Origin of the sequence: Pseudomonas sp. MF6776 (assembly GCF_016613125.1) — a bacterium.
In the GTDB taxonomy this organism is placed as follows: Bacteria; Pseudomonadota; Gammaproteobacteria; order Pseudomonadales; family Pseudomonadaceae; genus Aquipseudomonas; species Aquipseudomonas iridis.
On the sequence record NZ_JAENSQ010000012.1, the window covers coordinates 1 to 115,343 of the forward strand.

Genomic DNA, 115,343 nt, shown 5'->3' on the forward strand with positions numbered 1-115,343 from the left:
AGCGCTTCGACTTCAAGTGTCCGATCGAGGTTATGGACGAGGTGATGCAGGAAGCTATGGCTATGCGGCATGATGCTCCAGCTTCAATTCAATAACCGTGTTGCACTCAGCTCCTGTAACCGCCCAGGTCGATCAACCACCCCTCTTCTGTGGGTGGAGCGGAGAACAGCAGGATATGTGCAGTGATTGCGTCATCTCCGTAATCGCCTTCTCTGATTTCGTCGTTATTGCCCGCTGATGTCGTCAATGTTGGCGGATCGAGCCCTATCGTAATGGGATCCGGGCCAATGAATGAAATATCAACGTCAATATCAACGTCTGATTTAGCCAGATCTCTGGTGCCTCGAAACATTGTGTAGCTGACGTTGGTCATGACGATCCCGTCAGTATCGCCATATATCTGTTTTACAATGTCGTAAGGAGCATAAAACGTTAACTCCGCGTCACTACCAACTCGTTGCTCAGCACCCACCTGCTGCCCCCCCCAAAAGCCGACAATTGTGTCGCTTCCAGCATTGGGTGTAGGCACCGTGACTTTAAACTCCACGCCCTGGCTGTCCACCTGGGTGTCTTTCAGATCGATCAGGTTATCGCCATCTACACCATTGGCCAGCGTTACGACTGGAGGCTTGACTGTAGCAGGATCCGGGTCCATGGCATGCTGAACCTCACGCTGACTGAAGTTCGATCGGCGCCCGATATTACCCACGACATCCGTGGAGGTATAAATCAGTCGATTGAGACCCTCTCCAGCATTCACAAAGACGCTTTTTGGAATTTCCGCGTCCTGATTGGCCGACAACACCCCGTCAAAAACCGGGATGTCACGGCCAGGATCGGGCGCAGGCCCGAAATAAAACTTGTACACGTCAGTCGGTTCAAAGTTTGCAGGAATCGCCGGTTTGACGATGATGCCGGTTTTACCTTCGAGGTACTCGTCATTGATGGGAGCAGTCGGCCCAAGATCCGCAGGCCATGAGGCTGCGGCAGGCGTACGATCCGACGGCGGGGTTTTTACTTCGCCAGGTTTCGTAAGATCAACAGCGAAGGTCGATATGGCAGACGCAACGTCATTGGTGCCGCCGGCATAAAATATATAACGAAACTCCCATTCTGTAGGTGTTTCTGGAGTTCGTTCCTCTATCAGAAAACGCTGTGGAATCTTGAACGGCACACTCCAGTCTCGATCAGCTACAGGTCCCAGAAATTCGAACTGACCAGTAAGGATATCTAACCACACGGTAGTGCCTTTCCTACGGATCTGCGGCTGAAAAGCATCGTCATCATCTTCAAGCGACGGCCTTGGAACGAGATAATCCAAGTCTGCGGCAAGCGCCGCTTTTGGAATGCGCAGATCAGAAGGAATCGTCTGCGCCGGAAATGTAGCAGGTCTCGGATCCATGGCAATGTTGTTTTCCAAGGTAGATCTGGCTTTGAGTACAGCCATTCTGGATAGTCTGGCCCGTTCAACTATAGCGTTCATGATTCTCTCCATGTGTTTGCAGTTTTGGTGAACCCACTAAAAAACATTTAGCTATTGATACAACTCAACTGTTACACCACGCTCTTCTACGGCCCGCATAGAAGATCATGTCCGGGTAATTTTCTGTCAATTTTCGCGACCCCAATTTTTGAAACTCCAACGAGTCGTCGGCCGCGCAATATTCGATACCGAACAACAGCAGATGAATTTTTAGCCATTGGCTTTATATGAACATCGTATGGCGCGACAATTACCTTAAAGCCTTGCCTGATATCTTCATCACTCAAGGCTGGATTTACAATCTTCTTTCGCGCGCGCACATATTCCACACCACTTCCATTTAAACTGGAATAGCCTCTCCACTGCAATTCAAGGCGATCTCCAGGATTGAACCCCGTCAAGGGTGGGACAGTGACAAAAATGCCATCCCAGATCGGTGGTTGGGTAAAGCAATTTAAATATCCATTTAAATTCAGGTAAAGAAAGCCTGGCGGTGTCAGGGTCATCGGAACAGGGGCGTGATCAATTGTAAGAGTGCGCGGTTCTGATTTGCTACGATGGTCGGCGGTATCCAGTAATTCATACCAAAGTTTGCCTTGCCCGTTGACTTGTAAATGGCTGGCATTGATAGGAATAACAAACTGGGGTTTTATATCCGCGGCTTTGTAAATATTCTCGATCTTGATGAGCGGTTGCCCAGGCTGGTCAAAATATACAGTCAATAAATCCCGATCATCGGGGCCTGTCGCATGACTCGGCCAGAGGGGAACAACGACTTCAATGCCTGCCAGCAACAAATCAAGAGGGATATAACCATCTGGATCTAAATCTGGATCTTCCACTCCATTCACGCTCGGTGGCTTGAAGTCCAGAGGCCCTTGGTTCGACATAAAGTCTTCCTCTTTTATATCTTGGAATTGAGCAATATCCGCAGTTGGATTAAACGACCTGCCGAGCGAGTTGACTACTGTCAGATCTGACAGGTGAAACGACCGCCTATCGGAAAAGCCTCGAAACTTTTAAGAAAATCGCTTGACGGCATTACGTAATATCGGATTCCCTGAAACCGGTTTCAGCGCTATTCCAACAATAAACAGGTTCGCTAATGAACGACTTCTCCGCCGCCCAGCGCAGCCGCGTCACCATGCTTGATGTCGCCGAGCGCGCAGGCGTATCCAAGGCCAGCGTCTCGCGTTTCATTGGCGACGACCGCGCCCTGCTTTCCGATGCAATCGCTTTGCGCATAGAACAGGCTATCGATGAACTCGGCTATCGCCCAAACCAGATGGCCCGTGGCCTCAAGCGCGGGCGCACACGCCTGATCGGCATGCTGGTGGCCGATATCCGCAACCCTTATTCAATTGCCGTGATGCACGGGGTGGAAACTGCCTGCCGTGCGCACGGCTACAGCCTGGTGGTGTGCAACACCGACCGCGATGACGAGCAGGAGCGCCAGCATCTGGCGCTATTGCGCTCGTACAACATCGAAGGGCTGATCGTGAACACCCTCGGCCATCACCGTGACGAGTTGCACGAGTTGCGCCGCGAGATGCCGCTGGTGCTGGTGGATCGCAAGGTCGACGGGCTCGACAGCGACATGATCGGGCTGAACAACCCGCAGGCAGTGGAAATGGCCCTGGCCCACCTGGAACAACGTGGTTATAGCGACGTGTTGTTGGTGACTGAACCCTATGACGGCACCAGTTCGCGGATCGAACGAGTCAGCAGTTTTCAGACGCAGCTACAGCAGCGCTCTGCATTGAATGGGGCGGTGGTGGAAACCGGCGACGATCTCGCGACGCATCTTCAAACCTTTTTACACAAACCTGATCTCGGCCCGAAAGCGCTGTTTTGTGCCAATGGCGTGGCGGCGCTGGCCGCCACTCATGCGTTGCGCAAGATCGGTTCGCGGCTGTTCGAGGATATCGGCTTGATTGCCCTGGATGATCTGGATTGGTATCCGCTGGTGGGCAGCGGAATTACTGCGCTTGCGCAGCCAACGGAAGCGATTGGTGCGCGAGCATTCGAGTGTTTGCTCAAGCGTTTGCGTGGGGATGATGAGGCGGCGCGGGTGGTGGATTTTGCGCCGGTGTTGGTCGTACGAGGTTCCACCCTGGGGGTTTTGCAGTGATTGATCGGGCCTCATCGCTGGCAAGCCAGCTCCCACTATGTCCGTGTCGCTCACTAAACCTGTGGGTCCTGGCTTGCCAGCGATGAGGCGCTCGAAAGCAACACAGCACTGACTGATATTTTTTTGAACAAAAATGAAACCGGTTTCAGAGGTCAACAACAATGAATAAACCTGCCGTTTCCATCAGCCTGTCCAGCTACGGCGCCGAGCTAGTGCGCCAACGCGGGCAGGACTTTTTTATCGACGTGCTGGCCGCTGCCGGGGCCGATCGTATCGAGTGGCGCGAAGAGTTGCTGACTCGCGAGAACCCCGCACAGTTGAGCGCAGCCGCTCAGGCACTGGGCCTGCAAAGCATCTATTCCTCGCCGACCGAGTTGTGGCTGGCCGGCCAGGCGCGCCCCAATCCTGAACTGATCACGGCCCTGCAACACGCCGAGGCGTTCGGTTCCAAATGGCTGAAAGTGTCCCTCGGCTACTTCACCGACAATTGTGATCTGACGGTTTTGCAGCAACTGCTCGGCAACAGCCCGGTGCACCTGCTGGTGGAAAACGACCAGACGCTGCACGGCGGGCGGATCGAGGCGTTCCAACGCTTCTTTAATGCTGTTGAGCAGCACAACTTGCCGATCAAAATGACCTTCGATATCGGCAACTGGCAGTGGCAGGACCAATCCGCTGCCAACGCCGCACGCCTGCTCGGTCGGCACGTGGGCTATGTGCATTGCAAAGCCGTGGCCCGGCGCGCCGACGGCAAGTTGGTAGCAGTGCCGCCCGCCGTCAGCGACCTGCATCTGTGGGAGCAACTGCTGCGGCACATGGACCAAGGCGTTATGCGCGCCGCCGAATATCCGTTGCAGGGCGATGACCTGGTGGAGTTGACCACCGAACACGTCGCCACCCTCGCCCGCCTCGGCCAATCCCGCCTGGAGCCAGCTCATGTCTGAGATCGATATTCTGTCGTTCGGCGAAACCATGGCGATGCTGGTGGCCGAGCAAAGCGGGGACCTGGCAAAGGTCGAGCACTTCCACAAACGCATTGCCGGCGCCGACAGCAACGTGGCGATCGGCTTGTCGCGGCTGGGTTTCAACGTCGCGTGGCTGAGTCGGGTGGGCAATGATTCGCTCGGCCGTTTTGTCGTCGACACTTTGGCGCGCGAGGGTCTGGATTGCAGCCAGGTTGAAGTCTGCAAAACGCATCCTACCGGCTTCCAGTTCAAGTCCCGTTGCGACGATGGCAGCGACCCGCAGGTCGAGTATTTCCGTCGTGGCTCGGCGGCCAGTCATCTGTCGCCGCAATCGATCACGCCCGAACTGCTGAACGCTCGGCATCTGCACGCCACCGGCATTCCTCCCGCGCTGTCCGGTACGGCGCGGGAAATGTCATTCGAGCTGATGACGCGCATGCGCAATGCCGGGCGCAGCGTGTCTTTCGACCCCAACCTGCGCCCGAGTCTGTGGGCCAGCGAGCGCGAGATGATCGGCGAGATCAACCGCCTCGCCGCCCTTGCCCATTGGGTGCTGCCGGGCTTGAGCGAAGGGCGTTTGCTCACCGGGTTTGAAGACCCGGCAGATATCGCTGCGTTTTATCTCGATCAGGGCGCCGAAGCGGTGGCGATCAAGCTCGGGCCGCAGGGTGCCTATTACCGCACGCAACTGGATCAGGGCTTTGTTGCCGGGGTGCCGGTGACCCATGTCGTCGATACGGTTGGCGCGGGTGACGGGTTTGCGGTGGGCATGATCAGCGCCCTGCTGGAGCACCAGAGTTTTGCCGAGGCCGTGCGGCGCGCGAACTGGATTGGCAGTCGGGCGGTACAGAGTCGCGGGGATATGGAGGGGTTGCCGACCCGCCTGGAGTTATCCGTTGAGTTTGAGGCCGCCTTCGCGAGCAGGCTCGCTCCCACAATTGGAATGCATCCCCCCGTGGGAGCGAGCCTGCTCGCGAAGAGGCCAGCCTAGTCACCGCAAATAATTGAACCTGCTGCGACAAAAACAACAAGCTCAGGAGTCACACCCATGAAAACTGCAACCCTCGCCGCCCGCCGCTGGTGGTACATCATGCCCATCGTGTTCATCACTTACAGCCTGGCGTATCTCGACCGCGCCAACTACGGTTTCGCTGCGGCGTCCGGCATGGCCGAAGACTTGATGATCACACCGGGCCTGTCCTCATTGCTCGGTGCACTGTTTTTCCTGGGCTACTTTTTCTTCCAGGTACCCGGCGCGATCTACGCGCAAAAACACAGCGTTAAGAAACTGATTTTCGTCAGCCTGATCCTTTGGGGCGGGCTCGCGACGTTGACCGGCGTGGTCAGCAACGCCTATTGGCTGATCGTCATCCGCTTCATGCTCGGTGTGGTCGAAGCGGCGGTGATGCCGGCGATGCTGGTTTATCTGTGCCACTGGTTCACCCGCGCCGAACGCTCGCGGGCCAACACCTTTCTGATCCTCGGCAACCCGGTGACCATGCTGTGGATGTCGGTGGTGTCGGGTTATCTGGTGCAGCATTTCAGCTGGCGCTGGATGTTTATCATTGAAGGTCTGCCGGCGGTGCTCTGGGCGTTTATCTGGTGGAAACTGGCCGATGATCGTCCGGCCCAGGCCAAGTGGCTCAGCGACCAGGAAAAACACGATCTGGAAAGCGCCTTGGCCGCCGAACAGGTCGGCATCAAAGCAGTGAAGAACTACGCCGAGGCGTTTCGTTCACCGAAAGTGATCATTCTGGCCTTGCAGTTTTTCTGCTGGAGCATCGGCGTCTACGGCTTTGTATTGTGGCTGCCGTCGATCCTCAAGGCTGGCGCGCAAATGGACATGATCGAGGCCGGCTGGCTGTCGTCGCTGCCGTATCTGGCGGCAGTGATCGGCATGCTGGTGGTGTCGTGGGGCTCGGACAAACTGCAAAAACGCAAACGCTTCGTCTGGCCGCCGCTGTTGATTGCTTCCATTGCGTTCTACGGATCCTACGCGCTCGGTGCGGAACATTTCTGGTGGTCGTACACGCTGCTGGTGATCGCTGGCGCCTGCATGTACGCACCTTACGGGCCGTTCTTCGCGATCGTGCCCGAGATTCTTCCGGCCAACGTCGCCGGTGGCGCGATGGCGCTGATCAACAGCATGGGCGCGCTCGGTTCGTTCGGCGGCTCGTACCTGGTGGGTTACCTGAACAGCTCGACCGGTTCGCCCGGTTCTTCGTATCTGCTGATGAGCGGTGCATTGCTGCTGTCAGTGGTGCTGACGATTTTCCTCAAGCCCGGCGCCAGTGATCGCGTCGTGGCCAAAGCCGTCGCCACGCCTGCCGTGCCGGCTCACTCCTGAAGAGATCTTTGCCATGAAAAAACAGGTCGTCCTGTACAAGAAACTATCGCCCGCGCTCATGGCGCGACTGCAAGATCAGTTTGATGTGACGCTGATCGAAAGCCTCGATGCCGACGGCCTCATGCAACTGCGTGATGCCCTGCCCCGCGCCCATGGCTTGCTGGGCGCCAGCCTGAAACTCGACGCCACATTGCTCGATCTGGCGCCACAGCTGGAGGCCATTGCCAGTGTGTCGGTGGGCGTCGACAACTACGACATCGATTACCTGACCCGCCGCAAGATTCTGCTGACAAACACCCCGGACGTGCTGACCGAAACCACCGCCGACACCGGTTTCGCCCTGATCCTTGCCGCCGCCCGGCGCGTGGTCGAGCTGGCGAACATGGTGCGCAGCGGTCAGTGGCAGCGCAACCTCGGCCCGGCGCATTTTGGCACCGATGTACATGGAAAGACGCTGGGCATCATCGGCATGGGCCGCATTGGCGAGGCGCTGGCGCAGCGTGGTCATTTCGGTTTTGGCATGCCGGTGATTTATCACAGCCAGTCGCGTAAACCGGCTGTCGAGGCGCGTTTTGATGCGCAGTACCGCAGCCTGGAAGACTTGCTCAAGCAGGCCGATTTCATCTGCCTGACCTTGCCGCTGACGGCGCAGACCGAGGGGTTGATCGGCGCCGGGCAATTTGCGTTGATGCGTCCGGAAAGCATCTTCATCAACATCTCGCGAGGCAAGGTTGTTGACGAAGCAGCGATGGTTGATGCACTGCGCCATCAACGGATTCGTGCGGCAGGTCTGGACGTGTTCGAGCGTGAACCGTTGAATCAGGATTCGCCGTTGATGCAACTGGATAACGTGGTGGCAACCCCGCATATGGGCTCGGCGACGCACGAGACACGCGAGGCAATGGCGCGGTGTGCGGTGGAGAATTTGTTGGCGGCGTTGGGTGGTGAAAAGCCTTTGAATCTGGTGAACTCAGCGGCTTGGCAGGCTTAAGAACTTCGGTGCCTGAATGGGCCCCATCGCTGGCAATCCAGCTCCCAAAGGCTATTCGGTGTTCATCACATTTGTGAGCGACACTAACCACTGTGGGAGCTGGCTTGCCAGCGATGAGGCCAGTACATCTGATGCAAAACGTTCAGGCACTGCGCGCCTGTAACAGCTGCGCCGCACACAGCGAAATCCGCGAACAGGCATCCGCCAGCCGCACCCGATCCACCACCAGCCCGATGCGAATATGCCCCGCGGCACTGGGCCCGAATGCCTCACCGGCCAGCACCGAGACGCCATACCCTTCCAGCAACCGCTCGGCAAATGCCTGCGCGCCGAGTCCGGTCTGGCGCACATCGACCATCACGAACATGCCGCCATCAGGGCGGACCGGATGCAGCCCCGGGCAACCGTGCAAGCGCTCGCAGACCAGGTCGCGGCGCAGGCGATATTCCTCACGCATCTGCGTCACTTCCGGCAGGTCGGTCTCCAGCGCGACTTGCGCGGCTTTCTGCACGAAATCCGGCAGACCAAAAAGCATGCTCAACGACAGATTGACCAGATGCCCGGCCAACGATTTCGGCCCGATCGACCAGCCGACGCGCCAGCCGGTCATGGCATGGGATTTCGACAGACTGTTGATTGTCGCCGTGCGTTCGGCCATGCCCGGCAGGCTCGCCGGACTGATGTGCTGGCCTTCGTAGAGAAGTTCGCTATAGACCTCGTCGCTGATCAGCCACAAGTCATGACGCACGCACAGGGCGGCCAATTCCTGCCAGATCAGTAACGACAGGCTCGCACCGGATGGGTTGTTGGGACTGTTGAGCAGCATGGCGCGGGTTTTCGCCGTGATGCGCGCCGCGACATCGGCGGGATCGACGCGGAAGCCGTTTTCCGGGCGAACCGGCACCGGCACGACCGTCGCGCCGCACGCACCGAAAACAGCTTCATAGGTGACGTACATCGGTTCGGCAATGATCACCTCGTCACCCGGATCAAGCAGGCATTGCGCCACCGAATACACGGCGCATTGCGCCCCTGGCATGACGATCACATGGTCGGCATCGACCACTTGGCCACTGCTTCGCCGATGACGTTCGGCAATCAGCTTGCGCAGCGCCAGGCGGCCACGCACATCGGAATAATGCGTGTCGCCCGCCAGCAGACTGTCGATCGCGCCGTGGATGATCGGCAGCGGCGTATCGAAATCCGGATCCCCCACACTCAGCAGCAGAATGTCGACACCTTCGGCGCGCAACTCCAGCGCTCGGTCGTGAATCTGCCAGGCCGCTGCGCCCTCGCCGGCGATTCGTTGGGTCAAGGCTGAATAGCGCATGCACGTCTCCTGATTGCGCAGTGTCCAGCCTTCACCCTATCTCAAATCACAAAACGCGTCACCATGGCGTTCAAATCCACCGCCAGGCGCGACAGTTCGTGGGTCGCGGCGCTGGTCTGGTTGGCGCCGGCGGCCGATTGCGTGGCCAGGTCGCGGATGTTGACCAGATTGCGGTCAACTTCGCGCGACACCTGCGCCTGTTCTTCCGAAGCGCTGGCGATGACCAGGTTGCGTTCGTTGATCTGGTGGATCGACTGGGTGATCTGCTCCAGCGCAACGCCGGCGGCGCGAGCCATTTCCAGAGTGGACTGGGTGCGCTGGTTGCTTTGTTGCATCGACGAAACCGCTTCGCCGGTGCCGTTCTGGATGCCGGCTACCATTTTTTCGATCTCTTGCGTCGACTGCGCGGTGCGATGAGCCAGCGCGCGCACTTCGTCCGCCACTACCGCAAAACCGCGTCCGGCTTCACCGGCACGCGCTGCTTCGATGGCGGCGTTGAGCGCCAGCAGGTTGGTCTGTTCGGCGATGGCGCGGATCACGTCGAGCACCTTGCCAATATCGCGACCCTGTGCGGCGAGGCCTTCGATCATGTGCGAGGTGTTTTGCACGTCGTGGGTCATGGTCTGGATCGCGTCGACAGTTTTCACCACTTGATCGCGACCTTCGCGGGCGGCGTGAGTCGACTGGTTCGACGCTTCGGAGGTCGAAACGGCATTGCGCGCGACTTCCTCGACAGCGGCGGTCATCTCGTTGACGGCGGTGGCCGCTTGTTCGATTTCATTGTTCTGCTGTTGCAGGCCCCGTGAGGCTTCTTCGGTCACGGCGCTGAGTTCTTCGGCAGCGGCACCCAGTTGCGTCGCGGACCCGGCGATCTGTTCGATGGTTTTGCGCAGGTTGGTTTGCATCGCTGCGAGGGCTTCGAGCAGGCGAGCCGGTTCGTCCTTGCCATCGACTTCGATGCGTTTGCTCAAGTTGCCGCCAGCAATGGTTCGCGCGGCTTCGACGGCGCGGTTCAGTGGGGTTACGATACTGCGAGTCAGCAGCCAGGCCAGCAGCACGGTCGCCAGCGCAGCAACGACGGCGACAATGATGATGCCGGTGATGGCGCTGTCGTAATACTTACCCGCCTGAATCGACGCGGCTTTGGCGCCGGCAGCATTCATTGCGATCAGCTTGTTGAGCTGCTCGCCCATCTGGTCGGTGCCGTCCTTGATGCGCGTGTTGATCAAGGTGCGCATTTCGTCGAGTTTGTCCTGACGCGACAGCTCCATCATCTGGCTCTGCGCTTGCAGGTAGTTGTCCAGCGTCGTGACGAATGTCTGGTAAAGCGCGCGCTCTTCTGTGCCGGCGGGCAGCGCGGCATAGCTGGCTTGAGCATTGCGCACTTTTTCCACCAACACATTGATGCGAGTCTGCGCCTCCTGCAAACCAGCGGGCTCGCGATTGACCAGCACGCGGAACGACAGAATCCGCAGGCGCAGCACGTTTTCCGTCACCACGCTGAGTTGCGTCACGCTGGGCAACTGCGTTGAGTCCATGTCGATTGACGCCTGGCGAATGATCGACATGCGATTGACGGCGAACACGCCGAGCACAATCACCAGCAAGGCGATGAAGGCAAAACCGAGGAAGGCACGGGGCGCGATATTCAGGTTACGCAAAGACATAGTTGGACTCTCGGAGGATAGAAACTACGAGCATCCATGCCGTGATCACCTGCCCGCGGGACGGGCTTCAGTGCGGCGTCACTGTTTTGGGATTTGTTGTGCGCGCCTGTTGGCTGTATCGGCCAGACTTGAGGAAGGATGTGGGTAGAGATGAACTATTTTTCAGGGTGTAACGGCAGTGAAACACCCGACCGCCCATGTCGACGGCGCATTATGTAGGAGCTGCCGAAGGCTGCGATCTTTTGCTCTTGGTTTCTAACCTCAAGATCAAAAGATCGCAGCCTTCGGCAGCTCTTGCAGTGCGAATGTCTCAGGGTTTTGCGGCCAGTTGCCACACACGGGCGATATCGGTAGCCCGTTCGCGCAGCAGTCGTGGTGCTTCGGCGCAGGCCTGTTCGAGCGTCATTGGACCACTGGTCACGGCGAAAGCGGCATCGATGCCATGGCCATAGAGTTCTTGATAACCTTCGCCCAGGGTTCCGGCGATTACGATCACCGGCACGGCATAGTGCCTGGCAATCCGCGCCACGCCGAACGGGGTTTTGCCGCGAAGCGTCTGTGCATCGAAACGCCCCTCGCCGGTAATCACCAGATCCGCGCCCTTGACGGCTTCGGCCAGCCCGACCAGTTCGGCAACCACCTCCACACCGGCCTGAAACTGCGCGCCGAGAAATGCCTTGGCCGCAAAACCCAAGCCCCCCGCCGCGCCACTGCCCGGCTCATCGCGCACGTCCTTGCCCAGCACCTCGGCGCACAATTGCGCGAAATGACCGAGGGCCTGATCCAGTCGTTGTACCTGCGCTGGCGATGCCCCTTTCTGCGGGCCGAAGATCGCCGAGGCACCGTGCGGGCCGCACAGTGGATTGTTGACGTCCGCTGCGATATCAAACCGCACCTGCGCCAGACGAGGATCAAGTTCAGTCAAATCCACACGCGCCAATTGCGCCAACGCCAATCCTCCCGGCACCAGCATTTGGCCTTGGGCGTCGAGCAACTTCACACCCAACGCCTGCATCGCCCCTGCCCCGCCATCGTTGGTGGCGCTGCCGCCAATCGCCAGGATCACCCGTTGCGCACCGGCATCGAGTGCGGCGCGAATCAGTTCGCCGGTGCCGAACGTGCTGCTGATGCATGCATCACGCTTGCCCGGCGGCACCAATTGCAAACCGCTGGCCTCGGCCATTTCAATGATTGCCGTGTGGTTGTGCGGCAACCAACCCCACGCGGCATCAACCGCTGTGCCCAACGGGCCGCGCACAGTAGTGCGGCGCAACTCGCCTTCGCACGCCGCCAGAATCGACTCGACCGTGCCTTCGCCGCCGTCAGCCATCGGGCATTTGACCAGCGTGGCGTGCGGCCAGACTTGCGCCAGGCCCAGCGCAATGGCCTCGGCAACGCCTTGGGCACTCAGGCTGTCCTTGAACGAATCGGGGGCGATGACGATCTTCATGTGAATTCTCCAGTTCCAATGCCCCTCATGCTGCCAGTCGGCATGCGCATTGACGCCTGTCTGCTGCACAAGTGGCGCAGGCGTTTATTGTTCATTTCTACAAAAGGTCTTGGTGTTAATGCTGGATGTTCCGGCGCCATCGCTGGCAAGCCAGCTCCCACAGGGGCTTCGGTGACTACAGATATTGTGAACACCCCTAAAACCTGTGGGAGCTGGCTTGCCAGCGATGGCGTCAGTGAGAGCAGCAATCAACCCGGTTCAATCTGCGGCAACAACTGCACACCCAGATACAACGCCAGCATCCCCTCCAGCCTTAGCGGATCCACCCCGCTGATCTCGGCAATCCGCTCCATCCGATAGCGCAAGCTGTTGCGATGAATACCCAGCGCATCGGCACAGGCCTGACTCTGGCCATCGTGATCACACCAACTGCGCAGCGTCGCCAGCAATTGGCCGTTGCCGTCCTTGGCGATCACCTTGCGCAGTGGTTTGAGCAGTTCATCCAGCGCATCGTCGTTGCGATGGCGCCAGAGCATGACCGGTAGACGATAGCGATTGAGGGTCAACAAGCGCGAATGGGGCAACACCTCGCGGCCGTAGGCCAGCAGATCGCCGACCCGGCGATAACAACGGCGCAAACCGACCAGCCCGTCCGCCTGCCCGCCCACCGCAATGCGCAGGATTTTCCAGCCCAGGCCGTCGAGTTTTTCCAGCAAACGATCGTGCTCGATGTTTTGACTGGCCGGCCGGCACCACAGCAGCGACGACTTGGCCGAGCTCACGCACCAACTGTCCGGGTATCGCGAGGTCAGCCAGGCACTCAGCGCTTCGACCGTTTGCCCGGGCCCGTGCTCAAGACCCAACTCGAACAGATACGGCACGCGCGTCAATTGCGGCTTGAGCCCGAGTTGCTGCGCCTCGTCGACCAGACGCGGTGAATCCCCCGCTTCGCTCAGCAGCAATGCCAGCAGATCATCGCAGCGCTGGCGCCGCCATTGCTGTTCGGCCTGCTGATTGCGTTGGCCCACCAGCATTTCGGCGGTCATGCGCACCAGTTCGGCGTAAGTGCGCAGATGCTCTGGTTCGCCGGTAATGCCCAGCACGCCTATCAACCGCTGATCGAGCCACAGCGGCAGATTGATCCCCGGCTGCACACCCTTCAGATGCAGGGCTGTCGGCGCGTCTATCTCCACCACGCGACCGTTGGCCAACACCAGTTGCGCACCTTCGTGGCGGGTGTTGATGCGCTCCGGCTCGCCGCTGCCGAGGATCAAGCCCTGGCTGTCCATGACGTTGACGTTGTACGGCAAAATGGCCATGGCCCGGTCGACGATGTCCTGAGCGAGGTCGTGATCGAGTTCGAACATAACGGCTGCAATCCTTCTAAACAGGCGCGGACGGTTGGTCACCCGCACAGGGTCTGGTGGCAAACCCTGTGCTCAGGCACAAAGACAATCCAGCCAAAGGTGGCCGAGACTCTCAGGGCGATCAACGTTACCCTTTGCATCGCAAAAAATCATAATAAAGAGAGAGCCGCTATGTCGCAGAGCGCCGCAGCTACCCAGACCATCGACGATGATAAAAACGCCGTTTACAAACGCATTACCCTGCGCCTGATCCCCTTCATTTTCATCTGCTATCTGTTCAACTACCTCGACCGGGTTAACGTTGGATTTGCCAAACTGCAGATGCTCGACGCGTTGAAATTCAGCGAAACCGTGTACGGCCTAGGTGCCGGTATTTTCTTTATCGGCTACGTGCTGTGCGGCGTACCGAGCAATCTGGCCTTGACCAAATTCGGTCCGCGACGCTGGATTGCGGTGATGATGATCACGTGGGGCACGTTGTCGACCTGCCTGTTGTTTGTCACCACACCAACCGAGTTCTATACCCTGCGCCTGTTTACCGGTGCGGCCGAGGCCGGGTTCTTCCCGGGCGTTGTGCTGTATCTCTCGCAGTGGTTCCCGACCTTCCGCCGTGGCCGGATCATGGCGCTGTTCATGTCGGCGATCCCGGTGTCCGGTCTGCTCGGCAGCCCGTTTTCGGGCTGGATTCTCAATCACTTCGCAGCGGGCCAAGGCGGTTTGGCCGGCTGGCAGTGGATGTTTTTGCTGCAAGGCATTCCGACGGTGGTGCTGGGCTTGCTGGCTTACTTCCTGCTGAGCGACAGTTTTGCCAAGGCCAAATGGTTGACCGCGCATGAGCGTGCGGTACTGGAAGCGGATCAAGCCGAGGACCTGGCGAACAAACCGAAAACCACCACCGATTCGCTGTTGGCGGTGTTCAGGAATCCGGCGATCTGGGCGTTCGGCCTGATCTATTTCTGCATCCAGAGCGGCGTGTACGCGATCAACTTCTGGCTGCCGTCGATCATCAAGAACCTCGGTTTCAGCGATAACCTGGTGATCGGCTGGTTGAGTGCGATTCCGTATCTGCTGGCGGCAGTGTTCATGCTGGTGGTCGGGCGTTCTGCGGACCTGCGCAAAGAACGCCGCTGGCATCTGGTGGTGCCTATGTTGATGGGCGCGATCGGTCTGGTGATTGCGGTGAATTTCGCCGGCAATCCGGCCATCGCTATCCTGGGTCTGACCATCGCGACCATGGGGGCGTTGACGGGCCTGCCGATGTTCTGGCCGGTGCCGACTGCCATGTTGAGTGCGGGCGCTGCTGCCGGAGGGTTGGCGTTGATCAACTCGATGGGACAGATGGCCGGATTCCTCAGCCCGTACCTGGTGGGTTGGGTCAAGGACAGCACCGGCTCGACGGATGCGGCGTTGTATCTACTGGCAGGTGTGATTGTTGCCGGAAGTGTGTTGGCGTTGCGCATGACGCGGACATTGCGCGCCTGATTCAAGCCGTATCAAAAGATCGCAGTCTGCGGCAGCGCCAACACGGGATAGATGTACACCGTGCAGGCGCTGTCGCTGCTGCGATTTTTTGCTTTGTCTCACGCAGCGCATCTGATATTTGATTAGAGTTTCCCACCGACAAAAGGATTTCGGCATGAGCTATCGCACACTGGGTCACTCAGGACTGCAGGTCTCCACCCTCACCCTCGGCACGATGATGTTCGGCGAGCAGACCAGCACTGAGGAATCGCTGCGCATCATCGACAAGGCGTGGGATCAGGGCATCAACTTCATCGACACCGCCGACGTGTATACCAACGGCCGCTCCGAAGAGATCGTCGGTGAAGCGATTGCCGGTAATCGCCATGAATGGGTGCTGGCGACCAAGGTCGGTTTTGGCCCGGTGGACGGCGTGCCGAACCGTAGCGGCCTGAGCCGCAAACACATATTCAACGGCATTGATGCCAGCCTTACACGGCTCGGCACCGATTACCTCGACATCTATTACCTGCACCGCGAAGACCACAACACGCCGCTGGAGGTCTCGGTGGCGGCGATTGGCGATCTGATTCGTCAGGGCAAGATTCGTTACTGGGGTTTGTCGAACTATCGCGGCTGGCGGATTGCCGAGGTGATTCGCATCGCCGATAAACTCGGCGTTGATCGGCCAGTGATCAGCCAACCGCTGTACAACATCGTCAACCGTCAGGCCGAAACCGAACAAATTACCGCGGCGCAGACCTATGGCCTCGGCGTGGTGCCTTACAGTCCGCTGGCCCGTGGCGTGCTAAGCGGTAAGTACGCACCGGATGTGACACCCGACGCCAACAGCCGCGCCGGGCGTCAGGACAAGCGCATTCTGGAAACCGAATGGCGGGTCGAGTCGTTGCGCATTGCCCAGCAGATTCAGCAGTACACCGAAGGCCGAGGGGTGGGCATGGTTGAATTTGCGATCGCCTGGGTGCTGAACAACAGTGCAGTGACGTCGGCGATTGTCGGGCCGCGCACGCAAGCGCAGTGGGATGCGTACACCAAGGCGCAGGCAGTCAGCATCACGGCTGAAGATGAAGCGTTTATCGATTCGCTGGTGGTGCCTGGGCATGCATCGACACCAGGGTTCAACGATGTCAGTCATTTTGTGTCAGGGCGTAAACCCCATTCGGTTTGACGTTTTCCTCTCCGCCTTGGCGCTCTCAATAGGCAGGCGCCACGGTGGTGGGTCGTTTGATTACAAGATCTGAGCTGAACCCAGGCGATTGAAAAAATCTCTGTAACATTTCTGATACCCTGCGCATCGCGCCTTTTCCGAATGAATTGAGCGCAATCACAAAAACAAATCAGATCGTTCGAGACTGTTTCAGGATAAGTAAATGCTCAATCGCCCTTTTGAGTTTGCATGGAAGCCTTTGCGCGCGATATGGCATAAAGCACTCGGCACCAATGATAAGACCGCAGAAGCCCCGTCACCCTCGGCGCAGGTCTCTGCTACCCCGCACCGCAAACCCACTATTGAATACCGAGCAGACATCGACGGGCTGCGGGCGATTGCCGTTCTGCTGGTGTTGATCTTTCACGGCGGATTGACGTTGTTTCCGTCGGGCTATATCGGCGTGGATATCTTCTTCGTGATCTCGGGGTATCTGACGACCTCGATCATCATGAAGTCGCTGGACAATGGGACGTTCAGCTTCTCGGGGTTCTACACCCGCCGTATCTGGCGACTACAGCCGGCCATCATTGCGTTGCTGATCGCCACACTGATCATCACCACGTTGCTTTACTTGCCCGATGACTATGTCGATTTTCTGAAAAGCGGCAAGTACACCTCGTTACTCCTCTCGAACCAGTATTTTTCCAACGCGACAACCGGCTATGCGACACCCGATGCAGCGACCTTGCCCCTGCTGCACACCTGGTCTCTGGCCATCGAATGGCAGTGGTATCTGGTCTTGCCCTTGGGCATTTGGCTGCTCAACCGCTATGTGGCGAAAAAAGCCTTCAAGGTGACGGTCCTCGGTTTAACTGCGGCGGCCATGGCGCTGGCCTTGTACTGGTCTCACACACTGGCGGATAAAAACTACTACCTCTTTAGCGCTCGAATTTTCGAATTGATGATCGGCTCCTGTGCCGTGATTTTCAGCACGGACAAATTCAGGCTCAATCGATTGAGTGCATCGTTGGTCTGTGCGCTTTCACTGGCGACGATTCTCTACTGCGCGACGCGGGAAGATATCCTCGCGGGGTTCCCGGGCTACCACGCAATAGCGGTTTGTATCGCAACCGCAGCCTTGCTCTTTCGGGGCATTGGCGATGCGAGCATCACTTCCAGAATACTGGCCTTCAAACCGCTGGTGTTTATCGGCACTCTCTCCTACTCGTTGTATCTCTGGCACTGGCCGATCCTGGCGTTCGTGGCCTATGTCGGCATCACGCTTACGCCGATGGTGACGGTCATCTATTTCGTCGCCACGTTTGTGATTGCCTGGCTTTCGTTCGTGCTCATCGAAAACAAATTTCGCAAGCCAAGGGCTGGCTTTGCCAAAACTCTGATACTGCTGGTGCTGGTGCCCGCGATCGGACTTTCTTTGCTGCACAATGCCGGCAAGAAGCACGATGGATGGCCCGAGCGTTTTGGCGAAGATTCGAGTCAGGTCTTCAGTGGTCTGAAGGCCTATGTCCCCGCCCAGCGGGAAAAATGCCTGGGTGTCAGTGATGGCACCGATCTCGGCTGCATCATGGGTGCCGCCCAGGCAGACCCGCAGGTATTTCTGCTGGGTGATTCGTTTTCGAACCATTACTGGGGATTTGTTGAAACGCTGGCTAAAGACGCCAACCTGTCAGCACTCGCACAGGGTTACCCGGCGTGCCTGGCACTGCCCAAGGTCTACCTCTACGACGAGAAAAAATACAAGGGAGGGCTGTATCAAAAGTGCCATACCGCCGCTCAGCAATATTACGACCTGATCAGCAAAAGCCATTTTGAGTACGTGATCGTTGGCCAATTCTGGGAGGCCTACCTGAATGCTGACATCGTCACGAAACAGGATGATCCTCGCAGCACTGAGCTATCACAACAACGTCTGGGCGTGGCGATCCGCGAAGCCCTGGACATCATCGTCAAGTCGGGCGCCACGCCCATCTTCCTGATGAACACGATGCCCATGCCGGCGGGTATCAACGAATGCCTGTTAAAACGAGTCAAGTTGCGGGGCTGGATGGGAAGCACCGAGCAGAGCAGTCTGTGCGCCACCTCACCATGGTCGGGTGGCGAAGACCCGGTATTGGCGAAGCTGTTCAGCGAACTGCAGGATGAGTACCCGAGTCTGATTGTTATTGATCCGAAAGGTGTTCAATGCCAAGACGGGACCTGCGCGACGGTCATCGACGGTTTTCCGGTCTATCGTGACATTGGCCACGTGACTGACTATGCCTCTTACAAGCTCGGCCAAATGTACCTCAAGCGCTTCAGTAATCCGTTAAAGGCTACTCGGTAATTTTTCTGCAAGAGCGAGTGCAGGCTGCGATCATTTGATTCTGCTTTGGTAAACAGGATCAAAAAGATCGCAGCCTGCGACAGCTCCTACAATGGATTCGACCCAGCGTCATAACGGATGTGTGGAATATCGAGCACTCGAGCAATATTCAGCACAAAAACCACGTATCCTTCGCGCCCCGTTTGATCACCCACCCGCGAGGACAGTTTGTCTAAAGGTATCGCTTTATCGGTTACAGCCTCGGTGCTGTTTGCCGTCATGTATTACTTCACTTCGTTGCTCACCCCGTTGAGCGGCGTGGAGATTTTCGGCTGGCGGATGCTCCTGACGGTGCCGTGCATGACGGTGTTCATGCTGGTCTCCAGCGAATGGCGGCGGGTGCTGGAGTTGATTCGCCTGATGGCGGGCAAGCCAAAACTCATCGGGGGGCTGGTCGTCTCGTCAGCGCTGCTCGGCGTGCAGTTGTGGCTGTTCATGTGGGCACCGCTCAACGGTTACAGCCTCGACGTGTCGCTGGGCTACTTCCTGCTGCCGCTGGCCATGGTACTGACCGGGCGGATTGCCTACGGCGAGAGCCTGTCGTACCTGCAAAAGGTCGCGGTGTTCTTTGCAAGTCTGGGCGTGTTGAACGAGTTGTATCAGGTCGGCGGATTTTCCTGGGCGACGCTGGTGGTCGTGGTCGGCTATCCGCTGTACTTCGTGCTGCGCAAATATCTGAAAACCGACCACCTCGGCGGGCTGTGGGTCGACATGACCCTGATGCTGCCGGTCGCTTACTGGTTTGTGCAGAGTGGTGAGCAAGGCCTGGACGTGTTCAATCAATATCCGGGGTTGATGTGGCTGATTCCACTGCTCGGCTTGATCAGTGCTTCGGCGCTGGTGGTTTACATCATTGCCAGCAGGTTGTTGCCGTTCAGTCTGTTTGGGTTGTTGAGTTATGTTGAGCCGGTGTTACTGCTGGGTGTCGCGCTGATCCTGGGCGAAAGCATCAAGTCAGGCGAATGGCTGACCTACATTCCGATCTGGCTGGCGGTTGTGGTGCTGGTGTTTGAAGGGTTTAAACATCTGATGCGACAGCGCAGACCTTGAAAAGCAAAAGATCGCAGCCTTCGGCAGCTCCTACATTTGGAAGGTAAATCCCCTGTAGGAGCTGCCGAAGGCTGCGATCTTTTGACCTGAAAAAGCCTGGCCGAAGCCAGGCTTTTTTATCGCTTACTCAGTCGCCAGTACACCGCGGCGAACCTGGTCACGCTCGATCGATTCGAACAGTGCCTTGAAATTGCCCTCACCGAAACCATCATCGCCTTTACGCTGGATGAATTCGAAGAACACCGGGCCCATCAGGGTTTCCGAAAAGATCTGCAGCAGCAGACGCTTGTCGCCCTGCTCCGATGAGCCGTCGAGCAGAATGCCACGCGACTGCAGTTGATCAACCGGCTCGCCGTGGTTCGGCAGACGCCCTTCGAGCATTTCGTAATAGGTTTCCGGTGGCGCGGTCATGAAGCGCATGCCGATCTTCTTCAGGTGATCCCAGGTCTTGATCAGGTCATCGGAGAGGAACGCGACGTGCTGGATGCCCTCGCCATTGAACTGCATCAGGAACTCTTCGATCTGCCCGGCGCCCTTGGACGACTCTTCGTTCAGCGGGATGCGGATCATGCCGTCCGGCGCGGTCATCGCTTTGGAGGTCAGGCCGGTGTATTCGCCCTTGATATCGAAGTAGCGGATTTCGCGGAAGTTGAACAGCTTCTCGTAGAAGTTCGCCCAATAAGCCATGCGACCGCGATACACGTTGTGAGTCAGATGGTCGATGATCTTCAGGCCGGCACCGACCGGATTGCGATCAACACCTTCGATAAACACGAAGTCGATGTCATAGATCGAACTGCCTTCGCCGAAACGGTCGATCAGGTACAGCGGCGCGCCGCCAATGCCTTTGATCGCCGGCAGGTTCAGCTCCATCGGCCCGGTTTCGATGTGGATCGGCTGGGCGCCGATTTCCAGCGCGCGCTTGTAGGCCTGCTGCGAATCCTTGACGCGGAACGCCATGCCGCACACCGACGGGCCGTGCTCGGCCGCGAAGTAGGAAGCCACGCTGTTCGGTTCGTTGTTGAGGATCAGGTTGATCGCGCCCTGACGATACAGGTGCACATTCTTGGAACGGTGGGTGGCGACTTTGGTGAAGCCCATGATCTCGAAGATCGGCTCCAGAGTGCCAGGGACCGGCGATGCAAGCTCGATGAACTCAAAGCCCATCAGGCCCATTGGGTTTTCGTATAAATCTGCCATGGTGACGCCTCATCATTTCTTATCAATTAACCAGGGTTATTTGTCAGTCATGCTGAGGTAGCTGGGTGGCGCACAGGAGATGCCACGCACACTGCGGGCGAGAAAGTCACCGTAGATCAGTTGAAACCCGAATATCTTCATTGTCGACCCAAGGCTCTTGCGGGCGAGGCTTCTGCTGCCAGAAGACGAATTATTATTGTATGCGTAACCCGATTCTACACAGCGTAAATAGGGTTGTCTGCCCTCTCTATAAAATCCGCTTTTCTGGCGCCGGCGCAAGGGGTTTGTTGCACAGGTAAATGCCCGCCAGGATCAGTACGCCCCCCAGCCCCATGGCCAGCGTCAGTTGTTCGCCGAGCAACAAGGCACCGAGAATCACTGCAGTCAATGGATTCAGGGCAATGAACACGCCGGAGCGGGTTGCACCTATTTTGCGGATGCCATCGTAGTAACCGATATAGGCCAGTGCCGAGCCGAGGACACCAAGGTAGAACAGGCTCAGCCACTGTGGTGTGCCGAGTTCAATCAGCCCAGCCCAACTCAATTCCCCGCGCACCGCTGCCAGCGTCCAGAGCATTGCCGTGCCGATGAGGATCGAATAAGTCACCGTCTGCACTGGGCCGATCGTCTGGTTGAGGCGACGGGAAAACAGCGAATAAACACCCCAGCCGAGCACGCACCCCAGAATCAGCAAATCGCCGATCCACGCGTCCGGCGTCGCAGCCAGCAATTGCGGATTACGACTGACGATCACCAGCCCGGCGCCGACAATGCAGATTGCGATGCCAGCGACTTTCATGCTCCCAAGGCGCTCCTTGAACAGCAGCCAGGAAGCGAGGCCGATCACCGCGGGATTCAACGCGACAATCAACGAGGCTCGCGAAGCATTGATGTACTGCAAACCATAAAAGAAGCACAGGTTGTAGAAGAAGATGCCGAAGCACCCCAGCACTGCCAGTTGCAGCCACTCGCGCACCGAAGGTCGCGCCAACGGGATCCGCGCCAGCCATAAAAAACCCAGTAACGCGACGCTGGCCAGCAAAAATCGCAGGCTGGCCGCGAACATCGGGCTGAGGCTACCGGCCAGAAAACGCCCGGCAACAAATGTTCCACCCCATATCATGGTGACTGCCGCCAATGTCAGATAGACCCGCATTGCGCAGTGGGTTGTGTGGGTTTGCTCAACGTTTCGCATGACACTCCAAACGGGAGAAAGGAAAGATGACGTATCATTCGCCTCATTCCCGATCATCGTAAAATGAGCAAACACTCATGACCCTCACTCAACTGGAGATTTTCTCCCAGGTGGCCGAACTGCGCGGTTTCACTCTCGCCGCCCATCAGTTAGGGATTTCACAGTCTGCGGTGTCTCACGCAATGAAGTTGCTGGAGCAGGAACTTGGCGTCGAACTGCTGCGCCGGCATCAGTCGCAAGTGGAACTCAGCGATATCGGCGAGCAATTGCTGCTGCGCGCCCGCGCCATGCTCGGCCTGGCCAATACGATGCGCCAGGAAGCCGCCGATGCCCGCGGCATGAAACGCGGCACGCTGCGCATTGGATCATTCGGCCCAACCTCATCGATCAAGTTGTTGCCCAATATTCTGCAGCACTATCGCCAGGCCCACCCGGGCATCGAAGTGCATGTTGATGAGGGACCGGATCGGCAAGTCGTTCAGTGGCTGGAAGAGCGGCGGATCGACATCGGTTTCGTGGTGCTGCCCGAAGAACGTTTCGACACGTTTGCCTTGATCGAAGATCAGATGGTCGCCCTGCTCCCCGCGGCGCATCCCTTGGCAACACGATCCGAGCTGAGCCTGAAAGCGCTTTGCGCTGATCCGTTCATTTTGACCGAGGCAGGGTCGTCGGAACTGGTGTCGCGATTGTTCAACGCCGCACGCCTGCAACCGAACATTCGTTATCGTTGCTCGCAATTACTCAGTACGCTCGAGACGGTCAGCCGCGGCGACGCGATCACGGTGATTGCCGAAGGTTCGCTGCCGGACTCGCCACATCCCGGTTACGTAAAAATACCGCTGTCGCCGGCAGTTAAACGCCAGGTCGGTCTCGCCGTCCTCGACCAGCGTCAGGCATCACCGGCGGCGCTGGCCTTTATCGAGCTGGCATCACGACTTAACCCGCAATGAGCGGCGCAAGTGTCATCTGCCATCTATCCTGCCCACTGGCTGAAGTGTTTTTCAGCGGTGCACCGGTGCCGGGTCTGATGTCGGGCGCCTCACTTATTCGCGACAGGATGCGCCCATGCCGTTGACCGTCAGACCTCGCCGTAAACATAGCGTGCGCATCGCTATCACCCTGCTCTGCGCGCTGCTGCCAGTCTTGCTGGGTGGCGTGATTCTGTACATGCAGGCCGAGCGCACCCTTGCGCAGAGCTCACAGAAGACTGCCGAAGAGGCGTTGCTTCAGTTCGAGTTGATGCTTGACAGCACAGCCCAGGCGGCCCGGGATCTACTGCCGCTGGCCGGTCAACCGTGTGAAAACGCCAAACTGGCCCTGCGCGAGCAGGTAACCCGCCGCCCTTTCGTGCGCTCGACCAATCTGGTATGGGACAACAATCTTTATTGCAGTTCGTTGTTCGGCGACTTCAAGGAAGCCGTTAAAGCAGGCGACTATGTTCAGGGCAAGTTGTGGTTGATGAACGGCAATCCGGTCACACCCAACACCGCGCTGCTGGTGTACCGGCTCAGCGATGGTCGCGGTGGTGCATTGACGACACTGGATGGCTATCACCTGAGCAACATGCTGCGACTGATCGGCCGGCACACACTGCTGTTATTGCAGGTGGGTGATAACTGGATGTCAGCCAATGGGCAGGTTCGCCAGGGCGTGCTGCCCGCGCTGCCGGTGGCGCACACCATGCTGGACTCTTCGCGGTATGCGTTCAGCGTCTCGGCCGGTTTTCCAAAGGGTGAAACCTGGCGCTACATGGCCGAACAGTACCCACCATTGTTCAGCCTGCTGATGTTCTTTGGTGTGGTGTCGGGCGCCATCGGCCACGTCGTGCAGAAGCGCTCGACTTCGCCGAGCCACGAAATGCTTCGTGCCCTGGAAGCCGGCGAGTTCGTTCCGTACTTCCAGCCCGTGGTGCACGGCGACAGCAAGAAATGGTCAGGCGCTGAAGTGTTGATGCGCTGGAATCACCCCAAGGAAGGCCTTGTGCGCCCGGACTTGTTTATCCCGTTCGCCGAGCACTCAGGGCTGATCGTGCCGATGACCCGCGCCTTGATGCGACAAACAGCGGCGTTACTTGGGCCCCGGTCATCGACCTTTGCCGCGCCGTTTCACATCGGTATCAACATTACCGCGAGTCATTGCCGGGATCTGGCACTGGTCAAAGATTGCCAAGAGTTTCTCGCATCCTTCGCGCCCGACAGCGTCAGTCTGGTGCTGGAGTTGACCGAGCGCGAGCTGATCGAGCCCACCGAGATCACGCAGCAGCTGTTTGAGCAATTGCATGCACTGGGCGTGAAGATCGCCATCGACGACTTTGGCACCGGGCACTCAAGCCTCGGTTACTTGCGAAGATTCAACGTGGATTTCCTCAAGATCGACCAGAGTTTTGTGGCCATGATCGGCGTTGACGCGCTTTCGCGGCACATTCTGGACACCATCATCGAACTCTCGGCCAAGCTTGATCTGGGCATTGTTGCCGAAGGTGTCGAAACACACGCACAAGCGGATTATCTGACCGCGCATAACGTTAACTTCCTGCAAGGCTATCTGTACGGCAAACCCATGCCGGCGGCAGACTTCATTAGTGCATTAAGTCACCATTAACTAAATGGACTTAAGCGAGATACGCCGACAAGGCGCACGAAAATGATACAAAAAACCACTGCGGTTACATGAGGACAACATCAGGATTTACTCCTGACGCATTAACAACTACAATTTTTCTTGCCTGTGCAAAGACTGGCAGGCGAGCCACTTATCACCGAGTCGCTACAAGGCTCCAGTTTTAAGCTTTGTTTGCGGTTGGTATCAGCCAAATACACTATTGGAGTAAAGATATTGTCCAGACTCGCTGAATTTCGTGCAGCTGAAAAGGCCCTTCAGGAACAGCTCAAGCAGTTGGAATCGCTGAAGAACGATGCCGGGCTCAAGAAAGAAATCGAATTCGAAGAAAAGCTCCAGGGGCTGATGAAAAGCTACGGCAAGGGCCTTAAAGACATCATCGCCATTCTCGATCCGAATCCGACAAAATCCGCACTGCAAAGCTCTGCAGCGCCTAAAACCCGCCGCGCTCGCGTGGTCAAGGTCTATCAGAATCCGCACACCGGCGAACTGATCGAGACCAAGGGCGGCAACCACCGTGGTCTGAAAGCCTGGAAGGAAGAGTATGGTGCAGGCACCGTTGATTCCTGGTTGCGCGGTTAATCCGGCTCCCACCAAAGCCCTGCATGATGCAGGGCTTTTTTTATTGACAATATCTAACAAATGAAATGAATTTCATCGAGCAAGTTGCGATTTTTGTGTAACGCTACCGAGCCAAAAACCTAAACATTCTGCTGCATCATGTTGCGAGCGGCACCAACGTTAAACTTTGTGCTTAATCCCTTCGGGTATCTAACCCGGCGAGATGAGTACAGTGGGTTAAAGTTTCAGGCTGTTTCTCACCGCGACTATCTCTTCTGCGCTCGCCTTATAAGCCTCGGCCTGACCGGCATAGGAAAGAACATAAGCCTTATCCGCCGCGACCGCCGCTACCAGCGTTTGCGATAACACATGCCGACCGTTTTCGGTCACCGTGCAAGTCGTCTCCAACGCAGACAAAGAACCAAGCGTCGTCGGATGCACCTTGTTGCAGACACTTTGATAGCCCCCCTTGAAAAAGTCCTTTTGTATCGACTTGCGCATTTCCAGCAAAACACCTTGCAAATTGACTTGATGACCCGTTTCAACCTGAGTCATGGTCAACTCCATCACCATTACCTGATTGCCATCGGCATCGTTCTTGACCCCCCGCTGGCGAGAAACCTGCGGCGCGGCGTCGGCAAGCGCCTCCACCTGCCAGCCTGCGGGCCAGGTGATGCTCGGTTCTTCGGCAAACACAGTAGCGGTGCACAGAAACAAGCCAAAGAAAACTAACGGGGTTTTAAACAGTCGGATCATTACCGGACGCACTCGAAGATTGAGCCGCAAAGTCTGAGCCCCGGCCGCGCGCACGGCAAGCCTGCCCTTTCATTTGGCGATGCCGGCAGGCATGCGTATCATTGCGCCAATCACTCGCCCATAGTTATTGGAGGGCCCATGAGCCTGCACGAACTGAACACTTTCCCCGGCGTTACCGCCACGCCAGACAGCGCAACCCACAATTTCGTTTTCAACCACACCATGCTGCGCGTCAAGGACATCACCAAGTCCCTGGATTTCTACACCCGCGTGCTGGGTTTCTCGCTGGTTGAGAAGCGCGACTTTCCAGAAGCGGAATTCAGCCTGTATTTCCTGGCGCTGGTCGACAAGGCGCAGATCCCGGCCGACGCCGCTGCTCGCACCGAATGGATGAAGTCGATCCCGGGCATTCTGGAACTGACCCACAATCACGGCACCGAAAACGATGCCGATTTTGCCTATCACAATGGCAACACTGACCCGCGTGGTTTCGGCCACATCTGCATCTCGGTGCCGGACATCGTGGCAGCGTGTGAGCGTTTTGAAGCGCTGGGCTGTGACTTCCAGAAGCGCCTGACCGATGGCCGCATGAAAAGCCTGGCGTTTATCAAGGATCCGGATGGTTATTGGGTCGAGATCATTCAGCCTGCGCCGATGTGAAAGGCGAAAAGCCCCTCACCCTCACCCTAACCCTAACCCTCTCCCTCGGGAGAGGGCTGGGGTGAGGGGCTGCATTTTCAAGCACAATAAAAAACCCCATGATCACTCATGGGGTTTTGTCTTTCAGGCCTGGCGTTTACGCCGGAGCCGAAGTTCGGATCAAGTGATCGAACGCGCTCAGCGAAGCCTTCGCGCCCTCGCCCACTGCAATCACGATCTGCTTGTACGGCACCGTGGTCACGTCACCGGCAGCGAAGATGCCCGGGATCGACGTCTCGCCACGGTTATCGACAATGATCTCGCCACGCGGCGACAGCTCGATGGTGCCTTTGAGCCAGTCAGTGTTGGGCAGCAGACCGATCTGCACAAAAATCCCTTCCAGCTCGATAGTGCGCAGTTCGTCAGTATTGCGATCCTTGTAGTGCAGGCCGTTGACCTTCTGGCCGTCGCCGGTGACTTCAGTGGTTTGCGCACTGGTGATCACGGTAACGTTCGGCAGGCTGTGCAGCTTGCGCTGCAACACGGCGTCGGCCCGCAACTGCACATCGAACTCCAGCAGCGTCACGTGCGCCACGATACCGGCCAGGTCGATGGCCGCTTCAACGCCAGAGTTACCACCGCCAATCACCGCGACACGCTTGCCTTTGAACAACGGGCCATCACAGTGCGGGCAGTACGCCACGCCTTTGTTTCGATAGTCCTGCTCGCCCGGCACGTTCATTTCACGCCACCGCGCACCGGTTGCCAGAATCACGCTCTTGGCTTTGAGGGTCGCGCCACTGGCGAAACGGATTTCATGCAGCTCGCCATTTTTACCGGGGATCAGCTTGTCGGCGCGTTGCAGGTTCATGATGTCGACGTCGTACTGCTTGACGTGTTCCTCCAGCGCCGTGGCCAGTTTCGGCCCTTCGGTTTCCTGCACGGAAATGAAGTTCTCGATGGCCATGGTGTCCAGCACCTGACCGCCGAAACGCTCAGCCGCAACACCGGTGCGGATGCCTTTACGTGCGGCATAAATGGCCGCCGAAGCACCGGCCGGGCCACCGCCGACCACCAGCACGTCAAAGGCTTCCTTGGCGCTGATTTTCTCAGCCTGACGCTCGATGGCGCCGGTGTCGAGTTTGGCGAGGATCTCTTCCAGACCCATGCGGCCCTGGCCGAAGTTTTCGCCATTCAAGTAAATGCTCGGCACGGCCATGATCTTGCGATCGTTGACTTCGTCCTGGAACAACGCGCCGTCGATGGCGACGTGGCGGATGTTCGGGTTCAGCACCGCCATCAGGTTCAGCGCCTGAACGACGTCCGGGCAGTTCTGGCAGGACAGCGAGAAATACGTCTCAAAACTGAACTCGCCTTTGAGCGAGCGAATCTGCTCGATGACTTCGACACTGGCTTTCGATGGGTGGCCGCCGACTTGCAGCAGGGCCAGCACCAGCGAGGTGAATTCGTGGCCCATCGGGATGCCGGCGAAACGCAGACTGATATCGGCGCTCGGGCGGTTGATCGAGAACGATGGCTTGCGAGCATCGTCACCGCTGTCGATCAAAGTAATTTGGCTCGAAAGACTGGCAACGTCTTTCAGCAGGTCCAGCATTTCACGGGATTTCGCACCGTCGTCGAGGGAAGCAACGATCTCGATCGGCTGGGTGACCCGTTCCAGGTACGATTTCAACTGGGCTTTAAGATTGGCGTCCAACATACGGGCGATTTCCTTTGGTTTGTTTCAGACATAAAAAAACGCCCGAGCGAATCTCGCCCGGGCGTTTTATTGGGCGGTGCAGCTAACTTAAGTAGGTGCGGAGTTCCGCCCTGAGTTGCGTGTCACAGACTTAGATCTTGCCGACCAGGTCCAGGGACGGAGCCAGAGTGGCCTCGCCTTCTTTCCACTTGGCTGGGCAAACTTCGCCTGGGTGAGCAGCAACGTACTGAGCAGCCTTGATCTTGCGCAGCAGCTCGGAAGCGTCACGGCCAACGCCGCCATCGTTCAGTTCAACGATTTTGATCTGGCCTTCAGGGTTGATCACGAAGGTGCCACGGTCAGCCAGGCCAGCTTCTTCAATCAGCACGTCGAAGTTGCGGGAGATAACCTGAGTCGGGTCGCCGATCATGGTGTACTGGATTTTGCCGATGGCTGGCGAAGTGTTGTGCCAGGCAGCGTGAGCAAAGTGGGTGTCGGTGGAAACGCTGTAGATCTCTACGCCCAGCTTCTGGAAAGCAGCGTAGTTGTCAGCCAGGTCTTCCAGCTCGGTTGGGCAAACGAAGGTGAAGTCGGCTGGGTAGAAAAATACGACCGACCACTTGCCTTTCAGGTCAGCGTCCGAGACTTGAACGAAGTCGCCGTTTTTGAACGCGGTAGCTTTGAACGGTTTTACTTGGCTGTTGATGATAGGCATTGATGACTCTCCGTCAGTGGTTATGAAGTTGATGGGGTGAATCCTACCCACTCACTCGACGGATGGCTCATTGGCAAACCTGATGCTGCTGATTTGTTTTCGCTATTAGCAGACTGTATTAATAGAAGAAAACGATATCTAGGGCGAAACCGGTTTATCCGTAATCCGAGCCATCCCCTGGAATGGGCTGGATTCAACATAGCGCATGGCTGACTTCATATCCTTCCAGCCAACGTAACTCATCAACGATTTCAGGTCCCAGCCACTTTGATGGGCCCAGGTTGCAAAGCCGCGGCGTAACGAGTGACTGGTGTAGCGTTCGGCGGCAATCCCGGCGCGCTCCAGCGCCTGGCGCAATAACGGGATGATGCTGTTGGCGTGCAAGCCCTCTTCGCTCAGATTGCCCCAGCGATCGATGCTACGGAAAACCGGGCCGCGCACCAGTGCCGCTTCGTTGATCCAGTCGATATAGGCCTGCACCGGGCATAGCTTGAGCAGTGCCGGAGTCTGATACGTCTGGCCGAGGTTTTCCCGATCACCTTTGCTGCGCGGCAGATACAAGGTGATGCCATTGCCGGCATGCGCCTGCACATGCTCGATCTGCAAGCGGCACAACTCATCGCTGCGAAAGCCACGCCAAAAGCCCAGCAGAATCAGCGCGCGATCGCGATAAGCCTTGAGCAATGACGGACGATCCTGCTGCGCCTTCGCAGTTTGAGCTTCCTGTTCCAGCCAATCGATGACTCTCTCCAAATCCTGCAGCTGCAAAGGCTCGGCTTGTTTTTCCTGCGCCGGGTGCAGCGCCCGAATGCCTTTGAACACTTTGCGCACCACGGGCGCTTTCGTCGGGTCGGCAAAACCCTGGCTGTTGTGCCACTGCGCCAGCGCCGACAGCCGCAACTTCAGGGTATTGATCGCCAGCACACCCGCATGCTCGACCAGATACCGCGCAACGCTGTCGGCTGTGGCCGGCAGAAACCCACCCCACGTTATTTCGAAATGCTCGATGGCGGCGCGATAGCTGCGGCGGGTGTTGTCACGGGTGGCGGCTTGCAGGTAGCGATCCAGATCGCTCATGGGCTGTTTTCTCGCTGGCGTACTGATTCAAGGATGTCCGAAACACATTTTGCCGCCTGACACTGGGTAATACCAGTATATCCCGCCTCTTAAATGTCAAAGATTTAACTTTATTATCATCGTGGTACACTGCGTACTTTAGTGGCATGTACCACAGTACGTAATCGTAGGAGTTCACATGGCCCGTGGCGGCATTACCAAAGCGCTGGCCCAGATTGCGCGCACAGCAATCCTGGCCCGCGGCGAACACCCAAGCATCGATGCAGTACGCATTGAAATGGGCAATACCGGTTCGAAAACCACGATCCATCGCTATCTCAAAGAGCTGGATGACGGCGCTCAGCCGATCGAAGCTTCAGCCGAGCCCATCGACGACGAGCTGACAGCGCTGGTTTCGCGTCTCGCCCAGCGCTTGAAGGAGCAGGCCCAAGAGCCCATCGAGCAGGCTCGCGAGCAGTTTGAGGAACAGCGCGACGCGCTCGAATCAGAGCTCAAGCAGGTGCGTCAGGCACTGGAACAACTGGAGCACCAGCACGACATTCAAGGCGCCGCGCTGGAGCGTGAATCCGAGGCGCTAAGCAACACCCGCTCGATGCTGCAAACCGAGCAAACCCGCAATGCCGGTCTGAATCAGGCATTGGCCGACTTTGAATTGCGCTTGCAGGACAAGGACGAGCAGATCCGCTCACTGGAAGAAAAGCACCTGCACGCCCGCGATGCGCTGGAGCACTACCGCAACGCCACCAAGGAGCAGCGCGAGCAGGAACAGAGCCGCCACGAAGGCCAGGTGCAGCAAATTCAGGCAGAGCTGCGTCAGGCGCAGCAAAGCGCGATGGTGCGCCAGGATGAAATTACCCAACTGCATCGCGACAACGAGCGCTTGCTCACCGAGAACCGCGGCACTCAACGCGAACTCAGCCTGATGCAAGACCAGCTCAAGCAAAGCAACCAGCGCCAGGATCAATTGCTGGAGCAAGCCACCCGCGTTGACAGTGAGCGCACCCTCCTCCAGGAACGTCTGCGCGTAGCAACACTGGAAAGCCAGACACTCAAACAGAGCGTCGATGAGCAGACGCTACTCAATCAGTCACTGGAAAAGGAATTGACCAAGGCTCAAGCGAGCCTGGAAGACAGCCTGCGCCTGGCAGCTACCGTTGCGGCAGCGCCAGACTCAGCCAAACCGAAAGACGCTTAAGCGCCAACCGGCGTACGCATGGTGACAAACTCTTCGGCGGCCGTCGGGTGCACCCCGATCGTGTCGTCGAAGTCACGCTTGGTCGCGCCAGCCTTCAGCGCAATCGCCAGGCCCTGGACGATTTCGCCCGCGTCCGGACCGACCATGTGGCAGCCGAGAACCTTGTCAGTCTTGCCGTCGACCACCAGCTTCATCAGCGTTTTCTCCTGACATTCAGTCAGGGTCAGCTTCATCGGCCGGAAGCGGCTTTCGAAGATCACCACATCGTGACCCGCTTCACGCGCCTCTTCTTCGGTCAAACCGACAGTGCCGATGTTCGGCAGGCTGAACACAGCCGTCGCGATCATCTTGTAATCCACCGGACGGTATTGCTCCGGCTTGAACAGACGCCGCGCCACCGCCATGCCCTCGGCCAATGCCACAGGCGTCAGCTGCACGCGACCAATGACGTCACCCAGCGCCAGAATCGACGGCTCAGTGGTCTGGTATTGCTCATCGACCTTGATGAAACCTTTATCGGTGAGCTGAACATGAGTGTTTTCCAGCCCTAGGTTGTCCAGCATCGGACGGCGACCGGTCGCGTAGAAAATGCAATCGGCCTCCAGCACTCGGCCATCCTTGAGCGTGGCTTTCAAACTGCCGTCCGCCTGCTTGTCGATGCGCGCGATGTCGGCGTTGAATTGCAGATCCATGCCGCGCTTGGTCAGCTCTTCTTGCAGGTGCTTGCGCACCGAACCATCAAAGCCGCGCAGGAACAGATCGCCGCGGTACAGCAATGTGGTGTTGGCGCCGAGGCCGTGGAAGATCCCGGCAAACTCGACCGCGATGTAACCACCACCCACGACCAATACGCGCTTGGGCAGTTCTTTGAGGAAGAAAGCCTCATTGGAACCGATCGCGTGCTCACGCCCCGGAACCTCTGGAATCTGCGGCCAGCCACCCGTAGCGATAAGGATATTTTTTGCAGTGAAGCGCTCACCATTGACTTCGACTTCATGCGGACCAACGATCTTCGCGTGAGCTTCGTGCAGGGTCACACCGCTGTTCACCAGCAGATTGCGATAAATGCCATTGAGGCGATTGATCTCGCGATCCTTGTTGGCGATCAACGTCGCCCAATCGAAATTCGCCTCACCCAGGCTCCAGCCAAAACCGGACGCCTGCTCGAAGTCTTCGGCGAAATGCGCGCCGTAAACCAGCAGCTTTTTCGGCACGCAACCAACGTTGACGCAGGTCCCGCCCAGATAACGGCTCTCAGCCACCGCCACTTTCGCACCAAAACCGGCCGCAAACCGCGCAGCGCGAACTCCACCGGAACCAGCACCAATTACATAAAGGTCAAAATCGTAGGCCATTTCTATCTCCTCGGCAGGCGATCAGCATACCTGTAGACACCCATTGGGCAAGCACTGCCATCCATATAAGGGCTGATAATGAAAAAGCCACCCGAAGGTGGCTTTCTCTTACAGATGGATCAAGCGCTCTTAGTAAGCCTTGCCAGTCTTGTAGAAGTTCTCGAAGCAGAAGTTGGTCGCGTCGATGTAGCCTTCAGCGCCACCGCAGTCGAAACGCGTGCCTTTGAACTTGTAGGCCATTACGCAGCCGTTCTGGGCCTGTTTCATCAGGGCGTCGGTGATCTGGATTTCGCCGCCCTTGCCTGGCTCGGTCTGCTCAAGCAGGTCGAAAATGTCCGGAGTCAGGATGTAGCGACCGATGATTGCCAGGTTCGACGGCGCATCTTCCGGCTTTGGCTTCTCGACCATGCTGTGAACGCGGTAGATGTCGTCGCGAATCATCTCACCGGCAATCACGCCGTATTTGTGAGTTTCTTGCGGGTCAACTTCCTGAATGGCCACGATCGAGCAGCGGAACTGCTTGTACAGCTTGACCATCTGGGTCAGTACGCCGTCGCCTTCGAGGTTGACGCACAAGTCATCCGCCAGCACCACGGCGAACGGCTCGTCACCGATCAGTGGGCGCCCGGTCAGGATGGCGTGGCCCAGGCCTTTCATTTCGGTCTGACGAGTGTAGGAGAACGAGCACTCGTCCAGCAGTTTGCGGATGCCGACCAGGTATTTTTCCTTATCGGTGCCTTTGATCTGGTTTTCCAACTCGTAGCTGATGTCGAAGTGGTCTTCCAGTGCACGCTTGCCACGACCGGTAACGATCGAGATTTCAGTCAGGCCAGCGTCCAGAGCTTCTTCAACGCCGTACTGGATCAGTGGCTTGTTTACCACCGGCAGCATTTCTTTAGGCATGGCTTTAGTCGCTGGCAGGAAGCGAGTACCGTAACCGGCTGCTGGGAACAAGCATTTCTTGATCATATAAGTCCTTGAAAAGGCTGTGTGTACGAGTTTCGGCGCAGTCTAATCAGGCGGCGTGCACCTTACAATGCCCCGCACTGGCTGACCGATGCCAAAATAGAGAAATATTCTCGCCGATAGTTCCATCGACATCTGCAGACCATCACCCAGCGTAGCGCAAAGTGACCGACGAGCAGGATTACCATACGCTCATCGCCCCCGTTGTGAACATTTTGCCGGTATCATGGCGACTTTGAACCAGCGAACGAGACAGATTAGATGGCCGCCGTAAAAATCATCAACGGGTATGTGATCGACAAGAAAGACGGAAAGTGGACTCTCACCACTACCAATGGCGAACACGTTGCCGGGCCTTTCGACAGCGAGCAGATGGCGACTGATGTTGCGTCGGTATTCACTGACACCCCTGCATCGGCAAAGCGCCGCGGCAAAGATCAGGACTGATCTGCTGCCAAGCGCCGCAAGCCCTGCCGTCGAGCAGGGCTTTTTTGTGCCTGACACACGACCGTCGAAAACAAGTGGCCAATCGCTATAACCTTTTCATACCGGCGCTGTCAGAGCGTCTAGTCCCCCACCGCTGAAGACGACACAACTATGAACATGAACAGATTTTTGCGACTGATCGCGGTACTGGTATTGAGCGGCTGCGCCACGTCCCAACCGACCACCCTGAACAACGGCGAACAGGGGCTGACCATCGACTGCTCCGGCGAAGCCAATTCCTGGGCCACCTGCTATGAAAAGGCTGACGCCTCATGCGCAGGGACGGGCTACCGTATCGTCGGCACTGACGGCACACCGGCGCCGAAGGAAAGCGAAAAGACACTGGGCGTCGATGTCGGTAACTACAAAAACCGCAGCGTGGTAGTCGTCTGCAAATAGACGCTACATGTGAATTTCCGCGAACTTGATCCCGAGTCCGCGTACGACTTCGATCAGGTCGTCGAGCCGATTGAAAGACTCGACTTCGTCGTTTTCGTCCACCAGGAAATAGCTGCGCCCGGCGCTCTTCTTGAAAAAAACGATCCATTCTCCGGAATTTGCCGGGTTCTGAATGACATGTGTGGCAGAGATCAAACCCTCTGCATGGCGTTCCCGCACTTGCTCTCGCTTCATTGCAACTCCAGAAATGAAAATGCCGTCACAGCATGACTGTGACGGCATTGATGCTGATGACCAATAGTCTATCAGCCGGAAATACAGGCGTTGGCAGCGTTACGCACATCACGCGGGCGCACCGGCACGTTGGACATGCGCTCATGCAGCTTGATGCTGCTACCGCCGGAGCGGTTTTCGATATCAAACACGGCGGCGGGACCAGAAGACAGTTTGCCCGGAACAATCACGCGAACCCCCTCCTTTTGCGGCTGTACCTGCAGCGCGCCGCGGCTGTTCGCCAGTTTTTCGGTCAGGCATTGCGCATACTCATGGGGCTTCTTGCCAGAGATTACGCTTACGGTCGGTAGCGTTTCATTGATTTCGGAAACGTTCGCACAACCACCCATAGCCAAAACCAACGGCAGACACACCACACCCCACTTCATACAAAACCTCCGTTAAAGACCGTCCGACAGCACAAATGCCGTTTTTCTCCGGGGCCTTCTGCATTTAACCCGCATCCAATCGCGAATATCTGTTCAAAATTGTCAAACCAACGCCCGACGGCCAGATAATAACCTGTGCAGGCTGATAAACTGCGCCCAATTACAAGCTATCGTTTTGATTTTGTAGAAAAAGCCCTTCTGGAGGCGCCCATGAAATTCATTCACCAGCGCGAACACCTCAACGAAGACGACATCGTCGTCATCCAGTGCTCGCAAACCTGCAACATCCGTTTGATGAGCGACGCCAACTTCCGCAGCTTCAAAAATGGCGGTCGTCACTCTTACCACGGCGGCGCTTTCGACACGTTCCCGGCCCGCATCACCGCGCCGAGCACCGGATTCTGGAACATTACCATCGACACCGTCACCACACGGGCAATCAGCGTTACACGCAAACCGACGCTGACGCACTCGATCAAGATCATCCGCCGCTCCAGCTCCAAACTCAGCTGAGCCGCCCCGCCCACACAGACAGGTATTCATGACCGTGGCCCAAACGACTAAATACGTCATCAAGTACAAGCTCAACGGCGAGCGCCGTTTCGAGTTCGCGCAACTGGAAAACGGCACCGCGGAAGAAGCCAAGGCTGCTCTCGACGCAATCCACGGGCAGACTGAAGATGTGATCAGCGATATCGCCGCCAGCAAAGCGCTGTAACGGACCAACAGAATGACTGCCGCAAGGTTTTGGTGATCGCTATGCAGCCGCACACTTTCGACCTGTTCGCTGATCACCAACCCGCACAGCAGCCCCGCGCCGAACAGATCGGTGAACAATCGTGGGTACTGCGCGGATTCGCCCTGCCGCTGACCGATCGATTGCTACCGGCGCTGGACGCCGTCCTGGTCGCCGCCCCACTCCGCCACATGGTCACGCCGGGCGGCTTCAGCATGTCGGTGGGCACCAGCAGTTGCGGGCAACTGGGCTGGATTACTGACCGCAGCGGCTATCGTTACTCAAGGGTCGATCCACTCAGCGGATTGCCCTGGCCCGAGCTGCCGCCGGTGTTTGCCGATCTGGCAGAGACTGCGGCGCAGGAGGCCGGTTTTTCTGACTTCAAGGCAGATTCCTGCTTGATCAACCGCTATATCCCCGGCGCCAAGATGTCCTTGCATCAGGACAAAGACGAAAATGCCTACGCTGCACCAATCGTTTCGCTGTCGCTGGGCTTGCCGGCAATGTTTTTGTTTGGCGGTTTCGCTCGTGGTGACAAGAGCCAGCGGATCCCTCTGTTGCATGGCGACATGGTGGTTTGGGGCGGCGTAGATCGCTTGCGGTTCCACGGTGTTTTACCGATCAAGCAGGGGCGACACCCACAACTTGGCGAACAACGCATCAATCTGACTTTTCGTGTTGCCGGATGAACCTTGAAAATTTGACCGCAAGGCCCGGAGTGTTGTGTTCACCAACGCTGGTTAACCTGAATCAAACAGGTCAACGGATTAGCCATCATGAAAACGCTTTCGAACACGCCCAACATTGAAGACGATCCACGCTGGGCCGCTGTTGTTGCGCGGGATGCTCGGGCGGACGGGACGTTTGTCTATGCGGTGAAGACCACAGGCATCTACTGTCGCCCAAGCAGTCTTGCGCGCTTGCCGAAACCGCAGAATGTGGAGTTTTTTGATACGGCGCTTGAGGCTGAAGCCGCCGGCTACCGCCCGAGCAAAAGGGCCAGCAAGGATCAGAGCGATGTGCTCGCGCAACATGCTGCCACCGTGGCGCTGGCATGCAGGCAGATCGAGTCCGCCGACACTTTGCCCGCGCTCAATGAACTCGCCGAAACGGCCGGTCTGAGCCCGTTTCATTTTCACCGTGTGTTTAAAGCCGCGACCGGACTGACGCCGAAGGGTTACGCTAGCGCCCACCGCTCGCGCCGCGTGCGTGAGCGCCTGGCAGACGGCGGCTCAGTGACCGACGCGTTGTATGACGCAGGTTTCAATTCCAACAGTCGTTTCTATGAAAGCGCCGATCACTTGCTGGGAATGAAACCCGGTGACTACCGCGCCGCCGGGCAAAACAACGACATTCGTTTTGCCGTCGGACAATGCTCGCTTGGCGCGATCCTGGTGGCACAAAGCGAGCGCGGGGTTTGCGCGATTTTGTTGGGCGACGATCCTCACCAACTGGTGTGTGATCTGCAGGATCAGTTTCGCAAAGCCAATCTTATTGGCGCCGACGCAGGGTTTGAACAGTTGATCGCCAAAGTCGTCGGCTTTATCGAAACCCCGGCCATCGGCCTCGATCTACCGCTGGATGTGCGCGGCACGGCATTTCAGGAGCGCGTGTGGCAGGCGCTGCGGGAAATCCCGGTTGGCAGCACCGCCAGCTACGCCGACGTTGCCCAACGCATCGGCGCGCCGACATCCATGCGCGCCGTGGCTCAGGCATGCGGTGCCAATCGATTGGCCGTCGCGATTCCCTGCCATCGCGTGGTGCGCAGCGATGGCAATCTTTCCGGTTATCGCTGGGGTGTCGAGCGTAAAAGGCAACTGCTGGAGCGTGAAACGCAACCCTGAAGCTGCGTGCCACTTCAGCGATTGACGTCCACCACAACGCGCCCGCGAAGCTGTCCTGCGAGCAGTTTCGGCGCGGCATCAATAACGTCGCCGAGGGCGATTTCATGGCTGATCAATGGCAGTAAGGCAAAGTCCAGATCCTTCGCCAGTCGACCCCATGCCTCCACGCGGCGCGCTTTTGGCTGAGTCACGCTGTTGATCCCGGCCAGAGTGACGCCGCGCAAAATAAACGGCGCCACCGAGGCAGGGAAATCCATACCCTGGGCCAGACCGCACGCGGCGACGGTGCCCTCTGAACGCGTACTGGCGCAGGCATTCGCCAGCGTGTGGCTGCCGACCGAATCGATTACCGCTGCCCAACGTTCCTTGGCCAGCGGCTTGCCCGGCTCGGACAAGGTCGCGCGGTCGATGATTTCAGTCACGCCCAGTTGCTTGAGATAGTCATGCTCGGACACCCGGCCCGTGGACGCCACGACCTTATAGCCGAGCTTGCTCAGCAGCGCGATGGCAAAACTGCCCACACCGCCATTGGCCCCCGTCACAAGCACCTCGCCCTGCGCAGGCGTCACGCCATTACGCTCAAGCGCCAAAATGCACAACATTGCGGTGTAACCCGCCGTGCCGATCGCCATCGCCTGAGCAGCGGTAAAAGCGTTTGGCAACGGAATCAGCCAGTCGCCATTCAGCCGGGCCTTTTGCGCCAGGCCGCCCCAATGGCTTTCGCCCACGCCCCAGCCATTGAGCAGCACCTGATCGCCCACTTTATAGTCGGGATGTGAGCTGACCTCGACGGTGCCTGCCAGATCAATCCCCGGAACCAAGGGAAACTTGCGCACTACCGGACTGCTGCCGGTAATCGCCAGGCCATCCTTGAAATTCAACGTGCTGTAAGCGACGGCCACGGTCACGTTGCCCTCAGGCAACTGGTCTTCGTTGATTTGTTGAAGGTTGGCGCGATAACCGCTGTCGTCTTTATTGATCAAAATACCGTTGAACATGATGGCCTCTCATGGATGGATTTCAGGTGGTCATGGCTTTCAAATATCACATCGCAACACGTTGCCACACTCGACTTTCAGCCAATCCACGAATCGCCCGGGTATTTTCATGGCGCCGGCGGTGGAGATGGCGGATTTCATCGACGCTGAGAACCTGCGTCAGGTGATGTTCATAATTTCAAAGTGGCCCGGAGTCTGGTTTTGCTGGTAAAACCGGCTTTGCCGTCCCTGCCCCGTTTCATCGTTCGGAGTCCGCTTCCATGAGCCAATGGCCAGATACACGCATTCTCGACCTGCTCGGCATTCAATCGCCGATCATTCAGGGCCCGATGGCCGGTGCGACAAATTCATCGATGGTGATCGCCGTGTGCAACGCTGGCGGCCTGGGTTCGATGCCGGCGGCGATGCTGAGCATCGAGCAGTTACGCGAAGAGCTGAAAACGATTCGCGAACAGACCGACAAGCCCTTCAATGTGAATTTTTTCTGCCACCAGTCACCCGCCGCTGATGAGCAACGCGCACGCGAGTGGAAGAGCCTGCTGGAACCGTACTACCGCGAACTGGGTGTCGACTTCGAGGCGCCAACACCGGTATCCAACCGGGCGCCGTTCGACACGGCAGCGTGCGAAGTGCTGGAAGAATTCCGGCCGGAGGTGGTGAGTTTTCACTTCGGTTTGCCAGAAAAATCCCTGCTCGACCGAGTAAAGGCCACTGGCGCAAAAATCCTCTCCTCGGCAACCACTGTCGATGAAGCGATCTGGCTGGAACACAATGGCTGTGACGCGATCATCGCCATGGGCTACGAGGCCGGCGGTCATCGCGGGATGTTTCTCAGCGAAGACTTGAGCAGTCAAGTCGGCACTTTCGCACTGGTGCCGCAGATAGTCGATGCGGTGACAGTGCCGGTGATTGCCGCCGGTGCAATCGCCGATGCGCGAGGCGTCGCGGCAGCTTTCATGCTCGGCGCGTCAGCGGCTCAGGTTGGCACCGCGTACCTGTTCACCCCGGAAGCGAAAGTAAGCGCCTCTCATCACAAGGCCCTGCGCACCGCCAAAGAGAGTGAAACCGCGATCACCAACATTTTCACCGGACGCCCGGCACGGGGCATTCTTAATCGTGTGATGCGTGAAATGGGGCCAATGTCGGCCAAAGCGCCGGCATTCCCGTTGGCCGGTGGCGCCCTGATGCCTCTACGTGCAAAAGATGATGCGCAGTTCGCCAACCTGTGGGCAGGCCAGGCATTCACGCTGGGCCAAGACCTCAGCAGTGCTGAACTGACTCGCCAATTGGCCGAGGGTGCATTGGCGAAGCTGAATGCGCGTTAATACCGCGCGCGGGGTGCGTTTCAGGTCAAGCGGCCCTTCAGGATAAATCCTCTCGCCACGAAGTGGGGATCGCTATATATTTCGCTACATAGCGATTTCCCCCTTCGCAACGGCGCAGCCCACCTCGAGTAAAGCTGCCCTGTGCACCGCCCTCAACGGAGCTGCTACATGACCATTCGCGCCTCACGTTTTGCCCCTGTCTGTCTCACCTCACTGCTTGCCGTATTTGCCATCGGTGCTGCTCAGGCTGATGAAGTGCAGGTTGCTGTTGCTGCGAATTTCACGGCACCGATCCAGGCCATCGCTGCCGATTTCGAAAAAGACACCGGGCACAAACTGGTCGCAGCCTATGGCGCCACCGGCCAGTTCTACACACAGATCAAGAATGGCGCGCCGTTCGAAGTGTTCCTCTCGGCGGACGACACCACGCCGGAAAAACTGGAAAGAGAAGGCGATACCGTCAAGGGCTCGCGCTTCACTTACGCCGTTGGCACCCTGGCGCTGTGGTCGGCGAAGGACGGTTATGTCGATACCAAAGGTGAGGTGCTGAAGAAAAACGAATACCAGCACCTGTCCATCGCCAATCCGAAAACCGCACCATACGGCCTGGCAGCCACGCAAGTGCTGGAAAAGCTGAAACTGACCGAAGCGACCAAAACCAAGATTGTCGAAGGCCAGAACATCACCCAGGCCTACCAGTTCGTTTCGACTGGCAACGCCGAACTCGGCTTCGTCGCGCTGTCGCAGATCTATAAGGAAGGCAAAGTCACCAGCGGTTCGGCGTGGATGGTACCGGCCAGCCTGCATGATCCGATCAAACAGGACGCGGTGATCCTCAGCAAAGGCAAGGACAACGCCGCCGCCAAGGCACTGGTTGAATACCTCAAGGGCCCGAAAGCCGCTGCGGTGATCAAGTCTTACGGCTACCAACTCTAAATGTCGCTGACGAGTGCCGATTTTGCGGCGATCTGGCTGACCCTGAAACTGGCGTCCCTGACCACCGCGATCCTGTTGGTTATCGGCACGCCGATTGCCCTGTGGTTGTCGCGCACCCGCTCATGGTTGCGCGGCCCGGTTGGGGCGATCGTCGCCCTGCCCCTCGTGCTGCCGCCGACCGTCATCGGTTTTTATCTGTTGCTGATGATGGGGCCACACGGCTTTCTCGGCCAGTTCACCCAATGGCTGGGCCTGGGCACTCTGACGTTCAGTTTCACCGGGCTGGTGATTGGCTCCGTAATCTATTCCATGCCGTTCGTGGTGCAACCGTTGCAAAACGCGTTTTCGGCAATCGGTACCCGTCCGCTGGAAGTGGCCGCAACGTTGCGCGCCAATCCGTGGGACACCTTTTTCAGCGTGATCCTGCCGCTGGCCCGCCCGGGTTTCATCACGGCGGCCATCCTCGGGTTTGCCCATACCGTCGGTGAGTTCGGCGTCGTGCTGATGATTGGCGGCAATATCCCGGACAAGACCCGCGTGGTCTCGGTGCAAATCTACGATCACGTTGAGGCGATGGAATACGCACAGGCCCACTGGCTGGCAGGCGCGATGCTGGTGTTTTCGTTTGTGGTGTTGCTTGCGCTGTACTCAAGCCGCAAGACCCGCGCGGGCTGGAGCTGATCGATGATTGATGCACGTTTGAAAATGGCCTTTTCAGGCTTCAGCCTGGATGTCGATCTGCACTTGCCGGGCCGCGGCGTCAGCGCGCTGTTCGGCCACTCCGGGTCGGGAAAAACCACGTGCCTGCGCTGTATCGCCGGGCTTGAACGCGCAGAGCAAGGCTTTATTCGGGTCAACGACGAGGTGTGGCAGGACAGCGACAGCGGTATTTTCGTCCCGCCGCACAAACGCGCGGTGGGTTATGTGTTTCAAGAGGCCAGCCTGTTTCCGCATCTGTCAGTGTTGGCCAACCTTGAGTTCGGTCTCAAACGTATTGCCAAGTCGCAGCGCCGGGTCGACATGACGCACGCCACTGAATTGCTCGGCATCGGGCATTTGCTTGAGCGTCATCCGCAGCATCTCTCGGGTGGCGAGCGTCAGCGTGTCGGCATCGCCCGTGCGCTGCTGACCAGCCCAAAACTGCTGCTGATGGACGAGCCGCTGGCAGCACTCGACAGTCAGCGCAAAAACGAAATCCTGCCCTACCTGCAGCGCTTGCATGATGAGCTGGATATTCCGCTGTTGTACGTCAGCCATGCGCAGGACGAAGTCGCGCGCCTGGCCGATCATCTGGTGCTGCTCAGCGACGGCAAGGCCCTGGCCAGCGGGCCGATTGGTGAAACCCTGGCCCGCCTGGACTTGCCGATGGCCATGGGCGATGACGCCGGTGTGATCATCGAAGGCCAGGTCTGTGCCTACGACGCGGATTATCAGCTGCTGAGCCTGCAATTGCCGGCCACCGAAATGAGCATCCGCGTAACGCATGCGCCAATGGCGGTGGGCCAGACCTTGCGCTGCAAGGTACATGCGCGCGACATCAGCCTGACCCTGCACAACAGCGAATCCAGCAGCATCCTCAATCGCCTGCCGGTCACCGTCATCAGTGAGCAGGCCGCGGACAATGCCGCGCATGTGTTGATTCGTCTCGACGCGGGCGGCACGCCTTTGCTGGCGCGCATTACAAGGTTCTCCCGCGATCAATTGGGCGTGCGGCCTGGCCTGCAATTGTGGGCGCAGATAAAGGCAGTCGCGGTGCTCGCGTAAATCATTCGGCACGACGGCTTCGGCGTGCGGTCAATGGTTTTAACGACCACTGCGCCACCAAAGGAAGCCGCCATGCCCGACACCGAGCTGATCGATGCACTGCCATCCGACCTGCATTACGTCGATGACACACAGCCCGGCATTACCCGCAAAAAACTGCGCGGCAAGTTCAGTTATTTCGAACCGTCGGGCCAACGCATTACCGATGCGGATGAGATCAAACGCATCAACGCCCTCGCCGTGCCACCGGCCTACACCGACGTGTGGATCTGCCCCGACCCGAGCGGTCATCTTCAAGCCACGGGCCGCGATGCCCGTGGCCGCAAGCAATACCGATATCACGCGCGCTGGCGTGAGGTGCGTGATGCCGACAAGTATTCGCGGCTGCGCGAGTTCGGCCAGGCATTGCCGAAGTTACGCAAACAACTGGAAGCACTGTTGGCTGCACCGGGCTTCAGTCGCGACAAGGTCATGGCCACGGTGATCACCTTGCTCGACGCAACGCTGATTCGAGTCGGCAATACACAATACGCGCGGGATAATCGCTCCTACGGTCTGACCACCCTGCGCAGCCGACATGTCGAGGTCAACGGCAGTGCGATCCTGTTCCAGTTTCGGGGCAAGAGCGGCATAGAACACCAGATCACCGTGAAGGATCGACGCCTGGCGCGGGTCATCAAACGCTGCCTGGAAATCCCCGGACAGAACCTGTTTCAGTATCTGGATGAACACGGCGAACGGCATACCGTCAGCTCTTCCGACGTCAACAACTACCTGAAAACCCTGACCGGCGCAGACTTCACCGCCAAGGACTACCGCACCTGGGCCGGCAGCGCCTTGGCCTTGTCTGTGTTGCGCGAGCTTAAACATGAATCAGAAACCGAAGCTAAACGGCATGTGGTGGACATGGTCAAAGGCGTCGCCAAACAGCTGGGGAACACGCCTGCAGTTTGCCGCAAGTGCTACATCCACCCGGCCGTGGTGGAAAATTTCATGCTAGGCGCGCTTGCCGAATTGCCGCGCCCGCGCGTACGCAAGGGGCTGCGCACCGAAGAAGTGGCGCTGGCGATGTTTCTCGAACGCATGAGCGAGATGACCGTCGCCCCTTGATCGACTACGCACCGTCCTTTAGGCTAGCCACCTTTCCGTCCTCAGGATGATCGCAAACGTGAACAATCCAGCCTTCTAAAAATGTAATCGCGACTTGCCGCTTATTAGCGCTTGTCAGTTTTCACGACATTTTCTGGAGGTGCCGATGACTCACGTCTCGCGTACGCCTGCACTCGTCTCCCTGAATCAAATGGGCTTTCAATTCGCCAATGGCGAGACGATTTTCAACGACCTCACTCTCAAATTCGATCATCTGCCGACTGCTATCGTGGGTCGCAATGGCATCGGCAAAAGCGTGCTCGCGCGGCTGATAGCCGGACAATTGCAGCCTGTTACCGGCAGTGTGGTGCGTCCGGTTTCGGTGAGCTACGTCGCGCAAAACTTTGTCGCAACTTGCGGGCAGACAGTGGCCGATGCAACAGGCACCGCGCCGGGGCTCGCGGCGCTCGAGCGGCTGGCGATGGGCTGCGCCAGTAGCGAGGATTTCGACCTCATCGGCGAACGCTGGGATTTATCGGAGCGCTTGCGTCAGCGACTGGATGAAGCCGGACTGCCCGACATCGTTGCCAGCGACCTCACTCAAACGCTCAGCGGTGGCCAACAAGCCAGAATCGCCCTGATCGGCGCGCTGCTGAATCCCGATCAATTACTTGTGCTGGATGAGCCGACCAACCACCTCGACAACGCGGGTCGGCAATGGCTGATGAACGCACTGCAAGCATGGCGCGGTGGCCTGATTGTCGTCAGTCACGACCGCCAGTTACTGGAACAGATGCGTCGAATTGTCGAACTCACGCCATTGGGGGCGACTGTCTTCACGGGTCGTTATTCAGAATTCACCGAACAGCGGCAGATCCATCAAGCCGCGGCGCAGGCACAGCTTGATCAGGCCCGAGTCGAACGCCAGCGCCTGCGTGCGCGACTGCAACGCGAGCACGACACAATCCAGCGCCACGCTGCCAGCAGTCGGCGCAACGCACAGACCGCCAACGTGGCGGGCTTCGAACGGGCGGCGATGAAAGCGGCTGCGCGGGAAATCATGGGCCACGTGCGCCTCGGCCAGCAGTCACGCAAAACCGATCTGGATACCGGGGTACGTGACGCCTTCGCGAAGGTCGTGCCTGACGAGGGTGTCTTGATCAATCTGCCGAGCAGCCTCGTGCCGAGTACACGCCGGATCTGCACGTTGATCGACGCTCGTTTGCCTTGGCTAGCGGCTGATGCACCATCGTCGCGGCTGAACCTCGGCATCCACGGGCCGATGCGCATTGCGGTCAGTGGTCCGAATGGCTGCGGCAAATCGACGTTGTTGAACCTGCTAAGCGGTGAACTGAAGCCACTGTCCGGCGCCTGCAGCACCCATGTGCCGTTGGCTCTCCTCGATCAGCAACTGACGTCGCTGGATGATCGTATGTCTATCGTTGAACAGCTGAAGGAGCAACAAACACCGCTGAGCGAAGGCACGTTGCGCAGTTACCTGGCACACCTGCAACTCAACGCGCAGCGCGTCACCCTACCCTGCGCTTCACTCAGTGGCGGTGAACGCCTGAAAGCCGCGCTTGCTCTGGCGTTATGGCGTCAGACGCCCGCCCAATTACTGCTGCTTGATGAACCGACCAATCACCTTGATCTGACTTCAGTAGAAGCTTTCGAGCAAGCCTTGCAGACATTTCCCGGAGCGATTGTGGCGGTTTCTCACGACCAGGCGTTTCTAAGGGCGTTACACCCGACCCATAAACTGCAGTGGCACGCCGAAGGATGGCGTCTGCAACCGACGAGCTGACCTGGCTGTTTTTTGCACAATTGCTGAAGACTTCTATAGTTGATGTGACACGAATCAACTGCGGTGACGCCATGGAAGACATTTTCATCGTGAAGCGTTGCAACAAGATCATCATTCACGGGCGACGCGCCACTGATAGCCAGCATGATCCTGCAGAAGCCAAAAGCTGGTTTCGCATCTGCGATAGCCGCACTGGCGGTTTCATTGGCGATGGCTACGACGTGGAAGAGGACGCTCGAGACGAATGCAAGCGCCTCAACGCAGCCAGTTCAACCACACCGGCCCGACAGTTATCAAGCTGATGCCGATCAGCAGCGGGCCTATACTGAAACCAGCTGAAGGAGCAGCGCCCCATCGGCAGAAAGCTCGCAACTCGCGGGCTTTTTGCTGCTGTTCAGCGGTTTCAACGTACGGAGGTGTTTCATGTCCGAAAAAGAGTCCATCACCACCCTCCTCACCCTGCTCGACGCCCGGCAGGCGCGCCTCGCGGCCGCTTGCAAAGAGATAGCCGACTGGGTCGATCACCAGGGCGGGCACCCGACAGCCCTGCGCATCCGCGATCGCCTGAATGACATCGAAAAAGATACTCCGCTGATCCGCAACTCACTGTCGGCGCTCAAGCCTATTGATCGGCCATTGCCTCGATTCAGATGACAATGGGTTTTGCGCGGTAATCATCTGAGCCTCACCAGCGGTGGCAAAAGTGTCACCGAAATCCTGCCTGGGCGATTTTTATCTGGATTGTGAATTGGCGCGAGGCTTTTCACATAACCATCACATCTGCTGGCCTACAGTAGAGTTACTCCTTTAGAAACACCCCTCTCACCCGCCCGCATGCGGGTGTTTTTTTTCCTGTCGAAAACCTCCCCGAACGTCGTTGTATTCAAATGGTCAAAATTTGTACACGTCACGAAGGAGACATTTCATGGTCATCCATTTCAACGTCGACGGGCATCTGGCCTGTGGTCACAAAGGTGAACAACTGAGCTCAAGCAAAGAACTCAATCGCGTGAAGTGCCGCAGTTGCCGCAATACCGATGCCTTCAAACAAGCAAGAAAAGACCAGCGCAATGCGGCCCGCCGCACCGCGCGAAGAGCAAAAACCCCACACGGCCCAACCAACTGGCGCGCCGAATGGATTGAACGGCTGACGACGATGGCCGGACTTCAGCGCTTGCCCCGCGGCTTTAGCGGACAAGCCTTTGTTTAGGACAGCATAAAAAGGGCCGATTCTCTCGGCCCTTTTTTCGTGTCTCTTCTGCGTAGATCCATCGCCTCTCATTCGACGGGGCGAAGAATCAAAGAGATGCATCATCCACGCGTTCGTCAAACGCATTGCTATCGCCTGACTCACCCTTCTGGAAATTAACACTGGACTCAGGTTCGCCGCCGATACCGCGATGGTTGGCGGCGCTGCCATGTAAGTGTTTCCCATACCAGGTTGTAAGTGCACGTCGTGGCATTGGCTTCCGAGAAGCTATCCGAGCAACCTCACACATCTGCGATGTGAGGGTTTCGCATCTGCATAAAAAGATTGCCGATTCATTGTCAGATGATTTTTTTCAGCCTATCTTGAATAAAACCTATACAAAGCACTTGGCCGCGTACAACTCTTTAGCTACGGATTGGCCCTCACGCATACCAACGCCGCGAGAAACTTCAATGAACCCACTACTAGCCAGCCATTACCGTGAAATTCTCGTCGGCGTCGGTGAAAACCCCGAGCGCGAGGGGCTGTTAGACACGCCCAAGCGTGCCGCCAAAGCGATGCAGTATCTGTGCAATGGCTACACGTTGAGCCTGGAAGACGTCACCAACGGTGCCTTGTTCGAGTCGCAGAGCGATGAAATGGTGATCGTCAGCGACATCGAGCTTTATTCCTTGTGTGAGCACCACATGCTGCCCTTTATCGGTAAGGCGCATGTGGCGTACATCCCCACCGGCAGGGTGCTGGGGCTGTCAAAGGTCGCGCGAGTGGTTGATATGTTCGCGCGTCGCCTGCAGATCCAGGAAAACCTCACTCGGCAGATTGCTGAAGCCATCCAGCAGATCACCGATGCCGCCGGTGTGGCGGTGGTCATTGAAGCCAGGCACATGTGCATGATGATGCGCGGCGTAGAGAAGCAGAATTCGGTCATGACTTCCTCCGTAATGCTGGGCGCCTTCCGTGATAGTTCGACGACGCGGCAGGAGTTTCTGCAGCTGATCGGACGGCGATAAACCTATACAGGGCCTGCCCACTGTACAAGCCCATAGTTCGAAACTTCACACTCATCACCTTTGTACTTCAGGGAGTAAGGCAATGACCCGATTTCTACTGATACTGGCAATGGCCCTCAGCGTCGGGAGTTGCAGCAGTGTGGATGTCGCCCGTTATGCGGATCAGCAACCGGCATTGAATCTGGAGCATTTTTTCAGCCAGCCCGTCAAAGCCTGGGGAATGTTTCAGAAGCGCAGCGGTGAGGTTGTCAAGCGCTTCGAGGTCGACATCGTCAGCCGCCGCGAGGGCAACAACCTGATTCTCGACGAGCGCTTCCAGTACAGCGACGGCACACGCCAGCGCCGCGTCTGGACCCTCACGCCCGAGGGCCAGGGGCGCTGGAGCGGTCGCGCGGATGATGTGGTGGGTGTCGCCAAGGGCCAAATCGCTGGAAACACGTTGCACTGGCGTTATCGCCTGAACCTGCCGGTCGACGACTCGACCTACGAAATGAGCATGGACGACTGGATGTACCTGATGGACGAGGACACGTTGATCAACCGCACCACTATGTCCAAGTTCGGGGTAGAGGTCGGCCAGGTGACGCTATTCTTCCGTCGCCAGGGCGCCGGTGCGAGCCAATGAATCGCGTATTGACCATGGACTCGCTCGGCGACGGTTATCGCGCGCTGGTGATCGGCGCCGGTGGAACCCTCGGCACGGCTTTTTGCGAACAGCTCGAACAGGATCCGCGCTGCGCCAGGGTTCGCGCGCTGGGGCGCCATACCGTTCCCGAACTGGACCTTGAACGACCCGAAACGATTGCCAGCGCCGCCACCGAGCTGGCATCCGAAGCACCGTATCAACTGATCGTACATGCGGCCGGCCTACTCCATCGCGACGGGATCAAGCCGGAAAAAAGCCTCAGTGCAATCGAGCCGGACGCGCTTCAGACCGTGTTTCAAGTGAACGCGCTGGGGCCGGCAATGGTGCTGCGCCACTTTCTGCCGCTGCTCGATCCTATGGGAGCGATGGCGATGCTTTCGGCAAAGGTCGGGAGCATTGGCGACAACCGTTTGGGCGGCTGGTACGCCTATCGCGCCTCCAAGGCTGCACTGAACATGCTGATCAAGACCGCCGCCATCGAACTGGCACGCACTCGCCCGCAGAGCCGCTTGCTCAGTCTGCACCCAGGCACGGTTATCTCGGGGTTGTCGCAACCTTTCCGCGGAGCCTCCAGTGCCCGGCCGGCAGACGTGGCCGCGGCCCAATTGCTGACCTTGATAGACCAGTTGACCCCGGCCGACAGCGGCCATTTCTTTGCTTACGATGGAGAACGCCTGCCCTGGTAGGCAAGGAGTGAAGCATGAACCTGAAAACCCTCACCGAACACGCGGCCAACAGCGAAATACGCGAGCTGGAACTGCTGTCACTCGAAGGTGGTTTTTATCTTGCACGGATCCGCCTGGACCACGGCCAGTTCACCTTGCTTGATGATGCGACCAAGCCGATGCACCTGCGTTCGATCACCCACCTGCGTGACTTGCTGCAGACCGTCCCTGCATTTCCTTGCGTGCTGGTGCAGCAATGCGTGCACGACGAAATGTGCGGCCGGGATACAGGGCCTGTCGAAGAACTGCGCCTTCCGTTTTCGCTCACCACGCCATTATGAATCGGACAACGCCGAGCTCCACTGAATGAACGTTACCTGCCGGTTGCGCCTGGATTCCGTAAGCAGAATTTCAAATGCGGGATACCAGCAAAAGCGGCAGCGGGCGAAGAGGAACCAACAGAGAGCATCCACGAAGCTCGAGACCAGTTGGGCATGCATCTGTCGGGACAACAGAACAGGATATCCGGACGCGTAAGGGCATGAAGGTAGCCCCTACGGAGTGACAGAAGGACGGGAATTGCGGAATAGATTTTTTGATTGCGGAAAAAAATAAGGGCTTGCATGAGGTATGTCATGCAAGCCCTTGATATAGATGGTGCCCGAAGCCGGAATCGAACCGGCACGCCCTTACGAGCGGGGGATTTTAAGTCCCATGCGTCTACCAGTTTCGCCATTCGGGCGGTAGCGCTGTGTTGCTGTTTCCAGCGGCATGCTCTCAATCCTGACAGCATGAAGGCTTCAGCAGCCGAGCGGGAAATATATACATCACTTCCCGGTGAAGCAAGTTTGCAATGAACGTTTTAAAGACTAAATCTTGCAACGCATTGCAAATAAAAAAGCTCCGTAAATCATGGATCTACGGAGCTTGTTTATAGTGGAGGCCGAGGTCGGAATCGAACCGGCGTAGGTGGATTTGCAATCCACTGCATAACCATTTTGCTACTCGGCCTCAAAGCATCTGCTGTCAGTAGCACAACAACAAACACGTACAAATTGGAGCGGGAAACGAGACTCGAACTCGCGACCCCGACCTTGGCAAGGTCGTGCTCTACCAACTGAGCTATTCCCGCTTGGTGATGCGCATTCTATAGAATTAAGAAGCTCCGTCAACCCCTTGATTCAAAAAAGTTTTATTTCTTTTCCACATCGGTCTTCAGATGTGGCCAGGCGGCGCGCAGGTATTGAACCATCGACCACAAAGTCAGGCCTGCCGACACCAGCAGCAAGGTGTAACCCAAGACAACCCAGAAATTGAAATCCTTCGGGTGAGCCAACAGAATCACCAGCGCGAGCATTTGCGCTGCGGTTTTCCATTTGCCGAGATTCGATACAGCCACGTGCGCACGCGCACCGAGTTCAGCCATCCATTCACGCAGCGCCGAAACAACGATCTCGCGACCGATAATCACCGCCGCTGGCAGCGTGAGCCAGAGGTTGCCATGCTCTTGAACCAGCAGCACCAGCGCAACGGCGACCATGAGTTTGTCAGCGACCGGATCAAGAAACGCTCCGAACGGAGTGCTTTGCTCCAGGCGACGCGCCAGATAACCATCCAGCCAGTCCGTTGCTGCCGCAAAGGCAAACACCGAGGCGGAGGCCATGTAGCTCCACTGATATGGCAGATAGAACAGCAAAATGAAGATCGGGATGAGCAGGACGCGTAGAACGGTAATCAGATTAGGGATATTCATCGGCACAACTGGCTACGAGGTGAAGGGGCATTCTACTCGCTATGCAGGTTCGCATAAATCGACTCTGCGAGCTTTTTACTGATCCCCGGGGCTTTCGCTATCTCTTCGATGCTTGCACGAGTCAGCTCTTGCAATCCACCAAAATGTTTCAACAAGTCGCGACGTCGAGTCGGCCCTACTCCGGCAACGCCTTCCAGCGTTGACGTACGGCGAGTTTTGCCGCGACGTGCTCGGTGCCCTGTAATTGCAAAACGGTGCGCTTCATCGCGAATCTGCTGAATCAGGTGCAGTGCCGGCGAGTCACCGCGCAAGGTGAATTCATGCGCCGCATCATTCAGATACAACGTTTCGAAACCCGCCTTGCGCGTTGCCCCCTTGGCGACACCGAGCATGATCAAATCCGGCACGGCCAATTCATTGAGCACGTCGCGGGCCATCGATAGCTGACCCTTGCCACCGTCGACCAGCAGAATGTCCGGCAACTTGCCCTCGCCGTCCTTGAGTTTGCTGAAACGTCGCGTCAGGGCCTGATGCATGGCGGCGTAATCATCGCCAGCCGTGACACCCTCAATGTTGTAGCGCCGGTAATCCGATTTGATCGCGCCTTCCGGGCCAAAGACAACACAGGATGCGACCGTCGCCTCACCACTGGAGTGACTGATGTCGTAACACTCCAGACGTTGCGGTGGCTCATCCAGATTCAACACTTCAGCCAAAGCGTCAAACCGCGCCGCGGTGTGCTGACGATTGGCCAGACGCGCACCCAAAGCCTGCTCGGCGTTAGTCACAGCCAATTGCTGCCAACGCGCGCGCGTGCCTCGTACCCGATGACTGATGGCCAGTTCACGACCGCGCAATTCATGGATCGCCTCGATCACCGTCGGAAAGTCTTCGTGCATCACGTTGACGATCAGCTCGCTGGGCAGGTCGCGCTCCGGGCTGCTGATGAAGTAATGACCGAGAAACGCCGCCATGACTTCAGAAACGTCTTCATCAATCCCGACCTGCGGGAAGAAGTTCTTGCTGCCCAGCACGCGTCCGCCACGGACGCTGATCAAATGCACGCAGGCGCCGCCAGGGTTGACGAAGGCTGCGATGACATCGATATCGCCCGTGCCACCCTCCATGCTTTGTTGATCCTGCACACGGCGCAGCAGAGCGATCTGATCGCGCAACTCGGCGGCGCGCTCGAATTCGAGGTTGATCGCCGCCTCTTCCATCGCGCTGGACAGCTCGTTGGTCAGCGCATGACTGCGCCCTTCGAGGAACATCACCGAATGACGGACGTCGTCAGCATAAACATCAGGCTCGACCAGCCCGACGCAAGGCGCCTTGCAACGCTTGATCTGGTATTGCAGGCACGGGCGGGTCCGGTTCTTGTAGTAACTGTCTTCACACTGGCGGACGAAGAACGTTTTCTGCAGAAGGCTCAGACTTTCACGGATGGCGCCAGCACTTGGATAGGGCCCGAAATATTTGCCCTTGGCTTTCTTTGCCCCACGATGAATGCTCAAACGCGGGAATTGGCCGTCGGACAAAAATACATATGGATAGGATTTGTCGTCGCGCAACAGAATGTTGTACGGCGGCCGCCATTCCTTGATCAGCGTCTGCTCTAGTAGCAGCGCCTCGGTTTCATTGGCGGTGATGGTCGTTTCGACCTGAGCAATGCGTCCAACCAGTGCAGCCGTCTTCGGCGCCAGGCCGGTTTTGCGAAAGTAGCTGGCCAGTCGCTTCTTGAGGTTCTTGGCCTTGCCGACATACAACAGGCGCGCATCGCTGTCGAACATCCGGTACACACCGGGGCGCCCGCTGACAGTCGACAGAAAGGCACTGGAATCGAATGTTTCAGTCATGTCAGAGGCTGGCATCAACCATTCCGTGACGAACCGCCAAAAGTGTCAGCTCGACGTCGCTGCTGATCGAAAGCTTCTCGAAAATACGGTAGCGATAAGTGTTCACGGTTTTCGGTGAGAGGCACAACTTGTCGGAAATGATCTGAACCTTCTGACAGCCGACAATCATCAATGCGATCTGGATTTCGCGCTCGGACAAGGCATCGAAAGGTGAATCATTGGACGGCTGGAAGGACTTGATCGCCAATTGCTGGGCAATCTGCGGGCTGATATAGCGCTGCCCGGCAAACACCAGGCGAATGGCCTGTACCATTTCCGGCAACCCGGCGCCCTTGGTGAGATATCCCGCAGCACCAGCCTGCAGCAACCGTGTAGGAAAAGGATCCTCTTCACACACCGTAACCGCGACCACCTTGATGTCCGGATGACTGCGCAGCAGTTTGCGCGTGGCCTCCAGTCCGCCGATGCCGGGCATCTTGACGTCCATCAGAACCACATCGGGTTTCAACTCTCGGGCCTTGATCAGGGATTCTTCCCCGGACTCGGCCTGGCCAACCACCTGCAAGCCATCAATATCGGCCAGCATCCGTGTAATGCCCGTACGAACGAGATCATGGTCATCGACCACCAGCACCCTAATCAAGCAGACACCTCGCGATATGGTCATATTGGGATGCGGGACACCTTAGCAAAAAGTGCCCGGCAGACCTAGCGGCAAGCGTCATTTAAAAAGTTTCAAACGATCATTCAGGGCTTGCCGGCCGTGGGTTTCAGAGCACAGGTGTACTGATATCGAGCTGCATTCGCAGGAAACACTCGTCCTCGCCTTGTACGTGTAGTCCTTTTCTCTCATACAATTTTTTTGCCGGATTATTTTCGAACACCGTCAGGCGTAACGCCGGGCGCCTTTCATGCCGGGCCATGCCGATAATCTGGTCGATCGCCCAGGATCCTGCGCCCTGCCCCTGAAAGGCTTCAGCCATTTGCAGTTCACGAATATACAGCGCCCGCGCATCCCGACTCAGACTGAAAAAACCTGCCGGCACATCATCAAGCACTATCAACCAGTTTTCACGCCCCGACCATGCCACGTCGAACGCCTCGTCCTGCCACAACAGCTCATGATGAATGTAGTAATGCAGCATGTTCTGACAGGTGAGAGCGCGGGCAAAAACCAAGTCTTCAGGTGTCGCCCGACACATACGAAATCTCATTTTGCCTCCATCAGCGGACTCACCCGCCCCTGCCATCTGCGGGTAAAAGTGGAGTGTGTCACAACGCATGCTGCACTCAAGCAATAGGTGTTTCATTGGCGGCTCGATAGCATTTTCTGATTGCTGAGGTGTATTGGCCTCTAGTAAGCTCGGCGCATTCATTGGAGACAGACCATGTTCAACGCCCTCTCACAGCTTCACACCGCCAGCGCCCTGCGCTCGGTTGCGGCTGCCCGGGCGAATGACGTTTGCGCTTCGGTCAGCTTTTATTTTGGGTATTGGTTTAGCCACTGGCGCGCCTGATACCCACACGGCGCCCAAGTAAACGGGTCGCCTACCAGAGATTTCTCAACCCCCGGTCGGCTTCCCGACCGGGGGTTTTGTTTTTTCAGGCCACAAACTTTTCAGCCACACACCAGACACTTTGAGGATTCATCAAATGAACTACGCCACTTATTACCGTTACGACAGCTTTAGCGCCTGGCGATTTACCAGCCTCCGCTCGGGACAGCCTGCCGCCTCCGATCGGTCACCTACAGGTGGCAAACCCGAACACGTAGCCAATACGGCCAATTGTCGAACACCCCAGTAGGGCCGAGCGAGCGGGAAGCACCCGCCGCCTGCCCAGGAAGACCGAATATGAACTCGTCCATTTCTGCACTGCCATTGTCCACCCATACTTGCGCCAACGAAGCCCTGACCCTGCGTCTGCCGAGCTCGTTGCAACTCAAGCAGCAATTGCCATTGAGCCATGCCTTGAGCCGCCAGGTCGCCGCCCACCGCCAGGCGGTTCGCGCGATCCTCAACGGCGAAGACCAGCGCCTGCTGGTAATTGTTGGACCCTGCTCAATCCACGACCCTCAGTCCGCCCTTGAATACGCAGGCAAGCTCGCTCGACTGGCTGAACAAGTCAGCGACGAAATGCTTCTGGTGATGCGTGCCTACGTCGAAAAACCGCGCACCACTGTCGGCTGGAAAGGTCTGGCCTACGACCCGCATCTGGATGGCAGTGACGACATGGCCGGTGGCCTGGCACTGTCGCGCGAGCTGATGCTGGAAATGATCCGACTTGGTTTGCCGGTGGCGACCGAACTGTTGCAACCGATGGCCGCCGGCTACTTCGACGATCTGCTGAGCTGGGTTGCCATCGGTGCACGCACCACTGAATCGCAAATCCATCGCGAAATGGCCAGCGGCTTGAGCATGCCGGTGGGCTTCAAGAACGGCACCGACGGTGGTGCGACCGTTGCCGTCGACGCCATGCGTTCGGCAGCCCATCCCCATCGGCATTTCGGCGTCGACAGTCAGGGACACCCGGCCATCATTCAGACACCCGGCAACGTTGACACCCATCTGGTGTTGCGCGGAGGCCATCAGGGGCCGAATCATGATCGCGAGAGCGTGGCACGGATTCACGCCGAACTGATCCGCCTGAAAATCCCGAGCCGGATTATGGTCGACTGCAGTCACGCCAACAGTGGCAAGGATCCATTGCGCCAACCAGGCGTGTTCAACGAAGTGCTTGAACAGCGCTTGCAGGGCGATCGCTCGTTGATTGGCATGATGCTGGAGTCGCATCTGTTCGAAGGCTGTCAGCCACTGAGCGCATCGCTGCAATACGGTGTCTCGATCACCGATGGCTGCCTGGGTTTCAGCGCAACCGAGCAACTGCTGCTCGATGCAGCTCAGCGCCTTGGCACGCAAGCCAGAGGCTGATATCTAGACCTGCCCTCCGGTTTTTTAAAAAAACCGGAGGGCGAAGCGCGTCGTAACTACGCCTCGACCCGCACCAGCGTTACCGCAGACGCCTGACTGACGTCGTCCAGACGCTCGACGGTGTAGGCAACAGAAACAGTCGACCCAAGATGCTCACGCCAGAAACGCTGTGGAACGATGAAAATCAGCGGTTTGCCTGCGGTTTCCCGGGTGATTTCACGGTCATCCCGATGATTGAAATATGCACCGTCGCACTTGAGGTAGACCAGCTCACCTTCTTGCGTTTGGGCATTGCCGATCACCACAGTGACGCCATCGATCGAATCCTCCGTCAGTAGCACACCGTCCTCAGCTTCCAGTACATCAGGCGCATCCAGCTCACCGAGCAGCAACGGCGTGATCAGTATTCGCGCGGGCTCGGATTCGCGCACCACCCCACCCGCCTGCTCGATTCGGTAGCGCACCGAGACCTCGCCACCAAGATGCGCCGCGATGTATTCAGGCGCGACCCAAAATGACAGGACATCGGAGACTGCGAAGGTTTCGACCTTCAATCGATCGCTGAACGACAGCGGGGATGCGTCGCCAGACCACATCAACAAAACCTGGTCACCTGCAGCCATGCGAGCGTATGGCTGAAGCGTAATGAGTACGCCTTCAGCGACACGCGCCGGGTCCAGCGTCCCGCCACTTGCACCCTCGACATGCGGCGCAAGCAATTGAGTCCGCGTATCCCCCACGGACAATTGCAGGCGCGCAGACAATGCGGGCTCGGACAATGCTGCGCTGAAGAGTGTCCAGCGGACCTCCAGCGAGCCGCCATCCAAAGCCGCGACGTGCATGCCCTTGATAACGAAAATGACGTCTTTGCCAACCTGAGCGTCGCTGACGAAGCGCACCATCTCATGCTGATAGGCATAACCCTCGATATCCAGGCCGTCCCAGCTCAACAGCAGTTGATCACCACTGGCCATGCCCGAATACGGGGCGATGCGGACGACGACCTTGCTTTGCGAGGGGTCGAGGACGGTGCCCTCCAGCGCATCGAGCGTTACTGCTGGCAACAATTCAACTGTCTTGCTGGCGCTGGCTGGGTGGCGCATCCGGTAGCAAAACTCGATCTCATGCGTGTTCATTCGCAATTCCATTCCTTGGACAAAACGCTGTCTTCATTGACGGCGTCGACAGTCAACATTGAACGCGTTTGCGGGTGCTCTCGCTATCAGCCGAATTCGCCGCATCCATGGCGCAAAAGCTATGGGACCGGTAGGCAACTTACACAAAATCGAGCTGCTTCCTGCGGGGGACGGCCAGAGCTTCCGATTTAGGCTTCAACTGCTGCCGAAAACTCCCACGACTACTAGTCCAGATTCACCGGTCAATTGAAGCCTCTTCGTACCTCTTCAACGAGTTGTGTGTTTTAGAGTGGCCCACAGATTCCCCAATGAACTTCTGCGAAGAAAGGTAAGAACATGCAACGGAATGCTGTAACTCGTTATCCCATCCTTCTGGTACACGGCCTGTTCGGATTCGAGCGTATTGGCCATTTCGAGCTGTTTCATGACGTCAAGGAGGCTCTGAAAACCGCCGAAAACCGGGTCTTTGTTCCCCACCTCTCCGCTACCCACAATAATGAAATGAGGGGCGAGCAGTTGCTGGCGCAGATTGATCGTGTCCTGCGAGGCACAGGTGCCAGCAAAGTCAACCTCATCGGCCACAGCCAGGGCGCACTGACTGCAAGATATGCAGCGGCGCTTGCTCCGCACGCCGTCGCTTCGGTGACGTCGGTCAGTGGTCCAAACCACGGTTCGGAACTGGCTGACTTCCTGCGCAAAGCTTTGGTTCCGGGGCAATTGCCGGAACTGGTCGCGCACAACATTGCAACGCTGTTTGGCGATTTCCTTTCATTGCTCAGCGGTAGCGTCAACCTGCCGCAAAACGCGCTGGCGGCGCTCAATGCGCTGACCACCGAGGGGGTTGGCGCTTTCAACGACAAATTTTCACAGGGCTTGCCCAGCACTTGGGGCGGCGACGGCCCCGGAAAGGTCAATGGCGTGCACTATTACTCCTGGAGCGGAGTGCTGCCTGCAAACGGTCTGCCCAGTCTCGATCCGATTCAAGGCGTTCATCGGGCGCTGTCGCAATATTTCATGACAGAGGGACAACAGAATGACGGTTTCGTAGGACGCTTCAGTTCCCACCTGGGGCAAGTGATCCGGTCTGACTATCCGCTGGACCACCTGAGCACCTTGCGCCGTCCTGCCAACGGATTACCCAGTCAGCTCGACCCGATTAGTCTTTACGTAGAGCATGCCGCGCGCCTGAAAGCAGCGAATCTGTGATCAGACAGTCGACAATCCCACGGAACTTTGCCGAGAATTCGGCCACTGATTCCGGTAGGCTCCACACTTTACTGAAATAGATTGGAGAGTTTCCCCATGGCTAAAGCCACTGCCCGCCACATCCTTGTTGCCAGCGAAGACAAGTGCAACGAACTCAAGGCCCAGATCGAAGGCGGCGCTGATTTCGCCGAAGTCGCGAAGGCCAATTCCACCTGCCCATCCAGCCGTCAGGGCGGTGATCTGGGTTCGTTCGGTCCTGGCCAGATGGTCAAGGAATTCGATACCGTGGTCTTCAGCGCGCCGATCAACGTCGTGCAAGGCCCGGTGAAAACCCAGTTCGGTTATCACCTGCTGGAAGTCACCAGCCGTCAGGACTGATCCTTCGTCTGATTGCTATACAACGGCCCGCCTTTTGGTGGGCCGTTGTGTTTCAGTTACACATACGGCTGGCGACTGACGCGCCTCTCGCGTACAACTTGCGCTTATCGATTACCCGGTTCCAAGGCTGACAATGCGACTGGTTTTCCCAACATTGATGCTTACCGCCCTCGCCCTGCTGTCGGGCGCCGCTGGTGTGAACGCTGCACCGCAACATGCGTTGACCGTGTATGGCGAACCCGCCAAGTACCCCGCAGGCTTCAGTCACTTCGACTACGCCAACCCGCAGGCCCCAAAGGGCGGAACGATGCGCCGCTCGGCGCTCGAAATCGGTCACTTCGACCATATCCTTCCTTACATAGACAAAGGCATAGGCGTCAGCCAGATCGACGGCATGCTGTACTCACCGCTGGCACAGCGTTCGATGGACGAGCCCTACACCGTCTACGGCCTGGTCGCGCAAAAAATGGAGCGCTCGGACGACGGCCTGTCGCTACGATTTTTCATCAACCCCAAGGCCCGCTTCGCCGACGGCAAGCCGATCACCGCCGAAGACGTGCGTTACACCTACGATTTGTTGATGACCCAAGGCAGCTTGCGCTATCGCACGCAGTTCGCCGACGTCAAAGGCGTCGAAGTCGAAGCACCGCTGACCGTGCGCTTCGATTTCAAAAGCGATGAAAACCGCACCTTGCCACTGGATATCGCGACCCTGCCGGTGTTTCCCGAACATTGGTGGAAGCGTCGTGATTTTGCCGGCGGTGGTGGTTATGAACCGCCACTGGGCAGCGGCCCTTATCGGGTCGGCAAGGTTGACTCGGGACGGAGTATCACGTTCGAGCGCAATCCCGATTGGTGGGGCAAGGATCTGCCGGTCAGCCGCGGCTTGTACAACTTTGACCATTTCAGCATCGAGTATTTCGGCGACACCGACGTCGCACGCCAGGTGCTGCGCGGTGGCGCCTATGACTACAACCGCGAGTTTTCAGCCACTGGCTACTCGATTGGTTATGACAGCCCTGCCCTGAGCGACGGGCGTCTGCAAAAAGCCCATCTGGCCACCGAGGCGCCGCAATCGGCCCAGGGATTTGTGTTCAACCTGCAGAAACCGACGTTCCAGGATCGACGCGTGCGTCAGGCACTGGCCATGTTGTGGGATTTCGAGTGGAGCAACCGGCAGATGATGCGCAACCTGTACATCCGCCAGCAAAGTTACTTTTCCAATTCGGATCTGGCGGCGCGGGAGTTACCCGATGCACAAGAGCTGAAAATCCTTGAACCCTTGCGTGGACAGATTCCCGACGAGGTCTTCACTAAAGTCTTCGAGGCGCCGAAAACCGATGGCAGCGGCCTGATCCGCGACAAGCAATTGCAAGCCCTCGCTTTGCTTGAGCAGGCCGGCTGGAAACCTGACGGCGATCAACTGGTGAATGCCGAAGGCGAGCCGCTGAGTTTTACCTTTCTGGTCAGCCAGAACGGCATCGATCGCCTGTTACTGCCCTACAAGCGCACGCTGAAACAGATCGGCATCGACCTTAACATCCGCCGCATCGACGCCTCGCAGTACGTCAACCGCTTGATGAGCCGCGACTACGACATGATCGTCACTGGCTATCCGGTCACTACGTCGCCGGGTGGCGAACTGCTCAACTATTTCGGCTCGGCGGCCGCCAACGACCCTGGCGCCAACAATTACATGGTGTTGAAAAACCCGGCAGTGGACACGTTGATCAACGGCCTGATCCGCGCCTCGACCAAACCCGACATGCTGCATTACGCCCATGCACTGGACCGCGTGCTGCAATGGAATTACTACTGGATTCCCAACTACTACCCGCCGGGCAGTTCGACAGTCTGGTGGAACCGTTTCGGCATTCCGTCGGTTCAGGCGAGCAATGACGAAGCCATCGAGAGCTGGTGGGAAATCAGCCGTACGCCGCTGACCAATCAACAGATGACCGCCGAGAAAATCACGCGCGGCAGACCCGGAGGACCTCGCTGATGTGGGGTTACATACTGCGGCGTCTGCTGCTGATCATTCCGACACTGGTGATCATTCTGCTGGTCAATTTCGTCATCATTCAAGCCGCGCCGGGCGGCCCGGTCGAGCAGGCGATCGCGCACTTGCAGGGCATTGGCGGGACGAATGTCGGCGGTGGTTCGGGCGAGACCATGAGCGGTACATCACGCGCCAGCCGTGGTCTCGACCCGCAACTGATCAAGGACATCGAAAAACAGTACGGTTTCGACAAACCGGCCCATGAACGCCTGTGGCTGATGCTGAAGAACTACGCGCAACTGGACTTCGGTAGAAGCTTCTTTCGTGGCGCGACGGTCACTGACCTGATCCTGGAAAAAATGCCGGTGACCATCTCGCTCGGGCTGTGGGCCACGCTGATCACTTATCTGGTGTCGATTCCACTGGGCATCCGCAAAGCCGTGCATCATGGCAGCCATTTCGATATCTGGAGCAGCACGGCAATCATTATTGGCTACGCGATGCCGGCGTTCCTGTTCGCGATGTTCCTGATCGTGGTGTTTGCCGGCGGCACCTCGCTGAACTGGTTTCCGGTGCGAGGTCTGGTCTCGGACAACTTCGAATCGTTGTCGACCATTGGCAAGATCGCCGACTACTTCTGGCATCTGGTGTTGCCGGTCACTGCGCTGGTGATCGGTGGATTCGCGACATTGACGATTCTCACCAAGAACTCGTTCCTCAACGAAATCACCCGCCAATACGTGGTCACTGCGCGGGCCAAAGGCTTGAGCGAGCGTCGTGTGCTGTATGGCCACGTGTTCCGCAACGCGATGTTGCTGGTGGTGTCGGGCATTCCTCAAGCCTTTATCAGTGTGTTCTTCGCCGGCTCCCTGCTGATCGAAGTGATCTTTTCCCTCGACGGCCTCGGCCGCATGAGCTACGAAGCGGCGGTTTCCCGGGACTATCCGGTCGTGTTCGGCTCGCTGTTCATCTTCACCCTGTTCGGTTTGCTGATAAAACTGATTGGCGATCTGTGTTACACCCTCGTCGATCCGCGTATCGACTTCGCCGCGAGGAACGCCTGATGTTCAAGCTCTCGCCCCTGGGGCGTCGCCGCTTCGAGCGTTTCAAGAAAAATCGCCGGGGCTGGTGGTCGTTGTGGTTGTTTATCGCACTGTTCGTCGTGACGTTAGGCGGTGAACTGATCGCCAATGACAAACCGTTGATGGTCAGCTACCAGGGCCAGTGGTACTTCCCGGTACTCAAACGGCACACCGAACAGGAGTTCGGCGGGCAGTTACCCTTCCAGGCCGATTACCGCAGCGAATACGTGCAGAACCTGATCCGCAAGGACGGTGGCTGGCTGCTGTTTCCGCCCATCCCGTTCAGTGACGACACACCCAATTACGACCTCAACAAACCGGCGCCCAGCCCACCCACGGCAGTCAACTGGCTCGGCACCGATGACCAGTCGCGGGATGTGTTGGCGCGGGTGATCTTCGGCGCGCGGGTTTCGATTCTGTTTGCACTGATGCTGACGTTTGTCAGCGCGCTGATCGGCATCGCGGCGGGCGCGCTGCAAGGCTATTACGGCGGCTGGGTCGATCTGCTCGGGCAACGTTTGCTTGAGGTATGGTCCGGGTTGCCGGTGCTGTATCTGCTGATCATCCTCTCCGGTTTCGTCGAACCGAATTTCTGGTGGCTGCTGGGGATCATGGCGCTGTTTTCATGGCTGGCATTGGTGGACGTGGTGCGTGCCGAGTTCCTGCGCGGACGCAATCTGGAATACGTCAAAGCCGCGCGCGCCTTGGGTTTGACTGACCGCAAAGTGATTGTCCGGCACATCCTGCCCAACGCCATGAATGCGACGTTAAGCTACCTGCCGTTCATTCTGACCGGAGCGATTTCCACCCTCACCGCGCTGGACTTCCTGGGTTTCGGCATGCCCGCCGGCAGTGCCTCGCTGGGCGAGTTGATTGGCCAGGGCAAGCAGAACTTGCAGGCACCGTGGCTCGGACTGACGGCGTTTTTCACGCTGGCGCTGATCCTTTCCTTATTAGTGTTCATCGGCGAAGCGTTACGTGACGCGTTCGACCCTCGATCCTGAAGCGTGACCATGACTGACAACCTGATTGAAATCCGTAATCTGAACGTCGCCTTCCATGGTCAGACCGTGGTGCGCGACTTGTGCCTGGATATTCGCCCCGGTGAGTGCCTGGCACTGGTCGGCGAGTCCGGCTCGGGCAAATCGGTCACAGCGCATTCGATCCTGCAATTGCTCCCCGAAAGCGACGCGCACACCAGCGGCAGCATTCGCTATCGCGGGCAGGAACTGGTCGGCGCCGATCCGAAGGTCCTGCGTGAACTGCGTGGCAATCGCATCGCGATGATCTTTCAGGAGCCGATGACCTCGCTCAATCCGCTGCACACCATCGAAAAGCAGATCGGCGAAACGCTGTTGCTGCACCGCGGCCTCGGTGGCAAAGAGGCGCAAAAACGCATCCTCGAGCTGCTCGGATTGGTGGGCATCCAGAAACCCAAAGAGCGGCTCAAGGCCTATCCGCATCAGTTGTCCGGCGGCCAACGTCAACGGGTGATGATTGCCATGGCGCTGGCCTGCGAACCAGAGTTGCTGATCGCCGATGAGCCAACCACTGCCCTTGATGTCACCGTGCAGCGCAAGATCCTGCTGCTGCTCAAATCCCTGCAACAGCGGTTGGGCATGTCGCTGCTGCTGATCAGCCACGACCTCAACCTGGTGCGCAGCATCGCCCAGCGCGTCTGCGTGATGAAGGCCGGCGAGATTGTCGAGCAGGCGCCCTGCGAAACGCTGTTCACCGAGCCGAAGCATCCTTACAGCTGCGTGCTGCTCAACGCCGAGCCAGATGGCGAAGCATTGCCCCGGGATGAGCGCGAAAACGTCCTGGAGGTCGATGATCTGCGAGTGGAATTCGTCGTCGGTGGCGGGCTGTTTCAGCGCAAACAGTACCTGCGCGCAGTGGACGGCATCAGCCTGAACATTCAACGCGGCAAGACCTTGGGCATTGTTGGCGAATCCGGTTCGGGCAAGTCGACGCTGGGTCAGGCAATTCTGCGTTTGCTCGATTCGCAAGGCAGCATTCGTTTTCAAGGCACAGCGCTCGATGGCCTTAATCAGAAACAACTGCGACCGTGGCGCCGGCAGATGCAGGTGGTGTTTCAGGACCCTTTCGGCAGCCTCAGTCCGCGAATGTCGGTGGCGCAGATCATCAGCGAAGGCCTGGAAGTGCATTGCGAATCCACCGCCGACGAATGCGATGAACAAGTGATCCGCGTACTCAAGGAAGTCGGTCTCGACCCGGACAGCCGTCATCGCTATCCCCACGAGTTTTCCGGTGGCCAGCGCCAACGTATCGCCATCGCGCGGGCACTGGTGCTGAAACCGGCGCTGATTCTGCTCGACGAGCCGACCTCGGCACTGGATCGCACGGTGCAGAAACAAGTGGTCGCCCTGCTCCGTGACCTGCAGGAAAAACATGGTCTGACTTATCTGTTTATCAGCCATGACCTGGCCGTCGTCCGCGCTCTGGCCCACGACATGATCGTGATCAAGGACGGTAAAGTCGTCGAACGTGGCGCGAGTCATGAGGTGTTCGATTCGCCGCAGCACCCGTATACCAAAGAGCTGTTGGCGGCGGCGCATCCGGGCTAGGCATAATCGGTTTCCAGCTTGAACCGCGTCGCGCCCATCGCTGGCAAGCCAGTTCCCACAGGGCTTTCGGTCGTTCACAAATGTTGTGTCCACCAATGAAACTGTGGGAGTTGGCTTGCCGGCGATGAGGCCAGCACTCGCAACACACATTCAGGATCAGTCTTCATGAACACCACCGAAAGCCTCAAGGACTACCAACGGGTTCGCACCCTGGCGATCCGCTCACTGTTCGAGATCATCGAGCAATCGAGCGAAGGCACGGTGATTGTCGATCGCGACGCCAACATCGTCTGGATGAACGAACGCTACGCCCGACGTTTCGGCCTGGAGTCCGCTGCCGGTGCGATCGGCAAGCCTTGCGAAAGCGTGATCCCCGGCAGCCTGTTGCGTGAAGTGGTGCGCAGCGGGCGGCCGATTCTGCTGGACATGCAGGACACGCCGAAAGAGCCGTTGGTGGTGATGCGCCTGCCGATTCACGACGATGCCGGCACGGTGATCGGCGCAATCGGTTTCGCCCTGTTTGATGAGTTGCGCACCCTGTCGCCGATGCTCAAGCGCTACCTGAGCATGCAGGAGGAACTCGCCTCGACCCGCTCATTGCTGCGTGCGCGGCAGACCAAGTACAACTTTGCGCACTTCATCGGCACCAGTGCCGCCAGCCTCGAAGTCAAACGTCGCGCTCGCCGCAGCGCCAGTGCCGACTCGCCGGTTTTGTTGCTCGGCGAAACGGGCACCGGCAAAGAGCTATTGGCCCAGGCAATCCACAGTGCTTCGCCACGGGCGCACAAGGCGTTTGTCAGCATCAACAGTGCGGCGATCCCCGAGGCGCTGCTCGAAGCGGAGTTTTTCGGTACGGCACCAGGCGCCTTCACCGGAGCTGACCGCAAGGGCCGCACCGGCAAACTGCAGATTGCCCAAGGTGGCACGTTGTTCCTCGATGAAATTGGCGACATGCCGTTGCCACTGCAAAGCAAACTGCTGCGCGTGCTGCAAGAGAAAGAGTTCGAGCCGGTGGGCTCCAATGAAGTGATCCAGAGCGATGTGCGGGTGATCGCCGCGACATCGACGGACTTGCAAGCGGCAATCAAACGCGGTGAGTTCCGCGCTGACCTGTATTACCGACTCAACGTATTGCCCATCAATGTGCCGCCGTTACGGGACAGGCTCGATGACCTGCCCGCGCTCAGCGAAGCCATTCTCGAAGAGCTGCGCAGCCAGCACGAACTGCACCGCGAAGCCTTGGCGTTGCTCGCGCAGCATGCCTGGCCGGGCAACATTCGCGAGCTGCGCAACGTGCTGGAACGGGCGGCGCTGCTCAGCGATGACTTGATGCTTTCAGAGGTCGACATTCGTGCGGCAATCGGCACGTTTACGCCAGTGGAGCGGACTTGCGCGCCAATTGTTGAACCGTTGGCCGTGGAAACTTTCGCCCAGGCTCGCGAACGGTTTGACCGGCAATTGATCCAGTCTGCGCTTGTGCAATGTGGGGGGAAGGTGCCGGAGGCAGCGGCTCGGCTGGGGCTTGGGCGGTCGACGTTGTACAAGAAGATGGTGGCGCTGGGGATTGCCGAGTCTCAATAGAGAGATACTTATCTCGAAATAAAGACAAGGACAAAAGCATCGCTGGCAAGCCAGCTCCCACAGGTTTATCGCAGTCCTGTGGGAGCTGGCTTGCCAGCGATGACGTCGGCAGATTCAAAAAACATCTCAAAATAGAGACAAAGCATTCATTTAATGCCGACAACTGAAAATAATTTCCATATATTTCAATAAGTTAGATATATGGCACAAAACTCGCTAAAGCCTCTCCCACACCTGTTTCAACCACAAAAATAACAATTCTGGAGAGACACACCATGAGTGTGATCATTGCCTTGGCAGCCCTCGCGCTGTTGATGCTCGCGGCCTACCGTGGCTACAGCGTTATCCTTTTTGCCCCGATTGCCGCCCTCGGCGCTGTCCTGTTGACCGACCCTTCCGCCGTCGCCCCTGCCTTCACCGGGGTGTTCATGGAAAAAATGGTCGGTTTCATCAAACTGTACTTCCCCGTGTTCCTGCTCGGCGCCGTGTTCGGCAAGTTGATTGAGCTGTCCGGATTCTCGCGCTCTATCGTCGCTGCGGCGATTCGCCTGCTCGGCACCAAGCAGGCCATGCTAGTCATCGTGCTGGTTTGCGCCGTGCTCACCTACGGTGGCGTTTCGCTGTTCGTCGTGGTGTTTGCGGTTTATCCGTTTGCCGCGGAGATGTTTCGCCAGAGCAATATCCCAAAGCGTCTGATCCCGGCGACCATCGCCCTCGGCGCGTTTTCGTTCACCATGGATGCCCTGCCCGGCACGCCGCAGATCCAGAACATTATTCCCAGCACCTTCTTCAATACCACCGCGTGGGCAGCGCCGTGGCTGGGTGTGATCGGCACGATTTTCGTGTTTTGCGCCGGCATGCTGTTCCTCCAGCGTCAGCGCAACAAGGCCCAGCGTGCCGGTGAAGGTTATGGCACCGAGCTGCGCAACGAGCCGGAAACGGCCGAAGACCTGAAGCTGCCGAACCCGTGGCTTGCGCTGTCGCCGCTGCTGGCAGTGGGCATCATGAACCTGCTGTTCACCCAGTGGATTCCGCAGTGGTACGGCAAGACCCACAGCCTCGCGCTGCCGGGCATGGCCACGCCGGTCACCACTGAAATCGCCAAACTGACGGCGATCTGGGCGGTACAAGCGGCGTTGCTGATCGGCATCCTCATGGTGCTGGTGTTCGGCTTTAAAGCGATTCGCAGCAAACTGGCCGAGGGCAGTAAGAGCGCGGTCAGCGGCGCGTTGCTGGCCGCCATGAACACCGCCTCCGAATACGGTTTTGGCGCGGTGATCGCCTCGCTGCCGGGGTTTCTGGTGCTGGCCGACTGGCTCAAGCAAATCCCCAATCCGCTGGTCAACGAAGCGATCACCGTGACCTTGCTCGCCGGTATCACCGGTTCGGCGTCGGGCGGCATGAGCATTGCCCTGGCGGCGATGTCGGAGCAATTCATCAGCGCGGCGAACGCGGCGAACATTCCGCTGGAAGTGCTGCACCGCGTGGCCGCGATGGCCAGCGGCGGCATGGACACCCTGCCGCATAACGGCGCGGTGATCACGCTGCTGGCGGTTACCGGTCTGACCCACCGCGAAGCCTATAAAGACATTTTCTGTATTACGCTGATCAAGACCCTGGCGGTTTTCGTGGTGATCGGCACTTTCTACGCCACTGGCATTGTGTGAGGTATTGATGACGACTCTTACGGGCAAAACCGCACTGGTTACCGGCTCCACCAGCGGCATCGGCCTGGGCATTGCCCTTGCACTGGCCAAGGCTGGGGCCAATGTGATTCTCAATGGTTTTGGCGATGCCGCCAAAGTGATTGCCGAAGTGGCGCAGTCCGGCGGCAAGGTCGGCCATCATCCGGCCGACGTCAGCGACCCGGCGCAGATCGCCGAGATGATCGCGTACGCCGAGCACGAGTTCGGCGGCGTCGACATTCTGGTCAATAACGCCGGTATCCAGCACGTCGCGTCGGTGGAAGAATTTCCGATCGAGCGCTGGGATTCGATCATCGCCATCAATCTATCTTCGGTGTTCCACAGCACTCGCCTGAGCTTGCCGGGCATGCGCGCCAAGGGCTGGGGACGAATCATCAACATTGCTTCCGTCCACGGCCATGTAGGCTCGACGGGCAAAGCGGCTTATGTCGCGGCCAAACATGGCGTGATCGGACTGACCAAAGTGGTCGGCCTGGAAACGGCGACCAGTAACGTCACCTGCAACGCTATCTGTCCGGGTTGGGTGTTGACGCCGCTCGTGCAGAAGCAGATCGATGATCGCGCAGCCAAGGGCATCGACCCGCAGCAGGCGCAACATGATTTGCTGGCAGAGAAACAGCCGTCACTGGAATTCGTCACCCCGCAGCATCTGGGTGATCTGGTGTTGTTTCTGTGCAGCGAGGCTGGCAGCCAGGTCCGTGGCGCGGCGTGGAATATTGATGGTGGGTGGTTGGCGCAGTAAGTTTGCGCGCAGCCATTCTCCTTGGGGGAGCGAGCCCGCTCGCGAAGGCGGTGTGTCAGTCACTTATGCATTCACTGACAGAATGCTTTCGCGAGCAGGCTCGCTCCCACAGGCGATGTGCATGAACAACAAAACAAGAGGCAAACCAATGTCCGACATCCTCTGGCAACCCGACGCCAGCCGCATCGCCAAATCGCGCTTGGACGCGTTCCGACGCTCCGTCAATCAGCGCCATTCGCTGAACCTTGGCGACTACCCTGCCCTGCATCAGTGGAGCATCGATCAGCGCGAAGTGTTCTGGCAGGCCATCGTTGATTTCTTCGACATCGGCTTCCATACCCGGCCCGACGCCGTGCTGCGCGAAGGCGCGAAAATGCCCAGCGCCGAGTGGTTTCCCGGAGCAACGCTGAATTTTGCCGAGCACCTGTTGCGCCGGCGCGATGATGCGGTGGCGGTCGTGAGCGTGGCGGAAAATGGTCAGCGCGAGCAATTGACCTGGGCCGAACTGGCCCGCCAGGTCGCGGGGTTTCAGGCCAGCCTGCAAGCGGCTGGCGTTGGTCTCGGCGACCGGGTCGCGGCGTGCATGCCAAACACCTGGCAGACCCTGGTGGCGATGCTCGCGACCACCAGCCTCGGCGCGATCTGGTCATGCTCATCACCGGACTTCGGCACCCATGGCGTGATCGACCGCTTCGGCCAGATCGAGCCGAAAGTGCTGATCACCTGTGCCGGCTATCGCTATGCGGGCAAAGAGATCGACCAGACGACCAAGCTCAATGAAATCCTTGCGCAACTGCCGTCGCTGCAACAACTGATCATCGTGCCTTACGCGCGCTCGCAGGCTCGCGTGGAAGATTATCGAACGCACGCCGATGTCATGCTCTGGGATGATTTCTACACGCCGGGCGGCGATCCGTTTTTCGTCCCGGTGCCGTTCGCCCATCCGCTGTACGTGCTGTATTCCAGCGGCACCACCGGCGTGCCGAAATGCATCGTGCACAGCACCGGCGGCGTGCTGCTGCAACACGTGAAGGAACATGGATTACACGTCGACCTCGGTACCGGCGACCGCTTGTTCTACTACACAACGTGTGGCTGGATGATGTGGAACTGGCTGGTGTCGGCCCTCGCGGTCGGCAGCGCCGTGGTGCTGTATGACGGCTCGCCATTTCACCCAGGTCCCGAGCGTTTGCTGGATCTGCTGGAAGATGAGCGCGTCAGCGTATTCGGCACCAGCCCAAAATTCCTCGCAACCCTGGAAAGCAGTGGCCTCAAGCCCCGCGAAAGCCATGATCTGAGCGCCCTGAAAACCCTGCTCTGCACCGGCTCAGCCTTGTCGCCGCAGAGCTACGATTTCGTCTACCGCGACTTCAAACCGGACGTCTGCCTGGCCTCGATGTCCGGTGGCACCGATATCGTTTCCTGCTTCGTTAACGGCAATCCGCTATCCCCCGTGCGGCGCGGCGAGATCATGGGCAAGAGTCTGGGCATGGCGGTTGAAGTGTGGAACGACGCGGGTCAGCCGGTGATCGGTGAAAAAGGCGAGTTGGTGTGCACCCGGCACTTCCCGGCGATGCCGATCGGCCTGTGGAATGACCCAGAGGGCGAAAAGCTGCGCAAATCCTATTTCAGCCTGTTCCCCGGAGTCTGGGCGCAAGGCGATTACGCCGAAGAGTTGCCCCACGGCGCAATGATGATTCACGGCCGCTCCGACGCCGTGCTCAATCCCGGCGGCGTGCGCATCGGTACAGCGGAGATTTATCGGCAGGTGGAAAAAGTCTCGCAAGTGCTCGATAGCGTGGCTATCGGGCAGCAATGGCAGGACGATGTGCGGGTGGTGTTGTTTGTGCGGTTGCAGGACGGCGCGGTACTCGACGATAGCCTGCAAGCGCAGATTCGCCAGGTGATCCGCGCCAGCACTACACCGCGGCATGTGCCGGCGAAGATTGTTGCCGTCACTGACATTCCACGCACGATCAGTGGCAAGGTGGTGGAACTGGCCGTCAGGAACGTAGTGCACGGCCAGCCGGTGAAAAACACCGATGCATTGGCCAATCCCGAAGCGCTGGAGCAGTTTCGGGATCGGCCTGAACTGGCGGATTGATTCGGCCAGGTAGGGAAGTCAGATCGCGGCCTACATAATCACGCCGGCTTGTTCAGAGTGATAATAACCGGCTCGGTAATGGCGTTTGCGCCACTGGCTTCAAGAGCACTGGTGATGGCCGCCATATTGCGGTCGAACGTCACTTTGTCTGTGCAAAGCTGGCTCAGAAGTGAAGTGGCCATCGCCAGCGAATCTGCATTTTCAAAGGCTTTGGATGGCGCATGACAAACCGTGCTGCCTTCTGACACCGGCAGACAGCCCGATGCAATATTGAGCAGTGTTGCCACATTCAGTTGCTGTCCTTCGGTCTTTTCTGCCTGCGCGTCAGTCGCGTAGCCCACATCGTCCGTCTGCGCACTCGCATGGAATAACTCGTGAATCAGATCATCGGCTACGACGTCATGATTAAAGCCCAGGCTGATGAAATGTTTGTTGAGGTTTTTTGTATATATTTCAACAAAAGCCTGATCAGCCCCATTGGTTGCGCCTTCATTTTTCCAGCGTTTATAAGCGTTAACATCGAATGCGGCGATAGTTTCATTCTCCTTGATGGCGTCAAGCACAATATTGCTTAGCGAAAACCCGGCAAAATCGAAACGGATCAAGCGCAGGTAGATAATCAAACGATCTATGGCTACCGATGACGAGTCCCCGAATAATATTTTCATCACTCGACTGCAATCGCGTTTGAAGTCATGACGGCTTATGGCTTCAAGGGCATTATCGATTTTCGCTCGCGCGCGCGGCAGACTTTTGTCGATGAAGCTTCGCGAATAGCTCTCCGGCAAGGTCTTTGTCGGGTAAGGCAATGGCAATGGCGCGTTCTGCCTGAAACCGTCCAGAGGTTTGCCCCAGACGTCGCCGCGACGATTCAAGGCGTACCATTTATTGTCCCGGCGCACGGCCAGGATCGCCACGGCATCGCTCGCTACGCTGCGGGGGCGCCAGGTGCCGAGCGCGAATTGTGCGCTACCATTATTGTCAAACAAAACATGTGGGTGTTGTCGCGGCCTGAGTGAGCGCAGCTGTTTGTTCGCCTTCGCGATAAGAGCATGCGAGTTTTTGTTGAAACGCAAAAAACCCTTGTGTACCAGTTTTCCACCTAACTGTATGCCAGACGGCACGCCGTCCAGTGGGTTGAATAGCGAAATCGCCGAGGTAAACGCCAACTTGGTAAAACGCGCAGCTTTTGCCGTTGTAGAAATGGCCTTCGCTGAAATACTCAACACTTTGGAACTGGCTCCCGCGACCGTTCCCACCAGCCCGATGCCGTCCATCAAGCAACCATAGATCCCATCTACCACTTTGTCGTGTTCACCGGATGTAATGTCCTCGATACATTTCTTGAACGGCACCACCAGGTTGATGAAATAAGTAATCAGCCGCTCGCCCTCTTCTCGGGAGAGCTCCAAAGGCGTGGGTACACGAACTAGCTCTCTGAGTTCCCGAGCATTCAGGAACGGTCGATGAGCAACAATAAACTCCGCGATACGTGCAACGTCGGGATCGTTGATACGCTGATAAAATCCCATCTTGGGGTTCGCAGTTGTTTGCGGCTCGGGCAGCGCACCAAAGTTATCGATAAAGGCCATGCTACTGCTGATCGAAGCGTCTGGCGCAACACCATGGGTGTAACACTTCACATTGAGCGGCAATAACTGAAGGGAGGTAAAAGGCAGTTGAGATGTCAGGTCAGCCGGGCGACTCATCCTTGAGCGCTGCTGCAGTGTTCGCTGGCGAACAATCAACTCACCCAATGCGTCATTTTTTCGAAACTCTCCGCGCGAGGTGAACAGCTCATAACAGATGACGGCATTGTTGTAAGTCGCAAACATCACAACGCCAAAACGACCGGTTGCAGCGTCTCGGCTTTGCAGTGTTTCATTTTGAAAATCCTTGTCCAATGGCCCGCCGATGCGCTTGGTGACCGTATAGATCGCGGATCCACGCACGGTGAGAAAGTGGATCTTTGCATTCATGAACGCGTGCAGATCAGTATCGGGCATCAGCGCCAACGCCATTTTTACGGTCGTCAACATGGCCTCATCCAAATCACTGCGATACACCGCCAACTGACGATCCATCTCCTCATCACAGGATTTGAGCGCGAGTAATTGTGGGTAATGCTTATAAAGACTAACGCCCGAAGGGTTGTAATTGATGGCCGGTCGCGGCACCCCGTTCGTGATCAAGCGGACGGTGCGCCGGTCCCACTTGCCGGTAACCAGATCGCCAGACTGATGCAAATCAACCATGGACATGATCTGCTGGCCGCCTTGTTCGGAAAGTGCTTTTTCGTCCAGAGTGTCGCAGCCCGGCGCCGCGACACTCAATGCCGCACGGGCAATTTTCGCCCTGTCAGGTAGCACTGTCGAGAAGGCTTGGGCTATTTGGCTAAACTTCTCGGCATGCTGCTCGAATGCCGCAATTGCTCGTTTTGTAGTAGCTTCCTCCGCCTCATCAAGCTCTGCACGCATCACTACTTGATTAAGCAGCGCCCAATCGACAATCGGGTCGATCATGGTCAGATCCCGTAGATGTCTCTGCGCGTCACTTACCGGATACAAGTCAGCGTAAGCCATGATCTGGGTATAGGTCATCACTTGAGCGGCGCCGGTTTTAACCGCGTTAACCAGCGTCACGCCACGACTGAAATTGATCCACGCAATCGAGCCAAGTGTAACTGACGACGGTACTCCAGATACGAGAAACTCTGGTGCAATGCGAGTCAGTAACATATGCGCCGCAAGCGGCGCCAGAGCAGCGTCTACCCATTATTTGGTCTGCAAAAAGCTCGACAGGTCATGAAGTACTGACGAGGCATGTCGTTCAACGTTTGTCGCTGCATACAAATCAAACTCGGCAACACGTCCGCGTCGGATACTCTGGTCAATCGATGTATTAAGGTCGAGCAATATAGCCGTTATCAATAGCTGGGCCAGCACGCTCTCAGATACCTCTTCCTGTACGTTTGCGCCAAACCATTCAAGCTCTTCGAGATATCTTCTGGCGATCACTAGCGAGCCAGCGTGTGTAACCAGGTTTTTTATTTGCTGAGCGGCGTTCTTATGCGTTATACGTGGCCGCCCGCTGATGCTGTGCAATATTGTGAGAAGTTTCCTACCTAAAGTAATTTTTGCCGTCGCCCGCCTGATCTCTGAAAATTCGTCCTGCGTGAGTTTCAACAATCCCTGCCCACCCTCCTGAAAGTGCTCCCAATAGTTGACGGGATTATCAACGACCGGATCAAACTTCAACAAGGCAATCAAGTTCCTGACTTCTGCGTTATTTTTCGGCGGATCAATCTCATGAAAGCGAAACCATTGGTCCAGGGTCATATCCAGGTCCGGCCATACATACCCTCCTGCTGCGCGGGATATATCCGCAATCAACTTCAAAGGCCTCGTATACTCCTCATACCAACCAAGGATGGTGCGCGCACGCAGGTCAATCCAGCCATCCGGACCATAGACTTCGATTTTCTCATCAGGCCCGACCCGAACAAGACCATCATGCTCACGCGCCCCCACCCGATTAATCATACCAATGACAAAATTCATTTGTAGAAAGTCGTTAAGCAAAAGTCTGCCGGGATTATAAATTTCATACATTGAGGATCCCGCCTGCAACGCTACTTCGCGAGCGTACCATTTGATAACCTGATCTTCTTTACTCTCTTCCAGCGCCAACTCCAGCTCATCAATTACCTGAAGATACTCAGCAGCATCCGCAGCCAACTTGCCATTCAATTCAGCCAGAGCTTTAGTTGATGACTGAAAAATCTTATTTTTTTTCTTAAAATCCATTATGGAACCCCATCAAGTTAATTGTTTATCGCCAAATTTGACAATACTCAACTTCCAGACTGGACGGGTCCACTTCGAAGATATTAAGCGATATTACCAACAATCAATATCGAGCCTACTGATCAGCATATCAATCCATTAAACCCCACTCTCCCGCCGTTGAATTTCGATCAATGTTGCTCTCTCCAATCAATTTCAAGCGCAACTTCAGATTGTTGACCGAATCGGCATTCCTTAACGCCTCTTCCTCAGTAATTGCACCCGTCGATACCAACGCAAACAGGGCTGAGTCAAAAGTCTGCATGCCCATAGCCGCGGATTTTTCCATCATGGCTTTGAGCTCCCCGAACTCACAACGCCGGACCAGATCGGCTACGGTCGGCGTACCCAGCAACACCTCTACGGCAGCTCTGCGGTTTCCATCAACCGTGCGCACAAGACGCTGCGAAATACATGCTTTCAAGTTGTTACCAAGCGCCTGTAGCAACTGCGGCCGGCGCTCTTCTGCGAACATATTGATAATTCGATCCAACGCCTGATTGGCGTTATTAGCATGCAACGTCGACAAAACCAGATGCCCTGTCTCGGCAAATGACAACGCGTGCTCCATGGTTTCACGGTCGCGAATTTCACCGATCAGCACCACGTCCGGCGCCTGGCGCAGGGTATTTTTAAGCGCGGAGTGAAAACTTCGAGTGTCGACCCCGACTTCACGCTGGTTGATGATCGACCGCTGATGGCGATGGATGTACTCGATCGGGTCTTCGATGGTGACGATATGTCCGCTGCTATGGCGGTTGCGGTGATCGATGAGGGCTGCCAGCGAGGTTGATTTTCCCGAATCGGTGGCGCCGACAAACAGTACCAGCCCCTGCTTGAGCATCACGGTTTCGAGCAATACTGGCGGCAGTTTGAGATCCTCGAAACGCGGAATATCGAGTTTGACGTTGCGGATCACAATGGATACATCGTTGCGCTGTTTAAAGATGTTGACCCGGAAGCGTCCGATGCCGGGGCGCGAGATTGCCAGGTTCATTTCCAGATCCCGGTCGAACTCCCTGCGCTGCTCGGCGTCCATGAGGGAGGTGGCTACCGTTGCCACCTCGCCAGGTTTGAATGATTGCTCGCTCAACGGGGTAAGCACGCCTTCAAAACGTGCGCTGGGCGGTGCGCCCGTGGAGAGGAACAGGTCCGAACCATGACGACTCGCCAGTTGTTTGAGCAGTGCATCGATTTCCATGGCTAAAAGCACCTGCGAAGCTTGCAATGAATAGAGAGGACCCGCGCCGTGACGCCGCGAGCCAATGCGCGTCTACCAGATTAGGATAGTAGACGCCGCCCTACCGACTGACGCTCAGGATGCAACGATGAACGCTGTACCAACCAGCAACGACGCCCAGGCACTGATTGCCCGTACCGATTGGAGCCGCAGCCCTCTGGGCGCTGCAGGCACCTGGCCGCAGAGCCTGCGCACCGCGGTGGACATCGTGATTCACTCGCCGATGCCGATGTTGCTGATGTGGGGGCCGGAGTTGACGCAGATCTACAACAACGGCTTTGCCCTGCTCGCCGGGAGCAAGCACCCGCACGCTTTCGGACAGCCGGCGCACCAGATATGGCCCGAACTTCGAGACTTTACCGACCCGATTTACAGCGCCGTCCTACAAGGTCAGGTACGCACCTACAGTGAACAGCGCATCACCCTGCAACACGATGGCAAGGATTCAGAGTTCTGGCTTGATCTGACGTATAGCCCGATCCGTGATGAAAACGCACAGGTAGCCGGGATCCTCGTCACCGCGATTGAAACCAACGAACGGCGGCGCATCGCTCTGGAGTTGCAGCAGCGTTCGGACGAGAGCCTCAGGGTTCAGCGCAACACCGAAGAGCGACTGCAACTGGCGCTCGCCGCCACCGATGCGGTCGGCACCTGGGACTGGGACATCGGTGAAGATCGCTTTATTGCCGACGCGCACTTTGCTCAGTTGCACGGCATTGATCCGGCCCGCGCCGGGCAATTGCCCATCAGCGATTATCTGAACGGCGTTCACCCCGAAGACCGAGCGCTGCTGGCCCGCAGCATCAAACATTGCATCACCCACGGCACGGAATACGCCGAGGAGTACCGCTTGCTGTTGCCCGGCGGCGAGCAGCGCTGGGTATTCGCTCGCGGTCGCTGCTACAAGGATCATCATGGCCGGCCGGTGCGTTTTCTCGGTGCAGCCCTGGATCTGACCGAGCGAAAACAGAACGAACATGCATTGCGCCAGAGTCAAAACGAATTACAACTGGTCATCAACGCCATGCCGATCCTGATCAGCTATGTCGACCACGAAGAACGCTTTCGCCTGAATAACGCGGCGTATCTCGACTGGTACGGTCTGACGCCGCAAGAGCTGTATGGCCGCACCATTCGCGAGGTGATCGGCGAAGAGGCCTATTTCCTGCGTTCGCCGTACATCGGCGAGGCGCTGGCCGGAAGACCCTGCTCGTTCAGCCTGTACACGCCCCATCGCGACGGCAGCACCCGGCATGCGCTGATGAACTACTTGCCCCGCCACGGAGCGGATGGCGCGGTCAACGGCTTCTACATCTTTGTGATCGACGAGTCCGAGCGCAAGAAAACCGAAGAGGCGCTGCGCAATCTCAACGAGACACTTGAAGAACGCGTCAGCGCCCGCACCGAACAATTGGCCCAGGCCAATGAGCGCTTGCAGAACGAGATGTTCGAACGCGAGCGCGCCGAAGATGCGTTGCGCCATGCTCAGAAGATGGAAGCGGTCGGTCAGCTCACCGGCGGCATCGCCCATGACTTCAACAACATGCTCACCGGGATTATCGGCAGCCTCGACCTGATGCAACGCTATATCGCCAATGGTCGGGCCGACGAAATCGGGCGTTTTACCGAAGCCGCCGTGTCGTCCGCCAACCGTGCCGCTGCGCTGACACACCGCCTGCTGGCGTTTTCGCGGCGCCAGTCACTGGATCGCAAAACCCTCGACGTCAACGCGCTGATCCATTCGCTGGAAGATCTGATCCGTCGCACCAAGGGCGATCCGATCGCGCTCACGTTACGCCTCGCAGAAAACCTCTGGCCTGTCAGCACCGACGTCAGCCAACTGGAAAATGCCCTGCTCAACCTGGTGATCAACGCCCGCGACGCCATGCCCGATGGCGGTGAATTGCTGATCGAAACGGCCAACGTTTATCTCGATGGCAATGACATCACCACGCTGGAACCGGTCAAGGCCGGCGATTACCTGATGCTGGCGGTCAGCGACAACGGCAGCGGCATGACGCCCTCGGTACTTTCCAAGGCATTCGATCCGTTTTTCACCACCAAGCCCATCGGCCAGGGCACCGGTCTGGGATTGTCGATGATCTATGGTTTTGCGCAGCAGTCGGGCGGCCATGTCAGCCTCGACAGCCTGCCGGGCCAGGGTACTTGCGTGCGTCTGTACTTGCCGCGCCTGCATGGCAGCGAGCGAGAAAGCCCGGAGGCTGAACTCGTTGAGCAACCTGCGCCCATCGCCGCCGGGGAAACCGTGATGGTGGTCGAAGACGACCCGGCGGTGCGCATGCTGGTGCTCGATCTGCTCAGGGAGCTGGGCTACAACGGCTACGAGGCCGAGGACGCCAGGACCGCCCTGCCTTTGCTGGAGTCGAATGTGCGCGTCGATCTGCTGATCACCGACGTCGGGCTGCCGGGCATGAACGGGCGGCAACTGGCGGAAATCGCACGCCAGCATCATCCGAAGCTCAAGGTGCTGTTCATGACCGGGTATGCGCAGAAGGCTGCCGAGCGTCAGGGCTTTCTTGAGGACGGCATGGACATGGTGGCCAAGCCGTTTTCGATTGAGCTGCTGGCCAGCAAGATCCGCACGATGATCAGCGAGACGCCTTGAGTTGAGGCATAATCCGCGCCCCGCCGTCACCCCGTTATCAGGTACCGCACGATGAAAGCCCAAGCCCGCCACATTCTGGTGAAAACCGCCGAAGAGGCCGAACAGCTCAAACAACGCATCGCCAAGGGTGAAGCGTTTGATGTATTGGCGAAGAAATACTCGACGTGCCCGTCCGGCAAGCGCGGCGGCGATCTGGGTGAAGTTCGCCCAGGGCAGATGGTCGGTGCGATTGATGCGGTGATCTTCAAGAAGCCGCTGCGCACGGTGCATGGGCCGATCAAGAGCAAATTCGGCTATCACCTGGTGCAGGTGTTTTACCGGGATTGAATGGTTGGCTTTCGGGCCTCATCGCTGGCAAGCCAGCTCCCACAAGGTTGTTGCCTGCACACCGCTGATCCTTGTGAGGGCGAGCCTGCTCGCGAACGATTGCGCAGCAAGCGGCCATCCACCTTTTACCTCGGAATCAATGCCCCCGGCACCTGAATCACCTGGCTTGCCAATCGATGGCCGGCCTCGGCCGCATCCTCTGGACTTCCACCCAGCAAACGACTCGCCAGATAAGCCGCACTGAACGAATCCCCCGCCGCCGTGGTGTCCACGACTTTCTCGACTTTCTGTGCCGGCACTGCAAACGCCTCACCGTCACACCGAATCAGGCACGCCTCAGCGCCGCGCTTGAGCACCACTTCCGGCGTGCCAATCTGCGCGTAAGCTTCGAACACCGCATCGCAGTCACTGAAGCCAAACAGCGCCTGCTCGTCATCCACGGTCAGCAACGCCAGATCGATGTGCGGCAACACGCTGCGATAAGCCGCACGTGCCTCTGCCACTGACGCCCATAAACGTGGCCGGTAGTTGTTGTCGAAGACGATTCGCGCATCATGCTGGCGAGCATCGATCAGGGTCTGGATCAATCTTTCCCTGCCCTGCGCACCGAGCACGGCCAGGGTGATGCCGCTGAAATACAGCACGTCGTAATCCGCCAACGCCGCCAGAATCGGCTCGGCTGCGGCAGTGGTAAAGCAATCGCGGACGGCCGCCTCGTTGCGCCAGTAGAGAAAGCGTCGCTCGCCGTTGGCGTCGGTCTGGATGCAATACAGACCCGGCAAGCGTCCGGGCAAGCGCTGTACGAGATCGAGGCCGATGCCTTCGCTCGACCAACTCTGACACATGGCGTCGCTGAAGCTGTCATCGCCCAGCGCGGTGACGTAGTCGACTTGCGCTTTATCGCTCATGGCGCGCGACAGGTAGACGGCGGTGTTGAGGGTATCGCCGCCGAAGCTTTGCTGCAGGCTGCCGTCGGCGCGCTGCTGAAGTTCGATCATGCATTCGCCGATCAGGGCGATGCGTGGGGTGTTGGGGCCCAGGGGGCTGAGAGTGGTCATTTTTTGTGGTGTCTCTGGATGATCGATGGTGTCTGGACAAACACTTTCGCGAGCAGGCTCGCTCCCACAGTTGGAATGCGATCCTTGTGGGAGCGAGCCTGCTCGCGAATGGCAGCGCCTCGGTCTGAAGCCCTAGAAACACGTCTCCATGGTTTCGATCACCGACAACTGCTCATCCACCAGCAAGCCCACGCGCCATTTGTCAAAGGTCAGGCAGGGGTGGGATGTACCAAAGGAAATGATGTCACCAACGCGCAGCTCAACTCCCGGCGCCACCGTCATGAATGCATGCTGATCCATCACTGCCGTGACCTTGCACGCGCCAACGTCCTTGCCCACCGCCGGCACCACACCGGCCGGGTAACGCAGCAGCGGCACCGGCAGCCCGGCGTCGTACGCCACATCACGCTTGCCCAGTGCAATCACCGCAAAACCCGGCTCCGGCAGCGACTGCACGTGCGCCCACACTTCCAGTGCCGGACGCAGACCTTCGTGCAGATCACTGCGACGATCGAGCACGCAGCACTGCGCCTCTTTGTAGATGCCATGGTCGTGCGCCACATAACTGCCCGGTCGCAACACGCTGAGGAAGCGGCCAGCAGCGTTCTGCGCCTCGAACGATTCGGCAATCAGGTCGTACCAAGCCGAGCCCGACGCCGTGATGATCGGTTTGGCGATGGCGAACCCACCGCTGTCCTGCAACTGCACGGCCAGGCGCACCAACGACGCGGCAAATTCGCGGATGCCGCTGACCGCGTGATCACCGTGGATCACGCCCTCATATCCTTCGATGCCGGTCAGCGCCAGCGCCGGCTGCGCGCTGATTGCCTTGGCCAGCTCAATAACTTCCTGTTCGCTGCGGCAACCGCATCGACCACCGACCACGCCGTACTCGATCATCACGTTGAGCTTCACACCGCGCGAGGCGAAGTAAGCGCCGAGATCGGCAACGTTTTCCGGGTGATCAACCATGCAATAGAAGTCGAACGACGGATCCGCCAGCAGATCGGCGATCAGCGCCATGTTCGGCGTGCCGACCAATTGATTGGCCATCAGCACACGACGCACACCGTGGGCGTAAGCCGCGCGGGTTTGAGTGGCGCTGGCGAGGGTGATGCCCCACGCACCGGCGTCGAGCTGACGCTTGAACAGGGCCGGGGTCATGCTGGTTTTGCCGTGGGGCGCGAGTTCGGCGCCGCTGTCGCTGACGAATGCCTGCATCCAGCGAATGTTGTGCTCCAGCGCTTCGCGGTGCAGCACCAGCGCTGGCAGGCTGACGTCTCGCACCAGGTGCGCGCCGATGGCGGCGTCGCCCTTTTCCACAGCAGTATTGATGGCAGTCGTCATGGTCAAACTCCTCGCATTCATTCGCGGCCGCAGGCAGCCGCGGTTATTCGTTGATGCGCCGAGCGAGGCTGTTGGCGCTCTCGATCAATACCCGGCGATAGTCGTTGTAATGGGTCTTGGCATCGGCCCGCGGGGCGACGATGCACAAGGTGCAAATGGCTACGCCGGCAGCGTCTTTGACCGGTGCCGCGAAGCAGTGGGTGAAGGTGTCGGCGACGCTGTCGAAGGAGAAGAATCCATCGATGCCGGCCTGACGAATTTCCGCCAGAAAGCGCTCCAGCGGCAACCGCTCGCCGTCGGGCAGGATGTAGTCGCCTTCGTCGATCAGGTCGATGATTTGCTGATCACTCAGATGCGCGAGCAACAGACGCCCGGACGCGGTCCAGGGGATCGGCGCGTTTTCGCCGATATCGGAAGAGATACGGAAATGCCGCTCGCCCTCCTTCATCAACGCCACCGTGTATTTGCGCCCGTTGAGCAGGCACATCTGGGCGGTTTCGCGGGTCTGGCTGACGATCTCCTGCAAGGCATGATCGGCCTCGCGACTGAGGTCGAAATGGCGCAAATGCGCCTGTCCGAGAAAATACAACTGCCGGCCCAGATAGACGTGACCGTCCTTGCCCACCGGCTCCAGAATCCGTCGCTCCAGCAGGGACGCGACGAGTTCGTAGACCGTGGATTTCGGGCTGCCGATACCGTTGGCGATGTCGTTCGGACGCAGCGGCTGGCCGATCTCCTTGAGGAAATCGAGAATATCGAACGCCCGGTCCAGACCGCGTGCCCGGCGCTTGATGGTGTCTTCGGTCATGTCAGCTCTCACTCAAAAATCTCCATGTAGAAGCTGCCGCAGGCTGCGATCTTTTGATCTTGCCTTGTGACATATCCAAAAATGCCAAAAGATCGCAGCCTTCGGCAGCTCCTACAAGAGCCACCGTCGATCAGGCCTTCTTCTTGTAAGCGATGCAGTCGATCTCGACCTTGCAATCAACCATCATGCTCGCCTGCACACAGGCCCGCGCCGGCGCATGTTCCGGTTTGAAGTACTCGCCAAAGACCTTGTTGAAACTGCTGAAATCCCGGGGATCATCCAGCCACACCCCGGCACGCACCACGTCTTCAAGGCCATACCCGGCCTCTTCGAGAATCGCGATCAGGTTCTTCATGGTCTGGTGGGTCTGCTCGACGATGCCGCCAACAATGATCTCGCCATCCACCGCTGGCACCTGACCGGAAACGTGCAGCCAGCCATCAGCTTCAACGGCGCGCGCGAATGGACGAGGCTGGCCGCCTGCGGCGGTGCTGCCGGTGCCGTAACGAGTAATGCTCATGGGTATTTCTCCTGATAAAAATTAAAACCGCGTGTTTTTGAGGAACTCAGCCAGACGCGGCGATTGCGGGCGTTCGAACAGTTCCTTGGGAGGCCCCTGCTCTTCGATCCGCCCCTGATTCATGAATACGATTTTGTCCGAGACCTCGAAAGCGAAGCGCATCTCGTGGGTCACCAGCAGCATGGTCATGCCGTCTTCGGCCAGCCCCTTGATCACGCTGAGCACTTCGCCAACCAGCTCGGGGTCGAGGGCTGAAGTGACTTCGTCGAACAGCATCAGGCTCGGGTTCATCGCAATCGCCCGGGCAATTGCCACGCGCTGTTGCTGGCCGCCAGACAACTGGCCGGGAAAGTGATTGCGGCGCTCCAGCAGGCCGACCCGCTCCAGCCATTTCTCGGCCAGCACCACGGCTTCGTCCTTGTGCATTTTCTTCACCTTGAGCAGGCCCAGGGTGACGTTCTGCAACGCAGTCAAATGCGGGAACAGGTTGAATTGCTGGAATGCCATACCCGTCATCGCCCGATGACGAGCGATGACTTTCTCGCCATGCCGCACGCGCTTGCCATTGATCTCGTCGTAACCGATGGACTCACCGTCGAGCAGGATCTGCCCGCCCTGAAACTCTTCGAGCATGTTCACGCAGCGCAGCAAGGTGGTTTTGCCCGAACCGCTGGAACCGATCAGCGTCACGACGTTGCCTCGTTGCATGCTGAGGTCGACACCCTTGAGCACTTCGACTGCGCCGTATTGCTTGTGCAGACCGCGAATATCCAGCAACGGCTGGCCGTTTGCAGCGTTGGAAAGTTGAGCTTCAGTCATGGCAAGGCCACCCGCTTTTCAATGTGCCGGCCGAGTAATTCGATGCCGTAGTTGATGACGAAGAACAGAAAACCGGCGAACAGATAGAACTCCAGCGTCATGAAGGTCCGGGCGATGATCTGTTGGGTGCTGAGGAGCAATTCGGCCACGCCGATAACCGAAAGCAAGGTCGAGGCCTTGACGATTTCGGTGGACGAGTTGACCCACGTCGGCAGGATCTGCCGCAGCGCTTGTGGCAGCAGCACGTAACCGAGCGACTGGTAAAACGTCAGGCCAATCGCCTTGCCCGCTTCCATCTGCCCGCGCGGCAACGCTTGCAATGCACCGCGCACGATTTCCGCAACGTGCGAGCCGCAGAACAGCGTCAGCCCTAACGCACCGGCCTGAAACGCGCTGATCTGCCAGCCGGCCGCTGGCGCCATATAGAAGCAGGCCAGCACCAGCACAAACACCGGCGTACCGCGAATGATGTCGACGTAAAACCGGAACGGCGCACGCATCCAGAATCTGCCGTAAGTCAGCACCAGGCCGGTGACGACGCCGAGCAACGTGCCGAACAATATCGCCAGCGCCGACACCTGCACGCTGGTCAGAAAGCCCTGCCACAAGGTTTCGCGGGCGATCCACAATTCATTCAACCAACTGGGGGATTCGTACATCACAGCCTCCTATCGGCGGATCGCCAGACGCTGCTCGAGATAACGCAGCAGCATGGCGATGAGGTAACAGGCCGCGACATACAACGCCGTGGTCACCAGCCAGGTTTCGATCACCCGGTAGCTTTCGACGTTGATCTTGCGCGCGTAATAAGTCAGCTCTGGCACCGCTATCGCGGCGGCCAGCGAAGTGTCCTTGAACAGCGAAATAAAGTTGTTCGACAGCGCCGGCAGCACGTTACGCAGCATCACCGGCACGGTGACGTAGGCCTTGACCTGCCATTCGCCGAGGCCGATCGCCAGCCCGGCTTCGCGCTGCCCTTTGGGGATGCTCAGCAAACCGCCCCGGAACACTTCGGTCAGGTAGGCGCCGGCATACAACGACAGCGTGATGATGAACGAGGGAATCTTGTCCAGACGAATCCCAAGACTTGGCAACGCAAAGTAGATCAACAGAATCAACACCAGAATCGGCGTGTTACGGACCACCGTGACGTACACCGATGCCAGCACCCGCAAGGCGCGATGCTTCGACAGCAAGGCAAACGCCATCAGCAGGCCGATCACGCAGCCGATGGCGATCGACACCAGTGCCAACTGCAAGCCCAGACCGAGCCCCGCCAGCAAGGTGTCGAAATCGCGCCACACGGCGGCAAAGTTCAACTGATAGTTCATGGTCAGCAGTACCTTGAGCGGGGCGATTTGAATCGCCCCGCTCTCACGGGATCATTTGAATTCGACTGGGAAACCGATCGCGGGCGATGGCAGGTCAACGCCGAACCATTGTTTGAATGAAGCGGCGTAAGTCGGGAATTCAACGCCGGTCATGGCTTCATGCAGCGCGGTGTTGACGAAGTTCAGCCAGTCCTGATCGCCGCGTTTGACCGCGCAGGCGTAGGTCTGTGGGCTCCACGCATAAGTCGGGCTGCGATAACGGCCAGGGTTCTGCACCATCAGGTATTTGACCGAAGACTGGTCGGTGGCGGCGGCATCGGCGCGACCGGAGTTCACTGCCTGATACATCAGATCGACGCTGTCGTACTGATCAACCTTGGCTTTGGGCAGTGCCTGGTGCACCAACTCTTCGGCGTAGACGTTTTGCAGAACGGCAACGGTGACCCCGTCCCCGCCGGCCTGCAGGTCTTCGATTTCCTTGTACTTGCTGTTGTTCGGCAGCAGCAGGCCGACGCCTTCGCGGTAATAAGGCAGGGTGAACGCCACTTGCTGGGCACGGCTGGCAGTGACAGTGATGAACTGACAGCTCATGTCGACCTTGTCGGTCAGCAGGTTGGGAATTCGCGCATCGGACGACTGCACAACGAACTCGACCTTGCTCGGGTCGTTGAACAAACCCTTGGCCACAATCCGGGCGATGTCGATATCAAAACCCTGCAACTTGCCGTCCGCCCCCTGGAAATGCCACGGCGCATTGGTGCTGCCGGTCCCCACAATCAATTTCCCACGGGCCAGGACACTGTCGAGCTTGCCATCGGCGGCCTGGGCCAGGCCCATGGCAGAGGACGAAGCCGCGAGAACAAAAATACATGCTTTGAACAAGGAAGGTCGGCGATGCATGGCAAGCACTCCAGGATGATGTTTATTCCGCTATACCGGAAGACGGTTTGTTACTACGGAATAGACAGCAGAAAGTGTGCCACAGGACTTGGGAAGAATCTGCACTGGGTTTAAATGTTTTTGGAATCAAGCACATGCACAAAGTGCAAAAAGGGGGCGTTACGCAAGGTTGCGCTTTGGCGCGCTACCGTAGGCCACAAGGTGCGGGTAGTGGGTTCCCGTTTGGTGCGCCGGCGGGCGAAAAACATGCATTGTCAAAAGGCTTGGATATCTTTCGAGAGGGTGTTTAGCGTTTGGCCGCGTTTTCGTAAACGTCACCCCGCTCTCTTTTGCCAATCGCAATAACAGTCACGATCAAAACTTCATCTTTGACGCGGTAAACCATTCGATAGCCAGCGCTTCTGAGTTTGATTTTGTAAGCCGCCCCCAGCCCTCTGAGCCGGTCTGCGGGAACATGCGGATTAATCAGTCGATCCTTCAGCTTTTTTTTGAATTGTTCTTTGAGTCCAGCTTCAAGTCTTGTCCATTCTTTCCAGGCCTTCTCGGAAAACTCCAGCTCATAGGTCATCAATCGAAACCTTGATGGTTGGGTCGTTTTCTCGCTCCTTGCACAGTGCGATCAACTCCAGATCCTCCAGACGATTCATCAGCGCCTCGTACTCCTTGGCGGGGACGCAGTAGAACGCCGGCTCATTTCGGTTGAGAATCGCGACGGATTGGCCACCGCCAGCGGCCACGGTACCCATGGGATTTCTTTTCAATTCGGAAATACTCGCTACAACGTTAGAAAGAACGATATGTGTCATGAAGTGCTCCTTGGAGTGCTTTTAGTGGTGTTTAAAATAGCACTCCAATGCATGTTCGATGCCTATCGATTGGCCCCCCGCATATTTTCTGCTGAGTAAAAAAGGTATCACGTCGCAACATTCCGCATTTCTGCGTTTCGCGTCGGGTTGGTCTTGCCTATCCGTGGGAAAAAACTTGGCAGGGAGAGATACACCTGTAATTTCTGACAGTAGACGGTCCTTTCGACCTCCTTTAACGTCATGAACCTTCGAGGTCGTTGGAAAAGGAGATTTCAATGAACGCCGTCATCCCGAGTTCAGATCTGGCTCCGGTCTACCGCAAAGCCCTGAAAACCTGGCGCCCGGTGATCCTGTATTTCGCCAGCGAGCACTGCCCCGCCTGTGAATCGGCCGGGCCGGTGTTTCGCAAGATTGCCGCGCCGTATCGGCTGCGGGCGAATATCTACATGCTGAACACCCGTGAATCGCCGCGCCATCCACTGGTTACGGGCACGCCGACCGTGCTGTTCTACAAGCACGGCAGGCTGGTCAAGACGCTCAAGGGGATTGGTACAGAGGAAACGCTGGCAGCGGACTTTGCCCGGCACATCGGCAAGACCAAGGCACCGGCGGTGCCGCGCAAGCAGCGACATGACGTTGTGTGGTTGCGTCAGTCCCTGCGACAGCTTTGCACCATTCCGCGTGGTCGGTCACTTCGAAGCTGCGCGGTACCCATGTAGGAGCTGCGGCACGCTGCGATCTTTTGACGCTGGTTTTAAAAAAAACAGATCAAAAGATCGCAGCGTGCCGCAGCTTCTACAGGGTTTGCGTCGTTCAGGGGGCCTGTGGGAGCCTGCTGGCGACAGGGTCAGCGCAGACAGTCAGATTTACGCAGTTTCACGCACCAACAACACCCGCGTCACCCGCCGCTCCTCGACCGCTTTGACCGTCATCTGCCACCCGGCATATTCCAGGCGATCGCCCTTCATCGGCAACCGATCTAGCAAACTCATTACCAGCCCGGCCATGGTCTGATAATCCTCGGTGGGTTCGGCGCCGAACCCGGTGCGCTGACGCACACGCGTCAGGTTCAATGCGCCGCTGACAACGAACCCGCCCTGCTCCTCGACCACGTCCGGGCCTTCGATTTCGCTGGCATCGGGCAACTCACCGGCAATCGATTCAAGGATGTCGGTCATGGTCAGCACGCCGACAAAATCGCCGAACTCATTGACCACGAATGCAATGTGGGTCGATGCCGCGCGCATCTGTTCCAGTGCGTTGAGGATCGAATAGCTGTCGAGCAGATTGATCGTCTTGCGCGCCAGGTGTTCCAGATTCGGCTCGGTACCCGCCAGGTATTCCTTGAGCAATTCCTTCTTGTGCACGAAGCCCAGCGGTTCATCCACGGCGCCATCACGGATGAGCGGCAGACGCGAGTAGGACGAGTGCATCAACTTGGTACGAATCGCCTCGGCATCGTCTGCCAGGTCGATACTGTCGACGTCGGCTCGCACGGTCATCAGTTGGCGGATCGGCCGCTCGGCCAGTTGCAGCACACCGCTGATCATCACTCGCTCGCGACGGTCGAACAGCTCGGCGCTTGGCGCATCACCGTTGTCCAGCAAATCGGAAATCTCTTCGCCGACTTCCTCCGCCGCCAGTGTGCGACCGCCCAGCAGACGCATGACTGCGTGGGCGGTGCGCTCACGAATCGGGCGCAGGCCCTGCATCGAGCGTTTGCGTCGAGCGCGGGCAATCTGGTTGAACACTTCGATCAGGATCGAGAAACCGATGGCCGCGTACAAGTAGCCTTTCGGGATGTGGAAGCCCAAGCCTTCAGCGGTCAGGGCAAAACCGATCATCATCAAGAAGCCCAGACACAGCATGATTACCGTCGGGTGCGCGTTGACGAAGCGCGTCAGCGGCTTGCTCGCAACGATCATCAGGCCAATGGAGATGATCACTGCGATCATCATCACCGCCAGCTCATCGACCATGCCCACAGCAGTAATCACCGCGTCGAGGGAGAACACGGCGTCGAGCACGACGATCTGCGCAACGATCGGCCAGAACAGTGCGTACGCCGTATTGCTCGTGCGCTCGCCGACATGACCTTCGAGCCGTTCGTGCAACTCCATGGTGGCTTTGAACAACAGGAACACACCGCCAAACAGCATGATCAGGTCTCGACCGGAGAAGCTCTTGTCGAACACCTCGAACAGCGGCTGCGTGAGGGTGACCAGCCAGGAAATACTCGCCAACAGGCCCAGGCGCATGATCAGTGCCAGCGACAGACCGATGATCCGCGCACGGTCACGCTGGTGCGGCGGCAGTTTGTCCGCAAGAATTGCGATGAACACCAGGTTGTCGATACCCAGCACCAGTTCCAGCACGATCAATGTCAACAAGCCTAACCAGGCCGTGGGATCCGCTAACCATTCCATAAAACGTCTCGATCTCTATTCAGTAAATTCAGGCTGCCGGGCACGGCAAAGCGCAACGCGAAGGCTCTGGGGCCGCGTTATCAACGATAGTCGTGTATCGGAAAACCGGATGTTGCGAGTGCGTCAAGACCGCGCCATGGCGCGAGGGGAACGTTGTTCGTATCTGAAGACTGGGAGGCTCCGAGCGGGTGTTCATGTAAATCCTAAATGAAAAAAGGCCTTGAAGCGTACAGCCTGAAGTGACTTTTCCTACAGCTCGAAATCATTTCAAAATCTGTAACAGCCCCCAAATCCTCCTGTAGGAGCTGCCGAAGGCTCGGGCCGCGATCGGACGATCTTTTGATTTTTAAAAACAAGATCAAAAGATCGCAGCCTTCGGCAGCTCCTACAGGTTTGAATCCGTGAATTCGGAGCGACCTGCTGGCGAAGAGGACTTCAGGCCGGAATAAGATCATCAATATGCCGATAATCCGCATCCAGCGCCCCGGCCAGATCTTTCGCGCGTCCCAACCGGATGGGCCCACGCTCGATGTCGATCAACAGCCCCGGGCATTCCAGCGCCGGCAAACCTGTCCACGCTTTCAAACGTCCATCCGTGACCACCAGCAAACGCTGTTGCTCGGCCGGAAAGCGCTTGCGCCGGACCGTCAGCCATTGCTGCGCCTGCGATAATGCCGCGACTAACGGCGTGCCGCCGCCCGCACCCAAGCCATCAAGCCAGGTGCGCAAATCGCGGGATGCTTTCAAACCCTGCACCTGCCACTTCGGTGTTGCACCACTGGCGGTCAGCAATGCCAACCGCGCACGTTGTCGATAGGCGTCATCGAACAGCTGCGCGAGCAGGCCTTTGGCATCGCTCAATGCCTGATGACGGCGCGTCGACGCCGAGGCATCGACGATCACCAGCCACAACTCATGGGGCGTGCGCGTGCGCAGTTGGAACAGCAGGTCTTCACGACGTTGCGGACGCCCCTTGAGCAGCGTTCCCGGCCAGTTCACTGAACCACTGCGAGCCGCGTGACGTTTGCCCTGGCGTCCGTTGTCGAGCCGACCGGCACGAGGTCTGGCATTCGCCCCCGCGTCGGATCGGGGGCGAATGCCTAGGGCTTTTTTGGCCAGCTCGGGATTTCGCGGCGGCTGCCCGTGGCGAGGGCCGGGGCCGGCATGTCGCCCCACTGGCCCTGCCCTTCACTCGGGTTGGCTGCAGCGTTTTCCGGTGATTGCGCCGGTTGTTGAGGGCTTGAGGATGGCTGTTCACGACGACGATGACGCAAGGCAAATTCGGCCACTGCGTCGATGTCCTCTTCGCCAATCGCCTCAGCTGCGCGCCATGCCGCGTGCGCACGCGCCGCACGCAGCCACACCAGATCGGCGCGCAAGCCATCGACACCGGCGGCAAAACAGCGCTCGGTGATTTGCGCCAGTGCAGCATCATCCAGAGGAATGCCGGCCAACGCGCTACGAGCGTTTTCACAGCGCTCGCGCAAACCTTGTTGGGCGGTTTCCCACTGCGTGCAGAACGCTTGCGGGTCGCTGTCGAAGTCGAGGCGTCGACGAATGATCTGCCCGCGCTCGGCCGGCGCTGTGTGGCCACTGAGCGCGACGTTCAGGCCAAAGCGATCGAGCAACTGCGGGCGCAGCTCGCCCTCTTCCGGGTTCATCGTGCCGATCAGGACGAATTTCGCCGAGTGGCGATGGGAGATGCCATCACGCTCGACCACGTTGGTGCCGCTGGCAGCGACGTCGAGCAGAAGATCCACCAAGTGATCGGGCAGCAGATTGACTTCATCGACGTAGAGCACGCCGCCGTCAGCCTTGGCCAGCACGCCGGGGGAAAACTGCGCGCGACCATCGCTGAGGGCGGCGTCGAGATCGAGGGTGCCGACCAGACGTTCTTCGGTGGCGCCCAGCGGCAAAGTGACGAACTGACCGCTGGCGAGCAGGTCCGCCAAGCCCCGGGCCAGGGTCGACTTGGCCATGCCGCGCGGGCCTTCGATCAGCACGCCACCGATTTTCGGGTCGATGGCGGTGAGGCACAGGGCGAGTTTGAGGTCATCGGCGCCGACCACGGCGGAGAGTGGGAAATGGGGGGTGTCGGTCATCTTTGGGGTTTCTCTTTCGTGGTCGTTGGTGTGCTTGAGCATTTTGGGGTGTCAGGTGAATGCCCCTCTCCCTCCGGGCGGTCCGACGTTTCGGGAGGGCTGGGGTGAGGGTTGCTTTTGATCGCGCTAAACATCCTCTTCTATATCCAGCAACAAACTCTCCAGCGCCTCTTTATACGCCCCCGGATCCTGCCACATCCCGCGTTGCTGCGCTTCCAGCATGCGTTCGGTCATGTCCCGCAGTGCATGTGGATTATGCTCGCGGACAAAATCGCGAGTGGCCGGATCAAGCAGATAAGCGTCAGCCAGCAATGCGTATTGATGATCATCGATCAACTGCGTGGTGGCATCGAATGCAAACAGGTTGTCGACCGTTGCCGCCAGTTCAAACGCACCTTTGTAGCCGTGACGTTTGACCCCGTCGATCCATTTCGGATTGGCCGCACGCGAGCGGATGACCCGATTCAACTCTTCTTTCAAAGTGCGGATCTTCGGCAAGTCCGGCTGGCTATGATCGCCGTGATAACTGGCCGCGGCTTCACCGCGCAGGGTTTCCACGGCTGCGAGCATGCCGCCCTGGAACTGGTAATAGTCGTTGGAATCAAGCAAGTCGTGCTCGCGGTTGTCCTGATTCTGCAGCACCGCTTGCACCTGACTCAGGCGCTGGACGAATTGTTCCCGGGCAGCGGTGCCTTCATCGGCACCGCCATAGGCGTAAGCGCCCCAGTTCAAGTAAACCTCGGCCAGATCCTCGCGGGTCTGCCATAGACGACCGTCGATGGCGCCTTGCACACCGGCGCCATAAGCACCGGGTTTGGCACCAAAGATTCGCCAACCGGCCTGGCGCCGTGCGGCCTCTTCATCCAGGCCCGTTTGCAGCAAAGCCTCGCGTTCGGCACGCACTTTGGCGGCCAGAGGGTTCAGATCGTCAGGTTCGTCCAGCGCTGCCACCGCTTGCACGGCGGCGTCGAACAAACGGATCAGGTTGGCAAACGCATCGCGGAAGAATCCGGAGACCCGCAGCGTCACATCGACCCGCGGTCGGTCCAGAAGGCTCAGCGGCAGGATCTCGAAATCGTCGACTCGCTGGCTGCCCGTGACCCACACCGGGCGCACGCCCATCAGCGCCATGGCCTGGGCAATGTCATCACCGCCAGTGCGCATCGTCGCCGTGCCCCATACCGACAGGCCAAGTTGGCGCAGATGGTCGCCGTGGTCCTGCAGGTGTCGCTCGAGAATCAGCGTGGCCGACTGGAACCCGATGCGCCACGCGGTGGTGGTCGGCAGGTTGCGCACGTCAACAGAGTAAAAGTTGCGCCCTGTAGGCAGTACGTCGAGGCGGCCGCGACTCGGCGCACCGCTCGGGCCAGCCGGGACGAAACGGCCGCTGAGGGCATCGAGCAAGCCGCGCATTTCTGCCGGACCGCAGGCGTCGAGGCGCGGGGCGACGACTTCGCGCAAACCCTGGATGATCAGATGTACATCAGACCACCCCGGGCCCTGTGGCAGCGAGCCGGTTCGCGAAAGCGGTGGATCAGGTAATTCCATGACAGCTGACACGGCGCCTTCGCGAGCAGGCTCGCTCCCACAGATACCGTGCAGGGTTTCAGAGATCAGTTCGGCGGCGAACAGTTCGAGGCGTTCGCGGGTGTCGCCGGCGGTGCGCCAGACTTCATCGGTCACGGTTTGCAGTTCGATGGGACGCGGACCAACCCACGGCTCAGCCAGCGCACAATCCAGCGGATCAAAACCCAGTTCAAACGCCTTGGCCAGCGCCCGCAACAGGCTCGACTGCGCCCCTTTGCCATCGCCGCGCGGAATGCGCAGCAACGCCAACAAGGTATCGATACGCAAACGCCCGGAGGGTGATTCGCCAAAAATGTGCAAGCCATCGCGGATCTGCGATTCCTTCAAATCACACAGATACGTGTCCAGACGCGGCAGCCAGATCGCGGCATCGGCATCGCTGTCCATCGCGGCATCCAGTTGCAGTTCGCGGTCGATCTGCGTATCGCGCACCAGTTGCAAAATATCGCGCTGCAATTCGCGGGCGCGGCGAGGATCGAGCAGCTGCGCTTCGTAATATTCGTCGGCCAACAGTTCCAGATTACGCAGCGGACCATAGGTTTCGGCGCGGGTCAGCGGCGGCATCAGGTGATCGATGATCACCGCTTGCGTGCGCCGTTTGGCCTGGGCGCCCTCGCCCGGGTCGTTGACGATAAACGGATAGATATTCGGCAACGGCCCAAGCAGCGCGTCCGGCCAACAGTGTTCCGAGAGGCCGACGCCCTTGCCCGGCAGCCATTCAAGGTTGCCGTGTTTGCCAACGTGGATCACGCCGTGGGCGCCATAGGTGTTGCGCAGCCAGAAATAGAACGCCAGATAACCGTGCGGCGGCACCAGATCCGGGTCGTGGTACACCGCGCTCGGATCGACCTGATAACCGCGCGCCGGTTGGATGCCGACGAACGTCAGGCCAAAGCGCAACCCGGCGATCATCAAGCGCCCGTCGCGGCACATCGGATCGTTTTGTGGCGGGCCCCAGCGCTCGATCACTGCCGCGCGATTGGCCTCGGGCAGTGCGTTGAACATCGTCAGGTAATCGTCCATCGCCAGACTTTGCTGGCACGGGCGCAAATCGATGGTGTCGAGATCATTGCTGACGCCACCGAGCAATTGCTGGATCAGCGATGTGCCGCTGTCCGGCAACTCGGCCGTTACCGGATAACCCTCGGCCTGCAACGCCCGCAAGATATTCAGCGCTGCCGCCGGCGTGTCGAGGCCGACACCATTGCCGATGCGCCCGTCGCGAGTCGGGTAGTTGGCGAGAATCAGCGCAATGCGTTTCTCGGCATTCGGTACCCGCGCCAGATCGATCCAGCGTCGTGCCAGTTCTGCGACAAAATCCATGCGTTCGGGTTGCGCCCGATAGCAGACCACGTCGGACTGACTGCGCTCGCTGCGCCAGGCCAGATCCTTGAAGCTGATCGGGCGGCTGATGATGCGTCCGTCGAGTTCCGGCAAGGCGATGTGCATCGCCAGGTCCCGCGGGCCGAGGCCCTGCTCGCTCTCGCGCCAACCGGGTTCGTTGTCCTGAGCGCAGATCGCCTGAATCACCGGAATGTTGCGGCGAAACGGCCGCAAGTGCGGCGCTTCGGGACTCGACTGAGCAAAACCGGTGGTGTTGAGAATCACCCCCGCCTCGACTTCATCCAGCCAGTCCTCGACCACCGACAGACAGCCGGGCTCTTTCAGACTCGCCACCGCAATCGGTAAAGGGTTCAGCCCTGCCGCTTGCAAGCGCTGGCAGAAAACATCGATGAACGCGGTGTTCGCCGCCTGCAAGTGCGAGCGGTAAAACAGCACCGCCGCGACCGGTTGATCGGGCCGCCAATCGGCCTGCCAGTCACTCAGTGCGGCGCTGATTTTTTGTGGATGGTAAATCGCCGTGCGTGGCAGGGATTGTGGTTCGCCCCACGGGTAATCGCGGGCGAGCCAACGGCTGGCCAGGCAATGAAAGAAATCCACTGCGTTGCCCATGCCGCCCTGTCGCAGAAACTGCCAGAGCCGGTCACGATCCTCGGCGTTGACGGTGCTCAGGTCACTGAGCTCCGGATCGGGACGATCATCACCCGGCACCAGAATCACCTGCACGCCGCGCTCTGACAACTCGATCAAACGCTCGACTCCGTAACGCCAATAGGCAATACCGCCGTGCAGCGAGATCAGAATGACTTTGGCGTGACGCAGCACCTCATCGACATAGAGGTCGACCGAAGCGTGATTCTGCACCTGCATGGGATTGGCCAGGCGCAGGCTCGGATAATCCTCGGGCAATTGCTGCGCAGCTTCGGCGAGCAGCGCCAGGCTGGAATCGCCGCTGCACAGGATCACCAGCTCGGCGGGGGTTTGCCCCAGGTCCGCGATGTTGTCATCCGAGACGAAACCGCCGGGCTGGGTCCTGAGCAGGTGCATGGGTTAAACGCTGAGCGCAGCGCGCAGTTGCGCTTCGAGTTGCGCGGCGTCGAGTTCCTGACCGATCAACACCAGACGCGTGACGCGCGCTTCATCGGCGCCCCACTGACGGTCGAAATGCTTGTCGAAACGCGTGCCCACGCCTTGAATCAGCAAGCGCATCGGCTTGTTCGGGATCGCCGCAAAGCCCTTCACACGCAGGATGCCGTGCTTGACCACCAGTTGCGTCAGCGCGTCGAGCAACAGGCTTTCGTCGGCTTGCGGCAGTTCGATGGAGATCGAATCGAAGGCGTCGTGATCGTGGTCATCGTGGTCGTCATCACCGTCGTGGTGATGATCGTGATGGCTGTGACGGCTGTCGATGTGTTCTTCGGAACCGGCGCCGAGGCCGATCAGTACGTCCAGCGGCACGCGACCACTGCTGGCTTCGATGATCTTCACCGCTGGCGGCAGCTCTTCAGCGACTTCCAGGCGTACGCGCGCCAGGTCTTCAGGGCTGATCAAATCGGATTTGTTGAGGATGACGAGGTCGGCGCTGGCCAGTTGGTCGGCGAACAATTCGTGCAGCGGCGATTCGTGATCCAGGTTCGGGTCGAGTTTGCGCTGGGCATCGACTTGATCCGGGAACGCGGCGAAGGTGCCAGCGGCCACGGCCGGGCTGTCGACCACGGTGATCACCGCGTCAACCGTGCAGGCGCTGCGGATTTCCGGCCACTGGAAGGCTTGCACCAACGGTTTTGGCAGGGCCAGGCCAGAGGTTTCGATGAGGATATGGTCGAGGTCACCGCGACGGGCAACCAGCTCGCGCATTACCGGAAAGAACTCTTCCTGAACGGTGCAGCACAGGCAGCCGTTGGCCAGTTCATAGACGCGGCCGGTGGCTTCTTCTTCGGTGCAACCGATGGTGCATTGCTTGAGGATTTCACCGTCGATGCCCAACTCGCCAAACTCGTTGACGATCACCGCAATACGGCGGCCCTGCGCGTTGTCGAGCATGTGCCGCAGCAGCGTGGTTTTGCCCGAGCCGAGGAAGCCGGTGACGATGGTGACAGGGAGTTTGGCCAGTGTTTTCATCGGTATGCCCTTTGGCAAAGTGGCGGGCATACGGGACGAGAACCGGCACCGCGCGTGCGTGCCTGGAGAGTTCGCCACCGGATCACCCCGCCCGGTTGAATTGAGAATCTGTGACGAGGCAGGTCTCCTGGCTGACGGTGTTCAGGCGCTGGGCCTGGCATTCGCTGCGCCTTCCCGCGGGCTCTGTGGTTTGAGCTTGCAGTGGCGTGGCAGCGAATATCACCGTTCACAGTTGCGGGGGCAGCCGCGGCATTGACCGCGTTCCCTTCTTAGCTTCGGCAATGCCGAAGAACCTCGAAGGCGCAAGGCTACGCATGGTGCAGTGGTGGGTCAATGTTTGGATACGGGGCATATCCGTTGCTGTGGGTGCTGCCGCTGGCGGTTTCGCTCTTACAGCGAGTCCCTTTTTCAAACGCCAAAAAGGAACCAAAAGGCTTTGCCCCCGGCGTACGGCACTTCGCTGAGGCTCAGTGTTCCCTCGCTACGGCGTCCATCCGGGGGCATCGCCTACGGTTTGCTACGCTGCACCTCCTCTCGATGAATGCGGCTTCGCCGCACGGCGCTGCGCGCCTAACCCCCGGATGAACACCTTCGCTCGGCCTGCCGAAGGGGGCTAAGAGCAAGAGCAACATCAAAAGCTAGATCAAAAGCCAAACCAGATCAAAAGCCCCTCACCCTAACCCTCTCCCGGAGGGAGAGGGGACTGACCGGGGTGCTTGGGCGAACTACGCCGACGTGCGATACCTAGTCGAACTCAGGCTTTGAAAAGCACACAAATCGGCTCCCTCGCCCTCGGGAGAGGGCTGGGCGGGCGGCGTTCCGATGAGGGGCAAATCCACCACAAATCCAAAGCCAACCGCACGCTCTTCCCCCACTCAACACAATGAGCGTTAGCTCGAGTGCAGCTTTTGATCTTGATCCGCGGGCGACGTCGGGAGGCTGAGTGGAGGGATTCATCCGGGGAGGACATCGAAAGGAGGTGCAGCGAAGCAAACCGGAATCGATGCCCCGGATGGATTCCGGAGCGAAGGAACCCCGAGCTTTAGCGAGCGGGCCGGACGTTGGAGCAAGCCTTTTTGGTTACTTTTTCTGGGCCGGCATTCCGGGCGTCTGGAAAAAGTGACCCGCCGTAAGGGCGGAACCATAAGAAGCCACACCCGCAGCAATGGATAAGCCCCCAAAGCAAATTGACTAAAAACCCCACACCATGCTCTCCTACACAACTTGTTACGGGTGCCCTTCACAGGGTGAAACGGGAAACCGGTGAATCATGTGCTTTACTCAGAGCCATGTCAGTCCGGTGCTGCCCCCGCAACGGTAAGCGAGCGAAGCGTCAGATCCACTGTGCCATTGCGGCATGGGAAGGTGACGCTTGCAGGTCGGCCTGACGCCAACCCCTCGTGAGCCCGGAGACCGGCCCGCAACACACAGCGCGCACCTGCGTCGCTGAACATAACAAACCCGCGGTGGGCGGGCGCTGTTTGAACCTCTGCGTGCCCGCGCCGCAGGGGTTTTCATGCGCTCTATTCACCTGCTGACATTCCAGAGGGAAGCGCCATGTCAATCATCACCAGCACCGGCAGCAACACGGACAAAATCTCCAGCACCGCCACCCTGAGCCAGCGCCTGACCGCCGCCATTTTCGCGTCGATCCTGGGTGCAGGCCTCGTCTATTTCGCGGGTTTCTCGCACATCGAAGCCGTGCACAACGCGGCTCACGATACCCGCCACAGCGCCGCGTTCCCGTGCCACTGAGACCTGCCGAAATGATCAAGCGAATTGCTCAAACCGCAGGTTTCACCGGTCTGCTGGCCGCCCTGCTGCTCACGCTGCTGCAAAGTTTCTGGGTGTCGCCGCTGATTCTTCAAGCCGAAACCTATGAAAAATCCGAACCTGTTGCCGCCGTTCACGAACACGCCGCCGGCACTGCCGCGCACACCCATGATGCCGAAGCCTGGGAGCCGGAAGACGGCTGGCAGCGGGTAGTATCGACCACGGGTGGCAATCTGGTGGTGGCCGTGGGTTTTGCCCTGATGCTGGCCGGCCTCTACACCTTGCGCGCGCCGACCAAAACTTCGCAAGGTCTGCTGTGGGGTCTGGCCGGTTACGCGACGTTCGTCCTCGCACCGACCCTGGGCTTGCCGCCTGAACTGCCGGGCACTGCCGCGGCGGATCTGGCTTCGCGGCAGTTGTGGTGGATCAGCACCGCCGCTTCAACCGCTGCCGGTTTGGCGTTGATTGCGTTCAGCCGTCATTGGCTGATGAAAATCCTCGGTGTGGCCATCCTCGCTGTACCGCACGTGATCGGCGCACCGCAACCGGAGGTGCATTCGATGCTCGCTCCAGAAGCACTGGAAGCGCAGTTCAAAATCGCCTCGCAATTGACCAACGTAGCGTTCTGGCTGGCATTGGGCGTGATCAGCGCCTGGTTGTTCCGCCGCAAGAACGGCGGTCAATACCACGCATGACGACTGACAGCGCAGCACCGACTTTCGTGGTCGGTCTGGGCTGCCAGCGCGGCTGCCCTGCGAGCACGCTGCGCGCGTTACTCGATCAAGCCTTGCAAGCCAATCGCATCGAACTGCATGCAGTGAAGGCTCTGGCCAGCATCGACTTGAAGCGCGATGAACCCGGCCTGCAGGAACTCGCGAATCAACTGGCCCTGCCGCTGCTGTACTTCAGCAGTGAGGAATTGGCCAGTTATGAACCGCAACTCAGCCACCATTCGCAGATTGCCTTCGAACGCACCGGTTGTTATGGCGTAGCGGAAAGCGCCGCACTGGCGCTCGCCGAACAGCTGATTCAGGCACCGGCAAAGCTACTGATTTCCCGACAAAAATACGCACAGGCAACGCTGGCATTGGCCGGCGCCGCGTAAATTCCCGATAATCTCCGCCATCAATCATGAGCAATCTTCATCTGAAGCGTTGCCGCGCCTATTTCCCAAGGATTCAACGATGACCGTTTACTTCATCGGCGCCGGCCCAGGCGACCCGGAATTGATCACCGTCAAAGGCCAGCGGCTTATTCGCAATTGCCCCGTGATCATCTACGCAGGCTCGCTGGTACCGGCGGCGGTGCTCGACGGTCATCAGGCACAGACACTGGTCAATAGCGCTGAATTGCATCTGGAGCAGATCATCGATCTGATCAAAACCGCCCATGCCCAAGGTCAGAATGTGGCGCGGGTGCATTCCGGAGATCCGAGTCTCTATGGCGCGATTGGCGAGCAGATCCGCTATCTGCGTGAACTGAATATCCCGTTTGAAATCATCCCCGGAGTGACAGCGACCGCGGCATGCGCAGCGTTGCTGGGCGCAGAACTCACACTGCCTGACGTGTCGCAAAGCGTGATCCTGACCCGCTATGCCGACAAGACGGCAATGCCCGCCGGCGAAGAGTTGGGCAGTCTGGCGCAGCATGGCGCGACGATGGCGATTCATCTGGGGGTCAATCATCTGGAAAAGATCCTGACTGAACTGCTGCCGCATTACGGCGCCGACTGCCCGATCGCGGTGATTCACCGAGCGACCTGGCCGGATCAGGACTGGGTGGTGGGGACGCTGGCGGATATCGCCGAGAAGGTTGCCGCCAAAGGCTTTCGCCGCACAGCGTTGATTCTGGTTGGGCGGGTGCTGGGGAGTGAGGTGTTCAGCGAGTCATCGCTGTATCGCGCCGGGCATGCGCATCTGTATCGCCCATGACGGCCCCTTCGCGAGCAGGGTTGGTGAACGACATGGCTTCAATGTGGGAAAGAGCATGCTCGCGAAGGCGTCCTGGAATTTCACACAAAAAAAACGGCACTCACGGGTGCCGTTTTTTTATGCTCGCAGTGAACGCCTGACTTAGTAGTAGGCGTTTTCTTTCTGCGTATGGTCAGTCACGTCGCGAACGCCTTTGAGCTCCGGAATACGCTCAAGCAAGGTGCGCTCGATGCCTTCCTTCAGGGTCACGTCTGCCTGGCCGCAGCCTTGGCAACCACCACCGAACTGCAAAACAGCGATGCCGTCTTCAACCACATCAATCAGGCTGACCTGACCGCCGTGGCTGGCCAGCCCCGGGTTGATTTCGGTTTGCAGGTAATAGTTGATGCGCTCGTTGACCGGGCTTTCGGCGTTGACCATCGGGACTTTGGCGTTTGGCGCCTTGATGGTCAGTTGGCCGCCCATGCGGTCGGTGGCGTAATCGACAACGGCGTCATCGAGAAACGCTTCGCTGAACGAATCGATATAAGCGGTGAAGCTTTTCAGCCCCAGCGCGGTATCTTCAGGTTTTTCTTCGCCCGGCTTGCAGTAGGCAATGCAGGTTTCGGCGTATTGGGTGCCAGGCTGGGTGATGAAGACGCGGATGCCGATGCCCGGGGTGTTCTGCTTGGAAAGCAGATCGGCCAGGTAATCGTGGGCGGCGTCAGTAATGGTAATAGCGGTCATGGAAACTCCTCGCAGGCTTGTGGCGGAGTTTACGCCAATCGTTGCGCCGGACAAAGTCCTAGTATTTTTGTCGGGAATGATTCTCGACGGAACGGTCATCTATTTGCGCCTTGAGCCAACGATAGCTGCGTTTTTCCACCCATTCGTAGCTCAGCCACGAGCCCGCGCCAATGGCCAGTACACATACGATAAACATCAGATACGGGTTGATGGCGTATCGTTGAGCGATAAATCCACCTGCAGACAGCACCAGCACGTGCATCAAATACACCGAATATGAACAATCCCCGAGCAGCTTGAGCGCTTTGCTGCGCTCGACGTAGCGCTCCAGCGCGATGCACGCCATGACCAGCACCGCGCTCGGCACGCCCCAGTTCAGTAGTCTCGGTCCCGGAGCCAGATGATAAATCGCAGCTAATGCACCAACGATGCCCAACAGCGGCAGCCATAACCCCGCCCCGATCAGCCCTCGGCGGTAGAGCACGCCGATGCCGATCCCCAGCAAAAATTCATAGACGATGTCTGCCCGGTAAAACTCGTTGAGCAAGCCGAACGCCTGGCAAGCGGCAAACAACAGCGTCGCGACCACCAGCAGGCGCACTTGCCAGCGGAACACCAGCGCGCAGGCAAACAGCACGTAGAACAGCATTTCGTAATTGAGTGTCCAGCCGACATTCAGGGTCGGGTAGATGCCGTAACCACCAGGGTTTTGCGTCGGAATAAACAGTAACGATGAGAGGAGATGACGCCATTCCAGCGTCTGATCCGGCAACACCGGATGGGCGAACACCACCAGCAGCGCCATCAACAGCGTATACAGCCAGTACGCCGGGACGATGCGAAACAGCCGATACAGGAGGAATTTTCCGGGTCGCAGATCCTTGTCTTCGGTGGACAGGAAAATTACCAGACCGCTGATGACAAAGAAGATATCGACCCCCACTGCGCCCTTGTCGATGAACAACTGGCCAATCGGCCCGCGCGCCTGGAAGCCGAAAAAAATCTGCATGAAGTGATGGCAGACCACCGTCCATGCGGCAAGCGCCCGCAAGGCCTGCACTGAAATCAACATCGATCACTCCTGTCCCCCCCCTCAAACCACCGCAAAACCCTTGTGGAGCGGACTAGCTCGCGATAAGGAAAGGTCAGGCACCAGAAATGCTCAAGGGGCCGGGGCAATCGCGAGCAGGCTCAGTTCCACAGGGGTTTTGCGATGCTGCTTGAAAACTGGGACAGCAGGTGTTGCTCAAATGATCAAAGATTCTCGTAGCGGTTCATGTCCAGTACGCCCTCTTCCACCGGTTCGGTTTCGTGGATGTACTGACTCAAATCGTGGAAATAGAACCAGAATTGCGGGTGACTGCGACGAATACCCCAGCGTTCGACGATTTTTTCGAAACGGTTGGCATCTTTGGCATTCTCCATCGCATCGACGAATGCCGGCACCTGATCAGCGGGAATGTTGAAGATGAAGTTCGGATAACTGCTGAGCACACCCGGATAGATGGTCAGCGTATCCAGCCCCGGCTGATAGCGCAGGGACTCACCCAGCAGGAACGCCACGTTACTGTGCGCGCGGTTGCGCAAAAGGCTGTAAGCCTCGCGTTTACCGCTGGCCGTTTCGACACGCAGCATGGTCGCTTCCGGCAATTGATCGATGACCTTCAAACCGGCCGCCGGGCGTGAAGTCAGACGGCTCAGCGCCTGCTCGGCATTTTGCAATGCCGGATCGATATTCGGCCGCGAGCAATAAGCGCCAGCGCAACGATTGATCGGGTCTGGCCGCGCATTGAGATCGCCGTAGCGCGCGAGCAACTGCATGGCGAAGTCGTGTTTCGGGTCCTTCTCATCGAGTTTCAGCGCGGTCGGCTTGTCGTCGTCGATGGCTTCGTAATCGAGCCACATCTTGAACTGGCCACCGCTCTGGTACCAATCGTTGAGGTAGTCCTCGCGGGAATCGGCCGGCATCAGACGCAGGAAGTTTTGCTCGGCACCGTTGCGAATCAGGTCGAAATACAGGCGGGTTTGCGCCTGATGCGAGACATTGCCGAAGACATCGAAGTTGACCGCCAACTGGTAATAGGTGCGTTCCAGCAGCGGGTAGTCGAACAGCCACATCGTTTGCGGCACTTCACCAATCAGGCCTTTGGTCACCGAGGCACTGTCGAAGTGGCGGAAGATGCTCAGCAACGCGTTGTCGTTGCCCGCCCACAGGGTCGACCAGCTCGGCGCCGGCAAGTCGGCGTAACTGTCACGGCGCAAGGCCTCGTATTCATTACGTTTGTCGCGGTAGTTGCGCCACAGGCTCAACACGCTGCCGACATCGTCGTTCTGCCCGGGCATGGCCAGCAACGGTGTGGCCTGGCCGCGATAGTTGGGATCGGTGATGTACAGGTCATGTTCCGGCGCCTGGAATAGTGCCCAGAAGTTGTCGCGAATTACGTCGGTCGCGATCTGCCCCCGACACACCGGGCCGCGAATAAACGTGCGGACGAAGTATTCAGCGTTGTCGAGCATGAACTGATAGCGCGCCTGCGCCGGAATCGCCTCGAACGTGACAAACGGATTGGCCCGGCTCTGCGGACCGTAACCCGGCAGCGCGTTGACCTGCCAGTCGCCGCTATAGAACAGGCTTTTTACCCGCGCCATCTTCGCCGCGCTCAGCGGATAGGTGATGTGGGTCTTGTGTACGATCACACCCTGTATCGGCCACAAGCGGTAGTACACCCGTGTGCCGGGATCGTCATTCGGACGGCGAGTGGCGATCAGGTCGATCGGCTGACCGGGCGGCGTACGTGAGCGTACCCATTGAAAAAAGTGTCCTGGCTCGCCGCCCTGGAAGTAGATGTGTGCCAGATACAAGTGCTCGAACAACCAGCGCCCGACCAGACTTTCCCGTGCACCGGGCAGGTTGAGCAGATTCTCCCATTGCGCAATCTGCATGGCTTCCTGGGCACTCGGTGCCAGGCCTTGTTCGTCGATTGGCGCACCGGAGGCCAGCCAGCGCTGCAAGGTCTGGTATTGCTGATCGGTCAGGCCAGTGACGGCCAGCGGCATGCCTTCTTTCGGGTGAGCGCCTGCATAGCCGTCAAATTCCGCGGGCATCGCGCACATGTTCGGGCGGTTGAGACCCAGGACTATGTTTTCCGGCAGTTTGGCGTTGGGCTCAAGCGGGGTCTTGTGCCCCAGCTCCAGCATGCGCGCCATCAGCGCAGCCTGACTGCCCTGGGCGTCGAGCACCGAGTAAAAGCCTTTCTGCTGCCAGGCGCGTTGGCCGAAAGCGTCGTAGAACAATCGCGTGGTCGGCGCCGCCTGACTGCGCTCGCCGTCGTAGACCGGCATTTTGCTCGCGCCACGCCCGGCGCCCTCGCCACTGCCCAGATTGAGCTGGCAGGCAGAGTCGTAGCACGCATGGCAGGCCACGCACTTCTCGGTGAAGATCGGCTGAATGTCGCGGCTGTATGAAATCGAGGATGAGATCGAAGGATCTTGCGCAGCGGCGCCCCAGCTTATGAACAGCAAGAAAATGCTGATGACGCGGTATGACATGCCCGGAATCCCGATCCTGAAGAAAAACGCTGCGATTCTACAGTTCTGACGCTCGTACCAACATGAGCGATATTCATGCAAAACCTGCACATGCTCCAAAACCGCACAGGTTTGTTATGATCCCGCTCCTTCGTAATGGTCTTTCCGAGTAGTCCAAATGTCCGATCGCAGCGTCCGCCTTCAAGCTCTCAAGCAAGCTCTCAAAGAGCGCATCCTGATACTCGACGGCGGCATGGGCACGATGATCCAGAGCTACAAGCTCGAAGAACAGGATTATCGCGGCAAACGCTTCGCGGACTGGCCGAGTGACGTCAAGGGCAACAACGACCTCTTGGTGCTCACCCGTCCTGACGTGATCGGCGGCATCGAAAAAGCCTATCTGGATGCTGGCGCCGACATTCTGGAAACCAACACCTTCAACGCCACACGCATTTCCATGGCCGACTACGGCATGGAAGAGCTGGCCTACGAGCTAAACGTAGAAGGCGCACGCCTGGCGCGCAAGGTTGCCGATGCCAAGACCGCAGAAAACCCCGACAAGCCACGCTTCGTCGCCGGCGTGCTCGGTCCTACGAGTCGCACCTGCTCGCTGTCGCCTGACGTCAACAACCCCGGCTACCGCAACGTCACCTTCGATGAGCTGGTGGAGAACTACACCGAAGCCACCAAAGGCCTGATCGAGGGCGGCGCCGATCTGATCCTGATCGAAACCATCTTCGACACCCTCAACGCCAAAGCGGCGATCTTCGCCGTGCAAGGCGTGTTCGAAGAGCTGCACATCGAACTGCCGATCATGATCTCCGGCACCATCACCGATGCGTCCGGCCGCACCTTGTCGGGCCAGACCACCGAAGCGTTCTGGAACTCCGTGGCCCACGCCAAGCCGATTTCGGTCGGCCTGAACTGCGCACTCGGCGCCAGTGAATTGCGTCCGTACCTGGAAGAGCTGTCGAACAAGGCCAGCACCCACGTTTCCGCGCACCCGAACGCCGGCCTGCCGAACGAGTTCGGCGAGTACGACGAACTGCCGATCGAAACCGCCAAAGTCATCGAAGAGTTCGCCCAGAGCGGCTTCCTTAACATCGTCGGCGGCTGCTGCGGCACCACGCCCGGCCACATTGAAGCCATCGCCAAAGCCGTGGCCGGTTACGCACCGCGCCAGATTCCGGACATCCCCAAGGCTTGCCGCCTGTCTGGTCTTGAGCCGTTCACCATTGATCGCAGCTCGCTGTTCGTCAACGTTGGCGAGCGTACCAACATCACCGGCTCGGCCAAGTTCGCCCGTCTGATTCGTGAAGACAACTACACCGAAGCGCTCGAAGTCGCCCTGCAACAGGTCGAAGCCGGCGCCCAGGTGATCGACATCAACATGGACGAAGGGATGCTCGATTCGAAGAAGGCGATGGTCACCTTCCTCAATCTGATCGCCGGTGAACCGGACATCTCCCGCGTACCGATCATGATCGACTCCTCGAAATGGGAAGTGATCGAAGCCGGCCTGAAGTGCATTCAAGGCAAGGGCATCGTCAACTCGATCAGCATGAAAGAAGGCGTCGAGCAGTTCATCCACCACGCCAAACTGTGCAAGCGCTACGGCGCTGCGGTAGTGGTGATGGCGTTTGATGAAGCCGGTCAGGCCGACACCGAAGCGCGCAAAAAAGAAATCTGCAAACGCTCCTACGACATCTTGGTCAACGAAGTCGGCTTCCCGCCGGAAGACATCATCTTCGACCCGAACATTTTCGCCGTGGCCACCGGCATCGAAGAACACAACAACTACGCTGTCGACTTCATCAATGCCTGCGCCTACATCCGCGACGAACTGCCGTATGCGCTGACCTCCGGCGGCGTGTCCAACGTGTCATTCTCGTTCCGTGGCAACAACCCGGTGCGTGAGGCAATTCACTCGGTGTTCCTGCTGTACGCGATCCGCAACGGCCTGACCATGGGCATCGTCAACGCCGGTCAGCTGGAAATTTACGACCAGATCCCTGTCGAGCTGCGCGATGCTGTCGAAGACGTGGTGCTCAACCGCACGCCGAACGGCACCGACGCCCTCCTCGCCATCGCCGACAAGTACAAGGGCGACGGCAGCGTCAAGGAAGCCGAGACCGAAGAATGGCGCGGCTGGCCGGTCAACAAGCGACTGGAACACGCGCTGGTCAAAGGCATCACCACGCACATTGTTGAAGACACTGAAGAGTCGCGCCTGTCGTTCGCCCGCCCGATCGAGGTGATCGAAGGCCCACTGATGTCCGGCATGAACATCGTTGGCGACCTGTTCGGTGCCGGCAAAATGTTCCTGCCGCAGGTGGTGAAATCCGCCCGCGTGATGAAACAGGCCGTGGCCCACCTGATCCCGTTCATCGAACTGGAAAAAGGCGACAAGCCGGAAGCCAAGGGCAAGATCCTCATGGCCACGGTCAAGGGCGATGTGCACGACATCGGCAAGAACATCGTCGGCGTGGTGCTCGGTTGCAACGGTTATGACATCGTCGACCTCGGCGTGATGGTGCCGGCGGAGAAGATCCTCCAGGTCGCCAAAGAACAGAAGTGCGACATCATCGGCCTGTCCGGCCTGATTACGCCGTCGCTGGATGAAATGGTCCATGTGGCACGTGAGATGCAGCGTCAGGACTTCCACTTGCCGCTGATGATTGGTGGCGCAACCACCTCCAAAGCCCACACGGCGGTGAAGATCGAACCCAAATACAGCAACGACGCGGTGGTCTACGTGACCGACGCCTCCCGCGCTGTCGGCGTGGCGACGCAGTTGCTGTCCAAAGAGCTAAAGGCCGGTTTCGTCGAAAGAACCCGCGCCGAATACGTTGAAGTGCGTGAGCGCACGGCCAACCGCAGCGCCCGTACCGAGCGTTTGAGCTATGCCGCCGCCATCGCCAAGAAGCCGCAATTTGACTGGAGCACCTACGCCCCCGTCAAACCGACCTTTACCGGTGCCCGCGTTCTGGACAACATCGACCTCAAGGTGCTGGCCGAGTACATCGACTGGACGCCGTTCTTCATTTCCTGGGACCTGGCCGGCAAATTCCCGCGCATCCTCGAAGACGAAGTGGTCGGTGAAGCCGCCACTGCGCTTTACAAGGACGCGCAGGAGATGCTCGCCAAGCTGATCGACGAGAAACTGATCAGCGCCCGCGCGGTGTTCGGCTTCTGGCCGGCCAATCAGGTGCATGACGACGACATCGAACTGTACGGCGATGACGGCAAACCACTGGCCAGGCTGCACCACTTGCGCCAGCAGATCATCAAGACCGACGGCAAGCCGAACTTCTCGCTGGCCGACTTCGTCGCGCCGAAAGACAGCGAAGTCACTGACTACGTCGGTGGCTTCATCACCACTGCCGGCATCGGTGCCGAAGAAGTGGCCAAGGCTTATCAGGATGCTGGCGACGATTACAACTCGATCATGGTCAAGGCCCTCGCCGACCGTTTGGCCGAGGCTTGCGCAGAATGGTTGCACCAGCAGGTGCGTAAAGAACACTGGGGTTATGCCAAGGACGAAGTGCTCGACAACGACGCACTGATCAAAGAGCAGTATTCGGGTATCCGTCCTGCTCCGGGCTACCCGGCCTGCCCGGATCACACCGAGAAAGCCGCGTTGTTTGCGTTGCTCGATCCTGAAGCAGAAGAAATGCGTGCCGGTCGCAGCGGTGTTTTTCTCACCGAACACTACGCCATGTTCCCGGCTGCGGCGGTCAGCGGCTGGTACTTCGCCCACCCGCAGGCGCAGTACTTTGCTGTCGGCAAGATCGACAAGGATCAGGTGCAGAGCTACACCTCGCGTAAAGCTCAGGAGCTCAGCGTGACCGAACGCTGGCTGGCGCCGAATCTGGGTTACGACAACTAATCCGGATTCAGCGCATTACCGTGTGGGAGCTGGCTTGCCAGCTCCCACAGGGATTGTGATTGAACTGACCTCTTCAGGGGTTTTGCGGTGTTCTTCAGTGGGTTGGCTATGCTTGTCTGACACACACGGCAGACGAGGGATTTATGGACGATCCAGTCGACAACAAACCGCCGAGCTTCTGGCAGATGCTGCACAGCGTGATGGCCGCGGCGTTCGGGGTGCAGAGTGGCAAAAACCGGGCAAGGGACTTCACACATGGCAAGCCCAGCCATTTCGTGCTGTTGGGCATTCTGTTCACGGCGGTATTCGCTTTGACGCTGTTTGCCATCGTCAAACTGGTGCTGCATTTCGCCGGGGTTTGACGGGCTTCAGCGCATCAGGGTCTGCAGCGTGAACGGATAGCGGTAGGAAATCGGCCGTCCCTTGGCCGAAAGCTTGCGAAAATTCACGTTGTAGCCCGGCGAGTCGCCCATGGCGAGTATTTGCCGAGCCTGGGCTTTGTTGATCAGTTGCAGTAATGGCAACTGGCGGTCGCGGCCGCCGTACTGCTCCAGATCAACGCCTTGCTCATAGTCATGCAATTCGACCAGCGCCCAGCCGCCAAGGGTAAAGTGCCCGCCGACCAACGCGCTCAGGCGCCCGTCAACCACCGCCTGCAATGCATTGCGAGACGTGTTGACCGCACTGAATAAAGCATCTTTGCCCGCAACCTTGCCGCTCTCGGCGTAGGCACGCATCGCGCCGAATGCCATTTCATCGTTGGCCGACCACACCAGTGACACTTGCGGATACCGGGCGAACAACTGTTTGGCCTGTTCATAGGCGCGCTGCTCCGTCCAGCCGCTGTAGATCAGTTGACGCAAACGCACTTGCGGATGCTCGGCCAGTGCGCGCTGCATGCCCTGCTCGCGCAACTGCGCCGAGGGGGTGATTTTCAGACCGGAGAAAGCCAGCACTTCAATCTGCTCACCCTTGCTCACGGGCGGGTGCAACCGGATCAACTCCTTCATCATCAGGTAGCCGCCCTCCTCATCGTTGGGCACCAGACTGCCAATCCGGTCGCTGCGCTTGCCCACCAGCGCCTGCTGATCAGGGGTCAGCGCCGCATTGACCATGAACAGCTTCACGCCACTGTTCTGCGCCAGGCGCAGGATCTGCGGTGCCACGTATTGCTCGTTGACGAACATCAGGTAATCAGGACGATTGGGGCCCAGCAATGCAAGACGTGCCTGAGCCAGAGTCAATTCAGGCTGACGCCGGGAATAGAGGATTTGCAGATCGACGCCCAGATCCCTGGCGGCTGCCTGCATGAACTGCGAGTAACTGACCCAGAACGTTTCGTCGGTGTAACCGGGATTCAGAAACAGCACGGACTCGGCTCGCACAGCATTGGCGAAGAATGCGCCGAACAGGGCAAGGCTGACGTAGAGAAACTTGAACATGAAGCATCCGGGCCCGAGGAAAAATGGCCGCGCATTATAGCCATTCAACCACCGGCTATTGACGCCTGATCCCGCTTTTTGTCCGACAATCGTCGGAAGCGGGCCCGGACGGGTCGTTTACTGATGGCTGACCCAGAACACCGCTGTTCCTACGACGAGAATGATCAGGAACAAAATGGCCCACGCATCCACGCTGCTATCGTTTTTTCTTGCCTTGGTCGGGTTGCTCATTGCATCGCCTCTTATCGGTTTTATCGGTGATTGCAGAAAGACTCGACCACAGTTAAGACGATGATTGTCCGCACGACAAATGTGGATTAGTTAATAACTGTTATCGTTAGGCGATTTGGTTCTTTACATATACTCAAACATCACTTTTGCGCATAACTGCAAACGGGTATATTGCCCCGGCTCCCTTAGGGAGCGCGCGGCCGTGCGCGCAGAATTGCAGAGGCAACATCGGACTCCAGCAAGCGAAAACGCAGCGTTTTCCGAGTAGCCCAAAGCCTGAGAACAGGACTTATATGTACGTATACGACGAGTACGATCAGCGGATCATCGAGGACCGCGTCAAGCAGTTCCGTGATCAGACCCGACGCTATCTGGCAGGTGAGCTGAGCGAAGAAGAATTCCGCCCGCTACGCCTGCAAAATGGCCTCTACATTCAGCGCTTCGCGCCGATGCTGCGCGTGGCGGTGCCTTACGGCCAACTGACCTCGCGTCAGATGCGCATGATGGCCAAGATTGCCCGTGACTACGACAAGGGCTACGCCCACATCAGTACCCGGCAGAACGTCCAGTTCAACTGGCCGGCGGTGGAAGACATCCCGGACATCCTCGCCGAACTGGCCACCGTGCAGATGCACGCGATCCAGACCAGCGGCAACTGCCTGCGCAACGTCACCACCGACCAGTTCGCCGGTGTCGCTGCCGACGAGCTGATCGACCCGCGCCCATGGTGCGAGATCGTTCGTCAGTGGACGACCTTCCATCCGGAATTCGCCTACCTGCCGCGCAAATTCAAGATCGCCGTCAACGGTTCGACCGCTGACCGTGCGGCCATCGAAGTACACGACATCGGTCTTGAGCCGGTGCACAACGAAGCTGGCGAACTCGGTTTCCGCGTCCTGGTGGGCGGTGGCCTCGGTCGTACGCCAGTGGTGGGCGCGTTCATCAACGAGTTCCTGCCGTGGCAGGATCTGTTGAGCTACCTCGACGCCATCCTGCGGGTCTACAACCGCTATGGTCGTCGCGACAACAAGTACAAGGCGCGGATCAAGATCCTCGTCAAGGCGCTCACCCCTGAAGTGTTCGCGCAGAAAGTCGATGCGGAAATGGAACACCTGCGCGGTGGCCAGACCACGTTGACCGAAGCCGAACTGCAGCGCGTCGCCAGGCACTTCGTCGATCCGGACTACAAAGCGCTGGAAAACCAGACCGCGCAATTGGCCGATCTGGACAAAGAACACCCAGGCTTCGCCCGCTGGCGCACCCGCAATACCCTGGCGCACAAGAAGCCGGGCTATGTGGCCGTGACCCTGTCGCTGAAACCGACTGGCGTAGCGCCGGGCGACATCACCGACAAGCAGCTTGACGCCGTCGCCGATCTGGCCGACCGCTACAGCTTCGGTCAACTGCGCACCTCCCACGAGCAAAACATCATTCTTGCCGATGTCGAGCAAAGCCAACTGTTCGCCCTGTGGGGCGAATTGCGTGAAGGTGGTTTCGCCACGCCGAACATCGGCCTGCTGACCGACATCATCTGCTGCCCTGGCGGTGATTTCTGCTCGCTGGCCAACGCCAAGTCAATCCCGATTGCCGAATCGATCCAGCGCCGTTTCGATGACCTGGACTACCTGTTCGACATCGGTGAGCTGGACCTGAACATCTCCGGTTGCATGAACGCTTGCGGTCACCACCACGTCGGCCACATCGGTATCCTGGGGGTGGACAAGAAAGGTGAGGAGTTCTATCAGGTCTCCCTCGGCGGCAGCGCCAGCCGTGATGCGAGCCTGGGCAAGATTCTCGGCCCGTCCTTCGCACAGGAAGTCATGCCTGACGTGATCTCGAAGCTGATTGACGTGTACGTGGAACAACGTACCGAAGACGAGCGCTTCATCGACACCTATCAGCGTATTGGCATCGACCTCTTCAAGGAACGCGTCTATGCAGCGAATCATTAAGAACAACGAAGTCGTCGACGAAACCTGGCACTTGCTGCCCAAGGATTTCAACATCGACGAGATCAGCAACTGCGACGATCTGATCGTTCCGCTGCAACTGTGGCGTGAACACAGCCGCATGCTCATGGCTCGCGACGGCGGTCTGGGCGTGTGGCTCGACGCAGACGAGGAAGCAGAGGAAATCGGTGAGGACGTTGATAAGTTCCAGGTGATCGCGCTGAACTTCCCGGCATTCACTGACGGGCGCAACTACTCCAACGCGCGCCTGTTGCGTGATCGCTATGGCTTCAAAGGCGAGCTGCGAGCGATTGGCGATGTGCTGCGCGATCAGCTGTTTTACATGCGCCGCTGCGGTTTCGACGCCTTTGCCGTGCGTGCAGATAAAGATCCGCACGAAGCGCTGGAAGGTCTCAAGGATTTCTCGGTGACCTATCAGGCCGCCACTGACGAACCGCTGCCGCTGTTCCGTCGCCGCTGAGTCTTCGCCACAAAAGCTGCGGACAAAAAAACGCCGGTCATTGACCGGCGTTTTTTTATGCCTGACTGACTTACCAGAAGCGCTGCTGGGTCAGACGGCTCCACCAGCTCAGCAGCACGCGATCTACCGAACCGCTGGCTGCCATGCCGATGCGCTCCTGCAGACTTTTGCGTTCGGCGTAATGCAGGTGGTAAACCTCAGCCTGCCTGGCCTTCTGCGAAAGGTATTCATCGCTGGTCTTGAGTTCGTCGACCAGTTGCTTGTCCAGCGCCGCGACGCCAAGCCAGACTTCGCCGGTTGCCACGTCATCGATGGCCAGTTGCGGACGGTAGCGGGCAACGAAGTTCTTGAACAGTTGATGGGTGATGTCCAGGTCTTCCTGAAACTTCTCGCGGCCTTTCTCGGTGTTCTCACCAAACACGGTCAGGGTGCGTTTGTACTCACCGGCGGTCAGCACTTCGAAGTCGATGTCGTGCTTCTTCAGCAGGCGGTTGACGTTGGGCAACTGCGCAACCACACCGATCGAGCCGAGAATGGCGAACGGCGCACTGATGATCTTCTCGCCGATGCACGCCATCATGTAGCCGCCGCTGGCCGCGACTTTGTCGATGCACACGGTCAAGGGCACGCCGGCTTCGCGGATACGCGCCAGTTGCGAAGACGCCAGACCGTAGCTGTGGACCATGCCGCCGCCGCTTTCCAGACGCAGGACAACTTCGTCTTTCGGCGTAGCGAGGGTCAGCAGCGCAGTGATTTCATGACGCAGGCTCTCGGTGGCCGAGGCTTTGATGTCGCCGTCGAAATCCAGCACGAACACCCGTGGTTTGGCCTCGGGTTTTTTCTTCTGCTTCTTCTCGCTCTTTTCGGACTTGGCCTCGCCCTTGCGCAAGGCCTTGAGCTGATCCTTGTCGAGCAGGGTCTGCTCCAGGCGCTCACGCAGGCCTTTATAGAAATCATTGAGCTTGCTGACCTGCAACTGCCCAGCCGACTTGCGCCGGCCCTTGCTGCGCAACGCGGCAAAACTGGCGAGCACCACCAGAATGGCGATCACCAGGGTGACGGTCTTGGCCAGGAAACTGGCGTATTCGGTGAAAAACTCCATAAGACATCCAATGAGGCGTTTGAGCCCCATTCTACGGGCGTCTTTCAGCCAATGTCTAACACTGTTGTAACGGAATTCTAACGGTTTGTGACACCGTAAAGCCCTTCATCCAGAGACCTGCGCGGGCGCGATGAGGACCCCATGCGGGCGCACGATAAGGCTCAGGCGCGAGGGTGGCACGGGGGACTATGGGGCTGTAAAGACATTGAGGTGGTCATTCAGATTTTTCTGTCAGATTCTCAAAGGTTCGTGAGGACGCCCCGGATTCAACCATACTCATTCTTTGCCCAAAGGATGCTGCTATGAGCTGGGAAGATGCCTTGAAGATATTCGCTACGGGACTCGTATCAATTGGGGGCGGAAGTGTCGTTGTGTTGGGTTTGTCCACTTGGTTTGGGAAGCTGTGGGCCGACAAGATGCTGGCTAAGCAGACTAATAAACTTGCCGCTCAGCTTGAGTCAACCAAACGGGAACTCGATGTTGTCATGCAGACAACCCTCCGGTTTCAGAATGAGAAAATGGTGATCTATCGGGCGGTTATCGACTCGGTGGCTCGACTGCTTGCCTCGCTTGACTCTCACGAAAGCGGGAGATTAGTAGCCAATGAAGCCGGGGCCCGTTTCGATGAGTTCAACGAACAACGAATGAGGGTTTATGGCTATCTCGCCATGCTGGCGCCTCAATCAGTAATGGATGCTCAAGATGAGTTGATGGACCATCTTCTGGAAATCTCTCACGGTGAGGCGACGTATGAATGGGCTAACGTCCGGGAAAAGGCTCTCGGCCTCCTCAATGCTGTTCGCGACGACATAGGTATTGATAAAAGCTCTATCTCCTATAACGGTCGGCGCTGAAGCTATTCGCCATTACCAGCGCAAAGAGTGGGCGTAGTAGCAACCGTGGGTCTCTCCCGTTTTTCGACTATGAGCTCGCTCAATGAGATTTTTGCGGCACCCACTGTTCAAGATTAAGACTTTTCCTACAGACCTGCCCTTCCGTTTCCAGTAGCCTCCCACGCGCCCGCTCAAAGGCTGGTGATTGTCTATGGACGAAAGACGCAAGGACGATGCTCAATGATTTCTTCTGCTCGACTGGGCGACAAACACGTCTGCCCTTTACCCGGACACGGGACTACCCCAATTGCTTCAGCCAGCGGTGACGTCAATATCAACTTCATGGGCTCCGCCCGCGTTGGTGATACCTGTGGGTGTGGTGCGGTAATCACTACAGGCTTTCCTTCTATACAAGTGAACGGCCGTCCTATGGCCCACTTAGGGAGCCCAACCAGTCACGGCGGGACAGTCATCACGGGGTCAGGTGATGTCGGTGGTGGCTTCGTCATGGGTGACGCTGGTGGGGCAACCATTGTTAACTTCATGGCGCTGGGAGCCTTCCGGCCAGACGGTTCCGTAGACGATGAGAAGATGGCGACCTTGTTGGCCGACCCGAAGCTCAAGGAGAAAGCCTTAGCAGCGAACGCATTGGTGGATCCTAAGGCAGCCGGTAAGGAGCCTGAGGATAAGCCCGAGGAGAACGATGGACCTGAAGGTTGTACCCACCCGAACATGATGGCGAAGCTGGCGGATTACATCGCGGACGAGATGAATCGCAATATTCACGACTCCTCGGTCTTAAAGATGAAGGAATTGCTCAGCTATGACGTTGCGGAGGAGACCCGCAAGCAAATGGAGCTACCTTGGTATGCCCAAATTGGTGCGACCAACCCTCAAACTATTGGTACGGCCAATGCCACGGCTGCGATGGCTCTTTGGACTGAACGAGTAGGTCAGGACCGAGTTTGGGACCACAAGCCAAAGATCCATGCAAAGTTTGGTAGGTATCGCCATAGGCAAGGCAAGTACGACTACTTCTACGATATCTGGTCGAACATCCACTATGGCTATGTGGGCATGGCTGGCGGACTCACCGAAGGCGTCCTTCTGGATGGCGCTGGAGCCGAGCAAATTGTTTCAGATCAACTTCGACGGTGGGAAGAGCAGATATTTGTCGCAAAAGATGAGCAAAGGCTCCAAGGGCCTCATGCCACAGAAGGTGTAGAAGGGTTAAGAGCCTGGGATGACGTCCCTGATCGACTTTCAATTAGTATCGGCATCAAACTCTTCAATGATTACCCACATGGGGGCGTCCCGCCACAAGCAGTCATGGACGCAGTGCTTGCAGTCAAACCGGAAGGATGGGGAGAGGGAGTCCGTATTCATGTATGCGAGAAATATTAAGGCCCGATATGTTATTGGAACACTCATTATTTTCCCAATGCTTTTCTGGTACGTGGCGACCCCTGTCGTGCGTGTCCACTACTCCAAAGAGGGCACAGAGGAGCTTCGACTGATTTGGAACACGCAGCACAATATCCATAAGGAAAGGATGCTTCCGGGGCAAGCCACATTTGATACTGGACATATTTTCCCTAATCATAAATTCTTTATGATGTTCGATTGGTGGACCGATAAGGGGCTTCGGAGGTGCATCGACATCACGCCAAAATGGGGCGGCGCGTTAGACATCTACCTCAATGGAACAGGTCGCATCGACATCGCTAAAACCTCTCCTAACGTTATTGCCCGCTTGAAGGCGTGTGAGGGTGATGCAGATCCTTTCCGCCCCTAAGGCGCCCCGCAAGCGCCACGACAAGTTACCCACCATTGCTTAAGCAGCAAA

Annotated in this window: 103 protein-coding genes, 3 tRNA genes and 2 riboswitches; of the genes, 58 read left to right on the forward strand and 48 right to left on the reverse strand. The window is 58.2% G+C overall.

Features of this window, described 5'->3' with window-relative positions:
• Positions 1–106 precede the first annotated feature (106 nt).
• Both JJD74_RS15400 and JJD74_RS15405 read right to left on the reverse strand, forming a co-directional pair.
• The gene (locus tag JJD74_RS15400; RefSeq protein ID WP_200615200.1) at positions 107–1,483 is read right to left on the reverse strand and encodes a hypothetical protein; all 1,377 of its coding nucleotides are present in this window, start codon (positions 1,481–1,483) and stop codon (positions 107–109) included.
• A gap of 86 nt (positions 1,484–1,569) precedes the next feature.
• Entirely contained in the window at positions 1,570–2,373 is an 804-nt protein-coding gene (locus JJD74_RS15405; protein WP_080963926.1) for a hypothetical protein, read from the reverse strand.
• 215 nt (positions 2,374–2,588) lie between these two features.
• Here JJD74_RS15405 and JJD74_RS15410 point away from each other — a divergent pair, with 215 nt between their 5' ends.
• The 5 genes from JJD74_RS15410 to JJD74_RS15430 all read left to right on the forward strand — a co-directional run bounded on the left by JJD74_RS15410 (position 2,589) and on the right by JJD74_RS15430 (position 7,917).
• Positions 2,589–3,614, forward strand: a complete 1,026-nt coding sequence (locus JJD74_RS15410; RefSeq protein WP_200615202.1) for a LacI family DNA-binding transcriptional regulator — start codon at positions 2,589–2,591, stop codon at positions 3,612–3,614.
• Positions 3,615–3,775: 161 nt separating this feature from the next.
• Positions 3,776–4,558, forward strand: a complete 783-nt coding sequence (locus JJD74_RS15415) for an AP endonuclease (RefSeq protein ID WP_200615204.1) — start codon at positions 3,776–3,778, stop codon at positions 4,556–4,558.
• Entirely contained in the window at positions 4,551–5,570 is a 1,020-nt protein-coding gene (locus tag JJD74_RS15420; RefSeq protein WP_047301398.1) for a sugar kinase, read from the forward strand. Before JJD74_RS15415 ends, JJD74_RS15420 begins: the two co-directional genes overlap by 8 nt.
• Positions 5,571–5,627: 57 nt before the next feature.
• Positions 5,628–6,926 (forward strand): MFS transporter, encoded by a 1,299-nt coding sequence (locus JJD74_RS15425; RefSeq protein ID WP_042559329.1) that lies wholly within the window; start codon positions 5,628–5,630, stop codon positions 6,924–6,926.
• 13 nt (positions 6,927–6,939) lie between these two features.
• Positions 6,940–7,917 carry a 2-hydroxyacid dehydrogenase gene (locus JJD74_RS15430; protein WP_042559330.1) on the forward strand — a complete coding sequence of 326 codons (978 nt, stop codon included), beginning with the start codon at positions 6,940–6,942 and terminating at the stop codon, positions 7,915–7,917.
• Between the two features lie 142 nt (positions 7,918–8,059).
• Here the strand turns inward: JJD74_RS15430 and JJD74_RS15435 are convergent, their stop codons facing one another.
• From JJD74_RS15435 to JJD74_RS15450, 4 genes are all read right to left on the reverse strand, one after another.
• Positions 8,060–9,247 (reverse strand): pyridoxal phosphate-dependent aminotransferase, encoded by a 1,188-nt coding sequence (locus tag JJD74_RS15435; RefSeq protein WP_042559331.1) that lies wholly within the window; start codon positions 9,245–9,247, stop codon positions 8,060–8,062.
• 41 nt (positions 9,248–9,288) lie between these two features.
• A complete protein-coding gene (locus tag JJD74_RS15440) occupies positions 9,289–10,914 on the reverse strand; it encodes a methyl-accepting chemotaxis protein (protein WP_200615206.1) in 1,626 nt (541 codons plus the stop codon).
• Positions 10,915–11,224: 310 nt separating this feature from the next.
• Positions 11,225–12,364: a glycerate kinase gene (locus JJD74_RS15445; RefSeq protein ID WP_200615215.1), complete on the reverse strand. Its 1,140-nt coding sequence runs from the start codon at positions 12,362–12,364 to the stop codon at positions 11,225–11,227.
• A gap of 248 nt (positions 12,365–12,612) precedes the next feature.
• Positions 12,613–13,731 carry a sugar diacid recognition domain-containing protein gene (locus tag JJD74_RS15450; RefSeq protein ID WP_042559334.1) on the reverse strand — a complete coding sequence of 373 codons (1,119 nt, stop codon included), beginning with the start codon at positions 13,729–13,731 and terminating at the stop codon, positions 12,613–12,615.
• A 171-nt stretch (positions 13,732–13,902) separates the two neighbouring features.
• Here JJD74_RS15450 and JJD74_RS15455 point away from each other — a divergent pair, with 171 nt between their 5' ends.
• The 4 genes from JJD74_RS15455 (at position 13,903) to rarD (ending at position 19,796) form a co-directional block, all read left to right on the forward strand.
• Positions 13,903–15,213 (forward strand): MFS transporter, encoded by a 1,311-nt coding sequence (locus JJD74_RS15455; protein WP_042559335.1) that lies wholly within the window; start codon positions 13,903–13,905, stop codon positions 15,211–15,213.
• Between the two features lie 154 nt (positions 15,214–15,367).
• Positions 15,368–16,381, forward strand: coding sequence for an aldo/keto reductase (locus JJD74_RS15460; protein WP_115146922.1), 1,014 nt, complete (start codon positions 15,368–15,370; stop codon positions 16,379–16,381).
• Positions 16,382–16,583: 202 nt separating this feature from the next.
• The gene (locus JJD74_RS15465) at positions 16,584–18,707 is read left to right on the forward strand and encodes an acyltransferase family protein (RefSeq protein ID WP_200615217.1); all 2,124 of its coding nucleotides are present in this window, start codon (positions 16,584–16,586) and stop codon (positions 18,705–18,707) included.
• Between the two features lie 207 nt (positions 18,708–18,914).
• On the forward strand, positions 18,915–19,796 hold the full coding sequence (gene rarD, locus JJD74_RS15470; RefSeq protein ID WP_042559337.1) for an EamA family transporter RarD: 882 nt from the start codon (positions 18,915–18,917) through the stop codon (positions 19,794–19,796).
• A gap of 123 nt (positions 19,797–19,919) precedes the next feature.
• Here rarD and hppD read toward each other — a convergent pair whose 3' ends face one another.
• A complete protein-coding gene (gene hppD, locus JJD74_RS15475) occupies positions 19,920–20,996 on the reverse strand; it encodes a 4-hydroxyphenylpyruvate dioxygenase (RefSeq protein ID WP_042559338.1) in 1,077 nt (358 codons plus the stop codon).
• A gap of 247 nt (positions 20,997–21,243) precedes the next feature.
• Entirely contained in the window at positions 21,244–22,191 is a 948-nt protein-coding gene (locus tag JJD74_RS15480; protein ID WP_200615219.1) for a DMT family transporter, read from the reverse strand.
• Positions 22,192–22,268: 77 nt separating this feature from the next.
• On the opposite strand from JJD74_RS15480, the gene JJD74_RS15485 reads away from it, so the two are divergent.
• From JJD74_RS15485 to JJD74_RS15495, 3 genes are all read left to right on the forward strand, one after another.
• Entirely contained in the window at positions 22,269–23,141 is an 873-nt protein-coding gene (locus JJD74_RS15485) for a LysR family transcriptional regulator (protein ID WP_042559340.1), read from the forward strand.
• A 115-nt stretch (positions 23,142–23,256) separates the two neighbouring features.
• Positions 23,257–24,792 (forward strand): EAL domain-containing protein, encoded by a 1,536-nt coding sequence (locus JJD74_RS15490; RefSeq protein WP_200615221.1) that lies wholly within the window; start codon positions 23,257–23,259, stop codon positions 24,790–24,792.
• 234 nt (positions 24,793–25,026) lie between these two features.
• Positions 25,027–25,392 (forward strand): histone-like nucleoid-structuring protein, MvaT/MvaU family, encoded by a 366-nt coding sequence (locus tag JJD74_RS15495; protein ID WP_042559342.1) that lies wholly within the window; start codon positions 25,027–25,029, stop codon positions 25,390–25,392.
• A 216-nt stretch (positions 25,393–25,608) separates the two neighbouring features.
• Here the strand turns inward: JJD74_RS15495 and JJD74_RS15500 are convergent, their stop codons facing one another.
• On the reverse strand, positions 25,609–26,127 hold the full coding sequence (locus JJD74_RS15500) for a DUF4946 domain-containing protein (protein ID WP_042559343.1): 519 nt from the start codon (positions 26,125–26,127) through the stop codon (positions 25,609–25,611).
• A 138-nt stretch (positions 26,128–26,265) separates the two neighbouring features.
• Between JJD74_RS15500 and gloA the strand changes: the two genes are divergently transcribed.
• On the forward strand, positions 26,266–26,787 hold the full coding sequence (gene gloA / locus JJD74_RS15505; RefSeq protein ID WP_042559344.1) for a lactoylglutathione lyase: 522 nt from the start codon (positions 26,266–26,268) through the stop codon (positions 26,785–26,787).
• A gap of 136 nt (positions 26,788–26,923) precedes the next feature.
• On the opposite strand, the gene ahpF is transcribed toward gloA, so the two are convergent.
• From ahpF to JJD74_RS15520, 3 genes are all read right to left on the reverse strand, one after another.
• Positions 26,924–28,486 (reverse strand): alkyl hydroperoxide reductase subunit F, encoded by a 1,563-nt coding sequence (gene ahpF / locus JJD74_RS15510; protein ID WP_200615223.1) that lies wholly within the window; start codon positions 28,484–28,486, stop codon positions 26,924–26,926.
• Positions 28,487–28,616: 130 nt separating this feature from the next.
• The gene (gene ahpC / locus JJD74_RS15515; RefSeq protein WP_007958941.1) at positions 28,617–29,180 is read right to left on the reverse strand and encodes an alkyl hydroperoxide reductase subunit C; all 564 of its coding nucleotides are present in this window, start codon (positions 29,178–29,180) and stop codon (positions 28,617–28,619) included.
• A 138-nt stretch (positions 29,181–29,318) separates the two neighbouring features.
• Positions 29,319–30,257: a site-specific integrase gene (locus JJD74_RS15520; RefSeq protein WP_115146929.1), complete on the reverse strand. Its 939-nt coding sequence runs from the start codon at positions 30,255–30,257 to the stop codon at positions 29,319–29,321.
• Positions 30,258–30,435: 178 nt separating this feature from the next.
• On the opposite strand from JJD74_RS15520, the gene JJD74_RS15525 reads away from it, so the two are divergent.
• A complete protein-coding gene (locus tag JJD74_RS15525; RefSeq protein ID WP_200615232.1) occupies positions 30,436–31,452 on the forward strand; it encodes a DNA-binding protein in 1,017 nt (338 codons plus the stop codon).
• Here the strand turns inward: JJD74_RS15525 and gorA are convergent.
• Entirely contained in the window at positions 31,449–32,807 is a 1,359-nt protein-coding gene (gene gorA, locus JJD74_RS15530; protein ID WP_200615234.1) for a glutathione-disulfide reductase, read from the reverse strand. The two genes, JJD74_RS15525 and gorA, sit on opposite strands and share 4 nt — an antisense overlap.
• Positions 32,808–32,936: 129 nt before the next feature.
• Positions 32,937–33,776, reverse strand: coding sequence for a UTP--glucose-1-phosphate uridylyltransferase GalU (gene galU / locus JJD74_RS15535; RefSeq protein WP_042559350.1), 840 nt, complete (start codon positions 33,774–33,776; stop codon positions 32,937–32,939).
• Positions 33,777–34,034: 258 nt separating this feature from the next.
• On the opposite strand from galU, the gene JJD74_RS15540 reads away from it, so the two are divergent.
• Positions 34,035–34,220 (forward strand): hypothetical protein, encoded by a 186-nt coding sequence (locus JJD74_RS15540; RefSeq protein ID WP_042559351.1) that lies wholly within the window; start codon positions 34,035–34,037, stop codon positions 34,218–34,220.
• 150 nt (positions 34,221–34,370) lie between these two features.
• The gene (locus JJD74_RS15545; protein ID WP_200615235.1) at positions 34,371–34,658 is read left to right on the forward strand and encodes a hypothetical protein; all 288 of its coding nucleotides are present in this window, start codon (positions 34,371–34,373) and stop codon (positions 34,656–34,658) included.
• Between the two features lie 3 nt (positions 34,659–34,661).
• On the opposite strand, the gene JJD74_RS15550 is transcribed toward JJD74_RS15545, so the two are convergent.
• Together JJD74_RS15550 and JJD74_RS15555 are read right to left on the reverse strand one after the other, a co-directional pair.
• The gene (locus tag JJD74_RS15550) at positions 34,662–34,892 is read right to left on the reverse strand and encodes a hypothetical protein (RefSeq protein ID WP_042559352.1); all 231 of its coding nucleotides are present in this window, start codon (positions 34,890–34,892) and stop codon (positions 34,662–34,664) included.
• A gap of 71 nt (positions 34,893–34,963) precedes the next feature.
• Positions 34,964–35,320, reverse strand: a complete 357-nt coding sequence (locus JJD74_RS15555) for a hypothetical protein (RefSeq protein ID WP_042559353.1) — start codon at positions 35,318–35,320, stop codon at positions 34,964–34,966.
• Between the two features lie 210 nt (positions 35,321–35,530).
• On the opposite strand from JJD74_RS15555, the gene JJD74_RS15560 reads away from it, so the two are divergent.
• From JJD74_RS15560 to ada, 4 genes are all read left to right on the forward strand, one after another.
• Positions 35,531–35,833 carry a DUF1883 domain-containing protein gene (locus JJD74_RS15560; protein ID WP_042559354.1) on the forward strand — a complete coding sequence of 101 codons (303 nt, stop codon included), beginning with the start codon at positions 35,531–35,533 and terminating at the stop codon, positions 35,831–35,833.
• A gap of 28 nt (positions 35,834–35,861) precedes the next feature.
• On the forward strand, positions 35,862–36,038 hold the full coding sequence (locus tag JJD74_RS15565; RefSeq protein WP_200615238.1) for a hypothetical protein: 177 nt from the start codon (positions 35,862–35,864) through the stop codon (positions 36,036–36,038).
• Between the two features lie 41 nt (positions 36,039–36,079).
• Positions 36,080–36,745 (forward strand): DNA oxidative demethylase AlkB, encoded by a 666-nt coding sequence (gene alkB, locus JJD74_RS15570; RefSeq protein WP_200615240.1) that lies wholly within the window; start codon positions 36,080–36,082, stop codon positions 36,743–36,745.
• An 87-nt stretch (positions 36,746–36,832) separates the two neighbouring features.
• Positions 36,833–37,900, forward strand: coding sequence for a bifunctional DNA-binding transcriptional regulator/O6-methylguanine-DNA methyltransferase Ada (gene ada, locus JJD74_RS15575; protein WP_042559356.1), 1,068 nt, complete (start codon positions 36,833–36,835; stop codon positions 37,898–37,900).
• Positions 37,901–37,914: 14 nt separating this feature from the next.
• Here the strand turns inward: ada and acuI are convergent, their stop codons facing one another.
• The gene (gene acuI, locus JJD74_RS15580; protein ID WP_200615243.1) at positions 37,915–38,898 is read right to left on the reverse strand and encodes an acrylyl-CoA reductase (NADPH); all 984 of its coding nucleotides are present in this window, start codon (positions 38,896–38,898) and stop codon (positions 37,915–37,917) included.
• A gap of 260 nt (positions 38,899–39,158) precedes the next feature.
• On the opposite strand from acuI, the gene JJD74_RS15585 reads away from it, so the two are divergent.
• The 13 genes from JJD74_RS15585 to JJD74_RS15645 all read left to right on the forward strand — a co-directional run bounded on the left by JJD74_RS15585 (position 39,159) and on the right by JJD74_RS15645 (position 49,688).
• Complete coding sequence (locus tag JJD74_RS15585; protein WP_200615245.1) at positions 39,159–40,223, forward strand: NAD(P)H-dependent flavin oxidoreductase; 1,065 nt, start codon at positions 39,159–39,161, stop codon at positions 40,221–40,223.
• Between the two features lie 168 nt (positions 40,224–40,391).
• The gene (gene modA, locus JJD74_RS15590; RefSeq protein ID WP_234451766.1) at positions 40,392–41,159 is read left to right on the forward strand and encodes a molybdate ABC transporter substrate-binding protein; all 768 of its coding nucleotides are present in this window, start codon (positions 40,392–40,394) and stop codon (positions 41,157–41,159) included.
• Positions 41,160–41,840: a molybdate ABC transporter permease subunit gene (gene modB, locus JJD74_RS15595; RefSeq protein WP_047301428.1), complete on the forward strand. Its 681-nt coding sequence runs from the start codon at positions 41,160–41,162 to the stop codon at positions 41,838–41,840. It begins immediately after the preceding gene.
• Between the two features lie 3 nt (positions 41,841–41,843).
• Entirely contained in the window at positions 41,844–42,923 is a 1,080-nt protein-coding gene (modC, locus tag JJD74_RS15600; protein WP_200615247.1) for a molybdenum ABC transporter ATP-binding protein, read from the forward strand.
• Positions 42,924–42,995: 72 nt separating this feature from the next.
• Positions 42,996–44,033, forward strand: a complete 1,038-nt coding sequence (locus JJD74_RS15605; RefSeq protein WP_042559362.1) for a DNA topoisomerase IB — start codon at positions 42,996–42,998, stop codon at positions 44,031–44,033.
• A gap of 145 nt (positions 44,034–44,178) precedes the next feature.
• On the forward strand, positions 44,179–45,816 hold the full coding sequence (locus JJD74_RS15610; RefSeq protein ID WP_200615249.1) for an ATP-binding cassette domain-containing protein: 1,638 nt from the start codon (positions 44,179–44,181) through the stop codon (positions 45,814–45,816).
• Positions 45,817–45,887: 71 nt separating this feature from the next.
• The gene (locus JJD74_RS15615; RefSeq protein ID WP_042562104.1) at positions 45,888–46,118 is read left to right on the forward strand and encodes a hypothetical protein; all 231 of its coding nucleotides are present in this window, start codon (positions 45,888–45,890) and stop codon (positions 46,116–46,118) included.
• A 121-nt stretch (positions 46,119–46,239) separates the two neighbouring features.
• On the forward strand, positions 46,240–46,470 hold the full coding sequence (locus tag JJD74_RS15620; RefSeq protein ID WP_150615477.1) for a hypothetical protein: 231 nt from the start codon (positions 46,240–46,242) through the stop codon (positions 46,468–46,470).
• Positions 46,471–46,741: 271 nt separating this feature from the next.
• Positions 46,742–47,026, forward strand: a complete 285-nt coding sequence (locus JJD74_RS15625; protein ID WP_200615252.1) for a hypothetical protein — start codon at positions 46,742–46,744, stop codon at positions 47,024–47,026.
• A gap of 452 nt (positions 47,027–47,478) precedes the next feature.
• The gene (gene folE, locus JJD74_RS15630; protein WP_047301436.1) at positions 47,479–48,036 is read left to right on the forward strand and encodes a GTP cyclohydrolase I FolE; all 558 of its coding nucleotides are present in this window, start codon (positions 47,479–47,481) and stop codon (positions 48,034–48,036) included.
• Between the two features lie 82 nt (positions 48,037–48,118).
• The gene (locus JJD74_RS15635) at positions 48,119–48,661 is read left to right on the forward strand and encodes a DUF3833 domain-containing protein (protein WP_042559367.1); all 543 of its coding nucleotides are present in this window, start codon (positions 48,119–48,121) and stop codon (positions 48,659–48,661) included.
• Entirely contained in the window at positions 48,658–49,368 is a 711-nt protein-coding gene (locus JJD74_RS15640; protein ID WP_200615254.1) for an SDR family oxidoreductase, read from the forward strand. Before JJD74_RS15635 ends, JJD74_RS15640 begins: the two co-directional genes overlap by 4 nt.
• Positions 49,369–49,382: 14 nt before the next feature.
• The gene (locus tag JJD74_RS15645; RefSeq protein ID WP_042559369.1) at positions 49,383–49,688 is read left to right on the forward strand and encodes a DUF6482 family protein; all 306 of its coding nucleotides are present in this window, start codon (positions 49,383–49,385) and stop codon (positions 49,686–49,688) included.
• A 314-nt stretch (positions 49,689–50,002) separates the two neighbouring features.
• Here JJD74_RS15645 and JJD74_RS15650 read toward each other — a convergent pair.
• The 7 genes from JJD74_RS15650 to JJD74_RS15680 all read right to left on the reverse strand — a co-directional run bounded on the left by JJD74_RS15650 (position 50,003) and on the right by JJD74_RS15680 (position 54,170).
• Positions 50,003–50,089 (reverse strand) — tRNA-Leu (locus JJD74_RS15650).
• Between the two features lie 195 nt (positions 50,090–50,284).
• Positions 50,285–50,358, reverse strand: a tRNA-Cys gene (locus JJD74_RS15655).
• Positions 50,359–50,403: 45 nt separating this feature from the next.
• A tRNA-Gly gene (locus JJD74_RS15660) sits at positions 50,404–50,479 on the reverse strand.
• A 60-nt stretch (positions 50,480–50,539) separates the two neighbouring features.
• Entirely contained in the window at positions 50,540–51,100 is a 561-nt protein-coding gene (pgsA, locus tag JJD74_RS15665) for a CDP-diacylglycerol--glycerol-3-phosphate 3-phosphatidyltransferase (RefSeq protein ID WP_200615257.1), read from the reverse strand.
• Positions 51,101–51,132: 32 nt separating this feature from the next.
• On the reverse strand, positions 51,133–52,956 hold the full coding sequence (uvrC, locus tag JJD74_RS15670; protein WP_200615502.1) for an excinuclease ABC subunit UvrC: 1,824 nt from the start codon (positions 52,954–52,956) through the stop codon (positions 51,133–51,135).
• A gap of 1 nt (position 52,957) precedes the next feature.
• The gene (gene gacA / locus JJD74_RS15675) at positions 52,958–53,599 is read right to left on the reverse strand and encodes a response regulator transcription factor GacA (protein ID WP_016984198.1); all 642 of its coding nucleotides are present in this window, start codon (positions 53,597–53,599) and stop codon (positions 52,958–52,960) included.
• A gap of 127 nt (positions 53,600–53,726) precedes the next feature.
• Entirely contained in the window at positions 53,727–54,170 is a 444-nt protein-coding gene (locus JJD74_RS15680) for a GNAT family N-acetyltransferase (RefSeq protein WP_200615266.1), read from the reverse strand.
• Between the two features lie 639 nt (positions 54,171–54,809).
• Here JJD74_RS15680 and JJD74_RS15685 point away from each other — a divergent pair.
• Complete coding sequence (locus JJD74_RS15685) at positions 54,810–55,886, forward strand: 3-deoxy-7-phosphoheptulonate synthase (RefSeq protein WP_042559376.1); 1,077 nt, start codon at positions 54,810–54,812, stop codon at positions 55,884–55,886.
• A 56-nt stretch (positions 55,887–55,942) separates the two neighbouring features.
• Here the strand turns inward: JJD74_RS15685 and JJD74_RS15690 are convergent, their stop codons facing one another.
• Complete coding sequence (locus JJD74_RS15690) at positions 55,943–57,022, reverse strand: hypothetical protein (protein WP_200615269.1); 1,080 nt, start codon at positions 57,020–57,022, stop codon at positions 55,943–55,945.
• Between the two features lie 336 nt (positions 57,023–57,358).
• Here JJD74_RS15690 and JJD74_RS15695 point away from each other — a divergent pair, with 336 nt between their 5' ends.
• The 10 genes from JJD74_RS15695 to JJD74_RS15740 all read left to right on the forward strand — a co-directional run bounded on the left by JJD74_RS15695 (position 57,359) and on the right by JJD74_RS15740 (position 70,408).
• Entirely contained in the window at positions 57,359–58,228 is an 870-nt protein-coding gene (locus JJD74_RS15695; RefSeq protein WP_047301482.1) for an esterase/lipase family protein, read from the forward strand.
• 96 nt (positions 58,229–58,324) lie between these two features.
• Positions 58,325–58,606, forward strand: a complete 282-nt coding sequence (locus JJD74_RS15700) for a peptidylprolyl isomerase (protein ID WP_003445034.1) — start codon at positions 58,325–58,327, stop codon at positions 58,604–58,606.
• A 133-nt stretch (positions 58,607–58,739) separates the two neighbouring features.
• Positions 58,740–60,608, forward strand: coding sequence for an extracellular solute-binding protein (locus JJD74_RS15705; protein ID WP_200615272.1), 1,869 nt, complete (start codon positions 58,740–58,742; stop codon positions 60,606–60,608).
• Positions 60,608–61,669 (forward strand): microcin C ABC transporter permease YejB, encoded by a 1,062-nt coding sequence (locus JJD74_RS15710; protein WP_200615274.1) that lies wholly within the window; start codon positions 60,608–60,610, stop codon positions 61,667–61,669. Before JJD74_RS15705 ends, JJD74_RS15710 begins: the two co-directional genes overlap by 1 nt.
• Positions 61,669–62,691, forward strand: a complete 1,023-nt coding sequence (locus JJD74_RS15715) for an ABC transporter permease (protein ID WP_042559381.1) — start codon at positions 61,669–61,671, stop codon at positions 62,689–62,691. Before JJD74_RS15710 ends, JJD74_RS15715 begins: the two co-directional genes overlap by 1 nt.
• A 9-nt stretch (positions 62,692–62,700) precedes the next feature.
• On the forward strand, positions 62,701–64,275 hold the full coding sequence (locus JJD74_RS15720) for an ABC transporter ATP-binding protein (protein ID WP_115146993.1): 1,575 nt from the start codon (positions 62,701–62,703) through the stop codon (positions 64,273–64,275).
• Between the two features lie 165 nt (positions 64,276–64,440).
• On the forward strand, positions 64,441–65,856 hold the full coding sequence (locus JJD74_RS15725) for a sigma-54 interaction domain-containing protein (RefSeq protein WP_200615284.1): 1,416 nt from the start codon (positions 64,441–64,443) through the stop codon (positions 65,854–65,856).
• 275 nt (positions 65,857–66,131) lie between these two features.
• The gene (locus JJD74_RS15730; protein WP_042559384.1) at positions 66,132–67,523 is read left to right on the forward strand and encodes a GntP family permease; all 1,392 of its coding nucleotides are present in this window, start codon (positions 66,132–66,134) and stop codon (positions 67,521–67,523) included.
• 7 nt (positions 67,524–67,530) lie between these two features.
• A complete protein-coding gene (hbdH, locus tag JJD74_RS15735) occupies positions 67,531–68,304 on the forward strand; it encodes a 3-hydroxybutyrate dehydrogenase (RefSeq protein ID WP_200615294.1) in 774 nt (257 codons plus the stop codon).
• 148 nt (positions 68,305–68,452) lie between these two features.
• Entirely contained in the window at positions 68,453–70,408 is a 1,956-nt protein-coding gene (locus JJD74_RS15740) for an acetoacetate--CoA ligase (RefSeq protein ID WP_200615519.1), read from the forward strand.
• Between the two features lie 38 nt (positions 70,409–70,446).
• On the opposite strand, the gene JJD74_RS15745 is transcribed toward JJD74_RS15740, so the two are convergent.
• The 3 genes from JJD74_RS15745 to JJD74_RS15755 form a co-directional block, all read right to left on the reverse strand.
• Entirely contained in the window at positions 70,447–73,146 is a 2,700-nt protein-coding gene (locus JJD74_RS15745; RefSeq protein WP_200615297.1) for a hypothetical protein, read from the reverse strand.
• 36 nt (positions 73,147–73,182) lie between these two features.
• Positions 73,183–74,214 carry a hypothetical protein gene (locus JJD74_RS15750; protein WP_200615300.1) on the reverse strand — a complete coding sequence of 344 codons (1,032 nt, stop codon included), beginning with the start codon at positions 74,212–74,214 and terminating at the stop codon, positions 73,183–73,185.
• A 130-nt stretch (positions 74,215–74,344) separates the two neighbouring features.
• Positions 74,345–75,454, reverse strand: a complete 1,110-nt coding sequence (locus JJD74_RS15755) for a PilT/PilU family type 4a pilus ATPase (RefSeq protein WP_042559388.1) — start codon at positions 75,452–75,454, stop codon at positions 74,345–74,347.
• A 127-nt stretch (positions 75,455–75,581) separates the two neighbouring features.
• On the opposite strand from JJD74_RS15755, the gene JJD74_RS15760 reads away from it, so the two are divergent.
• Together JJD74_RS15760 and JJD74_RS15765 are read left to right on the forward strand one after the other, a co-directional pair.
• Positions 75,582–78,119 carry a PAS domain-containing hybrid sensor histidine kinase/response regulator gene (locus JJD74_RS15760; protein ID WP_200615310.1) on the forward strand — a complete coding sequence of 846 codons (2,538 nt, stop codon included), beginning with the start codon at positions 75,582–75,584 and terminating at the stop codon, positions 78,117–78,119.
• Between the two features lie 51 nt (positions 78,120–78,170).
• Positions 78,171–78,446, forward strand: a complete 276-nt coding sequence (locus tag JJD74_RS15765) for a peptidylprolyl isomerase (RefSeq protein WP_025112520.1) — start codon at positions 78,171–78,173, stop codon at positions 78,444–78,446.
• A gap of 125 nt (positions 78,447–78,571) precedes the next feature.
• Here the strand turns inward: JJD74_RS15765 and JJD74_RS15770 are convergent, their stop codons facing one another.
• The 10 genes from JJD74_RS15770 to JJD74_RS15815 all read right to left on the reverse strand — a co-directional run bounded on the left by JJD74_RS15770 (position 78,572) and on the right by JJD74_RS15815 (position 86,035).
• Positions 78,572–79,504, reverse strand: a complete 933-nt coding sequence (locus tag JJD74_RS15770) for a sugar kinase (protein WP_200615313.1) — start codon at positions 79,502–79,504, stop codon at positions 78,572–78,574.
• A gap of 132 nt (positions 79,505–79,636) precedes the next feature.
• Positions 79,637–80,851 (reverse strand): amino acid deaminase, encoded by a 1,215-nt coding sequence (locus JJD74_RS15775; RefSeq protein WP_200615316.1) that lies wholly within the window; start codon positions 80,849–80,851, stop codon positions 79,637–79,639.
• A gap of 43 nt (positions 80,852–80,894) precedes the next feature.
• Positions 80,895–81,659 (reverse strand): IclR family transcriptional regulator, encoded by a 765-nt coding sequence (locus tag JJD74_RS15780; RefSeq protein ID WP_200615319.1) that lies wholly within the window; start codon positions 81,657–81,659, stop codon positions 80,895–80,897.
• Between the two features lie 130 nt (positions 81,660–81,789).
• Entirely contained in the window at positions 81,790–82,179 is a 390-nt protein-coding gene (locus JJD74_RS15785; RefSeq protein WP_007912330.1) for a RidA family protein, read from the reverse strand.
• Between the two features lie 21 nt (positions 82,180–82,200).
• Complete coding sequence (locus tag JJD74_RS15790; RefSeq protein ID WP_047301512.1) at positions 82,201–82,998, reverse strand: amino acid ABC transporter ATP-binding protein; 798 nt, start codon at positions 82,996–82,998, stop codon at positions 82,201–82,203.
• Positions 82,995–83,657, reverse strand: a complete 663-nt coding sequence (locus JJD74_RS15795) for an amino acid ABC transporter permease (protein WP_042559394.1) — start codon at positions 83,655–83,657, stop codon at positions 82,995–82,997. Before JJD74_RS15795 ends, JJD74_RS15790 begins: the two co-directional genes overlap by 4 nt.
• Positions 83,658–83,666: 9 nt before the next feature.
• Entirely contained in the window at positions 83,667–84,329 is a 663-nt protein-coding gene (locus JJD74_RS15800) for an amino acid ABC transporter permease (protein WP_024012746.1), read from the reverse strand.
• A gap of 51 nt (positions 84,330–84,380) precedes the next feature.
• Positions 84,381–85,229: a transporter substrate-binding domain-containing protein gene (locus JJD74_RS15805; protein WP_042559395.1), complete on the reverse strand. Its 849-nt coding sequence runs from the start codon at positions 85,227–85,229 to the stop codon at positions 84,381–84,383.
• 286 nt (positions 85,230–85,515) lie between these two features.
• Entirely contained in the window at positions 85,516–85,797 is a 282-nt protein-coding gene (locus JJD74_RS15810; protein WP_042559396.1) for a type II toxin-antitoxin system RelE family toxin, read from the reverse strand.
• On the reverse strand, positions 85,787–86,035 hold the full coding sequence (locus JJD74_RS15815) for a type II toxin-antitoxin system Phd/YefM family antitoxin (RefSeq protein WP_042559397.1): 249 nt from the start codon (positions 86,033–86,035) through the stop codon (positions 85,787–85,789). The genes JJD74_RS15810 and JJD74_RS15815 overlap by 11 nt, the downstream gene beginning before the upstream one ends.
• A 275-nt stretch (positions 86,036–86,310) precedes the next feature.
• Here JJD74_RS15815 and JJD74_RS15820 point away from each other — a divergent pair, with 275 nt between their 5' ends.
• Positions 86,311–86,754 carry a thioredoxin family protein gene (locus tag JJD74_RS15820; protein ID WP_047301516.1) on the forward strand — a complete coding sequence of 148 codons (444 nt, stop codon included), beginning with the start codon at positions 86,311–86,313 and terminating at the stop codon, positions 86,752–86,754.
• A gap of 147 nt (positions 86,755–86,901) precedes the next feature.
• On the opposite strand, the gene JJD74_RS15825 is transcribed toward JJD74_RS15820, so the two are convergent.
• The 5 genes from JJD74_RS15825 to cobW all read right to left on the reverse strand — a co-directional run bounded on the left by JJD74_RS15825 (position 86,902) and on the right by cobW (position 95,612).
• On the reverse strand, positions 86,902–88,461 hold the full coding sequence (locus tag JJD74_RS15825) for a TerC family protein (protein WP_042559399.1): 1,560 nt from the start codon (positions 88,459–88,461) through the stop codon (positions 86,902–86,904).
• 435 nt (positions 88,462–88,896) lie between these two features.
• Positions 88,897–89,637 carry a VWA domain-containing protein gene (locus JJD74_RS15830; protein ID WP_200615322.1) on the reverse strand — a complete coding sequence of 247 codons (741 nt, stop codon included), beginning with the start codon at positions 89,635–89,637 and terminating at the stop codon, positions 88,897–88,899.
• Positions 89,562–90,563, reverse strand: coding sequence for an ATP-binding protein (locus tag JJD74_RS15835; RefSeq protein ID WP_200615331.1), 1,002 nt, complete (start codon positions 90,561–90,563; stop codon positions 89,562–89,564). Before JJD74_RS15835 ends, JJD74_RS15830 begins: the two co-directional genes overlap by 76 nt.
• 126 nt (positions 90,564–90,689) lie before the next feature.
• Positions 90,690–94,538 carry a cobaltochelatase subunit CobN gene (gene cobN, locus JJD74_RS15840; RefSeq protein ID WP_200615334.1) on the reverse strand — a complete coding sequence of 1,283 codons (3,849 nt, stop codon included), beginning with the start codon at positions 94,536–94,538 and terminating at the stop codon, positions 90,690–90,692.
• 3 nt (positions 94,539–94,541) lie between these two features.
• A complete protein-coding gene (gene cobW / locus JJD74_RS15845) occupies positions 94,542–95,612 on the reverse strand; it encodes a cobalamin biosynthesis protein CobW (RefSeq protein ID WP_047301522.1) in 1,071 nt (356 codons plus the stop codon).
• Between the two features lie 100 nt (positions 95,613–95,712).
• Positions 95,713–95,924: riboswitch (cobalamin riboswitch) on the reverse strand.
• A 902-nt stretch (positions 95,925–96,826) separates the two neighbouring features.
• A riboswitch (cobalamin riboswitch) is annotated at positions 96,827–97,048 on the forward strand.
• A 121-nt stretch (positions 97,049–97,169) separates the two neighbouring features.
• Here cobW and JJD74_RS15850 point away from each other — a divergent pair.
• The 4 genes from JJD74_RS15850 (at position 97,170) to cobM (ending at position 99,316) form a co-directional block, all read left to right on the forward strand.
• Positions 97,170–97,367 (forward strand): CbtB domain-containing protein, encoded by a 198-nt coding sequence (locus tag JJD74_RS15850; protein ID WP_042559406.1) that lies wholly within the window; start codon positions 97,170–97,172, stop codon positions 97,365–97,367.
• 11 nt (positions 97,368–97,378) lie between these two features.
• Entirely contained in the window at positions 97,379–98,080 is a 702-nt protein-coding gene (locus tag JJD74_RS15855; protein WP_200615336.1) for a CbtA family protein, read from the forward strand.
• Positions 98,077–98,490 carry a cobalamin biosynthesis protein gene (locus JJD74_RS15860; protein WP_047301526.1) on the forward strand — a complete coding sequence of 138 codons (414 nt, stop codon included), beginning with the start codon at positions 98,077–98,079 and terminating at the stop codon, positions 98,488–98,490. The genes JJD74_RS15855 and JJD74_RS15860 overlap by 4 nt, the downstream gene beginning before the upstream one ends.
• Before the next feature lie 79 nt (positions 98,491–98,569).
• A complete protein-coding gene (gene cobM, locus JJD74_RS15865; RefSeq protein ID WP_200615338.1) occupies positions 98,570–99,316 on the forward strand; it encodes a precorrin-4 C(11)-methyltransferase in 747 nt (248 codons plus the stop codon).
• 141 nt (positions 99,317–99,457) lie between these two features.
• On the opposite strand, the gene nfuA is transcribed toward cobM, so the two are convergent.
• The 3 genes from nfuA to JJD74_RS15880 form a co-directional block, all read right to left on the reverse strand.
• A complete protein-coding gene (nfuA, locus tag JJD74_RS15870) occupies positions 99,458–100,042 on the reverse strand; it encodes a Fe-S biogenesis protein NfuA (RefSeq protein ID WP_042559410.1) in 585 nt (194 codons plus the stop codon).
• Positions 100,043–100,100: 58 nt separating this feature from the next.
• A complete protein-coding gene (locus JJD74_RS15875; RefSeq protein ID WP_047301531.1) occupies positions 100,101–101,114 on the reverse strand; it encodes an acyltransferase family protein in 1,014 nt (337 codons plus the stop codon).
• 182 nt (positions 101,115–101,296) lie between these two features.
• Positions 101,297–103,591, reverse strand: a complete 2,295-nt coding sequence (locus tag JJD74_RS15880; RefSeq protein ID WP_200615340.1) for a fatty acid cis/trans isomerase — start codon at positions 103,589–103,591, stop codon at positions 101,297–101,299.
• Positions 103,592–103,748: 157 nt separating this feature from the next.
• Between JJD74_RS15880 and metH the strand changes: the two genes are divergently transcribed.
• Positions 103,749–107,459, forward strand: coding sequence for a methionine synthase (gene metH, locus JJD74_RS15885; protein ID WP_047301535.1), 3,711 nt, complete (start codon positions 103,749–103,751; stop codon positions 107,457–107,459).
• A 143-nt stretch (positions 107,460–107,602) separates the two neighbouring features.
• Entirely contained in the window at positions 107,603–107,821 is a 219-nt protein-coding gene (locus JJD74_RS15890) for a DUF2970 domain-containing protein (protein WP_042559414.1), read from the forward strand.
• A 6-nt stretch (positions 107,822–107,827) separates the two neighbouring features.
• Here the strand turns inward: JJD74_RS15890 and JJD74_RS15895 are convergent, their stop codons facing one another.
• Positions 107,828–108,901, reverse strand: coding sequence for an ABC transporter substrate-binding protein (locus JJD74_RS15895; RefSeq protein WP_200615341.1), 1,074 nt, complete (start codon positions 108,899–108,901; stop codon positions 107,828–107,830).
• 524 nt (positions 108,902–109,425) lie between these two features.
• Between JJD74_RS15895 and JJD74_RS15900 the strand changes: the two genes are divergently transcribed.
• Both JJD74_RS15900 and JJD74_RS15905 read left to right on the forward strand, forming a co-directional pair.
• The gene (locus JJD74_RS15900; protein WP_200615342.1) at positions 109,426–111,084 is read left to right on the forward strand and encodes a nitrite/sulfite reductase; all 1,659 of its coding nucleotides are present in this window, start codon (positions 109,426–109,428) and stop codon (positions 111,082–111,084) included.
• Positions 111,068–111,562 (forward strand): DUF934 domain-containing protein, encoded by a 495-nt coding sequence (locus tag JJD74_RS15905; RefSeq protein ID WP_042559417.1) that lies wholly within the window; start codon positions 111,068–111,070, stop codon positions 111,560–111,562. The genes JJD74_RS15900 and JJD74_RS15905 overlap by 17 nt, the downstream gene beginning before the upstream one ends.
• Positions 111,563–111,632: 70 nt before the next feature.
• Here the strand turns inward: JJD74_RS15905 and sohB are convergent, their stop codons facing one another.
• The gene (gene sohB / locus JJD74_RS15910) at positions 111,633–112,664 is read right to left on the reverse strand and encodes a protease SohB (protein ID WP_042559418.1); all 1,032 of its coding nucleotides are present in this window, start codon (positions 112,662–112,664) and stop codon (positions 111,633–111,635) included.
• 302 nt (positions 112,665–112,966) lie between these two features.
• Between sohB and JJD74_RS15915 the strand changes: the two genes are divergently transcribed.
• The 3 genes from JJD74_RS15915 to JJD74_RS15925 all read left to right on the forward strand — a co-directional run bounded on the left by JJD74_RS15915 (position 112,967) and on the right by JJD74_RS15925 (position 115,292).
• Positions 112,967–113,518 carry a hypothetical protein gene (locus JJD74_RS15915; protein ID WP_200615343.1) on the forward strand — a complete coding sequence of 184 codons (552 nt, stop codon included), beginning with the start codon at positions 112,967–112,969 and terminating at the stop codon, positions 113,516–113,518.
• Between the two features lie 219 nt (positions 113,519–113,737).
• Positions 113,738–114,901 (forward strand): polymorphic toxin type 44 domain-containing protein, encoded by a 1,164-nt coding sequence (locus JJD74_RS15920; RefSeq protein WP_200615351.1) that lies wholly within the window; start codon positions 113,738–113,740, stop codon positions 114,899–114,901.
• Positions 114,882–115,292, forward strand: coding sequence for a hypothetical protein (locus tag JJD74_RS15925; protein ID WP_200615353.1), 411 nt, complete (start codon positions 114,882–114,884; stop codon positions 115,290–115,292). The genes JJD74_RS15920 and JJD74_RS15925 overlap by 20 nt, the downstream gene beginning before the upstream one ends.
• The last annotated feature ends 51 nt before the right edge of the window (positions 115,293–115,343 follow it).

Bases quoted from the DNA above. Each gene is read 5' to 3' on its own strand.
- cobW (WP_047301522.1), bottom strand. From the start codon at position 95,612: ATGAAAACACTGGCCAAACTCCCTGTCACCATCGTCACCGGCTTCCTC.
- JJD74_RS15450 (WP_042559334.1), bottom strand. From the start codon at position 13,731: ATGTTCGAACTCGATCACGACCTCGCTCAGGACATCGTCGACCGGGCC.
- JJD74_RS15620 (WP_150615477.1), top strand. From the start codon at position 46,240: ATGTCCGAAAAAGAGTCCATCACCACCCTCCTCACCCTGCTCGACGCC.
- sohB (WP_042559418.1), bottom strand. From the start codon at position 112,664: ATGGAGTTTTTCACCGAATACGCCAGTTTCCTGGCCAAGACCGTCACC.
- JJD74_RS15550 (WP_042559352.1), bottom strand. From the start codon at position 34,892: ATGAAGCGAGAGCAAGTGCGGGAACGCCATGCAGAGGGTTTGATCTCT.
- JJD74_RS15925 (WP_200615353.1), top strand. From the start codon at position 114,882: ATGTATGCGAGAAATATTAAGGCCCGATATGTTATTGGAACACTCATT.
- JJD74_RS15715 (WP_042559381.1), top strand. From the start codon at position 61,669: ATGTTCAAGCTCTCGCCCCTGGGGCGTCGCCGCTTCGAGCGTTTCAAG.
- cobM (WP_200615338.1), top strand. From the start codon at position 98,570: ATGACCGTTTACTTCATCGGCGCCGGCCCAGGCGACCCGGAATTGATC.
- JJD74_RS15525 (WP_200615232.1), top strand. From the start codon at position 30,436: ATGGCCCGTGGCGGCATTACCAAAGCGCTGGCCCAGATTGCGCGCACA.
- JJD74_RS15625 (WP_200615252.1), top strand. From the start codon at position 46,742: ATGGTCATCCATTTCAACGTCGACGGGCATCTGGCCTGTGGTCACAAA.
- JJD74_RS15555 (WP_042559353.1), bottom strand. From the start codon at position 35,320: ATGAAGTGGGGTGTGGTGTGTCTGCCGTTGGTTTTGGCTATGGGTGGT.
- JJD74_RS15460 (WP_115146922.1), top strand. From the start codon at position 15,368: ATGAGCTATCGCACACTGGGTCACTCAGGACTGCAGGTCTCCACCCTC.
- JJD74_RS15560 (WP_042559354.1), top strand. From the start codon at position 35,531: ATGAAATTCATTCACCAGCGCGAACACCTCAACGAAGACGACATCGTC.
- JJD74_RS15540 (WP_042559351.1), top strand. From the start codon at position 34,035: ATGGCCGCCGTAAAAATCATCAACGGGTATGTGATCGACAAGAAAGAC.
- acuI (WP_200615243.1), bottom strand. From the start codon at position 38,898: ATGTTCAACGGTATTTTGATCAATAAAGACGACAGCGGTTATCGCGCC.
- JJD74_RS15875 (WP_047301531.1), bottom strand. From the start codon at position 101,114: ATGTTGATTTCAGTGCAGGCCTTGCGGGCGCTTGCCGCATGGACGGTG.
- JJD74_RS15720 (WP_115146993.1), top strand. From the start codon at position 62,701: ATGACTGACAACCTGATTGAAATCCGTAATCTGAACGTCGCCTTCCAT.
- JJD74_RS15440 (WP_200615206.1), bottom strand. From the start codon at position 10,914: ATGTCTTTGCGTAACCTGAATATCGCGCCCCGTGCCTTCCTCGGTTTT.
- modB (WP_047301428.1), top strand. From the start codon at position 41,160: ATGTCGCTGACGAGTGCCGATTTTGCGGCGATCTGGCTGACCCTGAAA.
- folE (WP_047301436.1), top strand. From the start codon at position 47,479: ATGAACCCACTACTAGCCAGCCATTACCGTGAAATTCTCGTCGGCGTC.
- cobN (WP_200615334.1), bottom strand. From the start codon at position 94,538: ATGCACCTGCTCAGGACCCAGCCCGGCGGTTTCGTCTCGGATGACAAC.
- JJD74_RS15775 (WP_200615316.1), bottom strand. From the start codon at position 80,851: ATGACGACTGCCATCAATACTGCTGTGGAAAAGGGCGACGCCGCCATC.
- JJD74_RS15700 (WP_003445034.1), top strand. From the start codon at position 58,325: ATGGCTAAAGCCACTGCCCGCCACATCCTTGTTGCCAGCGAAGACAAG.
- JJD74_RS15615 (WP_042562104.1), top strand. From the start codon at position 45,888: ATGGAAGACATTTTCATCGTGAAGCGTTGCAACAAGATCATCATTCAC.
- ahpC (WP_007958941.1), bottom strand. From the start codon at position 29,180: ATGCCTATCATCAACAGCCAAGTAAAACCGTTCAAAGCTACCGCGTTC.
- JJD74_RS15415 (WP_200615204.1), top strand. From the start codon at position 3,776: ATGAATAAACCTGCCGTTTCCATCAGCCTGTCCAGCTACGGCGCCGAG.
- JJD74_RS15585 (WP_200615245.1), top strand. From the start codon at position 39,159: ATGAGCCAATGGCCAGATACACGCATTCTCGACCTGCTCGGCATTCAA.
- modC (WP_200615247.1), top strand. From the start codon at position 41,844: ATGATTGATGCACGTTTGAAAATGGCCTTTTCAGGCTTCAGCCTGGAT.
- JJD74_RS15915 (WP_200615343.1), top strand. From the start codon at position 112,967: ATGAGCTGGGAAGATGCCTTGAAGATATTCGCTACGGGACTCGTATCA.
- JJD74_RS15695 (WP_047301482.1), top strand. From the start codon at position 57,359: ATGCAACGGAATGCTGTAACTCGTTATCCCATCCTTCTGGTACACGGC.
- JJD74_RS15805 (WP_042559395.1), bottom strand. From the start codon at position 85,229: ATGCATCGCCGACCTTCCTTGTTCAAAGCATGTATTTTTGTTCTCGCG.
- JJD74_RS15920 (WP_200615351.1), top strand. From the start codon at position 113,738: ATGATTTCTTCTGCTCGACTGGGCGACAAACACGTCTGCCCTTTACCC.
- JJD74_RS15800 (WP_024012746.1), bottom strand. From the start codon at position 84,329: ATGAACTATCAGTTGAACTTTGCCGCCGTGTGGCGCGATTTCGACACC.
- JJD74_RS15725 (WP_200615284.1), top strand. From the start codon at position 64,441: ATGAACACCACCGAAAGCCTCAAGGACTACCAACGGGTTCGCACCCTG.
- metH (WP_047301535.1), top strand. From the start codon at position 103,749: ATGTCCGATCGCAGCGTCCGCCTTCAAGCTCTCAAGCAAGCTCTCAAA.
- alkB (WP_200615240.1), top strand. From the start codon at position 36,080: ATGCAGCCGCACACTTTCGACCTGTTCGCTGATCACCAACCCGCACAG.
- JJD74_RS15445 (WP_200615215.1), bottom strand. From the start codon at position 12,364: ATGAAGATCGTCATCGCCCCCGATTCGTTCAAGGACAGCCTGAGTGCC.
- JJD74_RS15705 (WP_200615272.1), top strand. From the start codon at position 58,740: ATGCGACTGGTTTTCCCAACATTGATGCTTACCGCCCTCGCCCTGCTG.
- JJD74_RS15730 (WP_042559384.1), top strand. From the start codon at position 66,132: ATGAGTGTGATCATTGCCTTGGCAGCCCTCGCGCTGTTGATGCTCGCG.
- JJD74_RS15605 (WP_042559362.1), top strand. From the start codon at position 42,996: ATGCCCGACACCGAGCTGATCGATGCACTGCCATCCGACCTGCATTAC.
- JJD74_RS15825 (WP_042559399.1), bottom strand. From the start codon at position 88,461: ATGGAATGGTTAGCGGATCCCACGGCCTGGTTAGGCTTGTTGACATTG.
- JJD74_RS15435 (WP_042559331.1), bottom strand. From the start codon at position 9,247: ATGCGCTATTCAGCCTTGACCCAACGAATCGCCGGCGAGGGCGCAGCG.
- JJD74_RS15685 (WP_042559376.1), top strand. From the start codon at position 54,810: ATGAACTCGTCCATTTCTGCACTGCCATTGTCCACCCATACTTGCGCC.
- JJD74_RS15785 (WP_007912330.1), bottom strand. From the start codon at position 82,179: ATGAGCATTACTCGTTACGGCACCGGCAGCACCGCCGCAGGCGGCCAG.
- JJD74_RS15425 (WP_042559329.1), top strand. From the start codon at position 5,628: ATGAAAACTGCAACCCTCGCCGCCCGCCGCTGGTGGTACATCATGCCC.
- pgsA (WP_200615257.1), bottom strand. From the start codon at position 51,100: ATGAATATCCCTAATCTGATTACCGTTCTACGCGTCCTGCTCATCCCG.
- JJD74_RS15860 (WP_047301526.1), top strand. From the start codon at position 98,077: ATGACGACTGACAGCGCAGCACCGACTTTCGTGGTCGGTCTGGGCTGC.
- JJD74_RS15465 (WP_200615217.1), top strand. From the start codon at position 16,584: ATGCTCAATCGCCCTTTTGAGTTTGCATGGAAGCCTTTGCGCGCGATA.
- modA (WP_234451766.1), top strand. From the start codon at position 40,392: ATGACCATTCGCGCCTCACGTTTTGCCCCTGTCTGTCTCACCTCACTG.
- nfuA (WP_042559410.1), bottom strand. From the start codon at position 100,042: ATGACCGCTATTACCATTACTGACGCCGCCCACGATTACCTGGCCGAT.
- JJD74_RS15895 (WP_200615341.1), bottom strand. From the start codon at position 108,901: ATGTTCAAGTTTCTCTACGTCAGCCTTGCCCTGTTCGGCGCATTCTTC.
- JJD74_RS15835 (WP_200615331.1), bottom strand. From the start codon at position 90,563: ATGACCGACACCCCCCATTTCCCACTCTCCGCCGTGGTCGGCGCCGAT.
- galU (WP_042559350.1), bottom strand. From the start codon at position 33,776: ATGATCAAGAAATGCTTGTTCCCAGCAGCCGGTTACGGTACTCGCTTC.
- JJD74_RS15765 (WP_025112520.1), top strand. From the start codon at position 78,171: ATGAAAGCCCAAGCCCGCCACATTCTGGTGAAAACCGCCGAAGAGGCC.
- JJD74_RS15405 (WP_080963926.1), bottom strand. From the start codon at position 2,373: ATGTCGAACCAAGGGCCTCTGGACTTCAAGCCACCGAGCGTGAATGGA.
- JJD74_RS15455 (WP_042559335.1), top strand. From the start codon at position 13,903: ATGTCGCAGAGCGCCGCAGCTACCCAGACCATCGACGATGATAAAAAC.
- gorA (WP_200615234.1), bottom strand. From the start codon at position 32,807: ATGGCCTACGATTTTGACCTTTATGTAATTGGTGCTGGTTCCGGTGGA.
- JJD74_RS15430 (WP_042559330.1), top strand. From the start codon at position 6,940: ATGAAAAAACAGGTCGTCCTGTACAAGAAACTATCGCCCGCGCTCATG.
- JJD74_RS15635 (WP_042559367.1), top strand. From the start codon at position 48,119: ATGACCCGATTTCTACTGATACTGGCAATGGCCCTCAGCGTCGGGAGT.
- JJD74_RS15770 (WP_200615313.1), bottom strand. From the start codon at position 79,504: ATGACCACTCTCAGCCCCCTGGGCCCCAACACCCCACGCATCGCCCTG.
- hbdH (WP_200615294.1), top strand. From the start codon at position 67,531: ATGACGACTCTTACGGGCAAAACCGCACTGGTTACCGGCTCCACCAGC.
- JJD74_RS15545 (WP_200615235.1), top strand. From the start codon at position 34,371: ATGAACATGAACAGATTTTTGCGACTGATCGCGGTACTGGTATTGAGC.
- uvrC (WP_200615502.1), bottom strand. From the start codon at position 52,956: ATGACTGAAACATTCGATTCCAGTGCCTTTCTGTCGACTGTCAGCGGG.
- JJD74_RS15760 (WP_200615310.1), top strand. From the start codon at position 75,582: ATGAACGCTGTACCAACCAGCAACGACGCCCAGGCACTGATTGCCCGT.
- JJD74_RS15410 (WP_200615202.1), top strand. From the start codon at position 2,589: ATGAACGACTTCTCCGCCGCCCAGCGCAGCCGCGTCACCATGCTTGAT.
- JJD74_RS15690 (WP_200615269.1), bottom strand. From the start codon at position 57,022: ATGAACACGCATGAGATCGAGTTTTGCTACCGGATGCGCCACCCAGCC.
- JJD74_RS15790 (WP_047301512.1), bottom strand. From the start codon at position 82,998: ATGACTGAAGCTCAACTTTCCAACGCTGCAAACGGCCAGCCGTTGCTG.
- JJD74_RS15485 (WP_042559340.1), top strand. From the start codon at position 22,269: ATGACCCTCACTCAACTGGAGATTTTCTCCCAGGTGGCCGAACTGCGC.
- JJD74_RS15490 (WP_200615221.1), top strand. From the start codon at position 23,257: ATGCCGTTGACCGTCAGACCTCGCCGTAAACATAGCGTGCGCATCGCT.
- JJD74_RS15850 (WP_042559406.1), top strand. From the start codon at position 97,170: ATGTCAATCATCACCAGCACCGGCAGCAACACGGACAAAATCTCCAGC.
- JJD74_RS15755 (WP_042559388.1), bottom strand. From the start codon at position 75,454: ATGGAAATCGATGCACTGCTCAAACAACTGGCGAGTCGTCATGGTTCG.
- JJD74_RS15480 (WP_200615219.1), bottom strand. From the start codon at position 22,191: ATGCGAAACGTTGAGCAAACCCACACAACCCACTGCGCAATGCGGGTC.
- hppD (WP_042559338.1), bottom strand. From the start codon at position 20,996: ATGGCAGATTTATACGAAAACCCAATGGGCCTGATGGGCTTTGAGTTC.
- JJD74_RS15500 (WP_042559343.1), bottom strand. From the start codon at position 26,127: ATGATCCGACTGTTTAAAACCCCGTTAGTTTTCTTTGGCTTGTTTCTG.
- JJD74_RS15820 (WP_047301516.1), top strand. From the start codon at position 86,311: ATGAACGCCGTCATCCCGAGTTCAGATCTGGCTCCGGTCTACCGCAAA.
- JJD74_RS15640 (WP_200615254.1), top strand. From the start codon at position 48,658: ATGAATCGCGTATTGACCATGGACTCGCTCGGCGACGGTTATCGCGCG.
- JJD74_RS15905 (WP_042559417.1), top strand. From the start codon at position 111,068: ATGCAGCGAATCATTAAGAACAACGAAGTCGTCGACGAAACCTGGCAC.
- JJD74_RS15750 (WP_200615300.1), bottom strand. From the start codon at position 74,214: ATGGATTTTAAGAAAAAAAATAAGATTTTTCAGTCATCAACTAAAGCT.
- JJD74_RS15815 (WP_042559397.1), bottom strand. From the start codon at position 86,035: ATGACACATATCGTTCTTTCTAACGTTGTAGCGAGTATTTCCGAATTG.
- JJD74_RS15740 (WP_200615519.1), top strand. From the start codon at position 68,453: ATGTCCGACATCCTCTGGCAACCCGACGCCAGCCGCATCGCCAAATCG.
- JJD74_RS15400 (WP_200615200.1), bottom strand. From the start codon at position 1,483: ATGAACGCTATAGTTGAACGGGCCAGACTATCCAGAATGGCTGTACTC.
- JJD74_RS15810 (WP_042559396.1), bottom strand. From the start codon at position 85,797: ATGACCTATGAGCTGGAGTTTTCCGAGAAGGCCTGGAAAGAATGGACA.
- JJD74_RS15795 (WP_042559394.1), bottom strand. From the start codon at position 83,657: ATGTACGAATCCCCCAGTTGGTTGAATGAATTGTGGATCGCCCGCGAA.
- JJD74_RS15780 (WP_200615319.1), bottom strand. From the start codon at position 81,659: ATGACCGAAGACACCATCAAGCGCCGGGCACGCGGTCTGGACCGGGCG.
- JJD74_RS15890 (WP_042559414.1), top strand. From the start codon at position 107,603: ATGGACGATCCAGTCGACAACAAACCGCCGAGCTTCTGGCAGATGCTG.
- JJD74_RS15680 (WP_200615266.1), bottom strand. From the start codon at position 54,170: ATGAGATTTCGTATGTGTCGGGCGACACCTGAAGACTTGGTTTTTGCC.
- JJD74_RS15745 (WP_200615297.1), bottom strand. From the start codon at position 73,146: ATGTTACTGACTCGCATTGCACCAGAGTTTCTCGTATCTGGAGTACCG.
- JJD74_RS15855 (WP_200615336.1), top strand. From the start codon at position 97,379: ATGATCAAGCGAATTGCTCAAACCGCAGGTTTCACCGGTCTGCTGGCC.
- JJD74_RS15880 (WP_200615340.1), bottom strand. From the start codon at position 103,591: ATGTCATACCGCGTCATCAGCATTTTCTTGCTGTTCATAAGCTGGGGC.
- ahpF (WP_200615223.1), bottom strand. From the start codon at position 28,486: ATGTTGGACGCCAATCTTAAAGCCCAGTTGAAATCGTACCTGGAACGG.
- JJD74_RS15565 (WP_200615238.1), top strand. From the start codon at position 35,862: ATGACCGTGGCCCAAACGACTAAATACGTCATCAAGTACAAGCTCAAC.
- ada (WP_042559356.1), top strand. From the start codon at position 36,833: ATGAAAACGCTTTCGAACACGCCCAACATTGAAGACGATCCACGCTGG.
- JJD74_RS15420 (WP_047301398.1), top strand. From the start codon at position 4,551: ATGTCTGAGATCGATATTCTGTCGTTCGGCGAAACCATGGCGATGCTG.
- JJD74_RS15900 (WP_200615342.1), top strand. From the start codon at position 109,426: ATGTACGTATACGACGAGTACGATCAGCGGATCATCGAGGACCGCGTC.
- JJD74_RS15520 (WP_115146929.1), bottom strand. From the start codon at position 30,257: ATGAGCGATCTGGATCGCTACCTGCAAGCCGCCACCCGTGACAACACC.
- gloA (WP_042559344.1), top strand. From the start codon at position 26,266: ATGAGCCTGCACGAACTGAACACTTTCCCCGGCGTTACCGCCACGCCA.
- JJD74_RS15710 (WP_200615274.1), top strand. From the start codon at position 60,608: ATGTGGGGTTACATACTGCGGCGTCTGCTGCTGATCATTCCGACACTG.
- JJD74_RS15610 (WP_200615249.1), top strand. From the start codon at position 44,179: ATGACTCACGTCTCGCGTACGCCTGCACTCGTCTCCCTGAATCAAATG.
- JJD74_RS15645 (WP_042559369.1), top strand. From the start codon at position 49,383: ATGAACCTGAAAACCCTCACCGAACACGCGGCCAACAGCGAAATACGC.